At 48.3% G+C, this 115,343-nt stretch carries 88 protein-coding genes (2 of these 88 cut by a window edge); 45 read left to right on the plus strand and 43 right to left on the minus strand.

The window, feature by feature from the left end; genetic code table 11:
• A protein-coding gene (locus GWR21_RS00270) for a DinB family protein (RefSeq protein WP_162329784.1) crosses the window boundary here: on the plus strand, positions 1–368 show its 3' portion. It extends 121 nt beyond the left edge of the window; 368 of the gene's 489 nt are visible here — the last part of the coding sequence; the start codon falls outside the window, past its left edge; the stop codon is at positions 366–368.
• Positions 369–503: 135 nt separating this feature from the next.
• Here GWR21_RS00270 and GWR21_RS00275 read toward each other — a convergent pair whose 3' ends face one another.
• The 6 genes from GWR21_RS00275 to GWR21_RS00300 are packed head-to-tail and all read right to left on the minus strand — an operon-like array spanning position 504 to position 6,956.
• A complete protein-coding gene (locus GWR21_RS00275) occupies positions 504–1,496 on the minus strand; it encodes an L-histidine N(alpha)-methyltransferase (protein ID WP_162329785.1) in 993 nt (330 codons plus the stop codon).
• A 28-nt stretch (positions 1,497–1,524) separates the two neighbouring features.
• The gene (egtB, locus tag GWR21_RS00280) at positions 1,525–2,676 is read right to left on the minus strand and encodes an ergothioneine biosynthesis protein EgtB (protein ID WP_162329786.1); all 1,152 of its coding nucleotides are present in this window, start codon (positions 2,674–2,676) and stop codon (positions 1,525–1,527) included.
• Positions 2,677–2,688: 12 nt separating this feature from the next.
• Positions 2,689–4,257: an ABC transporter permease/substrate-binding protein gene (locus tag GWR21_RS00285; RefSeq protein ID WP_162329787.1), complete on the minus strand. Its 1,569-nt coding sequence runs from the start codon at positions 4,255–4,257 to the stop codon at positions 2,689–2,691.
• A complete protein-coding gene (locus tag GWR21_RS00290) occupies positions 4,232–5,218 on the minus strand; it encodes an ABC transporter ATP-binding protein (RefSeq protein WP_162329788.1) in 987 nt (328 codons plus the stop codon). Before GWR21_RS00290 ends, GWR21_RS00285 begins: the two co-directional genes overlap by 26 nt.
• Positions 5,219–5,263: 45 nt before the next feature.
• On the minus strand, positions 5,264–6,646 hold the full coding sequence (locus tag GWR21_RS00295; protein ID WP_162329789.1) for a mercuric reductase: 1,383 nt from the start codon (positions 6,644–6,646) through the stop codon (positions 5,264–5,266).
• 28 nt (positions 6,647–6,674) lie between these two features.
• Entirely contained in the window at positions 6,675–6,956 is a 282-nt protein-coding gene (locus GWR21_RS00300) for a DUF427 domain-containing protein (RefSeq protein ID WP_162329790.1), read from the minus strand.
• A 218-nt stretch (positions 6,957–7,174) separates the two neighbouring features.
• Here GWR21_RS00300 and GWR21_RS00305 point away from each other — a divergent pair, with 218 nt between their 5' ends.
• The 3 genes from GWR21_RS00305 (at position 7,175) to GWR21_RS00315 (ending at position 11,610) form a co-directional block, all read left to right on the plus strand.
• Positions 7,175–9,688 (plus strand): XrtN system VIT domain-containing protein, encoded by a 2,514-nt coding sequence (locus GWR21_RS00305; RefSeq protein ID WP_162329791.1) that lies wholly within the window; start codon positions 7,175–7,177, stop codon positions 9,686–9,688.
• An 8-nt stretch (positions 9,689–9,696) separates the two neighbouring features.
• Entirely contained in the window at positions 9,697–11,058 is a 1,362-nt protein-coding gene (xrtN, locus tag GWR21_RS00310; RefSeq protein ID WP_162329792.1) for an exosortase N, read from the plus strand.
• A 120-nt stretch (positions 11,059–11,178) separates the two neighbouring features.
• Positions 11,179–11,610, plus strand: coding sequence for an SRPBCC family protein (locus tag GWR21_RS00315; RefSeq protein WP_162329793.1), 432 nt, complete (start codon positions 11,179–11,181; stop codon positions 11,608–11,610).
• A 2-nt stretch (positions 11,611–11,612) separates the two neighbouring features.
• On the opposite strand, the gene GWR21_RS00320 is transcribed toward GWR21_RS00315, so the two are convergent.
• Positions 11,613–12,245 carry a MarR family winged helix-turn-helix transcriptional regulator gene (locus GWR21_RS00320; protein ID WP_162329794.1) on the minus strand — a complete coding sequence of 211 codons (633 nt, stop codon included), beginning with the start codon at positions 12,243–12,245 and terminating at the stop codon, positions 11,613–11,615.
• Positions 12,246–12,422: 177 nt separating this feature from the next.
• Here GWR21_RS00320 and GWR21_RS00325 point away from each other — a divergent pair, with 177 nt between their 5' ends.
• From GWR21_RS00325 to GWR21_RS00335, 3 genes are all read left to right on the plus strand, one after another.
• Positions 12,423–13,586, plus strand: coding sequence for a lycopene cyclase family protein (locus GWR21_RS00325; RefSeq protein ID WP_162329795.1), 1,164 nt, complete (start codon positions 12,423–12,425; stop codon positions 13,584–13,586).
• A gap of 3 nt (positions 13,587–13,589) precedes the next feature.
• The gene (locus tag GWR21_RS00330; protein ID WP_162329796.1) at positions 13,590–16,646 is read left to right on the plus strand and encodes a response regulator; all 3,057 of its coding nucleotides are present in this window, start codon (positions 13,590–13,592) and stop codon (positions 16,644–16,646) included.
• A 151-nt stretch (positions 16,647–16,797) separates the two neighbouring features.
• Positions 16,798–17,193, plus strand: coding sequence for a VOC family protein (locus GWR21_RS00335; RefSeq protein WP_162329797.1), 396 nt, complete (start codon positions 16,798–16,800; stop codon positions 17,191–17,193).
• Between the two features lie 150 nt (positions 17,194–17,343).
• On the opposite strand, the gene GWR21_RS00340 is transcribed toward GWR21_RS00335, so the two are convergent.
• Together GWR21_RS00340 and GWR21_RS00345 are read right to left on the minus strand one after the other, a co-directional pair.
• Entirely contained in the window at positions 17,344–18,198 is an 855-nt protein-coding gene (locus tag GWR21_RS00340; protein WP_162329798.1) for a hypothetical protein, read from the minus strand.
• An 11-nt stretch (positions 18,199–18,209) separates the two neighbouring features.
• Positions 18,210–23,870 carry a carboxypeptidase-like regulatory domain-containing protein gene (locus GWR21_RS00345; RefSeq protein ID WP_162329799.1) on the minus strand — a complete coding sequence of 1,887 codons (5,661 nt, stop codon included), beginning with the start codon at positions 23,868–23,870 and terminating at the stop codon, positions 18,210–18,212.
• A 127-nt stretch (positions 23,871–23,997) separates the two neighbouring features.
• Between GWR21_RS00345 and GWR21_RS00350 the strand changes: the two genes are divergently transcribed.
• The 5 genes from GWR21_RS00350 (at position 23,998) to GWR21_RS00370 (ending at position 28,894) form a co-directional block, all read left to right on the plus strand.
• Positions 23,998–24,540 (plus strand): helix-turn-helix domain-containing protein, encoded by a 543-nt coding sequence (locus GWR21_RS00350; protein WP_317165767.1) that lies wholly within the window; start codon positions 23,998–24,000, stop codon positions 24,538–24,540.
• 89 nt (positions 24,541–24,629) lie between these two features.
• Positions 24,630–26,867, plus strand: coding sequence for a heavy metal translocating P-type ATPase (locus tag GWR21_RS00355; RefSeq protein ID WP_162329801.1), 2,238 nt, complete (start codon positions 24,630–24,632; stop codon positions 26,865–26,867).
• A 10-nt stretch (positions 26,868–26,877) separates the two neighbouring features.
• A complete protein-coding gene (locus tag GWR21_RS00360; RefSeq protein WP_162329802.1) occupies positions 26,878–27,084 on the plus strand; it encodes a heavy-metal-associated domain-containing protein in 207 nt (68 codons plus the stop codon).
• Between the two features lie 826 nt (positions 27,085–27,910).
• Positions 27,911–28,279, plus strand: a complete 369-nt coding sequence (locus GWR21_RS00365) for a hypothetical protein (RefSeq protein WP_162329803.1) — start codon at positions 27,911–27,913, stop codon at positions 28,277–28,279.
• A gap of 72 nt (positions 28,280–28,351) precedes the next feature.
• Positions 28,352–28,894 (plus strand): hypothetical protein, encoded by a 543-nt coding sequence (locus GWR21_RS00370; protein ID WP_162329804.1) that lies wholly within the window; start codon positions 28,352–28,354, stop codon positions 28,892–28,894.
• A gap of 69 nt (positions 28,895–28,963) precedes the next feature.
• Here the strand turns inward: GWR21_RS00370 and GWR21_RS00375 are convergent, their stop codons facing one another.
• Positions 28,964–29,626: a hypothetical protein gene (locus GWR21_RS00375; protein WP_162329805.1), complete on the minus strand. Its 663-nt coding sequence runs from the start codon at positions 29,624–29,626 to the stop codon at positions 28,964–28,966.
• Between the two features lie 436 nt (positions 29,627–30,062).
• Between GWR21_RS00375 and GWR21_RS00380 the strand changes: the two genes are divergently transcribed.
• Entirely contained in the window at positions 30,063–32,045 is a 1,983-nt protein-coding gene (locus GWR21_RS00380; protein ID WP_162329806.1) for an alpha-L-arabinofuranosidase C-terminal domain-containing protein, read from the plus strand.
• A gap of 684 nt (positions 32,046–32,729) precedes the next feature.
• Here GWR21_RS00380 and GWR21_RS00385 read toward each other — a convergent pair.
• Positions 32,730–33,287, minus strand: a complete 558-nt coding sequence (locus GWR21_RS00385; RefSeq protein ID WP_162329807.1) for an HD domain-containing protein — start codon at positions 33,285–33,287, stop codon at positions 32,730–32,732.
• Positions 33,287–33,625: a four-helix bundle copper-binding protein gene (locus GWR21_RS00390; protein WP_162329808.1), complete on the minus strand. Its 339-nt coding sequence runs from the start codon at positions 33,623–33,625 to the stop codon at positions 33,287–33,289. The genes GWR21_RS00385 and GWR21_RS00390 overlap by 1 nt, the downstream gene beginning before the upstream one ends.
• Before the next feature lie 119 nt (positions 33,626–33,744).
• Between GWR21_RS00390 and GWR21_RS00395 the strand changes: the two genes are divergently transcribed.
• From GWR21_RS00395 to rhaM, 13 genes are all read left to right on the plus strand, one after another.
• Positions 33,745–34,638: an SAM hydrolase/SAM-dependent halogenase family protein gene (locus GWR21_RS00395; RefSeq protein WP_162329809.1), complete on the plus strand. Its 894-nt coding sequence runs from the start codon at positions 33,745–33,747 to the stop codon at positions 34,636–34,638.
• 54 nt (positions 34,639–34,692) lie between these two features.
• Entirely contained in the window at positions 34,693–36,930 is a 2,238-nt protein-coding gene (locus GWR21_RS31635) for a helix-turn-helix domain-containing protein (RefSeq protein ID WP_162329810.1), read from the plus strand.
• A 439-nt stretch (positions 36,931–37,369) separates the two neighbouring features.
• Complete coding sequence (locus GWR21_RS00405; protein WP_162329811.1) at positions 37,370–38,398, plus strand: LLM class flavin-dependent oxidoreductase; 1,029 nt, start codon at positions 37,370–37,372, stop codon at positions 38,396–38,398.
• A gap of 95 nt (positions 38,399–38,493) precedes the next feature.
• Positions 38,494–40,473 carry a sensor histidine kinase gene (locus tag GWR21_RS00410; RefSeq protein WP_162329812.1) on the plus strand — a complete coding sequence of 660 codons (1,980 nt, stop codon included), beginning with the start codon at positions 38,494–38,496 and terminating at the stop codon, positions 40,471–40,473.
• A 44-nt stretch (positions 40,474–40,517) separates the two neighbouring features.
• Positions 40,518–41,126, plus strand: coding sequence for a hypothetical protein (locus GWR21_RS00415; protein ID WP_162329813.1), 609 nt, complete (start codon positions 40,518–40,520; stop codon positions 41,124–41,126).
• 154 nt (positions 41,127–41,280) lie between these two features.
• Positions 41,281–42,333, plus strand: a complete 1,053-nt coding sequence (gene rhaT / locus GWR21_RS00420) for an L-rhamnose/proton symporter RhaT (protein ID WP_162329814.1) — start codon at positions 41,281–41,283, stop codon at positions 42,331–42,333.
• A gap of 42 nt (positions 42,334–42,375) precedes the next feature.
• On the plus strand, positions 42,376–44,499 hold the full coding sequence (locus tag GWR21_RS00425; RefSeq protein WP_162329815.1) for a bifunctional aldolase/short-chain dehydrogenase: 2,124 nt from the start codon (positions 42,376–42,378) through the stop codon (positions 44,497–44,499).
• A gap of 149 nt (positions 44,500–44,648) precedes the next feature.
• Entirely contained in the window at positions 44,649–45,923 is a 1,275-nt protein-coding gene (locus tag GWR21_RS00430; protein ID WP_162329816.1) for a TIM barrel protein, read from the plus strand.
• 154 nt (positions 45,924–46,077) lie between these two features.
• Positions 46,078–47,460 carry an FGGY-family carbohydrate kinase gene (locus GWR21_RS00435; protein WP_162329817.1) on the plus strand — a complete coding sequence of 461 codons (1,383 nt, stop codon included), beginning with the start codon at positions 46,078–46,080 and terminating at the stop codon, positions 47,458–47,460.
• A 5-nt stretch (positions 47,461–47,465) separates the two neighbouring features.
• Positions 47,466–48,206, plus strand: coding sequence for a (Fe-S)-binding protein (locus GWR21_RS00440; RefSeq protein WP_162329818.1), 741 nt, complete (start codon positions 47,466–47,468; stop codon positions 48,204–48,206).
• A 153-nt stretch (positions 48,207–48,359) separates the two neighbouring features.
• Positions 48,360–49,733 (plus strand): lactate utilization protein B, encoded by a 1,374-nt coding sequence (locus GWR21_RS00445; RefSeq protein ID WP_162329819.1) that lies wholly within the window; start codon positions 48,360–48,362, stop codon positions 49,731–49,733.
• A 48-nt stretch (positions 49,734–49,781) separates the two neighbouring features.
• Positions 49,782–50,363 carry a LutC/YkgG family protein gene (locus GWR21_RS00450; RefSeq protein WP_162329820.1) on the plus strand — a complete coding sequence of 194 codons (582 nt, stop codon included), beginning with the start codon at positions 49,782–49,784 and terminating at the stop codon, positions 50,361–50,363.
• A 16-nt stretch (positions 50,364–50,379) separates the two neighbouring features.
• Entirely contained in the window at positions 50,380–50,691 is a 312-nt protein-coding gene (gene rhaM, locus GWR21_RS00455) for an L-rhamnose mutarotase (RefSeq protein WP_162329821.1), read from the plus strand.
• Here the strand turns inward: rhaM and GWR21_RS00460 are convergent, their stop codons facing one another.
• The 5 genes from GWR21_RS00460 to GWR21_RS00480 all read right to left on the minus strand — a co-directional run bounded on the left by GWR21_RS00460 (position 50,692) and on the right by GWR21_RS00480 (position 63,301).
• The gene (locus GWR21_RS00460) at positions 50,692–53,334 is read right to left on the minus strand and encodes a hypothetical protein (protein WP_162329822.1); all 2,643 of its coding nucleotides are present in this window, start codon (positions 53,332–53,334) and stop codon (positions 50,692–50,694) included. It lies immediately after the preceding gene.
• 7 nt (positions 53,335–53,341) lie between these two features.
• The gene (locus GWR21_RS00465) at positions 53,342–53,845 is read right to left on the minus strand and encodes a DUF4402 domain-containing protein (protein WP_162329823.1); all 504 of its coding nucleotides are present in this window, start codon (positions 53,843–53,845) and stop codon (positions 53,342–53,344) included.
• 7 nt (positions 53,846–53,852) lie between these two features.
• A complete protein-coding gene (locus GWR21_RS00470; protein WP_162329824.1) occupies positions 53,853–61,811 on the minus strand; it encodes a hypothetical protein in 7,959 nt (2,652 codons plus the stop codon).
• Positions 61,812–61,871: 60 nt separating this feature from the next.
• A complete protein-coding gene (locus GWR21_RS00475) occupies positions 61,872–62,699 on the minus strand; it encodes a fimbrial biogenesis chaperone (RefSeq protein WP_162329825.1) in 828 nt (275 codons plus the stop codon).
• Positions 62,700–62,785: 86 nt separating this feature from the next.
• A complete protein-coding gene (locus tag GWR21_RS00480) occupies positions 62,786–63,301 on the minus strand; it encodes a DUF4402 domain-containing protein (protein WP_162329826.1) in 516 nt (171 codons plus the stop codon).
• A 423-nt stretch (positions 63,302–63,724) separates the two neighbouring features.
• Here GWR21_RS00480 and GWR21_RS00485 point away from each other — a divergent pair, with 423 nt between their 5' ends.
• Positions 63,725–64,222 carry a GyrI-like domain-containing protein gene (locus tag GWR21_RS00485; protein ID WP_162329827.1) on the plus strand — a complete coding sequence of 166 codons (498 nt, stop codon included), beginning with the start codon at positions 63,725–63,727 and terminating at the stop codon, positions 64,220–64,222.
• Between the two features lie 77 nt (positions 64,223–64,299).
• On the opposite strand, the gene GWR21_RS00490 is transcribed toward GWR21_RS00485, so the two are convergent.
• The 4 genes from GWR21_RS00490 to GWR21_RS00505 all read right to left on the minus strand — a co-directional run bounded on the left by GWR21_RS00490 (position 64,300) and on the right by GWR21_RS00505 (position 68,404).
• Positions 64,300–65,853: a CotH kinase family protein gene (locus GWR21_RS00490; RefSeq protein WP_162329828.1), complete on the minus strand. Its 1,554-nt coding sequence runs from the start codon at positions 65,851–65,853 to the stop codon at positions 64,300–64,302.
• Between the two features lie 312 nt (positions 65,854–66,165).
• Positions 66,166–66,624 (minus strand): dual specificity protein phosphatase family protein, encoded by a 459-nt coding sequence (locus GWR21_RS00495; protein WP_162329829.1) that lies wholly within the window; start codon positions 66,622–66,624, stop codon positions 66,166–66,168.
• A 369-nt stretch (positions 66,625–66,993) separates the two neighbouring features.
• A complete protein-coding gene (locus GWR21_RS00500) occupies positions 66,994–68,100 on the minus strand; it encodes a nucleotidyltransferase family protein (protein WP_162329830.1) in 1,107 nt (368 codons plus the stop codon).
• Between the two features lie 4 nt (positions 68,101–68,104).
• Positions 68,105–68,404 (minus strand): PqqD family peptide modification chaperone, encoded by a 300-nt coding sequence (locus GWR21_RS00505; protein WP_162329831.1) that lies wholly within the window; start codon positions 68,402–68,404, stop codon positions 68,105–68,107.
• A 75-nt stretch (positions 68,405–68,479) separates the two neighbouring features.
• Between GWR21_RS00505 and GWR21_RS00510 the strand changes: the two genes are divergently transcribed.
• The 3 genes from GWR21_RS00510 to GWR21_RS00520 are packed head-to-tail and all read left to right on the plus strand — an operon-like array spanning position 68,480 to position 71,629.
• The gene (locus tag GWR21_RS00510; RefSeq protein WP_162329832.1) at positions 68,480–69,379 is read left to right on the plus strand and encodes a phosphoenolpyruvate carboxykinase (ATP); all 900 of its coding nucleotides are present in this window, start codon (positions 68,480–68,482) and stop codon (positions 69,377–69,379) included.
• Positions 69,380–69,790, plus strand: a complete 411-nt coding sequence (locus GWR21_RS00515; protein WP_162329833.1) for a lasso peptide biosynthesis B2 protein — start codon at positions 69,380–69,382, stop codon at positions 69,788–69,790.
• Positions 69,791–69,793: 3 nt separating this feature from the next.
• Entirely contained in the window at positions 69,794–71,629 is a 1,836-nt protein-coding gene (locus tag GWR21_RS00520) for an asparagine synthase-related protein (protein WP_162329834.1), read from the plus strand.
• Between the two features lie 161 nt (positions 71,630–71,790).
• On the opposite strand, the gene GWR21_RS00525 is transcribed toward GWR21_RS00520, so the two are convergent.
• The 6 genes from GWR21_RS00525 to GWR21_RS00550 form a co-directional block, all read right to left on the minus strand.
• Positions 71,791–72,696, minus strand: coding sequence for a methionyl-tRNA formyltransferase (locus GWR21_RS00525; protein ID WP_162329835.1), 906 nt, complete (start codon positions 72,694–72,696; stop codon positions 71,791–71,793).
• A gap of 8 nt (positions 72,697–72,704) precedes the next feature.
• Positions 72,705–73,283 (minus strand): phage tail protein, encoded by a 579-nt coding sequence (locus GWR21_RS00530; RefSeq protein WP_162329836.1) that lies wholly within the window; start codon positions 73,281–73,283, stop codon positions 72,705–72,707.
• Positions 73,284–73,307: 24 nt separating this feature from the next.
• Positions 73,308–73,859 (minus strand): phage tail protein, encoded by a 552-nt coding sequence (locus tag GWR21_RS00535; RefSeq protein ID WP_162329837.1) that lies wholly within the window; start codon positions 73,857–73,859, stop codon positions 73,308–73,310.
• A 40-nt stretch (positions 73,860–73,899) separates the two neighbouring features.
• Positions 73,900–74,454, minus strand: a complete 555-nt coding sequence (locus GWR21_RS00540; RefSeq protein ID WP_162329838.1) for a phage tail protein — start codon at positions 74,452–74,454, stop codon at positions 73,900–73,902.
• A 260-nt stretch (positions 74,455–74,714) separates the two neighbouring features.
• Positions 74,715–75,296: a TetR/AcrR family transcriptional regulator gene (locus tag GWR21_RS00545; protein WP_162329839.1), complete on the minus strand. Its 582-nt coding sequence runs from the start codon at positions 75,294–75,296 to the stop codon at positions 74,715–74,717.
• A 47-nt stretch (positions 75,297–75,343) separates the two neighbouring features.
• The gene (locus GWR21_RS00550) at positions 75,344–76,093 is read right to left on the minus strand and encodes an SDR family oxidoreductase (protein WP_162329840.1); all 750 of its coding nucleotides are present in this window, start codon (positions 76,091–76,093) and stop codon (positions 75,344–75,346) included.
• A gap of 450 nt (positions 76,094–76,543) precedes the next feature.
• Between GWR21_RS00550 and GWR21_RS00555 the strand changes: the two genes are divergently transcribed.
• Positions 76,544–77,041, plus strand: coding sequence for a hypothetical protein (locus GWR21_RS00555; protein WP_162329841.1), 498 nt, complete (start codon positions 76,544–76,546; stop codon positions 77,039–77,041).
• Here the strand turns inward: GWR21_RS00555 and GWR21_RS00560 are convergent, their stop codons facing one another.
• Positions 77,042–77,488, minus strand: coding sequence for a hypothetical protein (locus GWR21_RS00560; protein ID WP_162329842.1), 447 nt, complete (start codon positions 77,486–77,488; stop codon positions 77,042–77,044).
• A 229-nt stretch (positions 77,489–77,717) separates the two neighbouring features.
• Here GWR21_RS00560 and GWR21_RS00565 point away from each other — a divergent pair, with 229 nt between their 5' ends.
• The 4 genes from GWR21_RS00565 (at position 77,718) to GWR21_RS00580 (ending at position 81,750) form a co-directional block, all read left to right on the plus strand.
• Positions 77,718–78,125, plus strand: coding sequence for a hypothetical protein (locus GWR21_RS00565; protein WP_162329843.1), 408 nt, complete (start codon positions 77,718–77,720; stop codon positions 78,123–78,125).
• Between the two features lie 30 nt (positions 78,126–78,155).
• Positions 78,156–79,916, plus strand: a complete 1,761-nt coding sequence (locus tag GWR21_RS00570) for a hypothetical protein (RefSeq protein ID WP_162329844.1) — start codon at positions 78,156–78,158, stop codon at positions 79,914–79,916.
• A 215-nt stretch (positions 79,917–80,131) separates the two neighbouring features.
• The gene (locus tag GWR21_RS00575; protein ID WP_162329845.1) at positions 80,132–80,551 is read left to right on the plus strand and encodes a response regulator; all 420 of its coding nucleotides are present in this window, start codon (positions 80,132–80,134) and stop codon (positions 80,549–80,551) included.
• A 257-nt stretch (positions 80,552–80,808) separates the two neighbouring features.
• Complete coding sequence (locus GWR21_RS00580; protein ID WP_238430105.1) at positions 80,809–81,750, plus strand: lysophospholipid acyltransferase family protein; 942 nt, start codon at positions 80,809–80,811, stop codon at positions 81,748–81,750.
• Here the strand turns inward: GWR21_RS00580 and GWR21_RS00585 are convergent.
• On the minus strand, positions 81,747–85,481 hold the full coding sequence (locus tag GWR21_RS00585; RefSeq protein WP_162329846.1) for an AAA family ATPase: 3,735 nt from the start codon (positions 85,479–85,481) through the stop codon (positions 81,747–81,749). The genes GWR21_RS00580 and GWR21_RS00585 overlap by 4 nt on opposite strands.
• A 6-nt stretch (positions 85,482–85,487) precedes the next feature.
• Positions 85,488–86,729, minus strand: a complete 1,242-nt coding sequence (locus tag GWR21_RS00590; RefSeq protein WP_162329847.1) for an exonuclease SbcCD subunit D — start codon at positions 86,727–86,729, stop codon at positions 85,488–85,490.
• A gap of 159 nt (positions 86,730–86,888) precedes the next feature.
• Between GWR21_RS00590 and GWR21_RS00595 the strand changes: the two genes are divergently transcribed.
• Entirely contained in the window at positions 86,889–87,146 is a 258-nt protein-coding gene (locus GWR21_RS00595) for an AAA family ATPase (RefSeq protein ID WP_162329848.1), read from the plus strand.
• Between the two features lie 135 nt (positions 87,147–87,281).
• Here the strand turns inward: GWR21_RS00595 and GWR21_RS00600 are convergent, their stop codons facing one another.
• The 7 genes from GWR21_RS00600 to GWR21_RS00630 form a co-directional block, all read right to left on the minus strand.
• Positions 87,282–87,821, minus strand: a complete 540-nt coding sequence (locus GWR21_RS00600; RefSeq protein WP_162329849.1) for a hypothetical protein — start codon at positions 87,819–87,821, stop codon at positions 87,282–87,284.
• Between the two features lie 215 nt (positions 87,822–88,036).
• Positions 88,037–90,439 (minus strand): TonB-dependent receptor domain-containing protein, encoded by a 2,403-nt coding sequence (locus GWR21_RS00605; protein ID WP_162329850.1) that lies wholly within the window; start codon positions 90,437–90,439, stop codon positions 88,037–88,039.
• Between the two features lie 182 nt (positions 90,440–90,621).
• Positions 90,622–91,665 carry a sensor histidine kinase gene (locus GWR21_RS00610; RefSeq protein WP_162329851.1) on the minus strand — a complete coding sequence of 348 codons (1,044 nt, stop codon included), beginning with the start codon at positions 91,663–91,665 and terminating at the stop codon, positions 90,622–90,624.
• Positions 91,662–92,336 carry a response regulator transcription factor gene (locus tag GWR21_RS00615; RefSeq protein WP_162329852.1) on the minus strand — a complete coding sequence of 225 codons (675 nt, stop codon included), beginning with the start codon at positions 92,334–92,336 and terminating at the stop codon, positions 91,662–91,664. The genes GWR21_RS00610 and GWR21_RS00615 overlap by 4 nt, the downstream gene beginning before the upstream one ends.
• Positions 92,337–92,457: 121 nt before the next feature.
• Positions 92,458–94,944, minus strand: coding sequence for a cation-translocating P-type ATPase (locus tag GWR21_RS00620; RefSeq protein WP_162329853.1), 2,487 nt, complete (start codon positions 94,942–94,944; stop codon positions 92,458–92,460).
• A gap of 11 nt (positions 94,945–94,955) precedes the next feature.
• Positions 94,956–95,720 (minus strand): LOG family protein, encoded by a 765-nt coding sequence (locus GWR21_RS00625; protein WP_162329854.1) that lies wholly within the window; start codon positions 95,718–95,720, stop codon positions 94,956–94,958.
• A 55-nt stretch (positions 95,721–95,775) separates the two neighbouring features.
• Positions 95,776–96,816, minus strand: coding sequence for a zinc-dependent alcohol dehydrogenase family protein (locus GWR21_RS00630; protein WP_162329855.1), 1,041 nt, complete (start codon positions 96,814–96,816; stop codon positions 95,776–95,778).
• A gap of 150 nt (positions 96,817–96,966) precedes the next feature.
• Here GWR21_RS00630 and GWR21_RS00635 point away from each other — a divergent pair, with 150 nt between their 5' ends.
• Positions 96,967–97,425, plus strand: coding sequence for a pyridoxamine 5'-phosphate oxidase family protein (locus GWR21_RS00635; protein WP_162329856.1), 459 nt, complete (start codon positions 96,967–96,969; stop codon positions 97,423–97,425).
• A 94-nt stretch (positions 97,426–97,519) separates the two neighbouring features.
• Here the strand turns inward: GWR21_RS00635 and GWR21_RS00640 are convergent, their stop codons facing one another.
• Positions 97,520–97,753, minus strand: a complete 234-nt coding sequence (locus GWR21_RS00640; RefSeq protein WP_162329857.1) for a YgaP family membrane protein — start codon at positions 97,751–97,753, stop codon at positions 97,520–97,522.
• 183 nt (positions 97,754–97,936) lie between these two features.
• On the opposite strand from GWR21_RS00640, the gene GWR21_RS00645 reads away from it, so the two are divergent.
• From GWR21_RS00645 to ppsA, 6 genes are read left to right on the plus strand one after another with little or no spacing between them, the layout of a single operon-like run.
• Complete coding sequence (locus GWR21_RS00645) at positions 97,937–98,440, plus strand: hypothetical protein (RefSeq protein WP_162329858.1); 504 nt, start codon at positions 97,937–97,939, stop codon at positions 98,438–98,440.
• Complete coding sequence (locus GWR21_RS00650; protein ID WP_162329859.1) at positions 98,437–100,215, plus strand: hypothetical protein; 1,779 nt, start codon at positions 98,437–98,439, stop codon at positions 100,213–100,215. Before GWR21_RS00645 ends, GWR21_RS00650 begins: the two co-directional genes overlap by 4 nt.
• Positions 100,190–101,023 (plus strand): universal stress protein, encoded by an 834-nt coding sequence (locus GWR21_RS00655; protein WP_162329860.1) that lies wholly within the window; start codon positions 100,190–100,192, stop codon positions 101,021–101,023. Before GWR21_RS00650 ends, GWR21_RS00655 begins: the two co-directional genes overlap by 26 nt.
• A 14-nt stretch (positions 101,024–101,037) precedes the next feature.
• The gene (locus GWR21_RS00660) at positions 101,038–101,874 is read left to right on the plus strand and encodes a universal stress protein (protein WP_162329861.1); all 837 of its coding nucleotides are present in this window, start codon (positions 101,038–101,040) and stop codon (positions 101,872–101,874) included.
• A 14-nt stretch (positions 101,875–101,888) separates the two neighbouring features.
• Positions 101,889–102,725 (plus strand): universal stress protein, encoded by an 837-nt coding sequence (locus tag GWR21_RS00665; RefSeq protein ID WP_162329862.1) that lies wholly within the window; start codon positions 101,889–101,891, stop codon positions 102,723–102,725.
• 14 nt (positions 102,726–102,739) lie between these two features.
• The gene (gene ppsA, locus GWR21_RS00670; protein ID WP_162329863.1) at positions 102,740–105,130 is read left to right on the plus strand and encodes a phosphoenolpyruvate synthase; all 2,391 of its coding nucleotides are present in this window, start codon (positions 102,740–102,742) and stop codon (positions 105,128–105,130) included.
• A 27-nt stretch (positions 105,131–105,157) separates the two neighbouring features.
• Here ppsA and GWR21_RS00675 read toward each other — a convergent pair whose 3' ends face one another.
• Positions 105,158–106,216: a response regulator gene (locus tag GWR21_RS00675; protein WP_162329864.1), complete on the minus strand. Its 1,059-nt coding sequence runs from the start codon at positions 106,214–106,216 to the stop codon at positions 105,158–105,160.
• A gap of 258 nt (positions 106,217–106,474) precedes the next feature.
• On the opposite strand from GWR21_RS00675, the gene GWR21_RS00680 reads away from it, so the two are divergent.
• Positions 106,475–106,918, plus strand: a complete 444-nt coding sequence (locus GWR21_RS00680; protein ID WP_162329865.1) for an Hsp20/alpha crystallin family protein — start codon at positions 106,475–106,477, stop codon at positions 106,916–106,918.
• A gap of 100 nt (positions 106,919–107,018) precedes the next feature.
• On the opposite strand, the gene GWR21_RS00685 is transcribed toward GWR21_RS00680, so the two are convergent.
• From GWR21_RS00685 to GWR21_RS00700, 4 genes are all read right to left on the minus strand, one after another.
• Positions 107,019–107,855, minus strand: coding sequence for a hypothetical protein (locus GWR21_RS00685; RefSeq protein WP_162329866.1), 837 nt, complete (start codon positions 107,853–107,855; stop codon positions 107,019–107,021).
• A gap of 113 nt (positions 107,856–107,968) precedes the next feature.
• On the minus strand, positions 107,969–112,129 hold the full coding sequence (gene glgP, locus GWR21_RS00690; RefSeq protein ID WP_162329867.1) for an alpha-glucan family phosphorylase: 4,161 nt from the start codon (positions 112,127–112,129) through the stop codon (positions 107,969–107,971).
• Positions 112,102–114,099 (minus strand): amylo-alpha-1,6-glucosidase, encoded by a 1,998-nt coding sequence (locus GWR21_RS00695; RefSeq protein ID WP_162329868.1) that lies wholly within the window; start codon positions 114,097–114,099, stop codon positions 112,102–112,104. The genes glgP and GWR21_RS00695 overlap by 28 nt, the downstream gene beginning before the upstream one ends.
• Positions 114,100–114,110: 11 nt before the next feature.
• The gene (locus GWR21_RS00700; RefSeq protein WP_162329869.1) at positions 114,111–114,764 is read right to left on the minus strand and encodes a BON domain-containing protein; all 654 of its coding nucleotides are present in this window, start codon (positions 114,762–114,764) and stop codon (positions 114,111–114,113) included.
• A 176-nt stretch (positions 114,765–114,940) separates the two neighbouring features.
• On the opposite strand from GWR21_RS00700, the gene GWR21_RS00705 reads away from it, so the two are divergent.
• Positions 114,941–115,343 carry the beginning of a site-2 protease family protein gene (locus GWR21_RS00705; RefSeq protein ID WP_162329870.1) on the plus strand. It continues 698 nt past the right edge of the window, so the window shows 403 of its 1,101 coding nt (coding positions 1–403); the start codon lies at positions 114,941–114,943; its stop codon lies beyond the right edge, outside the window.

Consider the following 115,343-nt stretch of genomic DNA (forward strand, 5'->3'; position numbering starts at 1 on the left):
GGGTAATACCGGAGGGGATCCCATATAGTATCTGGCAACTGGTAGAACATATCAGGATCACACAATGGGACATATTGGAGTTTTCAAGAGATGCGAAACATCAGTCCCCCAGGTGGCCGGAAGGATATTGGCCGAAGGAAACGGCTCCGGTGGACGATGCGGCCTGGAAACGTAGTCTTTCGCAGATCAAAAGCGAACTAAAGGAGTTTGTTGCATTACTGAAAGCGCCGGATGCGGAATTGTATAAGCCTTTTGCCCACGGTGACGGACAGCATTTGTTCCGGGAAGCATTATTGATTGCAGATCATACGAGTTATCATACAGGGGAGATTATTGTGATCAGACGGTTGCTGGGGGCGTGGAAGTAATCAGGAATTGAGGCGCATTCATTCATTCATCCCGGTTTTTAATAACAGGTTATAATCAAAGGGCCGTCAAGCGTTGAAGCAGACGGCCCTTTGATTGATTTTTCTATATTTATCAGCAACTAATTCCTAATTAAATTACACACACAGCCACATACTATCCGCAAACCATTTCTTCTGATCAAAGAAATTCCCTACCGTCTCGAAGCCAGACAGGGTGGCTAGTTGCTCTGCTGCTTCCAGGTCGTACTTCTGTGATATCTCCATGTAGATCGTTTCGTGCAGATCAAAATGGATCGTTTGTTCTCCTATGCGTACATCCTGCTCTTCCAGGCTAACCAGATAGCTTTTGCAGGCGCCTGTACCCGGATCATAGGTAGGGTAGTGGCCAAATTTCGTAATGTCGAAATTGCCGTCCAGTTCCCGGTTGATCCGCTTCAGCAGGTTCAGGTTAAAGTCACGTGTAATGCCTGCACTGTCATTATACGCGTCCAATATGATCTGCGGATGTTTTTTAAGATCAAAGCCGATCATCAGCAGGTCACCAGGCTGAAGGCAACTTCTCAGCTGCCGGCAGAACTTTCTGGCCTCTGCCGGCGTGAAATTACCGATGTTACCACCCATGCAGAGGATAACCTTATTCTTTGCAGATAGGACATTTGCTTCCTTCAGCATATCAAAGTATTCACCGTTCAGCCCATTGACTTTCAGTGATGGCAGTTGTGCGGGTAATGACTGCTCCAGCTGCGTGATCACGTTAGCGGATATATCTACCGGGTAGTACGTGAAGTCCTTTCCGGTGTTGAGTAGTTCTTTTAAAAGATGTATGGATTTGGTCGCATCACCCGCTCCCAGTTCTACGATGTCAAAACGGCTGGTATGTGCAAGAATGGTCTGGCTGATGGCTGCTGACTGTTCCTGCAATATTTCCATTTCGCAGTTGGTCGGATAGTATTCATGGCAACGCATGATCTCCTGGAATAGGCGGTCGCCCTCCGCATCATAAAAATATTTGGAGTCCAGATATTTACTCTTTGCACTGAGTCCGCGGATCACATCCTGAAAGAAAATCTCCCGCCTGTCCTGTTTCACAGGAACTAATACTGTATGCATTACAGAGGTGGTGGCCATAATGTTATGATTAGAGTAATGAGAAATATTATTTCGCCAGTCTGATGCCGGTAAACTGCCAGCGCAGCCCCGGATGGAAGAAATTGCGGTAGGTGGCACGGCTGTGGTTAGGCGGTGTTACTTCCGAACTACCGCGTAAGACCATCTGACTGACCATGAACTTACCATTGTATTCGCCTATTGCGCCGGGTGCTTTTACAAACCCCGGATAAGGCAGGTAGGCGCTTTCTGTCCATTCCCAGCGTTGTCCCCAGGAAAATTGTGCAGATGCTGCTTCCCATTCAAATTCTGTTGGTAAACGGAGTCCTTTCCATGAGGCAAATGCTGTCGCTTCATAATAGCTGATATGACACACCGGGTCGTTGCCATTCACCGGTTGCAATCCCTGCCAGGTGTACTGTTGCCATTGCCCGTCGACATGATGCCAGTAGAGTGGTGCCCTGACTTCGTTTGTCTTTACCCAATCCCAGCCTTCTGCATGCCAGTGACGGAAATCTGTATAACCGCCCGCTTCCATGAACTCCAGGTATTCCGCGTTGGTGACCAGTTGCGTGGCTATACTGTATTGCTGAAGATATACGGTATGTCTGCCCAGTTCGTTGTCAAAACAGAAGCCGTCTCCTTTGTACCCGATATCATACAGGCCTGCTTCCATTTGTACGAAAGGCTCGTCGGATGCAGGTGTCTGATAAGTATCGACTGCCGTGTCAGCATAAGCCGGCATCAGCGGATTATGACCAAGTATGTACTTGATATCTGTATACAGCAGTTCCTGGTGCTGTTCTTCGTGATTGAGTCCTAATACAACCAGTGTACGCAGTTCATCACTCAATGGTGTATCAAGGAAGGACAGCATGGCTTTATCTACGTGCTCACGGTAACGCATCACATCTTCTACCGCAGGACGACTGAGATTACCTCTGTCCGTACGTATGACGCGTGCGCCTACTGTTTCATAATAGCTATTGAATACGAAGTTATAATTTGGATCAAATTCCTTATAACCAGGGAAGTGCGGTTTTAAAAGAAACGTTTCAAAGAACCAGGTAGTGTGTCCGAGATGCCATTTCGGTGGACTCACATCAACAACCGGCTGTACCACATAGTCCTCTGTTTTCAGCGGCGCGCAGATATGCATGGACCTTTTCCGCACGGTGTTAAAATCATTTTTTAATTGCATATACCTTCGTGGTTAGTGATGCTGTAAATATTCCTTTAGATCTGATATAGATTTGATATGCAGGTCAGCGGCCTGTTGTCTGCGCATCATTAATGCATATGTGTTATTAAAGCCAATAGGAGGTAGCCACCTGATCTGGTATTGCTGCATAAAGGCGGCAGAAACGTAGTCATATACTTTTTGTTTGTCGGCAATGATCGTATCAATCACCGGTTGTTCTACCTGCAGGATAACAAGCAGTCCCGTGCCGGTATACTCCGGATAGAGATCGATCTGCCCATTGGTCAATGCATCAAAGCATATTTTAGTGCCTCCCAGACCGGTTTTTGTCACGGCTTCCAGTTCAGTGTAGCCGTCTACCAGCAATTTATACATATTGGCCAGAATGTAGCCATCCCCGAATATTTTCGCGCCGATGACAACCCTTCCTTTTACGCCATGTCTTGCGGGTTGCAATAATCCTTTAGCTTTTAGAAATTCACTGGCTACCTGGGTGGGATCCTGTTTTAACTCATCAACCCTGTAGTTCAGCTCAGTCATTATACTATCATTAATTATACCAGATAGTTTATTTAATGCCGGTGCAAGTTCCGGATATTTATCAAGTGTCGCCTGCCGTACGATCGGAGCTGCATAATAGGGTGGGAAGATGTGTTTATCATCGTCTAATACCTGCAGGTCAAACGCCTTTACCCTGCCGTCAGTACTACTGCCACTTATCACATCGAGTGTTTTCTCGTAAGCGGCCTTGTACATGATCATATCGCTGATCACGACCGTTCTCATATTGAGGCCATATACCTGTTTGAGCCCTAGATTACCGTCTTTCCGGCCCATAAATTCAGGTGTGAATCCAGCTACCAGACTAGTACCATAGGCGGCAGGCAAAAGATAAAAAGAAGATAATATGATCAGTAGAAAAGGTAAAACGTACAATGCCGTTTTGACGCTGCGCATCCGTAATTTTTGCAGACGTGCGACGCCGGCGTCAAACACAATAGCCAGTAAGGCTGCCGGAATGGCGCCTGCCAGGATCATGTTCGTATTATTCAGTGCAATGCCTCCGAAGATGAATTCCCCTAGTCCGCCTGCGGCAATATATGCGGCCAGTGTGGCGACGCCTACATTGATGACGGTCGCTGTCCGGATACCGGCTAATATCACTGGCATGGCGAGCGGGAGTTGTACTTTGAAAAGCAGTTGCTGCGGACTCATACCCATGCCTGTTGCGGCGTCTACAACGGATGCATCTACCTGCAGAATCCCCGTATAGGTGTTTCTGATGATAGGGAGCAACGCATACAGGAACAGCGCGACAATAGCTGGTTTGGCACCTATGCCCAGCAATGGGATCATGAAACCCAGCAAGGCAATACTGGGCACTGTCTGTAATACGCCGGCAATACCCAGTACTGTGCCGGCCAGTTTCTTCCTGCGGGTGATCAGTATACCCAGCGGTACGCCAATGATGACCGCTATCAGCAGCGAAATAAATGTAAGCCCGATATGTTGCAACGTTTGCTCCAGCAGTTTGCCGGCCTGTTGCTGTACAAATTCAGGAAAGCCGGGTTGATCTTCCATTATTGTCAATAGTTTGCTTGTATTGTGTAAATGCCTGCATTAATCCGCCGGTGTCCAGACGAATGAGTCTGCCATTGGCCATATAATGGACAGGTACAGCGGCAGTTGTCAGTTGCTGCATAGCTTCCCAGCAGGAGGCGTCCTCCGGTAGCGTGCTGGTGCCTGGGTGCGCAGCCGGATGATCAGGCAGCCAGGACAGGATGGTGGCCAGTTTCACTGCGTTCAGTTCCAGCAGCAACCGCTGATCCTGGAAAAACTGGCGCACAAAGTCATTGGCAGGGAAGAACAACAGCTCCGCCGGCGTACCGGTCTGTTGTACAGCACCTTTGTCCATCAGGCAGATCCTGTCACCCAGTTCGAATGCTTCCTGTACGTCATGTGTCACCATGATCACGGTTTTATTGCTGATCTCGTCCAGGGTGCGGAACTGTTTTCTGACACTGGCACGCGTAACAGGATCCAGTGCGCCAAAGGGCTCGTCCATCAGTAAGACAGGCGGGTCGGCGGCCAGTGCACGGGCCAGTCCCACGCGCTGCTGTTGTCCGCCACTCAGTTGCTGCGGATAAGCGTCGTAATATTCTGCAGGTGACAGGTGCAGTTTTTCCATCAGTACGCGTATCCTATCTTCTATACGTTTTTTATCCCATTTGAGTAAAGCAGGGACAATACCGATATTTTCCGCAACTGTATAGTGCGGAAAAAGCCCGTTATCCTGTAAAACATAACCGATATTACGACGGAAGGAAGTGATCTCTTGTATGTTCACTGCTTCGCCATTCACATATATATTTCCGCTATCAGGAGCTATCAGCCGGTTGATCATCCGGAGCGTCGTTGTTTTCCCGCTTCCGCTGGTACCCAGCAATACGAGTGTTTCTCCTGTGTTGACCTCGAAAGACACATCACTGACAGCTGGCTTGCCGTTTTGGAACGATTTGTTGACACGTTCAAGCTTAATCATGGTCGGGATTCATTGAGGATTTTAATCCGCATTTTGTGCAACTGGTTATTTATCAAGTGTCATGAATAAATTGTTGATGGATTCCGAATACAGCGGATGTGCAAATACCATTTCTCTCAGCTGTGTTGCTGTCATCCCTCCGAGCATTGCCATCTGCAAAACAGACATGATTTCACCACCTTCAGGCCCCAAGATAGCAACTCCCAGTAACTTATCATCGTTTGCATCCACAACCGCTTTCATAAATCCCTGGGTATTGCCGGTTTCGATGGCCCGGGCCACGCGCGTCATATCGAGACAGGCCACTTTGATAGTATGCCCTGCTTCTTTCGCTTCTTTTTCTGTCATTCCCACGCGTCCCAGCTGAGGGTCTGTAAACATGCAGTAAGGTACGGGTCTATCCTGGATAGATGTATCCTGTTTACCTACCAGATTCTTGTACAAAATCAGGTAATCGTTGTACGAAATGTGGGTAAATGCAGGGCCGCCCTTCACATCGCCCAGGGCATATATACCTGGTACGTTCGTCTCAAGCTTGTCATTCACTCTGATAAAGTCTTTGTCATCAAGCGCGAGGCCGGTTTTTTCGGGCTGTAAAGACTTCGATTGTGGTGTACGGCCAACTGCCACCAGGAGGTGAGAGCCGGTGATGACCTGATGCTGGCCGTTGGCAGTGAACTGCAGTCTGATGGTCTCTCCGGTCTGCTCCACTTTCTGGATGCTCGCGTCCGTATGCATCATTACACCAGCAGTCTCCATTACTTTTTTAACAGCAGCGGCGACGTCTTCGTCTTCATGTTTCAATAACTGTTTGCCCTTGTCAATGATAGTCACCTGGCTTCCCAGTCTGCGGAACAGCTGACCAAATTCCAGTCCGATATATCCGCTTCCCATGATCACAAGATGGGAGGGAAGTTGGGTGAGTTCCAGGATGGAAGTATTCGTCAGGTAAGGCACTGCATCCAGCCCGGGAATAGGAGGTATTTTAGGCAGGGTGCCGGTATTGAGGAAGATATGTTCAGCGGTGATCTCTTCTTCTCCGCCATCCTTTAGTGCTACTTTGAGGGTTTTGTGGCCGGAAAATACAGCTTCTCCGTAAAGGATGGATACCCCATCTGTTTTTTCCAGCCCTTTGGTGGCGCCGCCGCGGAAGGACTCCACTACTTTATTCTTACGGGCAACGATCTTTTCCAGATCTACCTTAAAATCACTGACGGTAATACCCCATTCCTGGCTGTTAGCAATTACATGTGCTGCAGCACCACAGGCGATCATTGATTTGGTAGGCGTACAGCCGTCATTGATACACGTTCCACCTATCCATCTTTTCTCCACGATGACTGTCTGCCATCCTGCCTTAGCCAACTTTTTAGCCAAAGGAACACCACCTTGGCCGGAGCCAATAACAATTGCATCAAATTTTCTCATAATTCTTCTTTTGTTTTTACTTTATACCTTAATCGACGACTTCTACTCCTTTCCAGAATGCGATATACCCTTTGATGTTTTCGGCTGCCGATTTAGGTGCAGGGTAGTACCAGGCAGCATCATGGTTAACCTTTCCCTTGACATTGACATCATAATAGGAGGCTTCTCCTTTCCATGCGCAATGTGTGTGGGTATGGGAAGGGTTCAGGAAGCCCAGCTTTACAGATGCTGGCGGGAAATAATGATTGTTTTCGACTACCACTGTTGTGTCGCTTTCCGCAATGATCTCATTCTGCCAGATTGCCTTCATCGTGTTGTCGTTTAATAAGTTATAATTACAGGACCAAATATTATACCACGGGGTTCGTTGTGGAAGCTCAGAAGTTAGGACTTTTTTTTCAAATGGAATTTGCAGGGATCAATTTCTTTTGGTTACTTTGTATCTCAAAGTGAATGTGTTTTGATGTAATGCCCTACAGGGCTTTTTTTAGCGGAATATTCTTTGTAATTCAAAGTGCTTTATTTATTATGAACGAACGTCTTATACCTCTGAGACTCCTGAAAATCCAGCTGATGGACGGGATGTACCGTCTGGGATTAGTGATGCTGATATTTACGTTGATATTTTTCTGTATAGGAGAGGTGTATCCCCCGAAAGACGGCGATTACATGAGCTGGTTTATCGTGAATCATTTTGTGACCGGCATTTATTTCCTGGCATTAATGCTGAGTGGCAGATTAAGAAAAGGCAGGCAGGGACTACCTTTGATGCTACTGTTCCTGCTCATATCATTGGTGAGCGCCTATTCACTGAACAGGGTGATTCCTGTGTTTGCTGCACACCCTCTTTGGTTTAAACTTACACTTATCTGCTGTGGGGTTAATTATCTGCTATTTGCCTATCAACGTATCCTTCCTATCCCCGTGCGTTGGTTACAGTTTTTTATCCTGGGGATGGCATTTTGCTGTTTCCTGTATTTAGCCATTTATGTACTTCCTTTTACCGGCTATGGGTTGATTGCTTTCTTTTTCTTTGGTATTTCTCTACACGCAATGGTCCCGCTTTTGTTTTGTATCTATACGATCGTTCTATGGAGAAAGAGCCGCCGGGGCAGGCATTTCTATGATACCGGATTTTTTAGTGGGATAGGCACCGTGGTACTAATCGTAGCGATTTATTCATTGATCTGGCGGGTGAATGTAGTGGAAATCGGCAAGTTGTACGCGAATGCAGATAATAAAAACGGACTGCCAGGTTGGGTAAATCTTCTGAAGAATATTCCTACAGGTCCCATTGCGAATCAAGTGCTGGTAGGACGTGCTGCCTATGCAATGCCCGATAGATGGGATGATGGTCCCTCATTAAATCGTTGGAGCGTACGAAACCTGCTACACGATCCCCTGGTAATGACGGCCGCATTTCTGGCAGGGACAGTCGATGTTCCCTGGGATGAACGTGCACATGTACTCGAAGCATTATCTGCCTACAAATATGACGACGAACTGCACCTCTGGGATGATGAAGATCTGAAGACCACACATGTACAGACGGTGGCGCACATATGGCCTGCACTCAGACTAGCCTATACCGAAAAGACGCTCAACATCAGGAACAGGAATAGTGACTGGGAAAACAGACAGGAGGCGATCTATAAATTTCAACTTCCCGAAGGGGCCTTTGTCTCCTCGCTCTCTCTATGGATCAATGGAAAAGAAGAGAAGAGTATCCTCACTACAAAGGCAAAGGCTGATAGTGCCTATACTGACATCGTTGATGTGCAACAAAGAGACCCGTCCGTCGTGCATTGGCGGGAAGGTAACAGCGTGGCCGTCCGCGTGTTCCCTGTATTCGGGGGCGAAGAACGTCAGTTTAAGATTGGCATCACGGCCCCATTGTCCATGGAGCATGGAAAACAGACTTACAGGAACATTGGGTTTGAGGGACCACAGGCCGATGATGCACGTGAAAAGATAGATATCAGTTTTGAGACAGCTCCTGCTGATCTGAACTATTCCAAGGTACTGCATAAAGACAAAGACAACCGGTTGACAGCTACCGGTGAGTACCGAGAGGATTGGGAGTTATCTTTTCATGATGAAGGTCTGAATCATCAGGTATTCAGTAATAATGGTACACTTTATACTGCGGTACCGTACCGTAAAGAAATGGGAAATACAGCTGTCAGAACTATCTATCCGGATGTCAATAGCGCCTGGAGCACCACTGAATGGAATGCTTTGCTGGCGATGTCCCGTCAATTTCAGGTGAAGGTCTGCGTAGACGGTAAGTTTGTGGACGTGACGACTAACAATCAGGAACAGTTATTTGATCAGTTGTCAGCCGATAGATTTAGTATTTTCCCTTTTCATCTGATTCAGGATGCCGCCACATCAATGGTTGTTACTAAAGGCGCAGGTAAATCTCCGCGTATAGCGGATCTGGAACATAGTTCATTTCTGGTTTACCTGAAACAGTGGCTGGGTGAAGGGCACCAGATAATGTTATATAACCTGGGGGGTGAATTATCTCCATATCTGCGTACATTAAAAGAATGCCGCACCTTCCGCTATGGAAAGGGAGATGCAGCTGGATTACGTACATTACTGGATGCACACCAGTTCCCACTGAATATAGAGAATGACGAGCGTATCATCATAGAATCCGCAAAAATGGCCATACTGGCCAACAGCGGTACAGGATCTTCCACAGCGCCTGATCATCTGCAGCGTTTATTTGCTTACAATCATATTATGCATGCCATGGGACCACATCTGCTAACAGGTGGCGAGACCACAGATACATTAGTCGCAGAAGCCAAAGCAGCACATATTGTTACACCGTTGTCCAGTCTGATCGTATTGGAAACGCAGCAGGATTATGAGCGTTTTGATATCAAGGAAAGTAATAACAGTCTGAATAATGCCGGCATGAAAAATAATGGTGCAGTGCCTGAACCGCATGAATGGTTGCTGATAATAGGCGGCATATTACTGATCATCTGGCTGAAATACAGACCGGCGTTCATTAAACGATTTGCATAAATAAAGATATGAGTAAAGGAATATTGCTCTTCCTGCTGAAATTGCTACAGGCCGGAAGATGCTGGCCACTGCTGGTGATGGCCTGTTATGTAGTGGTAATGTTCTATGGTCTCGGACAATATATTCCGTGGAATAGCCCGGCGACGATCTTAGGTGTGCTGGCCCTTTGTATGGTCACCACTTTTAACCGCAGTGAAAAGGGGAGCCTGCGGTTCTTCCTGCCCGCAGTACTGGCGTTGCTGTTATATATGCTGCTGCCAGGTAAGACATTACTTTGTACGGCGGTTGTCTGTGGTATATTGTTCATGGCGGAAGCTTTTTTCGGCAGGGTGAATCTGTTGCCAGGTGTCGTCCTCGTCATCATGTCACCGCTGTTTGAATATGTCTCTAATGTGTTTAGCTTTCCGATCCGGTTACAGCTCACCACCTTAGCAGGTCGCATGATCGGATTAATGGGGCAGGACGTGTACGTGCAGGGTAATATGATCAGCTGTAACGGAAATGAGTTTTCCGTTGATCCGGCTTGCATGGGACTGCAGATGATGGTCACCTCATTATTATGTGGCATCATACTGATCGGCTATTACCAGCGCCAGCAAGGGAAGGAACTACGCTTACCGGTATTATTACCTTTACTCAGTGTATTCCTCCTGCTCAATATCCTATCCAACCTGTTACGAATCATTTTCCTGGTATGGATGCATATACTGCCGGAGACAGCCATGCACGATGTGTCCGGGCTGATGTGTCTGGGGCTGTATGTTATTACGCCGGCCGTATTCCTGTCCCGCTGGACAGTAAGCCGGTATGGCCATGCGGTGCAATCACACAGGAAACAATATGTATTACGTTCTGCTGTGAAGATGTTCCTGCTGAATACGATATTGCCTGTGGCGATGTTGATCAGCTGTATACTGCACTCGCCGCAGGGGGCAAACGGGCAGCTGCCATCACATGTGCCTGCGCTGGCAGGATTTGCTGTGCAACCTTTGCCAGGTAATATTATCCGGTTGCAGAGCGATAGTCTGCTCATTTATATCAAACATATTCCTGCCAGCTATTATACAGAACACCACCCGATGATCTGCTGGAGAGGGAGTGGGTACAACTTTTATAAAGTGCAGGAGACGCCTGTGTCAGGTCATACGATCTATACAGCCCTGTTACAACAGGAGCAGGACGTGTTGTATACCGCCTGGTGGTATGATAATGGGTCGGTAATTACCAATAGCCAGTTACAATGGCGCTGGGATGTGCTTTTCGGAGCGCATCCCTATTCCCTGGTAAATGTGACCGCAGGTACTGAGCAGGAACTGACGGTGGCCGTGCAGGAGATGCTAAATAAGAAAAAGCTGTCCGTCTATTTGTAACCCAGCCGTTTGTCCCCCCTGCTGAAAAATAATTTCCGTAACAAAATGGGTTCTGCTATATTTGTAACCGATCGGTTATATAATGTAATGTCTTCCTTAATAGCTTAAAACCATTTGTTTATGCAAACTGCACCATTTGTCATTGAGCGAACTTACAATGCGCCTGTAGAAAAGGTATGGGCCGCCATTACCGACAAGGACCAGATGAAACAGTGGTACTTCGATATTGCTGATTTCAGGGCGGAGCTGGGGGCCGAATTCTTCTTTTACGGTCTTGGTCCGGAAGGACAACAGTTTAAACATCTTTGTCAGGTAACTGAACTGGAACCCGGCATTAAACTGACCTATAGCTGGCGATATGAAGGTTTCGAAGGCAACTCCTTTGTGACCTTCGAACTATTCCCGGAAGGGGATAAAACCAGGGTTAAACTCACCCATGCAGGGCTGGAGACATTCCCGCAAGAGAATGCCAGCTTCAGAAAGGAGAACTTCATGGCTGGCTGGGAACAACTCATAGGTACTTCTCTGAAGGAATTCGTCGAAAAAGTATAGTGTTAATCGAGCAGTTCATCCAGTTTGGAAAGATTGTCCATAAAGATGGGATGGTGGTAATCATCCAGCTTCTGTAATATCACTACCAGCTGATACTGTTCCAGGGGGCTCAGGTCCCCCAGTATCAGCCGGGAAATTTTATCCATATTCACATACATCCCTGCCAGTAGTTCCCGTCCCTGCTCGCTCACGCGAAGCGCCTTGCTGCGCTTATCTTCACTATGCACGGTCTCTTCCATGTATCCCAGTCTGACCAGCCTTTTAATGATCTCCATCCCCGTCGGTTTTTCATGCCTGTTCTGCTGGATCAGCTCCGTCTTGTTCATGGGCTCATACTGCAGCAGCGAGACCATATATCCGAATTCGTCCATAGACTGTAATGATGTACCTTCCAGGGCTTTCTTAATATATAATTTGGCATAACGGTACATATATACGATCAGTTTACTGACCAGTCCCGGTGTATGCGAATCACCATATCCCTCTTTGGTAAGCGGAGCATCATGAAAGGGAACGGGCGGCAGTTCTTTGGTCTGCAGCCAGGCAATGAAGTCATGGGTGCGCGGTGCTTTCCCCGTGGAATGTTCGTACTCTTCTGCTAATACAATGAGGTCTTTCAGGAATGTATAATCCAACGAAAACTATTTTCAACAATAATAACAAGTTTATCCAGTAAAAGTGGTATAAAAACATTTCATACTTCACTGATAATGATATATAATTGTACTAATTTAGTGTGAAAACATACTGATACCCTAATTGCTTTGCGTTTTATCAACTGAACCCCCCATCGGAATTGAAAAACTTCAAGAATGGAACATTTCGACTACATTATTGCCGGTGCAGGATGCGCTGGAAGAAGCCTGGCTGTACACCTTGCCCATACCCGAAAGCTTGCTGGTAAAGAAATACTCCTGATAGAGGATAGTACTGAAACAACACCCCATCAACCCTGGTGTTTCTGGGAAAAAGATCCCGGCCTGTTCGATGAGATTGTAACTCATTACTGGTCTAAACTCGCTTTTACCGGTAGTGAAGGACAACAGGTCCTCAACATCGCCCCCTATCATTATAAGATGATCCCTGCTGATCAGTTCTATACATTCACCGATAAGATCATTACGGCTGCTCCCAATGTCAGTGTCAGAAAAGGGCTGATCGGGAGCACCTTTCTTACCAGGGGTAAGCCGTCTATTATACTTGACGGGAAACGCCTGACGGCCGACTATGTCTTTAAAGGCGGTATGCCGCCTGTAGCGCCCTGGTCAGCGCATACACTCGTACGGTCTTTCAGAAGCTGGCATGTGGAAGCCGCTATCCCCTGTTTTAATCCCGATGTCGCTACGCTAATGGACTTTAAAGGTGCACCACACCATGACAGCGGTTTCTTCTATACATTACCTTACTCTTCTACGAAGGCAGTGGTGACTTATACGCTTATTGCGGCAAAGGCGGCAGCATCACAACTGTATGACGATGTATTACAACGATACATGCAGCAACAGCTGAAATGCCGGGCATATCGTATCACGAACTCTGAAGCCGGCAATATCCCTATGTACGAGTATCTACGCACGCAGCCCGGTGACAGGATTATCTACCTGGGTGCAGACGTGCACGATATCAGGGCTACCGGTGGATATACGTTCCGCTTCATACAAAGGCACTCGCAGCACATCGCGCGACAGCTGCTTAAAGGCGCCCCCCCCATGGAAGCAGGGAAGGTATTTGACCGGTTCCGCTTCTATGATAGTGTCTTTCTTCGTTTACTCGCACTACCCGGTATATCCGGAAAAGGGCTTTTTTCACGCCTATTCCAGAAGAACCCGCCCACCAGGATACTTAAATTCCTTGATCATGAAACTTCCTGTTGGGAAGAATTGCGTATCTTCACTACACTACACAAACGGGCTTTTGCAACAGAAACATTCAGGAAATTGAAAGGATATATTTCATCCACGGTCAAAAGTTTTTAGTTTTTGAATGCACTACTACACCAGGAATTAAATAGATTGACTGAATTAGCCGCTCTGGCTTGTAATGTACAGGTAGCAACGATCTCTATCAGTGATGATCAACAGCCATCCGCTGTCATTACGAACGCTATTCCTGTTGTTATAACGGAAGCAGACTTCCAGTGCACATACGAGTTACAGACTGATAGCGGCCGTATGCTCGGTACGCTGACCCTTTCCGATAGCCGGTCGTTTCAGTTTGATACCTCGCAGGAACAGATACTCGCGCTTATTATCAAAGAGATCGTCTCTCATATTACAGATCATTATCATTATGAAGAATTGCTGGATAGTGAGCGTAATTTCCGGGCTTTCTTTGAACATTCCCATGGATTGATGTGTACACATGATCTGGATGGCAGGCTGCTCACGGTTAATAATGCCTGTGCGTCCATCCTCGGCTACACATGTGAGGAAATGAAAGGGATGGCCATCGCTGATATCGTACCTGTTCAGTTTCATGAAGATCTCAAAGGTTATCTGCATAAGATCCGTTCGGAAGGGAAAGCCCACGGCATGATGGCGACTATCCATAAGGACCGGTCAATCGGTTCCGTATTATATAACAATGTACTCTTCCGCAGCCTGAAAGGGGAGACTTACGTCATCGGCAACGCTATAGATGTAACGGAAAGGCAGGTACTCGAACGTGACCTTAAACTGACCCGTGAGATCCTGGAACGTACCAGTGAGCTATCCCGTATCGGTGGATGGGAGGCTAATCTTACCACCAACGAATTATTCTGGTCTGACGTTACCAAAGCTATTCATGAAGTACCGGCTTCCTTCCAGCCCACAATGGCGGCTGCCATCGCTTTTTACAAGGAAGGACTTAGCCGGGATATGATCACAGCGGCCCTGCAGAATATTGTGGAATCAGGCATCCCCTGGGACCTGGAATTACAGATTATTACGGCCAAAGGGAAAGAGATCTGGGTCCGGGCTATCAGTAATGCCGAATTTGAAAATGGGGTCTGTAAAAGGCTGTATGGTACCTTTCAGGATATCTCTGCGTCCAAGGAGGCAGAAAGACAGCTGATCTCCCAGAAATCCAGCCTCGCCGCTGCCAAGCAACAGGCCGAACAAGCCAACCTCGCCAAGTCAGAATTCCTGGCGAATATGAGCCATGAGATCCGGACGCCGCTGAACGGGGTGATCGGATTCACAGAACTGCTACTAAAGACAGAACTCAACGAGACACAGCACCAATATCTGTCTATAGTTAATCAGTCAGCCAACGCCCTGCTAAGTATCATCAACGATATTCTCGATTTCTCCAAGATAGAATCCGGTAAACTCGAGCTGGATATTGACAAATATGACCTGTACGAATTCAGTAGCCAGGTCAGTGATATCGTTAGCTATCAGGCGCAGCATAAAGGACTGGAGATGTTACTCAACGTCTCTACCCGCCTGCCCAGGTTTGCCTGGTTTGATGAAGTCCGGTTGAAACAGATCCTGATCAACCTTCTTGGCAATGCCGTAAAATTCACGGGTAATGGAGAAATTGAACTCAAGGTGAGTCCGCTGGAGTTCCTGCCAGATAACAAGACCGGTATCCGCTTTGAAGTCCGCGATACGGGTATCGGTATCAAACCTGAAAAGCAACTGAAGATCTTTGAAGCCTTCCGCCAGGAAGATGCTTCTACCACCAAGAAATATGGTGGTACCGGACTGGGACTGACCATTTCCAACAAACTCCTTGCCCTGATGGGCAGTGAATTGCATATCACCAGTAATGTAGGTACCGGCAGCACCTTTTATTTTGATATCGTTTTGCCTACGGCGGATGCACCCCCTGACGACTGGGAAAGCCTTAGAAGAATTAACAATGTGCTCATTGTAGATGACAATGACAATAACCGCCATATCCTGAAAGAGATGCTGCTGATGAAGGGCATCAACTGCACAGAAGCCCGCAGTGGCTTTGAAACCCTCGAACTGCTCGCAAAGGATGACAGTTATGATGTCATCCTGATGGACTATCACATGCCTTACATGGACGGACTCGCAACTGTCCGGAAGATGCGGCACCACTTTGGCGTCAGGGTCCGCGAACAGGGAATTATCCTGCTGCATAGTTCTTCTGATGATGACCGTCTCGTAAACGCCTGTGAGCAACTGGACATCGCACAGCGGATGGTGAAACCGATCAAGATCCATGAACTATATAATAGTCTCTCTTTACTGATCAAAAAGGAAAAACGGCACAGGCGTCAGCAGGAACAGGTACCCGAACAGTGGATAGGGGGGCGCCTCAATATCCTGATCGTGGAAGACAATCCGGTGAATATGCTGCTTGCCACAACGGTGGTAAAACGTATCGCACATGACGCCCGTATATATGAAGCACAGGATGGTATAGAGGCGATCAGGATCTGTCGTGGTCAGTTACCTGACCTGATCCTGATGGATATACAGATGCCTGTTATGAATGGCTATGAAGCTACCGCCAGGATCCGTGAGATCAGCGGTGGACAGCGTATCCCGATCATTGCCCTGACTGCCGGTAACCTGAAGGGTGAAAGGGAGAAATGTATGGAAGCCGGTATGAATGACTTTATTTCCAAACCCCTGATCCAGGAGAAGCTGTTGGAGCTGTTCCGCAAATGGCTGACTGTGATCCCCGAAGAAGATGATGATCCTATGACCACAGAACAGGAGATCAAGGAAGAACATTTCAATATCGCCACACTGGAGGCTTATCTGTCGGGAGAGGACAAGGCAGTTTTAAAACAATTACTGAAACTGACGATCGACGAACTCAGGGTATCAGTCGCGGACTTACAGATGGCTGCGGCAGCTGTGGACATCCGGAAGCTGAACCGTATCGGACATAAGATACGCGGTACTTCCCAGATAATAGGGCTGGGTAAATTAGCCCGTATTGCCGACCAGCTGGACGGACTGGCCGTGAAACGGGAGCCGGAATTCAGCCAGCTGATGGAAGCCATGCAGACGGAAGCTGCATTGACTATACAGCTGATGGAAGAGCAGATGCAGAAATATGAGGGGAATTAGTCATTAGGAATTGAAAGGCAGCGGAGATAAGATGTTTGATATCGATAGTTTGACTGGAAACAGGGGGCCATAAAGAATGTCGTATTTTTCCAAACAGCGCATCTCCTGGAAGTGTAGCTTTGTATCCGGATAACATTTAAAAAATAGCAAGATGGTAAAATTCGGATATCTTATTCTGACTGTAGAAGATGTAGCAAAGGCAGTGGCTTTTTATGAGGCTTCATTCGGTTTCTTGAAGAAGTTTATCTCTCCTGACAATGATTATGCTGAATTACAAACTGGCGAAACTGCGATTGCCTTTATTTCTAAGGAGCTTGGACGTTCCAATTTAAAGAACGGCTTTATAGAAAGTAGCCTGCAGAATAAACCATTCGGCATTGAATTAGCACTTGTTACTGAAACGGTCGATGAAACTATTCAGCGATCTGTAGAAAACGGTGCTGTGCTGGTAGAAGCGCCGGTGCAAAAGCCATGGGGGCAAACAGTTGCCTACATCCGCGATATCAATGGTTTCCTGATTGAACTCTGTACACCCATGTCCGCATAAGCAAACACTTATCATAATAAAACAGCCGGCTCATTTTTTGAGCCGGCTGTTTTATTATAATGCCGCCACAACTGTAACAGCAGCAGGATTCACATTGTAAGACAGATATCTGCCCAATTCTTAATCCGCAATTACCAATTCCTGCTATCCTCAGTCTGCTGCGTTCACAAACTCATTAAACTTCTTTACATAACTCTTCTTCAACTGCTCCTCCGTATCTGCAAAGAAGTACCCATTATACCCACGGTCCAGCTGAACGAATTTTGTACTTTCCAGTTGCAGTTTCCTGGAATCCATCACGCCGATCAGTTTATCTTTATGAAAGGCCAGGACAGTACGGAATCCAGGAGACGGATCATCTGCAGCGCTTTCGTAGTTATAGTAATTAATGAAGGGAGCTATATTGTCCATAGATTCCAGCTGAAACTGTTTGATAAACGGTTTCATAGTTGCCAGTGTATGCTCCGGATGTTCTTTCAGGTACGCCGCCAGTGCGTTTTCAATAATAGAACCAGGTTTGAGTTTACTTTGTGCAACAGCCGCACGGATGATACCGGTGTTCACACCCTTATCATTTTTGTAGGTTGTCTCGATCTCAACATCCTGCAGCAGTTTTCCGACAGTTTTACCATTAGCTACAATGGGCGTTCCTTTCTTCAGCACAGTGCCTTCCTGTTGAGTGCTTTTGAGTTCAGTAGTCAACAGCGTGGCAGACCATCCCTTGTTCGGAATACCGGCTTCCAGTTCTACGTTGTCATCCACCTGCGCGATAGGTTTGCCGTTGATGCCATCCAGCAGTGTAACGGTACCGGCTGCCCTTTCTCTGAGGATCTTTTCAGGAAGGGTGTTGCCAGCTTCCGGAACAGGTGTTGCCGGTTGAGGCTTATCTTCCTTTACAGGCTTTTCTTCCTGCTGGACAGTGCTGTCTGCGTGTTGTTCGTGCTGCTGGTTCTCAACACAACCAGCCAGCAATAATGCTAACAAAAAGTAGGTATGATTTCTCATGATCGCTAAAATTAATAAATATAAACCTGTTTCAAAGTTTCCCTGCCCATAAATACCGGAAAGTACTGCATTTCTGCTTTCGCCGGATTCAGGTAGTAGTGTCCGGAGTAGCGTGGCAGTAAGGAAATGGTGAAGGTATGTTTACCCGCGGTCAGCTGCGTGCAGAAAATACTCACCTTGTCTTTGAAATGTTCACGATGTACTTCATTATTCAGATTATTCCAGTAGTTAACCTGTGATTTATCCTGATAGGAACAGCCAGCGGGGATAGGGATCTCCACCAGTACATAGTCAGCTGTCTGTTTTGCATCGACCGTTACTTCCAGTTGAATAGGCTGACCCGCCTGTAATGCTTCCTTGCGAAGGAGGCCGTCGGTAAGTACCGCTGTTACATCAAAAAGCCCGGTCTCTTTTTCCGGTTGCCTGTTCCGGAAACGCTGATAGGCGGTGAAATAAACTGGCAGTTTTCCCTGTTTGCTGATCTCGATCTTGCCGGCAGGAAGTGTATCCGTATACGGGAATCGGGTGATGTGTTTACCATTAATAGTGAGGGTTGCAGTGCCCTGAGCGGCATCTTCCATCACATCCGGCAGGATGGTTTCGAGTATCAGTGCCGACTGATAGGTGTTGTTCCAGTGACCATCCTTTCGTTTTTCCAGGAAGTAGTTGCGCATCTTTTGCAATAATGCATCGTGCCCTCCTGCCTGGCGTAGGATCTTATAGACCAGTAAGGTTCTTTCGATACTGTTGCTGAACATTTGCAGGGTGTCTTTGCCCCAGAAGGCATTGCCAAAAACAGTCTGCTGCTGTGTTTTAAGTAATGGGGTTATATTGACCGGTAATGCGGCTTTCTGCTGTAATGCAGTTACCCTGATGGTATCATATCCGTCTTTGTCTGCATGGGCTATAAGCGTGTCTATGTAAGTCTTATAGTCGATCTTTGCTTTCATTGTCGCCAGTACTTCGAGTATGCTGAGCGTATCCACACGGTCACTGGTATTGAGTGCTGTAGTGAAGTAACTGATAGCAGATGATTCCATGGCAGTCTGCACATATCCCTGCTCTTTAGCCATGAGCATTGCTTCCATCACGTGTCTGGTGACCCACGGCGACGGAGCCGCTTTTTTCCACCATCCCCACGCAGCACCTTCTCTGCTTTGTTGCAGCATACCGATGATGGTACGGATGTCCTTGTCTTTTTTAAACGGCTGTCGCTGGAACCCGGCTATTGTCTTCTCCAGCAGGAACGCTTTGAGTTTAGAGGCCAGTTGCTCATTACAGAGGTACCTGTAGTGCTGTACGTGTGCGATTTCATCCATCAATACCGGCAATACTGCTGTTTCCGCGTAAATGGTGACAGGCGTATTTTGTGGCGTGCGATAGGAGAGGGTGGTATCTCCGTTCAGGGCAGCGAATAGTCCGGCAGTTTCTGTTGTTCCCCGGGGGATTATTGGTATTTTCCTGTCTTCGCCATCCAGGTAATTGTCCCTGTTAACCGTGTACTGGATCCGGAGGCTGTCGCCGGACTTTACAGGTAGGAGCAAGGTGTCAATAAGCGCATTGCGGAAGCCGTCGGTGGCTGTCATATACAGACTGTCATTTACGGAGAATTTCCGTTGTACTGTAATGCTGTCAGTCGTATAGTTGATCGTTTTGCCGAATAGCTGTATTGTATCTCCATCTACTGCAAACGCTGGCATAGCAAGTGTGCCACTTAGTGTTTTAAAGGACCGGATCCAAGTCTGATCAATACCTGCCTGACGTTTGCCGCTCATGGCGATGGTCACTGCATTCCATCTGGTAACATCATCCGGGAAGGTGACCGTGAAGGATGTCTTACCATGGGCATCTGTTTTCAGCGCAGGCTGCCAGTAGCCTTCGTCTTTGAAGTTACTGCGAACAGCACTTTCCGGAATGCCGGTTGGAAGCTCCGCTGCGGACGGTAGCATAAAAGTATCCGGAAGTACAGGCTTTGGTAGTCTCATATGGTGAGCACCGTCCAATGATCCGGGATCGGCAATGATCTTCACACCTGCGGCTTTACCATACAATGCGGTTGCAAAATTTGTACTTATGCTCTCTGATGAGATAGTACTGATTGCATATCCGAGCGGCTTTTGTTCTCTTCTTATGCCCAGGGCGGTGACAACCACTTCATTCATCCTCAATTCGTTAGCAAGCATTCTTATCAGGAGGAGATCTTCTCCGTTCAATTGTTGCTCGACAGTTTTAAATCCTACGTAGGAGAATCTCAACGTGCTTCCGGCAGGTGCGGCGATTGAGAAGTCGCCGTTTTCATCCGTGAAGGTTGCCAAACTTGTTCCTTTTACAATCACCGGAACACCAATCAATGGTTCATTGTTGTCGTCGACTATTGTCCCCGTTACAACGTTCTTTCTATTGTCCGCGCCGGCTTTTAACCGGTCATAACGTAACAACAGCAGCTTGTGCATATCCTTATCGCTGGAAGGATCATATCTTACTGCTTGGCGCAGCTCCGCATCAAGATGTTTACTTTCCTTGTTAGGAGGATGGATCCGTAACGAGTCAAACCGGTAGTAATGTAAATAACCTTGTTTTACAGCTAAATGATCGAGTTGTACATAACTGTTGTCTTTCAGGAGGATGAGTAATCTGTAATAGCCTGTATTGATGCCCACAAATTTCCGTTGCACTGGACTCAGCATATACTTCTGCATGATGTCATGCTCGTTAAACAGGAAAAATTTTTGTATCCTGTTTTTCAATGTGTCTTCGTATTTCGCCAGGTCTATCTCAAGGTTATTCTCTCCGTTACTGCCGTTACGACGTTCAAACTGGTCAAGCCGGGCCAGTTCTTTATTTTCCTGTTCTCTTGTCAGGCTGTCAATAAGCGTTTCAGTCAGCACTTCATCAGAAAAATCTGTGTCATGGGTATTGTGGGACATGCGATACAGTCTATTTAAAGCCCGGGTCTGTTCCTTTTCTTTGATCACGCCGTCGTGGATATTGAATACGTAACCACGTTCCCTTTCGAACAACTGTGTGAAATGACCTTTTGCTTTGAGCATTGCCGGCGCCGCTATCATCGGACCAATCAGCAGTTCCTTACCATCGGTACCTGGGGTACTGCTGATATAATTGACATTGTATAATTTATTGCCTTGTTCGATATACACATGATCCTTATCGAACGTATTCTGTAACTGCAGCATATACCGGTTCACCATATCAAGTTCCTCTTTAGTGAGTGTATCAGGCATTGGGGTAATAGTGTATGCTTTCTCCTGTACCGCACTATCCACGCTGATAAATGATTTTACGCCCTTGGGTATATCCAGCTCAAAGCTGATCAGCTGGTGTTTTGTACGCATTTTTATAGCATGATGTCCTGCCTTGACCCGGAAGCTGTAAGGCGGCGCTGGTCTGGACATGCTGTAATATACAGGTACCTCATCAACATACAGGATGTGTACAGATTGCATACTACCACGCGCAAACACAAATGGCGCCATCTGCGTAATGCTATCTTTTGCCGGCTGTGTAGTGGTAAACAGCGGCGAAGGATGGGTAAAACGGAAGAACAGCATGCTGTCCAGTCCCATTCTGCGTCCATACTTCTCCCACTCCAGCGCCAGTTGCTTATTACCATAGGTATTACGACTCGCTGTAAGTGATAATTCACCATAAAACTTTAATCGCTTCAATGGTAATGAGAAGGTGGGTATATTGGGTGTATTGTTATCAAATTTACTGGTGTAGGCATAAGCCGTAATATCAGCGTTGGCTACCGGCTTGAGGTATTTATCCTTTACATCGATATTAATCGTGGTGGTTTGCCCGGGGAAGACGCTTGCCGGTATGTCTGTTGATACATGCAGCATGCCGCCTGGATCTGTCAGGAAGGCCGTTCTTTTAATGACTTTTCCTCCCCATACATATTGTACGTACACATGATATTGCTGGTGATGCTTTGTAGACGCCTGCCAGTCAAAAGACCTGTCATATCCGCGGAGCAATGTCTTACGACCTTTCACTACCGTGTACCAGAATGGTAGTTGTAACGGGTTCTCAATATGTAAGCTGGCGGTATCGTTAGACCAGTTTGTGTGTAGTCTTACTCCATCGTCTGCATCGCTGAGGTCATATCTGTTTCTGGCGTCCTGACCCGGGATGAGATAGAAGGATGAACGTGGATTGATCTTTATTGCCGCAGGTAGCGTAGTATGATGTCGCTCAATTGTATCAAACGGACTAATGATACCGTATATCCACACCCGTACTGATTGCTGCCCTTCATCTTTAGCGGTGATGTACAGGGTATCTTTTTTTGCGGCAAAACTATACCTGTTGTTGTTGTAGCTGTATTCGGCCTGCAGTGTTTGTGTCTTCCGCTCATTATTGCTATTGGTGAAAGTGCAGGATATCTCGTAGGTGAGGTCAGCCGCGGGGAAAATGGAATCCGGCAGCGTGATCTTTGTTTCTCCGATCTTGTCCATAGGACCGCTGTATTCCCAGAGCGTTTTTGGAATGAACACATCCTGTCCGTAAAATTTCGTGATCCCTGTTTTTTCCACTTTCAGTTGTAGCTGTCCATCCATTACGGGCAGTTTATTCTCATCCGTGGCCTTGCAATACACAGAGAGTGGTTCACCGCTATAATGGACTTTTTTATCCGTTCTTGCTTCAAATGTCAGTTGCTGTAGTTCATAATCTTCCAGTTTAAAACTACTTTGAAGATATACGCTACGTTTGCTGGCATATTCATCATCGCTCAGGGTGCCCTCATATGTAGAAAGGTCGTATTTACGACTGCCTAATGTCTCAAGGGATATGCTGTAGTCCCTGTCGATCCTGAGATTCATTTCGGGAGACAGTACAAACTGATAGTTATAACTGCCGGGATTTGCGGGAGAAAGTGTCGTGAGGATAGTGTCGACGTCATATGAATAGTCCATCAGCCTTACCAGTACCTGTTTATTTACAGGAGCGCCTTTCCTGTTGCTCAGAAAAGCTTTGAGCCGTACAGTATCTCCTGGCTTATATATCGGTTTGCTGTATACCACATAGCTGCCGTACCTGTTCCTTAGCGTATAATTATCCCGTTCTCTCCTGTGAAATAATGTAACGTAGCGGACCTTGTTAAAAAGCCTTGCCGGGAGGTGTTCACGGTAGCGGCTAACACGTTCGAGGTTGGCGCAGGTCAATATTCCCTGATACCTGACCTGCAATATACCGGGTTGGCTGTATTTTTCCAGCATCCATGATTGTGCCGCCGGATTGTAATGCAGCCTGCGTTTACCGACGCGCACATCTGCATCCCTGATGAGATCTCCCTTGAGATCGTGTAGCAGGATGATCAGATCTCTGCCGTTGTTCATGCTTTTTATCAGCACATTCCCGGCGTGCCTGAAGCTTGTTTGCAGCATGTCATTCTCTGCATATACCTGCAGGTAGTTTCCGGGGGGAAGGTTATTGTGGGGTTGGCCGTCATGCAGTACAGAATCTTTCAGTGTATGCAGATAAGAACCATTGACAGTATTAACACCATATTTATAAATACGGCATGTTTCTTTGTCGTTCAGCTCATATAAGTACTCATAAATGCTGGAACGACGGGCTTCCGATAGCGGACGTTGGGCTGTTGCAGACAAACAGGCTAGCAACAGTAACAACAGTGTTACTGGTTTCAAAGGCAAGGAATTAAATATAAGGTTAGGTATAGTCCCGGCGGCTAAGATAGGAGAAATATAGATATCTTAATTTTATCAGCTAACTTTGACAGATCAAATTGGATCAATGCACCTGTTTATAAAAAATATGGTTTGTAATCGCTGTATCCTCGTGGTACAGCAGGAACTGGAGAAACTGGATATACCTTACGCGAACATTCAGCTGGGAGATGTGGAGCTACAACAGGTGCCTGCACCTCAGCAGCTCGATGCACTGGGTAAGCAACTGGAGGCATTGGGGTTTGAGTTACTGGATGATAAGAAAAGCGCGCTCATAGAAAAGATAAAGACGACTATCATCCGCCTGATACACGGGAGTGATAATGAAGCGCTGAATACGAAGTTGTCCGTTATATTGCAGGAAGCATTAGCAGTTGATTATCATTATCTTTCAACGTTGTTCTCTTCTACAGAAGGCCTGACGATAGAGAAATACGTCATTCTGCAGCGTATTGAAAGAGTGAAGGAGCTCTTACAGTATGACGAAATGAACCTGAGTGAAATTGCCGACGATATGGGCTATAGCAGTGTGCAGCACTTGTCCCAGCAGTTTAAGAAGATCACGGGCATGACGCCTACGGGTTACCGCCAGCTGAAACAGAATGACCGGAAGCCACTTGATCAGGTATGAACACATCCCGTCATAATTATATACATATTCCCCATTATTGTATAACAATCCCCATCTGATGCCGTTGTAACTTTGTCAAAAGTTTGGACATGGCTACAGCAAACGGACATATAACAAAAGAGATCTTTCCTGTACTGGAGATGAGCTGTGCGGCATGTGCAGCCAGCGTGGCTACTATGTTGCAATCAACACCAGGCGTACAGGAGGCATCCGTCAACTACGCTGATCAGACGGCCCGCGTCGTCTATAACAGTGATAGCGTGACGCCTGAAGGCCTGCGGAACGTTATACGCAGCATTGGTTACGACCTGGTGATAGACACGCATAATCGCGAACAGGTGCAGGAGCAGGCGCAAAAAGACCATTACAGGGCATTGCAGCAGCGTACAATCGCCTCACTCATATTATCAGCACCGGTGGTATTGATTGGCATGTTCTTCATGGATATGCCTTATGCAAACTGGATCATGCTGCTTTTATCTACGCCCGTTATCTTTTACCTGGGGCGTTCTTTCTTCGTTAATGCATGGAAGCAGGCCCGTCACAGGAAAGCCAACATGGATACATTGGTGGCACTGAGTACAGGGATTGCCTGGCTATTCAGTGTATTTAATACCGTTTACCCTGCTTACTGGCATGCCAGAGGTTTGCATGCGCATGTATACTTTGAAGCAGCAGCTGTGGTAGTGGCATTTATATCACTGGGCAGACTACTGGAAGAGAAGGCGAAATCAAATACTTCCGCTGCACTGAAAAAGCTGATGGGGCTACAACCTGCGACAGCCTTTGTGGTAAGGGCAGGAAGTGCTACCGAGATACCGCTGAGTGATGTACAGAAAGGAGATGTGCTGCTGGTAAAACCAGGAGCGCGTATACCGGTGGATGGGCAGGTAGTCAGCGGCAGTTCATGGGTGGATGAAAGTATGATCACCGGAGAACCGGTACCTGCACTGAAAGAAACAGGAGGAGCGGTATTTGCCGGTACCATTAATCAGCAGGGCAGCTTCCACTTTACAGCAGAAAAGGTAGGTGGAGATACGGTGTTAGCGCAGATCATCCGCATGGTCAGAGAAGCGCAGGGCAGCAGGGCGCCTGTGCAGCAGTTGGTAGATAAGATCGCAGGTATCTTTGTGCCTGTTGTTATTGGTATTGCTATACTCACGTTTGTCATCTGGATGGTGGCAGGAGGAGAGAATGCATTTACGCATGGCTTACTCTCGGCTGTGACGGTGCTGGTCATTGCATGTCCTTGTGCATTAGGGCTGGCAACGCCTACGGCTATTATGGTCGGTGTGGGGAAAGGAGCAGAGCACAACATGCTGATCCGTGATGCGGAGAGTCTTGAACTGGCACATAAGGTAAATGCGCTGGTGCTGGATAAGACCGGAACTATTACCGAAGGAAGGCCCACCGTGACAGACAGTTACTTTGTAACTGTGGATGAGGCGGAAGCAGCTCAGCGTATCCTGTTGAGTATAGAACAGCAGTCGGAACATCCGCTGGCGGCGGCAATTGTACAGGCATTACAGGAGAAGGGCGTGACGCCGTTGCCTGCGGCTGCATTATCCGCAGTAGAAAGTATTACAGGCAAAGGTATCCAGGCAGTGTATCAGGGTGTGAAATACCTCGCGGGTAATCTGGTATTGCTACAGGAGAATAATATTATACCGGAACCGGCCCTGGCAAAAAAGATCAGCGAGTGGCAGTCAGCTGCCCGAACGGTGATCGCGTTTGCGGGAGAGAAAAAGATACTGGCAATCGTAGCCATAGAAGATAAAATGAAGGCTACTTCTCCGGCAGCGGTGGCCGCTTTACAGCAGCAAGGTATTACGGTATACATGCTGACGGGAGATAATGAGCATACAGCCGCAGCAGTAGCACGTCAGGCCGGTATAAAGCATTATAAGGCTGGAGTATTACCTGCGGAAAAAGCGGCATTTGTGAAGGCTTTGCAGGAAGAGGGTAAGGTAGTCGCGATGGCTGGAGACGGTATTAATGACAGTCATGCACTGGCGCAGGCAGATGTCAGTATTGCGATGGGAAAGGGAACTGACATAGCAATGGATGTGGCAAAAATGACACTGATCACTTCCGATCTGAATGTGATCCCGAAGGCACTGCAACTATCCTGCAAGACAGTCCGCACGATCCGTCAGAACCTTTTCTGGGCGTTTATCTACAATGTTATCGGTATTCCGCTGGCAGCGGGCGTACTGTTCCCAGTCAACGGATTTCTGCTGAACCCGATGATTGCAGGCGCAGCGATGGCATTGAGCTCCGTGTCAGTGGTGAGTAACAGTTTACGGTTAAAATGGTCAAAACTTTAATACGATAAAAATGGAACAGCAATTTAAAACGAATATCAAGTGTGGTGGTTGTATTGCAACTATAACACCTTTTCTGAATCAGGCAGCAGGAGAAAATGCCTGGAAAGTAGATACAGCAATACCAGAGAAGGTACTGACCGTATCTGCCGCAGGTGTGCCTGCAGATGCGATTATCGAGGCAGTACAAAAAGCCGGATTTAAGGCCGAAAAATTATAATCAGCGATAGTTTGTGTGTTTTACCGGACTGATAGTTATCAGTCCGGTTTTTTTATGTTACTGGGAAGAGGTTGGTACGAGTGTTTTGGATTAGGTGTAGTATTCATAAGGTAAGCTTTCTCCTCCGTTTCTCCTCCGTTTTAAAACGGAGGAGAAACGGAGGAGAAAGCTTACCTTATGAATACTATAGCGGTACTTCACACATACTGCCGGAACTGAGTGTTTTGCCTCGTTTGACGGAAATAACAGTAAAAGTACCGGTTGGCTCTTGCGATAGGCGGTGAGGTGTGAAGCTAGTACAGTAGGGCGTTTTACAGGATTATTGTCTGGTTGAAAATGCGTATTTTCCGCATCATTTTTTGGTGTAAATTCGAATTGTAAATATAAAGGCAGGAGCCAGTCGTTCGCTGCAACCATATCTGTAGACGTTAATTCCCTTCGCCGGTAAGCAAGCTTACCTGTTTCATTTAACCAGATGGATATTGTTTGAGTATTCGCGTCGTAAAGACGGGCGAATAAGACACGCTTTGTGTAGTCTTTTTATTAAACTTCCTAAAAATTGAAACATGGAAAAGATTTTATACATGATTTTCTTATTGCTGATGATAGCCGGGGGAGGAACAGGGCTGCTGTCCCGAAAGGCCCCGTTGCAGGTCCGCGCGCTGGGTGTTTCCTGCAATGGGAATTGTCTGTCGAACGCCGTGAACAATTTGATACCGACACTGGTTTTTGTGAAAATACGCCATATGGCATGCTTACAGCGACATCATCGGTATAATAATTGCACTGGGGTAACGTTATTTAACCGGACAGTAAACCCAGGACTATGTTACACTCCACCTGGAATAAATCTAAAAAACCTGCCAGCAGGATAAGCAGTTACTGCATGCTGGCAGGTATTGTTGCGATGGTAGCCTGCAGGACAAACCGTGGCTATGATCCGGCTCCGAGAATGGGAGCAGAATATCGTTTTGAAGAGGGACTACGTAAGGAAAAGAAACCTCAATATCTCTTCGATAGAAAGTCGCGTAAGGAAATGGCACAGATGGGATATCCTACTGGAGAGCCAAATCATGCACCTGCAGATGCAGGAGCCGCCAGGTCTGCGACAAATGCACCGGCAGCAGGTACGCCGGGGGCGATGCCGAAGGACAGTCTGCGTATGGATACCGTATTTAAGGTGAAACCCCAATAACAAGCCCGAATACATCTCTCCGGTTTAATCTGAATTAATTACGTTTTTAGGAATTTTAAAAAAATGTCCTCTATGTTAAAGACCTTGTACGCCACTGGCCTTTTCATGGCAGCTACTGCTATGTTTGCAGGTAAGGCAAATGCGCAATTGAAACGTTTCAGCATTGGTCCTTATGCTGAAATTGGTTCTCCAGTGGGAGATTTTAAGGACACACATAACACGGGTTTTGGTGGAGGTTTGAATGCCGACATCAAGCTGATCGCAGGACTTGGGGTAACAGGTTCGGCGGGATTCATGTATTTCTCCGGCAAGACGTATACGATCGATGATGGGCAGGGAGGACGACTATCTGTCAAGTCTGAAGCGATCAAGGCGTTGCCGGTAAGAGTAGGTCTGAAATATAAGTTCAGCATTCCGTTGTTGTATGCGAAAGTGGAAGGAGGTACGGCTACATTTGTCGGCGGAGATGCGGAAGCCTATAAGGGTACGGCGGGTATTTTCGCGCCCGGTATTGGTATTCGTGTATTGGGACTGGATGTACAGGCGAAGTACGAGATGTGGTTTAAAGATGGAACCAACAGTTTCTGGGGGCTGAAAGCCGGCTACAATTTTTAAATCGAAAAGGTAGTTGTACATAAAACGAAAGGCCCCGCTTCTGGCGGGGCCTTTACATTAGACCTGTAATTATTTTTTGTTCACTTTTACGGCTTTGGATTTCTTCGCGGAGGAAGTATCAGCCGGTAGGGCGGTAGCAGTATCCTTCTTAATAACTGCTGTGTCGCGTTTGGCAGCGGCAGTATCACTTACTGCGGTTGCTGAATCCAGTCTAGCTGCGAAACTGGTGGTGTCCCTGGTAGTAGCAGTGTCTGCTTTGATCGCTACTGTGTCTGCAGTCCTGAATGTTGCGGTGTCTGCTTTAAAAGCAAAGCTGGCCGTGTCTTTCAGTAATGCAGTGTCTTTTGAAAAGCTGACAGTGTCCTTGCCGAAGGCGGCCGTGTCACTTACAAAGCTGGCAGTGTCTAATCTGAAATTAGCTGTGTCCATTTTGAAGTTGGCCGTGTCTGGTGAGAAGTTAGCCGTATCTGCTTTGAAGTCAGCAGTATCCAGTTTGAAGTTAGCCGTGTCCATTTTGAAGTTGGCAGTGTCAAGGCTGAAATTTGCTGTGTCCATTGCAAAGTGCGCGGTGTCCGGTGTAAAGTTTGCCGTGTCTCTTACAAAGTTCGCGGTATCCAGTGCGAAGTTAGCAGTGTCTGCTTTTGTTTCCATTGCATTTACTGCGTTTGTCTGAGCCAGTGCGATTACTCCAAGGCCTGCCGCGAGGCCGAATCTCAATAATTGCTTTTTCATGGTTTTTCAATTTAAAATGGTTAAAAAATGAAAGATCTCAATAAAAGATGGTTGACTAGAATTCATCCAAAATCTTGCGAGAATACTCTAATGAAATGTTAAAGTGATTTAACTGTTTTGTATAGTATTGGTTATTAATTAATTATGTGATTTTCTTGTTTGAGTAGTTTTTATAAGCGCATTAAACTTTACTGGAAAAAGTAAGTCGCTATTAAATTGTTGATGTGGAGCAGTAGTAACAATACCGGGTACACGTTTTCACAATTTATAGATGTCCGTTATCTCGTTCGTAAAACGTTAACATTTCTCCGAAGCAAATGTTATTGTGTATTGCTTTTCTGCAGGCATGAAAATAAATGTCATTTAAACACAAAAAGTGCTTATAATTGTTGTAGATATTGATTATACAATGTATATTGTTCTAACAAATCCCGTTATGAAACGAATAAGCAAACTTGTGACCACAGCATTTCTTCTGATGACAGGGCATGTCTCCATTTCTCAGACGATGACACTTAAGGTAAACGGTCCGCAGTCGGAGGTACAGCCTACGATGTGGGGGATCTTTTTCGAAGACATTAACTTTTCGGCGGATGGTGGTATCTACGCGGAACTGGTAAAGAACCGCTCTTTTGAATTTACGGAGCCTATGATGGGCTGGAAAGAAGTGAAGAAAGAGGGGACAGGTAATGTGCTGATCGTGAACAGGGAATCGGGGCATGATGCGAATCCCCGGTACGCACATATCACGGTAGATGCCGCAAAGGGCAGCTACGGGCTGTTCAACGAAGGGTTCCGTGGGATGGGATTTAAAAAAGAAACGTTATATAATTTTTCCATACTTGCCCGCAGTACCGGCGGACAGTTAGTGGGTAAGCTGCTCCTGCTGGATGATAAGGGAGTGGTGATCGGTCAGACGACCCTTCCGGCAGTAGGCAAAGAATGGAAACAATATACAGCTACTGTGAAGACAGACCGCACTGTCGCCAAGGGGGGCATACAGCTGTTATTTGCCGGTAACGGTGCCCTGGATATAGATATGGTGTCTTTATTCCCGCAGGATACCTGGAAACAGCGTCCGGGAGGATTACGGAATGACCTGGTACAGTTGCTGGCAGACCTGCATCCGGGATTCGTTCGTTTTCCGGGTGGTTGTATAGTGGAAGGCCGTGATCTGGCGAACAGGTATCAATGGAAAAAGACAGTTGGTAAGGTAGAAGATCGTACGCTGATCGTTAACCGCTGGAATACCGAGTTCGCGCACCGTGCACCAGGCGACTACTTCCAGAGCTACGGATTGGGGTTCTATGAATATTTCCAGTTGTCAGAAGATATCGGTGCAGCACCACTGCCTATTATTAACTGCGGTATGGCATGTCAGTTCAACACAGGAGAGGTCGCTGCGGATGAAGACGTGGCTGTTTATATACAGGACGCCCTTGATCTGATAGAATTTGCAAATGGCAGTACTGCTACCAAATGGGGTGGACTGAGGGCAGAAATGGGGCATCCGGCACCATTTAATCTGAGACACCTGGGAGTAGGTAATGAACAGTGGGATAGTCAATATGTGGCCCGTTACCAGCGCTTTGAAGAAGTGCTGAAGGCGAAACATCCTGAGATAAAACTGGTATCCAGTGTAGGGCCATTTTCCAGTGGTGAACGGTTTGACTACCTATGGTCTAAACTGAAGCCTTCCAAAGCCGATCTGGTAGATGAACATTATTATATGCCGCCGGAGTGGTTCCTTAAGAATGCGGATCGTTATGATAATTACGAGCGTAAAGGGCCGAAGATCTTTTCAGGTGAATATGCGGCACATGTGAAAACGCCGAAAGGGCAAAAAGAGACAGATACCGCAGAAGGCCGTAATACATGGGAGAGCGCACTGGCGGAAGCCGCATTTATGACAGGCCTGGAAAGGAATGCAGATATCGTACAGATGGCATCCTATGCGCCGTTACTGGCACACGTCGATGCATGGCAATGGCGTCCTGACCTGATCTGGTTCGATAATCTCCGTTCTGTAGGAACACCTAACTATTACGTGCAGCGCTTGTTTTCTAATAACAAAGGTACACATACGATCCCGGTCACGTCGGATGGTCAGCCACTTACCGGACAGGAAGGCATCTATGCCAGTGCTACCATTGATAAAGCGGAACATAGGATTTTGCTGAAAGTAGTGAATGCGACAGATAGGGCGGTGACGTATAAAGTGGCACTGGAAGGTGCGGTTACCGCAAAAGGGGCGGCTAAGCAAACAGTATTGACAGCAAAGAACAAAACAGATTTCAATACATTGGAGGCGCCTTCTGTGGTCGTACCGGAAGAGCAGATCATCACGCCCGGAAAGAACAATGTATCCGTGTCCGTGAAAGCAAATTCATTGAATATAATTCAGGTACCGTATAAATAATTACGTTAGCTGGTCATAACCGGAAGGCGCGCTTTCTATGCAGAAAGCGGGTCTTCCGGTTTGTTATTCTCGTGCAGAGAAATTTTTTAAAAAATTTGCAGAAAGTATTTTTGTTTTCGAAAAAGACGTAATATTGCTGGAATAGAAACGTTGTTTGTTAGCAGTTTCTTTAACGCTTGAAAGTTGATGTGACCAGTTCTACGGTGTTAGTTTCAGGTATAATTTATCTCCCCTTATTTTACTGTTTGTTTTGCGCGAAAACGCGGTTGATAACAATGATCATATACTGATCAGTATGACTTTGTTATTTCATAATTGCTATGCCTTCAGCGAGTTGTAGTAAAAAAGCCGGTATTGTTATAAGTAATGCCTGCATTATTGTTAACTCATTATTTGATTTGCAGTGAAGCGTTATAAGTATGATTTAGTAGAAGTGATGAGAATGAATAAGGTTAGTTATTATTCATTTCATCTTAATATGCCTGACCACGAAGCATACTGGATTTACGATGGATCTTAAACCATCTTCCATCCGGATATAACCACTATGGCACGTTTATCAGCGACCGGCCTACCGGAAACGCAAGTATAACAGGTGTCTTCTTCGGATACGATCCCGCAGAGAAAGCATTGCGACCGGGCCCGGTCGAGGCGTTGCGGTATGAGTAGCATATCTCTGACGGATCAGGGCCTACCCGTCGCCGCTGCAAGCTGCTGTTCCACCAGTTCATTGGCCCGCTGCCTCAATACCGGATCTCCATTGGTCATTACCTTTAATAGCTGGCGGCACTCGTGCAGAAAGGTAGGTACGAAGTCATCCTCCGCCTTTGCAATATCGTTGGCATTATCGATGATGTCAGCGTATTTGATAATCTGGCCTTCCGGGCTGATATTACCCAGACGTGTCGCTTCTTTTTGTTTGCGTGCACGCCTGTTCAATGTTGGAAAGTTCTTTTTTACATAAACATCTGTCAACTCAATGGTGAGTGTCAGCGTCCTGGCAGCGTCTTCAGGAGATAATATGCTATGCAGGAAGACCGACAGCTCTTCCGCTGTTATGGCAGTATCTTCCAGTACGTCATGCAGCAGTGCCGCATAAAGTACCGGAAGGGCTGACGTATATTCCCTGCATAGTTCCATGACCCTGACAGGATGATTGATGTAAGGTTCGTCGGCAAATTTACGCCGCTGGTCGCCATGCGCTTCGCTGGCAAAGTGTTTAATCTGAATAAGTTGGTCCATTAGGATATAAGCATTTTTCTGCAGGCGGCAGCGCATTGTTTGCAGGCCTCCGCACATTCCTGGCAATGCGGATTGCTGTGTTGACTGCATTCGGCCGCGCACGCTTCGCAAATATCGGCACAAATTGAACACATTTGTACAGCGCTGGTACTTCCGAGGCTCATTAACTGGGCAGCAGCGTAACAGGCCGTCGCACATTCCATATCCAGCCGGATACATTTGGCCATCATTGTTACATCCTTTTCCGCTGTACAGGATGATGCGCAGTGATTACAGATGGCGGCACAACGAAGGCACATATCAATACAGTCTTTGTAAAAATGATAACCTGTTTGCATAGTAGATATTTATTGTGGTTAAGAATCTAAAAGCTTCTGTGCTAACTACTTCAAATACCGTACAAATCTTAGCAGGCATGCTCAGCCTATATTGTGAGAGAATTTGCTAATTTGCGCCGATGAAACATATATTTCTTTTCCATTGTTTGATCATAATGGGGCTTTCAGGCCTTGCGCAGCAACGCGCATTGGTGTTTCAGACTGATTTTGGTCTGAAAGACGGGGCGGTTGCTGAAATGAAAGGTGTTGTCTACTCCCTGTCGCCCGATGTTCCTATGTTCGACCTCACACACGAAATACCCCCGTATAATATCTGGGAGGCGGCTTATCGCCTCCAGCAAACCGCTCCTTACTGGCCACCCGGGACTGTATTTGTATCCGTGGTAGATCCGGGAGTGGGGTCAGCACGAAAGTCCGTCGTGTTAAAGACCAGGACAGGACACTACTTCGTGACACCGGATAACGGTACACTCACCCTGGTAGCAAAACAAATGGGGATCGCGGAAGTCCGGGAGATCAATGAGGCCGTGAACCGAAGGAAGAACTCCGGCGCCTCTTACACCTTTCATGGCCGCGACGTCTATGCATATACAGCCGGGAAACTGGCTGCCGGTAAGATCACTTTCGGGCAGGTAGGCCCCAGACTGCCGGATACAGTAGTGACTATTCCATTCCAGCGGCCGGAATATGCCCGTGATACGCTGAGGGGAAATATTCCAGTATTGGATGTTCAATATGGAAATGTATGGACGAATATCGATCAGCAGACCTTTGCCAGGTTACAGGCTGAACCCGGGGATGTGCTGAAAGTGGTGATCAGCAGCGGAGGCGAACAGGTGTACAGTGGCACCATGCCCTTTGTAAATACCTTTGCTGCAGTGCCGGAAGGAAAAGAATTATTGTACCTGAACAGCCTGCTCAATGTGTCATTCGCAGTGAATATGGGAGACTTCTCCTCCCGCCATCATGTGAAAAGCGGACCAGCATGGACAGTAGTGATCTGTCGGCAGTAGCCGGATTTTTGCTTATTTTTACCGCTTATTTTTTCTTAATCTTACAAAATTCAGATGCCACAACCGGATACTACAAATACGATGTTTCATCTGGCGGCAGACTTTATCAATCATACCAACCGCCACATTTTCCTTACCGGTAAAGCCGGAACAGGTAAAACCACCTTTCTCAAATATATAAAGGAACATACTACAAAAAGTACTGTGGTGGTGGCCCCGACAGGAGTCGCTGCAATCAATGCCGGAGGTGTGACGATGCACTCCTTTTTTCAACTGCCCTTCGGACCTTATGTACCTTCCGGTGCACATCTGTTCGGTGTGGATAACGGGGTGACTGATACCCATGCACTGTTCCGCAATATTCGCTTCAATCACGATAAAAAAGCACTCCTTCGTGAAATGGAGCTGCTCATTATAGATGAAGTCAGTATGGTACGGGCGGATACGCTCGATGCTATCGACGCCATTCTCAGGCATTTCCGTGGACAGCCCCTGCTGCCTTTTGGTGGTGTGCAGGTACTCTATATCGGAGACCTATACCAGTTGCCGCCTGTCATGCCGGATGATCAGTGGCAGTTCCTGAAGGACCATTATGAAAGCGTATTCTTCTTTCATGCAAGGGTCATGCGGCAAACGGCCCCGCTGTTCATAGAACTGAATAAGATCTATCGTCAGAATGAAGCTACCTTCATCAATCTGCTGAATGGTGTGCGTAACAGCACCCTGGACTGGGATGACCTGGAAGTACTGAACCAGCGCTACCTGCCGCACTTTACGGGCGATGATGAACAATATATCGTGCTGACCACTCACAACCGCCGCGCGGATGAGATCAATAATGCCCGTCTGGCAGCAATGCCAGGACAAATGTATACGTTCACCGGCGAGATAAAAGGAGACTTTAGCGATAAGGCGCTACCTACGGATATGGACCTTCGTATCAAACTCGGCGCGCAGGTCATGTTTATCAAAAATGATGTGGCAGAGGTCCGCCGTTACTTTAACGGTAAACTTGGTACAGTGACCGATATCCTGCCGGACGACAAAATCGTTGTAAAGCTGGCAGGTGGAGAAGATACACTCGTATTAGAGAAGGAAACCTGGAGAAATATCCGCTATTCCTGGAATAAAATGGAGGAATCAGTGGATGAAGAAGAACTGGGTAGTTTTAAACAATATCCGATCAGACTGGCCTGGGCCATCACTATTCATAAAAGCCAGGGCTTGACATTTGAAAAGGCGATCATTGATGCGGGTAATGCGTTTGCCCCCGGACAGGTATATGTGGCGCTGAGTCGCTGTACCTCTCTTGACGGACTGGTACTACATTCCCGCATACATCCCGGCGCCATCCGGACAGACCAGCAGGTGCAACAGTTTTCAGAGAACTTTCATAAGGAAGAGGAGCTGGAACTGCTGCTGGAAGGTGACAAGCTGGTTTTCTGGGCTGAGCAGTTGCTAAAGTTGTTCAGTGCGGAAAAGATGCTGGGAGAGTTGCAGCTGCATGCTGTCTGGCTGAAGGATAAGAAAATGACCGGGATGGAGAGTGCAGGGAACCTCAGTCGTAACATGCAGCAGAAAGCAGCGCAACTCCATGACGTCGGACTAAAGTTCCGTCAGCAACTGGAGCCTTTGCTGAAAGAGGTCCTGAGCACTGGTAATACTGCTGCGCTGAAGGAACGCATGGGAAAGGCTGTCGCCTATTTTACCAATGAGATCTATGAAGGATTAATTCAACCACTCAGAAGAGAAAGAGAACTGGTAAAAGGTATCGCCAAAGTAAAGAAATACGTGCTGCAGCTGTCTGGTATAGAACATTTCCTGTGGAACAGGTTACAGTTATTCGCTGACGCCAGCTATGGTAATGTGAAGTTTAACGAAGGGCTGCCCGACTATGGAAAGCTGCGCTGGCCTGTAGCGGAAGAGAAAGCCAAAGAAAAGGAGAAGGAAAAAGACAAAGAGAAGGAGAAGCCGGCAAAGAAACCCCGGGAAGCAGGAGATAGCAGAAGAGGAACGCTGGAGTTATACCTTTCAGGAAAAACGCTGGCTGAAATTGCAGAAGAAAGGGGACTGGCAGTCAGCACAGTGGAAAGCCACCTGGCAGATTGTGTGGCACACGATGAGCTAAAGATAGACCGCTTCATAGACGAAAAGAAGATCTCAAAGATATTGGTCCTGGTGAAGGAACTGGGAGTAACCGCTTCAGCGCCTATAAAGGCAAGGTTGGGAGATGAGGTGAGCTGGGGCGAGATCCGGGCCGTGCAGGCTCATTATCGCAAGGTAATGGAATAAGACGGGCTTTTCATTGCGAGCTTTGTCAGGTGACCGAACATCCTTATTTACACACGAGGGTGTATCAAAAATAAGCGAACGTTCTCGGCATCGCCTGAATGACCAACCGGTTCCATCGGTTCCCCGAATAAAAAGAGGGTGTATTATACCTTTGGGTACACCCTCTTCTTATCTGCATGAACTACTTCCTATGCCTGTCAAAGCGCGCCGTCTGATCGCTTTAACAGAGACCGTAGATTACTTAACGAAAGTCCACCACAGGCCTTTTCATCCTGTCTTCCTGCTCGTCACCTGTCAATAATCATCTCCCGACTGCATAAAAATCATTTTTCGATGGTGGTGTCCCTGTACATTTCCTTCCTGTCAAAAATGCCCTGCTAACCCGCTATATCACAATTGTTTTGTAATTTTGGAACAATCATTCTAAAAAGAAGAGCATATGGCCGACAGGAAATTAAGTCTCAGCGTATTAGACCAATCGCCCATCAGAAAGGGCAGCAACGCAGTGGAATCCCTGCAGGAAAGTGTAAAGCTGGCACAGCTGGCGGATCGCCTGGGTTTCACCCGGTACTGGCTTTCCGAACATCATAATACCCGTTCTCTGGCAGGCGCATCGCCGGAGATCCTGATAGCAAGACTGGCAGCAGCTACTAAACACATCCGCCTGGGATCAGGTGGCGTGATGCTGCCTAACCATAGCACATTGAAAGTGGCGGAGAACTTCCGTTTGCTGGAGGCCCTGTATCCGGGACGTATTGACCTGGGAATAGGCAGGGCGCCGGGCGGAGACCGGCTGACGGCGCATGTGCTTAATCCGTCCAATACCTTTGAGCCCAGGGATTTTGTGCAGCAGGTGAATGACCTTGAAGGATATTTATCCGACTCCAGTGAGCCCGGTACCGTGCATGAGAAGGTGAAAGCAATCCCGCATATTGATACGGTTCCGCAGCTATGGATGCTGACATCCAGCGGAGAGAGTGGTTTACTCGCTGCACGGCAGGGCTGGGCGTTGTCTTTTGCACATTTTATTTATCCTGTAGGGGGCCCGCAGGCGGTGAGAACATACCGGGAGAAATTCAAACCATCTCAGTTCCTAAGTGAACCAGCTGCCAGTGTGGGCATTTTTGTATTCTGTGCAGATACACAGGAAAAGGCAGATGAGCTACAGGCAATGATGGATTACCGGCTACTGAGTTTTGAAAAAGGCAGATTCGATCAGTTTCCTTCTTACGAAGAGGTGCGCGACTACGAATATTCAGATATGGAATGGCAGCGCGTGATGCAGAACAGGGGGCGTATGATCGCAGGAACACCTGAACAGGTAAAGCAGCGTATGCTAAAGCTTGCTGACGATTATGGTGTGAATGAGATCGTGGCAGCCACCATGGCCGAGAAGGTGGAAGATTGGTTCCGATCATATGAGCTGCTGGCAGACATATTCAACCTCGAACCGCGGGATGTTTCATAAAAAGGTGCTGACATTTACGTAGTATTTGCGGATATTGCGAATTGTTGTTCTTTTACTTACACGAACAGCAATTTAAATTCGTCTGTTTTTACCGCATGGAACAAAAAGATAAGGGAGTAGATCCGGTGACCTACCGGGAAGAATATCAGGAGTGGATGCGCTTTGCGTTGCAGGCTGCCGGTTTGGGTACCTGGGACATGGATCCGATCAACAAGCGTGTTATATGGGATGACCGTTGCCGTGAGTTGTATGGCTTTCCGGAAGGAAACGTCACCACCTATGAAAGTGTACTCACGTACGTACATCCCGACGATAAGGAGCTGGTGAACACCGCTGTAGAGAAAGCGATGGCAGGAGATGCCGGCGGTAAATATGATATAGAATTCCGTACCATTGGTGCGGCTGACAATAAATTACGCTGGCTGAGATGTATCGGACAGGCTTACTTCAATGAACAGCAAGTCGCTTACCGCTTTGCAGGAACAGCCCAGGATATCACCAAACAGCGCAAAAGCCGGGAAAGACAGGCGATGTTATTTTCCCTGGTAGAAAGTGGTTCAGATTGTATGGCGGCGTCAGATATCGATGGCCGTCTGTTCTATATAAACCCGTCTGGCCGGAAACTCCTGGGCATTCCATTGGATCTGGATGTATCGCTCCTGGAAGACAAAGACTTCTATGTAACAGATAGCTATCAGACCTTCAGCACAGATATCCTTCCCCTGCTTAAAGAAGGCCGGAAATGGGCTGGCAGGATCTACCTGAAACATTATCTCACAAAAGAAACGATTCCTTTTCACGCAGATTATACCGCTATCCGGGATCCCAGGACCCATCACATTATTGGCCGCGGAGCATCCCTGCGCGATCTCCGCCCGGAGCTGGAAGCCAAGAGAGAGCAGCAGAAACTGCTGGCGTTACTCGAGAACAGCCGCGACTTCGTAAGCCTTTCAAGTGATGATGGTTATGTGTCTTATGTGAATGCTGCGGGTCTCAAACTGCTCGGCCTGCAGACACTTGAAGAGGCAAAAAGGCACAACAGCGAATACCTGATGCCGGAGGAACGGGAGCGTCTGAAGGAGGTGGTGAACAAAGACCTCTTCAGCCGGGGACAATGGTCGGGCGAAATATTATACCGTCATTTCCGTACAGGAGAAGCCATCCCCGTTCATGGCACGACGATGCTGGTATACGATCCGGTAACGGGTATGTCGCAGGGGCGGGCCACTATTTCCCGCGATCTGAGAGAAGAGAAAGCATTGCGTCAGCGCATGATAGACAACGAGCAGGAACTGGAAAAGCTCGTAGAACAGCGCACCGGCGAACTGAAAAAAGCTAACATCGACCTGAATATCGTCAATCAGAACCTGGAGCAGTTTGCCTATGTAGCCAGCCATGACCTGCAGGAGCCGCTGCGGAAGATCAACATGTTCTCCGCACTGTTACAGGATAAGTATGCGAATGAACTGAATGAAGCGGGCGTACGCAATCTCGGTATCATCCGGAATGCGGCGACCAGGATGACCACCCTGATCCAGGACCTGCTGGCCTTTTCAAGAGTGTCCCGCCAGGATCACTTATTTGAAAAGGTAGACCTTCGGCAAACATTGGAGCAGGTCGTTGCAGACCTTGACCTGCTGATCCAGCAGAAAAGCGCGACGATCAACTACGATAGCCTTTGCACAGTGAACGCTATCCCGCTGCATATGACACAGCTGTTCCAGAACTTACTGAGTAACGCGCTGAAGTTCAGTAAGGCAGATGTGCCGCCGGTGATCAGTCTCACTTCCCGGATGATGGCGCCACAGGAAGTGGCCGAACATCCGCAGCTGCAGAATGGTACGCCTTATTGCGAAATAAAGGTACAGGACAACGGTATCGGATTTGCCGCAACATATGCGCGTAAGATCTTCGTGATCTTCCAGCGCCTGCATGGAAGGGGAGAATATGAAGGAAGTGGCATCGGACTGGCACTCTGTCAGAAAATAGTGATCGCCCACCATGGTATTATCTACGGAGAATCAGTCGAAAAGGAGGGCGCCACCTTTACAGTTATATTACCGGCGTACACTTGATTATATTTTTTTATATTTTTGCCTGAAATAACCGATCCTATCCTATGAGAAGATACTTCCTGCTGATGGCAGTCATAGCACTGAGCTTCGCTGCCTGTACAAAAGAATCAGGCGTTGGCGGTGGAACCACAAATCCGGGTGATACAACTACTACGCCCGGTTCCGGAAACGGAACAGGCGGAAACAAGGCTGATAGCGTAGTGACCTTTACCGATCTGAAATTCTCCCTGACTCCGGCCAGCGAAAGTTATGGTCGTGCATTCTCCTCCTTCAAGGGAAATGTATACCTGGACAACCGCATCCCGGATTCTATCGGTAAGTATATCGATATCTTTTTCAACAATTTCGGGTCAAACTCTATGTTCTTTGCCAGCCCGAATGATGAAACTGTTGACCTGAAGATACCTGGTACACTGACTACCCTGATACGTAACAAAGTGCCGTTAGACACCTTCGACGTAAGCGCTTTCGACACGATAATGCATGCTTCAACGATCAAGAAGCTGACCGTAAAGAATGACAATGAAAGCTTCGGTACCGGCGACCTGCCATGGATCGTATTCTTCCAGAATGGTTTTGCGAAAAAAGGCATCATCAAGGTAAAATCGATGAGTGCTGACTATATCGTGGCTGACGTGAAAGTAATGTACTGATAGTAAGATATTTATGCAGAGAGAATAAAGGCTGTTCACACACGGTGAACGGCCTTTTCTTATTTTAACCCAGTAGGAGTGTGTAGGATAGTTGCCCCATGGTGTTTGTTTAAATTTGAAAGGTTCCACGATTAAAACAAACAATTCCACATTTATGCAAGCTATTTTAGGAGTCTTCTTTCATTTCGTCGGAGGGTTCGCCTCCGGCAGCTTTTATATCCCTTTCAAGAAAGTAAAGAACTGGGCATGGGAAAGCTACTGGATCGTCGGTGGTTTCTTTTCCTGGCTGATCGTACCTTTCCTCGCCGCCTGGCTGACTGTTCCCAACTTCCTGAGCATTATCACAGCAACGGATAGCACCACGCTATTCTGGACTTACTTTATGGGCATATTATGGGGTATCGGCGGATTGACCTTCGGACTCGCTATGCGCTACCTGGGTATGTCACTGGGAATGTCAGTAGCACTGGGCTATACATCTGCCTTTGGATCACTGATCCCGCCAATTTACAGAGACCTGTTCACCAACGATACCTCCACCACATTTACTGCCATGATCCAGAGCCAGGGCGGTCTGCTTGTACTGGCGGGCGTTGTGGTTTGTCTGCTGGGTATTGCTATCTGTGGTGCTGCTGGTGTGATGAAAGAAAGAGAATTGTCAGATGATCAGAAGAAGGAAAGTATACAGGAGTTCAATCTGCGCAAGGGCCTGATCGTGGCCACTGTCTCCGGCATCCTGAGTGCGTGCTTCAACTTCGGTATCGAGGCGGGTAAACCTATGGCCGCCATCGCAGTAGAACAGGGCAGCAATCCCTTATTTCAGAACAATGTCATCTTCGTGGTACTGTTGTGGGGCGGCCTCACAACTAACCTCTTATGGTGCCTGCTCCTCAACGCAAAGAATAAAACGTTCGGAGACTATACAAATAAAAACACGCCGTTACTGGGCAACTATATTTTCGCTGCCCTGGCAGGCACTACCTGGTTCTTCCAGTTCTTCTTCTACGGTATGGGTGAAAGTAAGCTGGGAAATGGTGCCAGCTCATGGATACTCCACATGGCATTTATCATCATGATATCCAGCCTGTGGGGTATTACGCTGAGAGAATGGAAAGGGGTAAGCCGGAAGACTTTCGCTACAATAGTTGCCGGTGTAGCAACCATCATGCTATCCGTGATGTTGGTAGGATATGGCAACTCGATTTAACAATATAAGCGCATCGTTGTAATTCAATTTAAATAAGATAATATGTCGGTTTCTTCCTTAACAAACTTTAAACATGTAAGCTATCTCTGGGATGAGCAGAAAGCCGCTGAACTGGCGGGTGATGAAGTAGCATTGCTGATCTACCGTTCAAATTTGCTGGGAGCTGACCTACGGCTCACCAATTATGGTGGTGGCAATACTTCCTGCAAAGTGATGGCCAAAGATCCGCTTACTGGTAAACAAACGGAAGTCATGTGGGTAAAAGGTTCCGGGGGAGATCTCGGAACATTGAAACGTAGCGGACTGGCTGCGTTGTATGTAGACAGACTGCATAGCCTGGAGAATATCTACAGAGGTATTGCGCATGAAGATGAGATGGTGGAATTGTTCAATCACTGCATCTTCGATCTGAGCTCAAAAGCCCCTTCAATTGATACACCATTACACGGTTTCCTGCCGTTCAAACACATTGATCACCTGCATCCGGATGCAGCTATTGCAATTGCTGCCGCAAAGGATGGTAAACGTATCACGCAGGAACTGTTTGGAGGTACCATCGGTTGGGTACCCTGGCAGCGCCCTGGGTTTGATCTGGGTTTACAACTCAGACAATGTCTGCAGGATAATCCGGGTATCAGAGGTATTATGTTAGGCTCACATGGTTTGTTCACCTGGGGAGATACCGCATATGAAAGCTATATCAATACACTCGAGGTAATTGAGCGTTGTGCCGCTTACCTGGAAGATCATTATGGTAAAAAAGGGCCAATATTCGGTGGCGCCCGTATCACTTCTCCCGCGCCGGAAGTCCGTAAGAAACAGGCCGCTGCACTGGCGCCTGTGCTGCGCGGTCTGTGTGCTGCTCATACCCGCATGGTTGGTCATTTTACTGATGATCCGCGTGTGCTGGAATTTATTAATTCCAAAGATCTGGAAAGGCTGGCGCCATTAGGCACCAGTTGCCCTGACCACTTCCTGCGTACAAAGATCAGTCCATTGGTATTGCCGTTAGAGCCGCAGGCTTCACTGGACGATGCTGCAGCCGTTAAACAGCAACTGGAGCCATTATTTGCGGCTTACCGGGAGATGTATACCGACTATTACAACACCTGCCGGCATCCGAATAGTCCGGCGTTACGCGATCCTAATCCGGTAGTGATCCTCTATCCGGGTATTGGTATGTTCACCTTCTCAAAAGATAAACAAACGGCCAGGGTAGCGGCAGAGTTTTATACCAATGCGATCAATGTCATGAAAGGTGCGGAAGCGATCTCTGAATATACGGCATTGCCCAGACAGGAAGCGTTTGATATTGAGTACTGGTTGCTCGAAGAGGCGAAACTGCAACGTATGCCAAAGCCGAAAGCATTATCCGGCCGCATCGCCCTGATCACCGGTAGTGCGGGTGGTATTGGTAAAGCCATCGCTAAGAAATTTGCGGATGAAGGTGCAGTAGTCGTGATCAATGATAATGATGCCGGCCGTCTGCAATCTGCAAAAGAAGAATTTGCAAAACAATATGGTAATGATGTATTCACTACTGCCATTCTCGATGTGACAAAAAGCGCCGATATACAGGCTGCCTACGATACAGCCAGCCTGGCTTTCGGTGGCGTGGACATGGTGGTGAACTGTGCCGGTCTTTCGATATCGAAACCGTTGGAAGCGCATACGGAGAAAGACTGGGACCTGCTGTACGATGTGCTGGTAAAGGGCCAGTTCCTCGTGACACAGGCAGGCGTGGAAGTGATGCGTAAACAGGACCTGGGGGGAGATGTCATTAACATCGTCAGCAAAAATGCCCTGATGAGTGGTCCGAACAATGCGGGCTATGGTTCTGCGAAAGCAGCACAGTTACACCTGAGCCGCCTGAATGCAGCGGAACTGGGTAAAGACGGTATCCGGGTGAACGTTGTTAATCCGGATGCGGTAATTGCAGATAGCAAAATATGGGAAGGCGACTGGGCTGCCGGCCGTGCGAAAGCTTACGGTGTCTCTGTAGAAGAATTACCTGGCTACTATGCCAAACGTACCCTGCTGAACCAGGTGATATTACCGGAAGATATCGCCAATGCCTGTTTCGCGGTAACCGGAGGATTACTTGGTAAGTCTACCGGCAACGTGATCAATGTAGACGGTGGGGTTGCTGCCGCCTTCGTAAGATAATGACATAAGTTGTTCAGTACATACCCCTAATCATTGAGACAACACATGCCGCTGGCTCCTGCCGGTAAGGCATGTGTTGACAATGATGGGCAAGATGCTGCCACTTAGCAAAACTTTTCCTAATTTACTTAAGACCCAAACCACCCGTTATGAATATAGAAAAATTCCAGATCGCTGCTTTCAACGATTCCCACATACAGGCGCATGCGCGCAACTTTGAGCATATTGCGGAAAATGTTTCTGACATCCAGGATATTATCCAGAAGCTGCAGGATTTTCAGGTAGCGATCCCGAGCTGGGCGCTGGGTACGGGCGGCACGCGTTTCGGCCGTTTTTCCGGTGGTGGAGAGCCCCGTAATATCGAAGAAAAGATCACAGACGTTGGTTTGCTGCACGCCCTCAACAGGAGCAGCGGCGCTATTTCTCTGCATATTCCCTGGGATATCCCCGAGAATGCTGCCAGCATCAGGGCATTGGCTGCACAGCATGACATTCGTTTTGATGCGGTGAACTCCAATACTTTCCAGGACCAGCCAGACCAGCAGTTCAGCTATAAATACGGATCCCTGCATCACACTGATAAAGGTGTGCGCAGACAGGCCGTGGAACACAATATAGAGGTGATCAGATACGGTGTGGAACTGGGCTCCAGTGCCCTTAGCCTGTGGCTGGCAGACGGCTCCTGTTTTCCCGGTCAGCTGAATTTCAGAGGCGCATTCAAACGGACACTGGACAGTCTGCAGGAGATTTATGCCGCCCTGCCTGATGCCTGGAAACTCTTTATCGAATACAAAGCGTTTGAACCTAATTTCTACTCTACCACGATTGGCGACTGGGGGCAGTCCCTGTTGTTCGCCAATAAACTCGGCCCCAAAGCATTTACTCTTGTTGACCTGGGGCACCACCTGCCAAATGCCAATATCGAGCAGATCGTCTCCTTATTGCTTATGGAAGGTAAACTGGCCGGATTCCATTTCAATGATTCAAAATACGGGGATGATGACTTAACGGTAGGCAGCATCAATCCTTATCAGCTTTTCCTGATCTTCAATGAACTGGTAGAAGGCATGGATGCCCGCGGCATGAACCATGCAACGGACCTCGGCTGGATGATAGACGCCTCGCATAATGTGAAAGACCCGCTGGAAGACCTGCTGCAATCTGTAGAAGCGATCATGATCGCTTATGCACAGGCACTACTGGTAGATACCAAAGCATTACAGGCCGCACAGTTGAATAATGATGCCGTAGCTGCACAGGAGATCCTGCAGGCAGCCTACCGTACGGATGTTCGTCCGTTGGTGGCACAGGCACGCTTACTATCAGGAGGTGTTTTACAACCAGTGGCGTTCTACCGTGAGCATAAGGTAAGAGAAGGACTGATAAAAGAGAGAGGGCTTAAAACCGTAGCCACAGGACTTTAAACAATCTGGAATTAAAGCCGCCATTTATAGGTATCCAGCTTTGTAAATGCTGGTTTTATTCTAATGAGCATACACAATTCATAATTGCTGCTTCTTAGCCAGTGGTCCGTCTTTTCATACAGCCCAATTCTTAATTTCTAATTCCTGATTATTCATGCGTTGCATTGCCGTACTTGATATTGGTAAGACGAATAAGAAGATCTTCCTCATTGATGAACACTACCGCATCGTCAGGGAGAGTGGCACCACTTTCCCGGAAACAACCGATGAAGACGGCGATCCGTGTGAGAATATTACGCTGCTGACCGCCTGGGTAAAGGAAAGCCTCTGCGAGCTGGTGCGGCTCCCGGAATACACGGTCGTCGCCATTAATTTCAGTACTTACGGCGCCAGTATGGTCTATCTGGATGAAGAAGGACAGGTACTGGCGCCCCTTTATAACTACCTGAAGCCATATCCCGCAGGCATGCAGGAGCAGCTGTGCGAAGGTAGCGGCGGACTGGAACAGGTGTGTAGTGATACCGCCTCTCCGGCATTAGGCAGTCTGAACGCCGGATTACAGTTATATCGGATCAAACAGACCCGACCTGCCCTTTTTGAAAAGATACGCTATGCCCTGCATCTGCCGCAGTATGTCAGCTTCCTCGTAACAGGCCAGCCGCTGGCCGATATCACCAGTATCGGATGCCATACCATGTTGTGGGACTTTGCCAGGCAGCGGTACCATGAGTGGGTCGTGAGAGAAGGACTGGCAGATAAGTTTGCCGCAGTATTTCCTGGTAACCGCGTACTGCCGGCGTCCATTGCCGGAAAAAATTATATGGCAGGTGTCGGATTGCACGACAGTTCAGCAGCACTGATACCTTACCTGTCGAGCTTTTCAGCGCCCTTTGCGCTGATCTCCACCGGTACCTGGTGTATCACCCTTAACCCCTTCAATGATAGTCCTTTAACACCGGCCGAACTGGCGTCAGACTGCCTCTGTTACCTTACATATGAAAATCGACCGGTGAAGGCGGCAAGACTCTTCGCCGGCAATGAACATGAGCAGCAGGTCAAAAGGCTGGCAGAATATTATCAAACACCGGTAAATTACTACCAGCAAGTCGTATTTGACCCCGCTATATTTGCTCAATTGCTCGTGGTATCTCCGCAACAGGAAACGCCCGTACCTGGTATGGGACTGTTGCAGGCTTCCCGCTTTGCAGAAAGGTCAATGACGGACTTTGCCAGCTATGAGATCGCTTACCACCGTTTGATGATGGATATTATGGAACAGCAACAGTTTTCTGCATCGCTGGTGATAACAGGCACACCGGTAAAGCGGATCTTTGTAGACGGTGGCTTCAGCAGGAATACGGTATATATGCATCTGCTGGCGGCAGCTTTCCCTCACATGGAAGTGTACGCCGCCTCTGTAGCCCAGGCTACCGCAGTAGGCGCCGCTCTCGCTATACACCGGCACTGGAATACGCAACCGTTACCAGCCGATCTCGTAGAGATGAGACATTACAGCCACGGCTCGATTTATATTTGAACAAGATGAAAGTAGGACTATTCATACCATGTTACATTGATCAGTTTTATCCGCAGGTAGGTATCGCCACGCTATCACTACTGGAGAAACTGGGATGTGAGGTGGTATACCCGCAGGGTCAGACCTGCTGTGGTCAACCCATGGCCAATTCAGGATTTGAACACCTGACCTCCGGATGTAACACGCTCTTCGTAGATCATTTTCAGGATTTTGATTACATCGTAGGACCCTCCGGCAGTTGTGTATTGCATATCAAAGATCATCTGCATGTACATGGCCGCGAGGACAAGGCTACGCATATCCGTCAGCGTATTTATGAGCTGTCAGAGTTCCTGACCGATGTGCTCAAAGTGGAACACCTGCAGGCCAGATTTCCGCATAGGGTGGGTATTCACCAGAGCTGCCACGGTCAGCGCGGATTAGGTATTTCCCAGATGAGTGAACTGGTGGCCGCTCCGTTCTCCAAGCCGCAGCAGCTGCTGAAGATGGTAGAAGGACTGGAACTGGTAGAGCTGAAACGAACGGATGAATGTTGCGGTTTTGGCGGTACCTTCTGTGTCTTTGAAGAAGCAGTATCCGTGAAAATGGGTAAAGACCGTATTGCAGATCACGTTAATAATGGCGCAGAATATATCACCGGAAACGATGTCAGTTGCCTGATGCACCTGGAAGGGATCTTGAAACGGCAGCAGAGCAATGTGAAAGTATTGCACATCGCAGAAATATTAAACGCCAGCATAAACTAATTAAGTAGGAATTAGCATTAGGAATTGGTAAGTCGTCAGATGGAAGCAGACTTTAGACAATCTACATGGTCGCATGCTATTCATCAATTTGATGACGCTCTCTACGCTATTCCTGATTCCTGATTCCCGATTCCCAATTCCTAATTTTTTCGAATGGAACATAAACATCAGGAACACGCCGCTCTTGCAGATACCTTTAACGCCAACGAACCCCGCGTGAACTGGCATGACGAAACCCTCTGGTGGGTACGTCAGAAACGCGACCGTATGGCCTGGAGTCTTCCGGAGTGGGAGGAACTGAGAGAAGCGGCTTCCCGTATCAAGCATAATGTGCTGGGTAACCTGCATGACTATCTGCTGGAGTTTGAAAAGAACGCTGTGGCCAATGGTGCAGTGGTGCACTGGGCGGCAGATGCAGCCGAACATAACAAGATCGTACTGCAGCTGTTACAGGAGCAGGGCGTGAAACGGATGGTGAAGAGCAAATCCATGCTAACCGAAGAATGTCATCTGAATCCTTACCTGGCAGAACATGGTATTGAAGTGGTGGACACCGACCTGGGCGAGCGTATCGTACAGCTGGCCAAGGAACCTCCCAGTCATATCGTGCTGCCCTGTATCCATAAAAAGAAAGAGGAGATAGGAGAGCTGTTCCATGAACATCTTGGCACGCCTGCGGGTAACGCCGATCCCAAATTCCTTACCGCGGCTGCCCGCCAGCACCTGAGAAAAGAGTTTATCCAGTCAAGGGTGGCGATCACCGGTGTGAATTTCGCGGTAGCAGAGACAGGTGAGATGGTAGTTTGTACCAACGAAGGGAATGCCGATATGGGTGCACATCTGGCAGATGTACACATTGCCTGTATGGGACTCGAAAAGATCATCCCGCAGCGTAAACACCTCGGGGTATTCCTGCGTCTCCTGGCGAGAAGTGCTACGGGGCAACCCATTACCACTTACAGCAGCCATTTCCGCAAACCTAAAGCCGGACAACAGTTACATATTGTACTCGTAGATAACGGTCGTAGCCGTCAGCTGGGCAGGGAAGATTTCCGCAACTCACTGAAATGTATCCGTTGCGGGGCCTGTATGAATACCTGTCCTGTATACCGCCGGAGCGGAGGCCATAGCTATCATAATGCTATCGCAGGACCTATCGGCTCTATCCTGGCGCCTAACCTGGACATGAAGGAATATGCCGATCTCCCTTTTGCTTCAACCTTATGTGGCTCCTGCTCAAATGTATGTCCGGTAAAGATCGACATCCATCAGCAGCTCTATAAATGGCGGCAGGTGATCACCAAGGAAGGATATACCGGGAAAACCAAGGCTGCCGGTATGCATGCCATGAATATAGTCTTGTCTAAACCAGGATTGTATAAAACTGCTGGTGGTGTAGGCCGCTGGGTCATGCGTACTTTCCCTGCTGTGGTGAATAATGGCATGAATCCCTGGTACAAACAGCGCGAAATGCCTGCGCCTCCGAAAGACTCATTTGCCGACTGGTACAAGAAGAACAGGAAGTAACCGTTCATCAGGGCGTCATTCCAAATTGATCATTTTTTAATTACACTTATGTCACGCGAAGCGATACTCGCCGCTATAAAGAATAATCAGCCTGCATACCAGGAATTACCTGACCTGTCTGGCTTCAGCCATGCAGGCGCAGGAGATCCTGCCGCTTTTAAAAAAGTGGTGGAGTCCCTCGGCGGACAGGTATTCGAGATTGCTTCATTCACAGAAATACAACCGCTGGTAGCGGAACATTATACCGACCTGAGTAAGGTAGTGGCCATTGAGGATGCGTATCTTCCGGGTGCAGCTACCGGCTGGCAGACAGGCGACGGCCGTCAGCTGGAACAGGTGGACCTGGCTATCATTCCCGGGCAGCTGGGCGTCGCTGAGAACGGGGCTATCTGGGTGACGGAAAAGGAGATGGAAGTAAGAGTACTGCCATTCATTACCCAGCACCTGGCCCTGGTGATCAGCAAAGATGCGATCCTGCCTACAATGCACGATGCCTATGCGCGTATCGGAGGACCGGAGAACGGTTTCGGTGCATTCATTGCTGGTCCGTCAAAAACAGCCGACATTGAGCAGTCGCTGGTCCTCGGTGCGCATGGCGCAAAGAGCCTGACTGTCTTTATCATCGGATAACCCATTATTCCATGTTATGAAGATCGCTTTTAAAATGCAGCTCAAACCAGGCTGCAAAGAAGAGTACCGTAAGCGCCACGATACCATATGGCCCGAACTGAGCGTATTGCTGAAAGACAATGGCGTCAGCGACTATACCATCTTCCTCGACGAAGAAACAAACACCCTGTTTGGCGTGCAGCAACAGGCAGGGGGACGGTCATCGCAGGATCTGGGTGCCTTGCCTGTTGTGCAACGCTGGTGGGCCTATATGGCCGACCTGATGGAGACCAATGAAGACAATTCACCGGTGACGAAACCGTTGGTACAGGTATTTCATATGGACTGATCATCTCCTTTCCAGTATAAACTGGATATCGTCTATCACATCACCTTCCCGCTTGGCGCTGATATGGATATCATAAGCTGCCTGCTGTGGTTTCATCTTCAGTTTCTTCATCTGTGCCGGGTCAGGCTGAATAACATAATCGCCCGGCGGTAGTCCCATATAGTTGAAATACCCGTCCGATTCCGTCAGGATACATTTTACCAGCGTACTGTCTGATTTATAAATGCAGATCTTAATACCCGACTGCTCCTTCAGCAGGGTATCTTCCCGCAAACGTACCGTACCTGCCACTTCTCCCATTACAGATACGGGTACATCTACACGGCGCAGCTGATTCGGCTCTATGGTGACGCGTATGGTGGGTTTGCTGATCTGCCAGGATACACTCTCAAAGCCTTTGGATTCCAGTTCGAACAGGTACGCGGCGTAAGGCTCCATATCCATGATGCAGATGCTGGTATCCTTGAGATTACGCATCATTCTGCCGCCGTTATATTTTAACTGCAGGCCTTCCACTCTGGGCTCTCCTTTATCAAACCGTTCATTGTTGTTGAGGTCGAGGAATGGCACAAATACAATACCTCCTGAGCCAACGCTGGAGCGGTGATATGCACCGGAATAACCCGAATTCCCATCATGGATGATACTGCCTCTGGCTGATTCCACCAGTGTGGTCAGGTTGTTATTGCGCCACAGCGAAAAGCCGATCTGTGCAAAGGAAAAATCATAGCGCAGCCCTATGCCATAGTTAGTGATATTGTTACGGTAGTTCTTCTCATAGGAGACGTTCAGATAGCCGTTCTTAAAGAGATATTTTCCTGCCTCTGCACGTACCGCCATGAAGCGCTGACTGTTGTAATCATATTGTACCTGTGGCGTGAACAGGATATTGCCGGGCACCCGGAATGTCAGGGCCAGATTGCTGTATACAAACGGGTCCTCGTCTTTCATAAAGATCGCGTAGGTGGACAGACTGGTTCCGATCCTGTACACTGCACCTGATACCAGCCATTCTGTAGTCGTATAATGGGATCCGGGCAGGATGATCTGGTCGACGGTGAACCGGTTGAAGACAGAGAAATTCTTCGAAGTGAACGGTTTGGATATAACCGCTTTCCGTTCCTCCAGCCAGTTATAGATGATGGCCGTCTGTCCTTTTTTAAACTTCGAATAACTTAGTTCTGCCTGCCAGTTGTTCTGGCTGCGGTAACTCAGGATGCCTCTTCCCCTGACACCATAGGTGTATTCCCCCGAGAACAGCAGGTTGGCTACAAGGCGGATGGAGGTCGTCACGAAGGGCAGCGTATTGGCCTTTCTGATGGACGAGAGGTACTCAACGCCTGCGCCGACGGTAATGGTATTGGTGATGCCGTAGCTGGCCTGAATACGGCCTAATTTGCTGTTTACAGAGTCTTCTGCCACACCTGCACTGGCGGTGTACTCAAATTCACGGGCGGGCAGGAAATTGAAAGGAATATTGATGTTCTCTTCGAGGAATCGCTCCTCCCCCCACGGACCGTAGAATCGCAGCCTGATCTGTGAATTTCCGTATACCAGCGGTACCTGGAAGGTATAAAAACCAGCGGCATCAGCTACGGTATAATCAACCAGGGCATTATTGATATAGAGCTCCACTGTCCACCCGGGATCTGTAAAGTTACTGAGGGTGTAGGTGCCATAGGAACGACGGTATGTAGTTGGGGCATTGGTGACCTGTACACCAACCACCGGCGCATACAGCGAGGAGATGGTAGGGGTGAAGATCTTACCGGCAACCACCTGTCGCAGCCACTTTCTGTCATTGTTAACGAACCGTAACCGGTAGTACTGCTGCCGCTGATCGAAAGGACGGATGATACTACTGTCAGGATGTATTGCTTTTAACTGCTGCCGCGCATAGTTGTTGTAGTTCAGTGATACGGTAGCTTCCCCTCCGGCAAACGTACCTCCCATGGTCAGGTTCAGCCAGGTGTCATTGACACTCTGTAAACGCTGGGTAGATACGACCGACCAGTCTGCCATACCGAATTTGAACAACTTTTTGCTTCGTCCGATGGTCGTGTCAGCAACAATATTCCCCTTCAGTTTATTCAGGTTGCGATAAATGAGCTGTTGCCGCATCTCCCGGATGGCAGGTAACTCTACCTTGGAACTTACCTTAACAGATAAGCTCCGGAAACTGAACTGACAGTCCAGGTTAAACACGCTGGTGAAATAGTCTGTACGCAGGTAAAGCCCTGTTTCCATTTTCACCAGGTCGTCAGGCTTTACGTTGAAGACTTTATCCCGGAAGCGGATCACGTTATTCTTTTTATCGATCAGGAACCCGGCATCCTGGGTGATGAAGAAACCGGATAACGAGTCCAGTGTTTCCGACGTCATATTACGGATCTTCAGAAAGTTGAATACATCCGTAATCGAGAGATAGGCAATTTCATCTTTCACCACAGCAGGTATCTCAGCACCGCCTAAGCCCTGCAATATCACCATGATGGAAGTTTCGTCATATTTGGGGTCTTCGTCATTATCACCTTCTTTGTCTTTTGCATACATGGGGAGTGCACACGCTGCCAGCAGCAGTATACAGACTGCTTTGCCGCAATGCCGCAACAATGGAATAATATGGATAGTAATGCCTGTCATTAGCGTTTTATTCCTGTATAAATGTGACCGAAAACACGCCGCTGTAATTGCCCGCCGGATTCGCCGGTGGCGGCCCTACGGTAAGTGTACCTCCGATGCGCACAATCGTGCGTGCAGGGGTGGTTGCTGTTGCTATAAAAGGGGAGCCTGTACTGGACGTTCCAATATGTAAGGCTAAAGTGCCACCGTTGCTGCCGGTGAGCGTAACATCCGGTCCGTTCAGGATGGAGACCAGTGTACCGGGATTTGCATCTACTTCAAATATGGCCGGTGAGAACGGAAAACCGAGATTCGCCTGTACGATACTACCCGTCACGGAGCGGGATCCGTCAGGAAAGATGGTGACCGTTCCCCCGGTAACACCCTGGAAGAATGCGCCGAAGATCAATCCCTGTGCGGGATTAACATACACTGATATCGGCCTGGGGGGCTGTTCCTGACCGTATAACACGGCCGGGGTCAGTAGCAGTCCGATACAGAATAGACGATATATACGCTTGATTACTTTCATCAGATAATTATTGGTTCGCAATGAAGACTTTCTTCGACACCTGTTGTCTGTTCGCCGAGAACGTCACGATATAAATGCCGCCAGTATAATGTGATCCCAGCAAGTAGCGGCCGTTGCCGGTAAAGTCTTTCCGTAGTAATACCTGTCCGGATACGTTGCTGACGGTGATCGTACATTTTTCTCCCGGCACCTTGTCAAACTGTCCATACAAACTGTTACCCACAGCAAACGCATGGTAGTTCATATTTCCGTCAGCCGGGGTGTTATCCTCACCTTCTCTTAGTACCAGGAAGAAACGGTCATCAAAACTGCCTTTACGCAGGAACAGTCGGTAGGGAGTCGACTGCTGCAGATCATGTGTCACATTTGCTTCCCTGTCATACAGGTAAAAATGCCTGTTTAATGGCATACGTTCGATCACCGGAAGTGTAAAGCTTACATAGCCTTCTCTTTCCGTCGTGATGCCCAGTGGTATCATCTCAGTACTGTCTATATCGTTCGGCCATGCAGCAATGGACTGGCGCTGCGTACCCGCCATGACATAGAGGTTGGGTATAAATTCATCTGTGTTGAAAAGTTTCAGCGCATCAATATCTACTTCAAATGCTCTCGCATAACTGTTGTCAAAGTAGATCACCGCCGGGTCAGCAGGGTACCCTTCATCTGTATAACCAGCACTTATGCGCAGCAGTGGTTCTGTCAGGGGGCGTTCCCTGTGAAAATTAGGTGCCAGGTTGTTCACCCTGGCAGCATTGGTCACGCGGAGTAAACCAGATACCGGGTAGGCGCCATCGCTGACATGTACGAAGAATCCCTGCATCGCGGGGATGATATTATTTGCTATACCATCACTGGAAACCCCGTTGATATAAGAGGCGTAGGTACCTGTATATTGATTAGTGCTACCCGCGTTGAAGAAGTAGATGGCATTGTCAATATTGGTCCGCGTCCAGGCACTCGTAGCATCCCAGTCGACAGGAGAGGGGTATGGATTGCCTACCAGGTTGAACCCTTTGGTATACGGCTGGTTATTGTTGGTCAGCGTAGGAGCGGTGATCGTACCATTATTCACGGTGCCGGTCATGTCTATGACAACAGGGGAGGTGCTCGTACCCAGATTCCCTGCATATCCCAGCATAGGTGTCAGAATATTAGATGTGGCCGTGTAGGACACCCAGCCCGAAGAAGTACGGTTTTCTACATACCGGTAGAATCTCGGGAAGGTTGCACTCAGGTTAATATCATTGGAAAACTCATCCACTGTGGCTGCATTGAACGGAGAACTCAGATAAGTATATCCGAAACCGGTCGGACGATAACGCTGAATCTTTACGCTGCCCGTTACAGCGCCATTACCACTGCCGTCAATAAGTGCCGTACGTGTGGCAGTTGATAATAGTGTGAGGAACGTAGAGGTGGAGAATGCTCCTGTGCTGGCTTTCAGTACGCCAGAGATGTTCAGTGTACCGAGCAGTGATACGCCGAACGTATTGTTCGTTGTCAGATTGAGTATCGTATTACCTGCAAATACATTCGCAGGAATGGCCTGCGCAGCGGTTGTACTGGTCATTTCAATGGTGCCATTGCTGGCGGTGAATGTGCCGCTGTTGGTGATGGCTCCGTATATCTGCATGGTACCACCGTTCACCGTGACAGCAGCACCACTTTGTATGATCAGGTTGTTCGTCACAGCGGTACCTGTAGTGATCAGCGGATAATTGGTCAGACCAGTTGGAATGGTCGCATTTGTAGTACTGATAGGTACAATGTTGTTTGACCAGTTCCCATCCAGGAACCAGTTCACATTTACCGCCCCTGTCCAGGTATTGTCGATGATAGATTCTCCTACCGCCAGTGCTACATTAAGATTTGTAATACCGGTAGCAATGATGGAAGTTGGGAGCGGCGTATTAGATGCCGGCGCGCTCCAGGTAGTCCCGTTATATGCGCCTGCTTTGAAATTGGCCGTATTGGAACCGGCATCTACATCTGCGGCATTCCAGTTCAGTGTAACGGATGCACTGGTAAAGGCCAGTCCTGTATTGGCAAACGTCCAATACCTGTTGACACTTTTATTCGGATTCAGATTGGAAGTAGCAATATTGGGATGGTCAGGCGTAGCAACCGTCGTCAGTATACTACCGGATGTGGTGACATTGGGAATCGTGATCACAGCGGGCGTGTAGTAAGATACACCTCCTACTTCAAACGTGCGTGTGGCACTGCCGGTAGGAAATGCTTTTTGGAGTCGGCCAACCACCCAGCCGGTAGACTGTGAAGCCCCGGTAACAGTACCTGTCGCCGGCTGTATCAGGGCGAATGTGTTGCCGGTTGTTATCTTGCCCCGCAAGAAGTTCAGTACACTGTTGATCGTCACATTCGAACCGAGTGTAATACCATTCGTCAGTTTATTTACCGTCAGGTTATTGAAAGCACCAGTAGAAGTGATCGTCTGCGTGCCGGCACCATTGAAGTAAACAGTCGCTCCTGTATTATTGTAGGTGCCACTTGTCATTGTCCAGTTGCCACCAATTGTGTCAGTAAAGCTGCCCTGTACAAAGGTGCCGTTAGACAGGGTAAAGTCATTTAATATTTTCAGTATCGCGGATGCAGTTTTGCTGCCGGAAGTGGAGATCACCAGGTTACCGTAAGGAGTAACTGCTGATACAGCCTGCGTACTACCGCCGTATTCAACTGTACTGAATGTGTCCACCGTGTATGACGTAAAGGTCGGTAAGGTTTGTGTACCCCTGAGGATCAGTCGTGCATTGTCTTCTATGGCCAGTGAGCTGGCCGCGGTCGCAGTAATGGCGAAGCCGGCGGCATCAAATATGCCCGTATTGACCGTGATATCGTCCACTGCAGTAATGGCTTTTGCAAGGAAGACTGTTACACCTGCGTCCTTTTGGATAGTCACCTGAGACAGGTTAAATGAAGCCGCAGCACCCGAGATATTACCAGCCACGCTACCCACCATGGTCAGGGTACCCACTGTGCCATCATAGGTGCCGTTATTGGTAAAATTACGGGCCACGTTATAGTCAGAGATTGCCGTTGTGGATCCGGTGATGGTAAGGTCGTAGAATGTGGTGCCGGGACTACCTGTTAATTGCGCATCTGCGGCGGTCATGACAAAGGTGGAGGTGCCGCCGTTCAGCGTACCGTTGCTTTCCACGTCACCGGCTACCGTATAGGTGTAGCTGCCCGCATTGAAGATGGCATTATTGGCAATCATGAAGTCGCCGTTAACAGGCCAGTTAGCGGAAGGGGTGACGCCGCTGGTGTTCGTGATCAGTACGTTGCCCAGTGCGGTTGGTGCACCCACGACACTGATGGCGCCGGTCCCACCGAATAATAAAGTACCCGTGCTGGTAAATGCTGTACCGCTTAGTCTGATCGTTTGTGCTGCGGAAGGAAGAAAGTTCATGGTTCCGCTACTGGTAACAGTGCCATTGTTGGTAAAAGATCCAAAGATGTTATGTGTGGAAGGACCTCCGTTGAACGTGGCGCCGTTAGCTATGTTAAAGGCAATGCCCACATTCCATCCTACGCTGGCGGTAACGCCCCCCGTATTATTGATGTTCAGTGTGGCATACGTAGGTGTACTGGTCGAGTTGAGCACCGGTGGAATGGTGCCGTTGAAATTGATAACGCCACTGGAATTAGATACCAGTGCATTGACAAACCGGATCGTTTGCTGTGCCGTTCCGGTGAAAGTCGTAACACCATTGCTGGTGAGTGAACCATTATTGGTCAGATCTCCATTTATAGTAGCGGTGCCGCTGCCCCCGTTAAAGGAACCGCCAGTCGCGATCGTCAGCAAAGTGTTGTACGTAATATTACTGCCACTCACCACGTAGCTACCATATGCAGTGAGACGGTTGAAAGTAGTATTACCGTTGATGGTTTTGTTCGCCCCGTTCAACGTAACGGTGCTGGTCGCAGGTGCAAAGGTGCCGCTGTTATTCCAGTTGCCAAACAGGTTGATGGTGTAGGTTGCGCCATTGAGCGTCGCACCGCTGTTGATCGTGATGTCTCCATTCACAATGGAGGTCGCAGCCAGTGTTTTGGTTCCGCCGTTACTGAATATCAGGTTACCATAAGAGATACCCGCTACCGACTGCGCAACACTGCCATTATAGTTGGTCGTACTGGTACTGCCCAGGGTATTGGTGGAATAACCACCAGGGAAGTTGCTGGTGCCACCTGCAAGCAACGTAGCACCATTCGCCAGCGTAAATGTACCCCCTGCTGACGCTCTGGAAGCGGTAAAAGTAGAAAGGTTCAATGTCCCACTGTTAACAGATAGATTTCCATTGATAGGGCAATTGCCTGTCAGCGTAACCGATCCACCAGTGTTACTTACAATAAGATTATTAAAAGTGGTAGCAGCTACCGTTTGTGTACCTGTACCATTTAATGTTACCGTACCACCGGAAGAGGAGAATGTACCACTGTTATTCCAGTTGCCGCCAACTGTTAATCCGACTACGCCACTGTTCAGAATAGCGCCCGGCGATATGTTTACGTCACCTGTTACGTTCGTCGCTCCGTTCATCGTCATAGAGCCTCCGGTGACGCTCAGGGTACCTGCGGCACTGGCAGCACTGCTAAGTAAAGCGTCGCCCGCACTTTTGCCGATCAGGAGATTGTAATAGGAGAGCCCTGCAATATTCTGTGCGCCACTACCATTGTAGTTGACCGTACCCGTACCGGGTGTGAATGTGCCATTTGTATAGTTGTAGTTACTACCGATGTTCAGTCTGCCTGCACCGGAGAATACGACATTGGCCCCGCCTGATTGTGTAAGGGAACCGCCTACAGTAACCGTGCCTGCGCCTATATTCAGGTTAATAGCATGTGCGGCTGTACCATCACTTAAAGGCAGGTCGCCATTGACGGTAAGCGTCTGAGCGCCTACGTTGATGTTATGCGTCACATTCGCGGACCATTTACCCGCTATATTACCCTGTGTGGTCAGTGAACCACCGGAAGCAACTGTCAGATTAACTGCCTGCACACTACCGAGGGAGATCGCTTTTACAGATGCAGTGGTGCTGATAGTTGGTTGATTGGTGAAGGCGATCGTACCTATTTCAGCGACATCATTTACACCTGGCGGGCGGGAAGGAGACCCCTGCAGGACGGTCCAGTTATTGGCATTGGACCAGTCGCTGCTGACTGAACCATTCCAGCGTACCACATTGGAATTATCTGATAATGTCCAGCGGCCGTTGATCGCTAATTGCCCGCTGATTTCAACATAATTGTCCGTCGTGTTATTCCCTGATTTACCAACAGCCCCCCAGCCGGCCCCACTGTTATACCAGAGTCCCATCGTGGATTCATTGTTACCATTCAGTTCTCCGTCTTCATAGTGAAGTCTCACGGTAGTAAGCCCAAGCGTAAGGCCGGTATTGATCGTATATACGCGGTTGATAGCACTTCCCTGCGGGAAATCACCGATAGGGCCGATGGCCACAGATACAGTGATTGATCCCGTCAAAGGAAGCCCCAGAATAGATAACGAGTTATTGGGACTTTCAAACGCATAGGTCCCGCCCAGTCCGAACGATTGGGTACGCCGGATATTTCCCAGGATAACACCTGGACCGGTCCTGTCTACTGTCATGTTCACGACGTTGGTACCTGTGTTCATGGTACCAACGGTCATGTTGATGGTTGCGGCATTCACATCATTGTTCAGGTTCACCTGTGTGGACTGCGCGCCTTTATTGAGTGTGAGTATGTTAAAGGTGGTGACACCTGTGATCGTAGAGATATTACTGCCAATGAATGCGAACGTACTGGTAGCAGCATTAAAAGTACCATTGTTGGTAAAGTCCAGCAGTACCTGGTGCGTAAAACTGCCTGCATTAAAAGTTGTGCCGGATGCCAGCGTAAAATAGCTGGAAGTGATGGCGCCGGCAGCCGTTTTCGCGGACCCGCCGGAGAGTAATAGTCTGTTGTAGGTGAGGGCGTTAATAGTCTGTGCAGCAGTACCGTTGAAGTTAACCGTATTGGGTGTAGTGGAGGTGACATTTAAAGTACCCGCAGTAACAGTGAAAGTATTGGCAATGCCCAGCACGGCATTGGTAGACAATTGCAGGGATGTACCATTCAAAGCTACATTAAAAAGATTAGCGGTACCATTGAGGGTGCTGGTACCCGCGAATGTAGCGGTACCGGCAGTCGCAGAAAAGGACCCGCTGACATCCAGTGTCGTGCTGACGGAGAAGGGGACCGCTGTTGTGACAGTACCCGGTATGATCAGTGAGCCGAATGCGATCGTACCCGCTCCTGAAATGGTCTTGCTGGCGCCCTGCATAGAGATGGTGCCACCTGTACCGGTAAGCGTGCCACTAACAACGAGGTTACCTGTCAGTATCACGCTGCTCGTTGTACTCATACTTCCTGAAACCGTGAGGTTATCAAGTGTAATACTAGCCCCTGTAATAGTTTTCGTGGCCCCTGTCATGGTCACTGTTCCCCCCGGTGCATGTGTGAATGCGCCCGGACCTGTCGTGGCAAAGTTACCCACAATCGTAATAGAAGCGGTAGCGGCAGCTGAGATATTAGTGGCTGTGACGTTCAGGTTATTGAATCCGTGTGTACCGGTACCACTGATGCTGGTGCCGGGACCGTTCATATTGACAGTACCGGTGCCTCCGGCAAAGGTGCCGGTATTCACCCAGTTACCGCTGATATCTATAGTGAAGCTTCCACCGTTGAAGGTAGTGCCGGTATTAATAGTCGTATTACCCGAGATAACGATATTAGCCGCCGCGGTGAACGTAACTGATGTGCCGGCACCCGGTGTACTGGTGAGGTTACCGGCTACGGTAAATGCGGTAGCAGGCATGGTCTTCACGACGGCGCCGCTGCTACTGGAAAGGGTCAGGTTACCGTAGGTCTCTGCTGATACATTCTGCGCCAGACCGTTGTATTCAACAGTGCTTGAAAGCGCAAATGAACGGGTGACAAAGTTGGCCGGCATGGTACCTGTCCCTCCGATCCGCAGGGTGGCGCCATTCGCAATAGAGATGGTGCCACCGGCAACAGTTGTACCCCTGTTGGCTGTGAAGGAGGAAAGATCCAGTATACCGGCATTTACCACGATCATTCCGGCTGCGCTGGTACTCGAGTTCATGGCATTGAGATTACCGGCAAGTGTCTTCACGAGCGCCCCGCTGATGCGCAATGTCGAATAGGTCAGGTCATTACGCACCGTTTGATTACTGAGGCTGGCGCTGTATTCCACCGTGCTGCCTGCACTCAGTGTAGTAGTGCCTGTGAGTGCATAGTTGGTGGCAAAAGTAGCGCCCTTCACATGTAGCACGCCTGTAGCTGTTACGCTGAGCGTGCCTGCACCGGAGATCAGGGTGGTGGTGCTTTCGGAGGGGAGAAGGGTACCGCTGACTGACAACGCAATCGTGACCGCAAAACTGGCTGCTGGTGTTACAGTGGCGCCGGCACTGATCGTCAGGCGTCTGAAAGAGATACCGCTACCATTAATACTCTGCGTAATACCTGCCCCTGCCATAGTGATACGCGATGAATTGCTGGTGGCTGTGTAGGTGCCGTTATTGATAAAGTCGCCTTTTACAGTGACAGTGACCCCTCTGTGGGAAATCGTACAGCCGCTTCCAATCGTGAGCGTGCCGGATACAGTCAGTCCCTTGGAGACGGTCAGTACGGGGTTCTTCGCGCTGGTGACAAGTGTAAGCGTCCGGCATGCGGCAGTAACAGAACTGATAGTGGGCTGAAAGGAACCTGTGAACGAAGCATCTCCGATGACAGCATCAACAGATGCTGTCGGAATACCCGCCGTCCAGTTGTTGGCATCATTCCATGTAGTGCTAACAGTGCCTTTCCAGCTTGTCTGGCACCATACCGTAACCGGCAGACTAAGTAACAGGATGAGGAGTGTAAAACAAACAGGGGTAAATTTGCTGTCAGTATTCATGCGTTTTGGTTAATGTTCTGCGATTACGCGTTACGCAGGCCGGAATAATACTATCAGTGATCAGTGTAGCTGTAATTCTGTTTGTGCTATCGGTTCGGGTGCAGCATCTTTTGATTGTGGGGTATAGGAGATCCGTAGTTTTCCATTATGGTAGTCGATACCCGGTTTTTTATCCAGTTCCATGTGAAATTGTCTGAATGATGTAGGGGTGTAAACCGCCAGTCCTCTCACATTCGCCACATTCGTGATCTTACCTTTTTCAGATACATACTCAACATTGATGTCCCCATACACAGAGTGATTCCCCGAACGGCGTACCACCATCTTCAGCGAGGCGGGTGCATTTTCAGGGGCATCCAGGGCGACGTCAGTCAGGTTCACCTTTATATCAGGAGTACCGGTCCTGATGATCACAGGTATACTGATACCAAATACGGGTGTAAGGGTGACAGATATGCTGGTCGAGTCTTTCAGTTTTGGGGCCTCACCCTGTATCCTTGTATCTGGTACTGCTCTGAAATAAATGTGCGAACGGTATTCGCCAGGTTGCAGTTGCCCGGTTTTCACCAGCTGCACTTTCACCAGTTGTGCCTCACCAGGGGCGAGTGTTACACTTCTTGGAAAGAGACGGAGAAAGCCACTGGCGAACAATTGTCCCGAATCAGGTTCCGTGATCTTTTCAAAAGTGCCATTGTTGTTCATGCGGATTTCGATAACAGAGATCAGATACCTGGCAGTGTCCTGTCCGGTATTGGCAAGATTAAGTTCCTGTATTTTCTTTTGCCCGTCAAAGATGACCCTCATAGGTGTGATCAGCAGATTGCCCTGTGCGAATGTGTTAAACGGGAGTAAGAGTGGAATGAATTTCAGTAAATGGATGATGCGCATAAACAATGTTGAAAAAATGAATGCCCAATAAGGCCCTTCCGGCCGTTCTCATACCGGGAGGGCCTTTGGGTGAAGTCAGCCTGATCTTAGTTGTAGTTCACAGTAACGTCGAAAGGCGTACCTGAAACATACACACCGGCAGGCTGGCCGGCACTTACATTAAGGGTAGCTCCTACATTCAATACCTGAGAACCACCTGTCAGTGTGCCAGTACCTGAAGGATCACTGGTAAACGCAGTAACGGTCATGGTATTGGCACCACTGGTGATCGTCAGCGGAGTAGTAGGCAGTGTGATCGTGTACGTATAACCGGTTGTACCAGCTACCGTAAATGAAGCGGCCGTTACTGTTCCTGCAGTTGTCGGTAATGTTACGCCGCCTGTACGCGTACGTGTGCCGGCAGGGGTCAGTACCACTGTACCTGCCGTTGTAGACTGTACGGCCACATTGCCGAAGTTCATATCAACGTCTTTCGTGATACTGATAGGCGTGACAATCGTCGCCGTCACCGTTGCCGATGCCGTCTCCTGTGCCCGCACTGTTGTTGTTGCTGCGCATGCTAATGCAAACGAAGCAACGAAAAGCAGTCGTGTTCTTTTCATTTGTACTTTTTTAGATTATAAATAGTAAATATGTTAGTGCATGATATGTCATTACGCCGATTGAGTGAGACGAGGTTAAAGGAAATGGACCTGTGCTTCCCGGCACAGGATACTTATTGCATTTAGATTGACAGGTCTACCGTTATAGCGGTGGATTAATTGAAATCTTAACGAATATAGAAAAAAAGGCAGTCATTAATTCTTTCATGCATGACTTTTTTTGACTGCGGTAAGGGCAGCGTTAATAACGTTCTGTCCCGTCTGGTAAACAATTCTGCTACAGTTCCTGTTAGATGGAATGGTATCCCCCCCGGTTGTCAGAAGTGCCCCGCTAGGTTGTCCTGTTTACACCTTCAGATCATGAGATCGTATCAATAATTTAGCAGGATCAATCCGCTTTTTATCATGTAAAACTGGTATGATATGACCAACGAGCCTACCATTGAACATCGGGATGAACAACCTTACGTAGCTATCCGGACAAGAGTAAAAATGTCCGATATTCCGGCTGTACTACCTCCACTGGTGCCACAGATCATTCACTGGCTTGACCAGCATCACGTAGTACAGGCAGGTCCTGTGTTTTTCCGCTATCTCTTATTTGATCATGAAGATCATCTCCTGGTAGATGTAGGGGTGCCTACGCAGCTACCCCTACAGGTGCATGGCAGGGTTGTAGCCGGCTCGTTTCCGGCAGCCAGTTATGTGACAGTGACCTATAAGGGCGATTACCGTCACCTGAAAGATGTACACATGGGACTGGAATCCTGGATGAAGGAGAAGGGACTCCGGGAGGGTACTCAGCATGTAGAAGGTGCTGAGTACGCCGCGCGGACAGAATTCTATATTACAGATCCGGACGAGGTGAAAGATCCGCAGGAGTGGCGGACGGATGTGACGATCTTACTAGCGGAGAAGTGATAAATTGCTCCGCCAGTATAGGGCCAGCAGGCACCGCCTTCACCTGCGAACAGCTATCTGCATAGATCATCCGGTGCTTAAAGCGCATTGATCGCGGTGTCCATCCACTTCACCCGTTTGGATAACCACTCTTTCATATATTGTACCTCTGACGCATAGGAACCAGCTGGAACTGCGTATGGCCAGGTATAATTATACAATACATCCCATTTATTAAAATTCTCCTGCTGCGAATATTTTAATTGCGCTGCGGTTTCATTTATGAATGTATATAAGGTGTTTACCTGTGTCGATTTCAGCATATTCCATCTGTCCTTCACCTGTTGCACAAAAGCGGGATCATCAAAGAGCCTGTTTATCCATACCGCATTTTTCACCCACCATCCCTGCGGCAGGTTATTCCCATTGTAACTGATATTCCCGAGCGCCAGGTCAAAGTCCCATATTGGTCCCATAGACAGTTTCGCATTACGGTCCTTATACAGAAATACACTACTGAAAAAGATCGCATCATTGTTCTTGAGCAGTTCATTTACCAGGAACCAGTTGATGAATGTTGCTGTATTGATATATTTAGTATATCCCTCAACAGGATCATTAAACGAAGGGCTATATAATACATTCTCTATCTGCTGCATATAGTTACTGATGTACGCCAGTTGCGCGGCAGTAATGTTTTCAGGTGATTTAACTGTGAAGGGCACTTGTAGCAGGCTCCTGAACCAGACTGTCTCATCCAGCCGTTCATCAACTTCCAGCAAATAGCCTCCGCTGATGTCACTCGCAGGGGATGTTGGTTTTAACTCCGGAATATTAACACGGGTAGGACCGATCTCTACCTGATCAGTTAGCAGGTAGTTGCCCAGATATTCACCATTCAGAATGACTTCGACGAACCGTGCCCGTGGTGTAAATGCCGCTTCAAAGCGTTTGCCTATTTCCAGTGCCACATAATTTCTTAGCAGCGTTTTATCGGCGAAGTTGGCCAGGAGCACCCACTTTTTGGCAGCTGGCATGCCGAGTAGCTCTGTTTTGTTGCTGAACTTTATCCGGTAAGGTTTTTTAGGCATCATCCAGGTGCTGCTGCCCCGGCCTCTCATTTCGAGGGCCAGATCAGTCACCGTTTGCGGATATTGTGTATTAGCGTCGATGGTCAGCTTTCCTTTTACGTAGTCCTCTTTTGATATAACGGGTGCTTCCGTTTCAATATAAAAAATAGGCAGACCTGTGAAGGTATGCAGCTGTACCGTATAGCTTTTCGTGGTATTGTCAGCAGCTTTCACAACGAAGGTCACGGGTTTACTGAAGTCGTTGATGGTCGTGTCGCTGACCTGTGGTACGCCATCGACGGTCACGCTGATGCCGCTGGTCTTAAAAGTGGCGATCAGTGATTTATTGGTACTCAGATAGGGGATGCAACCCGTGACGTGATCATCATAGACGTGGCATTCCACATCCTTTATCAACTGTTCAGCATTGTTGCTCGCCTTAAATGTAAATGACAATATTTCTTTCGAAGCAGAAGGGATCACATCAGCTATATGCTGGTCTATCAGGGGCGATGCTTCTTTTTTACAGGCGTATAAAGCTACGCATAGCAGTAACAGTAGGAGGTAGTTGGTCCTGGTCATAAATACGAGGTGTTATCCGGCGCCGCCGGGTTAAAGTGGATTGTACAGATAAAAGATGGTTATTATTTGTGTCTTTCTTCGTGTCAGTATTACTCCCAGACTGGCAGTCCTGATTCCTCTTGTTGCGTAATTATGGTTCTGTCTGATGGCAATAATGGACATCCTTTATTGGCAGCACATGACGGTCATCATGGACATGGAATAGTTAGCCGATGATTTTGGCAAAATTTCAGATGATAACGCTGGTTAATATGGGGGCCTAAATGGTTATAAGCGAAGCGAATGTACTTATTTTTTCATAACCTACGCCGATTAAATCTGCAGCAGGTTCGTCCAGTATTTCTCCATATAGCCCTCGATGCCTTTGCCCGGGCTGTACGCAGTATAAATAGTACTGAACTGATGTCTGGCTATCTCATAAGTATCACTGCTTATTGCTTTTTTGCGTGCCATGTATAACAGGGCGATAGAAGGGGAGCGGGAGATACCCCAGTTACAGTGTACCAGTACCTTCTTGTCCGTTAGATGACGGTCCATGAACAGCATGCACCTTTCAATGATAGGGTGGGTATATTGCGGCATCAGCTCCTGGTCCATGTCCACCATATTGAGGTATAAATGACGATCGCCATGCAGATGCATCAGGTAGGAAGGGTGACTGGATTTCAGGTTGCCTTTGTATCCAACCGCCTGACGATGACAGGGTTCCTTACACGCATGAATGATGGCAAAGCCGGCGGATTCCTGTTGGCAGTCTCTATTCGTTCCCACGTATAGCTTATTATATACCTCTATCATGTGTAATTTATCTTCGCTTATTGCGGCCTAAAAATACAGAAACTGTACATACAATTGTACATTTTCCGCTGGATATTTAGCGGAAAACAATGTACGGATCGCATTTGGATGCTGCATGTATTGCACAAATAGGATGTCTCGCGCAGCATTATAGACGCCTCGTACCGAATACCTGGATATAAATATTTCTGTTGCTGTATGCATTATAAATAAAAAGGATGGGACAATTCCAGGTAAGCAGTCCATGTTAGTGTTGGTTGTAGCCTGCCTTTCGACCTTGCCACTTATCGTATGTTGTGTAGCTGAGGGAGGCTGGGCGCGGTGAAATGGCCGTTTTTAGCCTTATTCCTGCCGTTTCAGCATATTCGCCGCTAGTCTCACCGGTTTAGTGAAATAATACAGGAAATAGGGCAGTTTAAGCCCTTTTACGTCGTTCCCATTCGGACGGACCAGGTGCGCCAGGTGCTGTCTTACAATATGCACCTTACCCGATAAGGGCCGCGCTGAAATAAGATGGAGATACGCCTGTTCCAGGAACGTGTATTTCCCCTGCATGGCAGGATGCTGTAAACGTTTGAGTAGCAGTTTACCGGCGCGAGTGGTCATAGCGGCCTGCCCCCCTGTATCAATGCCCAGTGATGTAGCTGCCAGCTGTTTCCAGAGGATGTCAAATGGCTGCAATGCCCCGGGAACGGTTGCGGGTCCTTTCCGGTATAACAAAACCATGTCCAGCAGTGACCGCAGATGCGGATAGAAATCGCTGGCCCCGTTGTTCAGCAGCATGAGGGAATAGTAGTCCTGGCTGGTATAGCTCCGCGACAGGTAATCCTCTCCCAGCAGTTCCGTAAAGCTATATGGAAAGCCTGTTAAAGCACGGGTCGGCCGGTAATGAAATTCAAAGCTGAACCGCTTTCCCCGCGAACAACGTTTCCCGAAGGAAAGATCTTTCAGATGCTTGCTGAAATGTGCCGGATACCGGCTGAAATAATCCGCCTGGTCCATTTCGTACCCTTCTCCCTCCATGGTCGCTTTCACCCGTAGCAGCGCATCCTCCGGTATGATAATATCCATGTCGGTAAACTCCCGCATACTGATATCATTGTACAACAGCAGTGAGAAGTCCGTTCCTTTATACAAACGCGCTTTGATACCCTGCTGCTGAAGTAACTCTATAATGCGGGCAGCTTCTATCTGCCGGTCGGCAGCAAACACAAACAGATTGCGGCAGTATTGCTTAAACTGTTGCCAGGTGTCTTTGGGTACTGCTTCCGGTATTCGACTCAATACATGGAATACGACGGGCCTGACCCTATGCCGGGCACAGAGTTCATATACCGCCTGCCACCGGATCGTATGCCCGTGTATGAAGGTCTTAAGATCGGAAATGGTGCTTGTTTGCAGGTATACCCTGCAGCATAGGAATACTACAGTGACTTCGTTGTGTAACATATGATCAGTCAACGATCAGCATCCTGTGCTGCATCATCTTTTGAAGAAAAAGAAGGGTTTCCTGCTCGCAGAGCTGCATGCTGATCGCATACTCCTGCATCAAAGCATGTACTACATCATGGACCGCTACAGGCTGTTCCAGTTTTTCCCAGATAACGCTGCCCACAGCATTGAGACCTATATATTCCCCATTGTGGATGTCCATCAGGACGACTTCTTCTCCTACCCGGCTTACAAGAAAATTACGCTCATTCCGTCGTATGACCGTTTCTTTACAAAGGGGCAATTGTACACTTTCTGACATATGTTTAAACATTAATGATAAGTTGCGTGTATATAGTAATTGTAACATAATGTGACCCGAAATAGTTCATCGTTCATGCATAAATATTGGGGCTTCGGCCTGTTGATCTCATCCACTGTTGAATTTCCGGAGCTGATGCCCGCCACGTCCCCGCACACGGACGTGACCATTGCCATCGGTATGGTGCCGGTCATACACGCGTCCGCTACCTTTTGTACCGGACGTATCACCTACGATATTGTCAATGACGCAGCGTTACTGTTCACCGTCGACGGTATAGCGACCTATTATGTTGCCGACGGCAACAGGATCATCATCTCGCCACTGGCTGATGATGTGGAACCCAGGGTGCTCAGGATGTTTGTACTCGCTGGCGCCATGGCGGGTATTCTTCAGCAGCGCAAAAAGATCCCATTACATGCCGCCGGCATCGTAACAGATGGTGGGCTTACGCTTATCACCGGTCACTCCGGAGCCGGCAAGTCGACGACACTGGCAGGATTGCAGGAAAAAAAATACCCGATATTCACAGATGATATTACCGTGCTGCACCACTGTGCTGATGATGACCGGGTGAGGGGCACTGCAGCTTATCCGATGCTGAAGTTATGGGAGCAGTCCATGCAGACCCTCCAGCTGCACGACCGCTCTTTCCCGGTAATGCCGGGTATGGAGAAATACGGCGTTTTCTTTCACCAGGACTTCGATACACAGCATTATCCCATCCGGAGGATTATCCTCCTGGCTACAGCAGATATTGATGAAATAAGACATGTGCAGCTGAATGGAAGTATGGCCTTCACACAGGTCATACAGCATATTTACAAACCGGTACTTTTCAGGCAACCAGCCGTTCGGGCCGTTTGTTTTCATATGATCAGCGCGATGACACGACAGGCAGTCACCCATTGTGTCACAAGGCCACTGCAGAGTGATCCGGCTGAATTATTAACCGTTGTAAAGTCCCTGCTGTAAATGAAAAAGGTCTTTACTGCCACGTTATTATTCACAGAAGCCTGGTGCTGGCTGGGCGTTGCCCGTCTGCTACTGGTTTTTATGCCATTCAGGAAAATTGTACCCCTGCTGGGAGACAGTATACCGGCCGACCCGACCGCACCAGTGACGAAGACGATCCGCCCCCAAAGGATCCGGGCCGCTATCAGGAGGGCCGCTGCCTGTGCCCCCTGGCGAACGAAATGTTTTGAACAGGCGTTGGCTGGTAAACTGATGCTGCGCTACCGGAAACTGCCTGGCGTTGTTTTTTTCGGTGTCAATAAGAACGGGAATAAGATGAATGCACATGCATGGCTGGAATGCAATGGCATCATTGTCACCGGTCACACCGGCATAGATGAGTATACTGTTATCGCCCGTTTTAAAAGCTGATGCATGAGCTCCATTTTTGGTATTATATATAAGAACGGTCGGCCTGTTTCCCCGGAAGAAGCCGCTGCTATCACCCAGGCGGTGCAGCACGCCGGTGTCGGTAAGTGTACGCCCTGGATAGATGATAATGTGCTCATCGGACAATGTCCCCATGCACCGGCAGCCAGCATACCTGCTGATCTGCTTATAGCTGACGAGCTGCTGGTGGCTGCTGATGTCCGGATAGACAACCGCGGGTATATGCTGGATAATCTGCCGGCTGACAGGAGTTACACCGATCAGCAGCTGCTGTTGTCCGCCTACCGTAAATGGGGCATGCTGGCACTCCACCACCTGGAAGGGGAATATGCATTCTGCGCATGGGATATTGAACAGCGCCGCCTTTTCCTGGCGACTGACCATATGGGGTTCCGGCCGCTTTATTATTATAACTCCGACGACGTATTTATTTTCAGTTCAAGTCTGAAAGCAGTACTCGCCGTGAAGCCGAAACCACATGTGTTCAATGCGGAATGCCTCATCAACTATCATTTCCGGCAGGGGGATGCCGCGGATACATATACGAAAGATGTCTATGCTTTTTGTGGTGGTAATTACCTGACCCTGCATGGTCGGAAAATACACATGGCGAAATACTGGAACCCACTTCCGGGAAGATATAAATTAGACTCGCTGGATGATTGTACGGAAGCATTAAAAGAACTGCTGCTCACAGCCATCAGGAACAGGATCATGCCTGACCGCCCGATAGGAATTACACTCAGCGGCGGACTGGACTCCTCGTCCATCGCCTGTTTGCTGGCGCGTGAACTGTTCCGGCAAAACAAACCGCTGTATTCATTTTCTTCTGTTTTGTCTGAAAATGCTGCAGGAAACGATGAGCGTGCCTATATTGATATCATTGGCAGGCGCTATCCGAATATAATACAGACGTATGTAGACGCCCCGGATGCGGGTCCGTTTGAAGGCACACTCGATGCCTTCAGTTGTGATGAAACCATTCCAAACAGCTTCTTCTATATGGATCATGCTATCCTGCGTGCCGCCAGGGAAGAGGGCGTAGGTATATTGTTCACCGGTTACGGAGGCGATCACTGGGTATCCTGGCAGGGCAATCCTGTCATTTATAATATGCTATGTAAAGGCTATTGGATGGACGCTTATGACCTCATCATGGAGTTTGCGGAAACGGAAAACATCCATCCCTTCCAGGTAGCTAAAAGAGAACTGGCGCCGCACACACTATTATACCAGACACTACGCGGTGCGCAAAAGAAGAAGATGCGGGACACTGCATTGCATCCTTCCTTTCTGCGTAAATACGGATCAGCACTCGACTTCAGACCTGTAAGGGATATCACGGCCTTTATGACCGACAATATCATCAGTGGCCGTACGGGGCAGTTCCTGGGGATGCTGAACGGCCGGAACAACGCTTATGGAATGGAGTCAGCAGTGCCACTGCTGGACCGCCATATCGTCGAACTGATGATGGACATGCCGGAAGAGGCATTTATCTTCAATGGACATAAGCGTAGTCTGCTGCGCCATACCATGGAAGGTGTACTGCCGGAAGATATATTATGGCGAAAGGATAAAGGCCGGTACTCGCCCGATTTCCCGCAGCGTATCACTGCCGGCCTGCCCAAGGCTGCCGAAGTGATGCGCAACCAGGAATATGCGATGGTGTTTGACCGTTACCTGAGCAAAGAAGCTATCCGGCGTTTAGCCGGTGGGGATGAGCTGTCTATGATCAGAATGACACAGGGTATCATATGTAGCATGGTACTCACGTCATTACAAAAAAATGGCTATGTATTTGATGATAACTTTTCTTAACTTCAATGAATCCAATATCACAGTATGAAAAACGAAGCAACACGACCAGTCCCAGTATGGGAAACACCTGACATGATTGTTCTGCCTATTAACGAAGTTACGCTTGGCAATGGAGAAGCGGGCTTTGACTTCGCGTCCGAAATTAGCGCCTGACATCATCGTCATCCCAATTTTACACCATGTCGTACTCCGAACTGGTCTGCATAGTATGCAGGCACATAGCCCTCGTAGACGTACAGCATGTTTGTTCTGATTGTGCGGCCGCCTGCACAGACTATTTCCATAACCTTATCCTGTATAATAACTGTACCTGGATGGGTGTTTGTGTGAGTAGCTGTGAGGGCGCCGTCCATTAACTTCAGTTCCTGCCCGTTGAAGATAGTCATCGCCCCTTTATTCCAGGGATTGCAAGCCCGTATCAGGTTACATATTTCTGTGGCAGTCATCTGCTCCCAGTTGATCAGTATATCGTGCAGCTGTGGCCGTTTATGATAGCCGGCCTGTTTGTTACCGGCACTGATCGCAGGTAACGGCATACGTTGCCTAAGCATCGCTATTATGCCCATGACGCCTTCTATGCAGTACTGGCTGCATAACTGGTTAACTGCCGCATACGTGTAGTGTGGCTGATCAGGTATTGTCTTTGTCCATACGACCTGGCCCGCATCAAACTTTTCTGACAATACATGTATGGTAAACCCAAGTGTGGGCTGCCCTGTTTTCAGTTGCCAGAACACCGGCGATGGCCCCCGGAAGCAAGGTAACGGCCCCGGATGAATGTTAAATGCAGGAATACCTGCAAAACGTTTTATATCCAGCAGATAACGGTAGCCATATACGAATACAGTCTCCGGACGAACAGCATCCAGCCATTCATATACATCCGTGGTGACGTTTTTTTCCATCTGCATGGGTAGCCGCGCTGCCTGTATAAATGCCTGTACTTTCTGCTGTGCAGCAAGATCCTCCGTGGGAGAAAAGAAAATACACACCTGCAAGCCCTGGCTTGCAAGTGTGTAGGCGAGCGGGATGAAATGATCCCCGCCGGAAATGATACCTATTTTCATACTGATTTTTAGTGACTCGGATATATGCCAAAGAGGGCAATGATGTAGTTGACAGTGACGTATGGCATCATGTTGTTATGCGCCTGTGTGCCACCTGCAGGACCGATAGACATGGGGTCCATCAGTGCATTGGGCACAGTGGTGCCGCCTCCGGGTAAGGGCAGTGTCGTATACAGGTTAACATCCGGGTAAGCCGTTGGACCTGTGTTATTATTGCCGTTAGTGACAGCGAGCATATTGTTGGAAGGAGAGCCGGTTGTCGCAGCAGTATTCACCGCTACCAGTCCATGTGTATGGTTAGGGATGTTGGTGGTCAGCAGTGTGACATTCTGTGTGCCTGCCGCTTGCCCCAGCATATAGCTGCCGGAGCCGCCTGACGGACTGATTTGTCCCATACTGACGGCGATCCTTACCCGCATATCAGGTAGCGCGAACGTCGTGATGCCGTCTCCGCCATATTGTGTGCCGATCAGTGTAAACAGCGCCTCATATTCAGCGATAGACAGTAATGCGCCATTGCAAACTGACCAGCCGACAGGAGCAAAGTTGCCACCAAATAGTCTGATCTCTCCCAGATAATTATCCATAAAATCTTTTTAGAGGTTTAACATTTAGTTACGTGAGGGGAATATGCCCTGTGTGGCGATACAGTATATCAGTGTCAGGTAGGGCATCCTGTTCTCATGTGGAAGGTTGCCTCCCGTAGCAGTAACACAAGGGGCCATGCTGACCGTAGCACCGCCTGCAGGCGCGAAGAGGTTGACGGTACCTGTATTCTGTCCCGGTTGCGTGGGAGAGCTGGGTGTATTCGGATTACCAAAGTAGTTGGTGTTCGGACTACCCTGATCGTACGAGTTATTGGCATTTACAGGGTGCGAATGTGCGGGCAGTGTGCTGACCGTCAGTGTCACTGTTTCTGTACCTGCTGCCTGACCAATGTTGTAGTTCGTACCGGAGGTACTGCTGCCAGTACCAACGATAGTGCGACCGTTCAGGTTAGGCAGCATAAAATTGGTGGTGCCATTACCACCATAGTAAATACCCAGCAGGGCAAACAACGCCTGGTTCTGTGCGATAGGAAGTGTTTGTCCGCTGCAGGACACCCAGCCTGTGGGGATCTGCGTATAAGGGAACAGACGGATCTCTCCGAGATAGTTTTCCATGTTTTTGATAAGATAAGGTGAGTAAATGAAGAAGGGGCGATCAGGGGTGCTGAGGGAAAACGCCACTGGCGCAAATACAGTAAGTCATTGCCAGATAGGGGTCCATATTCGCATGTGGTGTGGTACCGCCGGTTGGACTAAGGCTTTGCGGATTTAACGTCGTACCGCCCTGGTTATTGGAATACACAACTATCCCCCTGTTTGCACCGGTACTAAAACCATTGGTGAGATAGGCATTCGTACCAGGCTGGGAGATCGCTGCGGCGGTCTGTGCCTGACTGGTACGTACAACAGCCTGCATCATGTGGTTGTGCGCAGGTATGGTTGCCGTAGTCAGTGTGACAGTTTCACTGCCGCCCTTTATACCAGGTGCATTGAACGAGGAATTCTGCAAACTGATGCCCAGAGCGGCTACACCGCGCAGATCAGGTACTGCAAAGGTAGTCGTACCATTGCCGCCATAACTGGTACCAAGGATCGCGAATAGGGGGGCATTACTTTGAATGGGGTAGGTACTTCCGTTACAGGGAAGCCAGCCCGAGGGGACAAAATTGAATGCAAAGGCTCTTATTTCGCCTACATATGCATCTGCCATAAACAAGTGTTTTTTGGGTGAATAATAAGGATTATAAAATGGGTGAATACGTCAGAAGTGTGGAGTCAGCACAAACTGTTTTTCATGGAACTTGGTCATACTTCAGGGAAACATTCTTAACTCTGTAGCAGGTATATTTTCTGTTTTAAGTCTATTGTAAGTTACTAATCCTGAGCGGGAAATAAAAATTTAAAGGGAAATAAAAGACTTTTTATTTCCCTTTAAAATCTGTAATTATATTAAATAGGCATTGCCGGTAATTATGCCAGTACAGACAATGCCACTTTCACGATATCATCCAGCGATCTCTTATCAGGCTTGGCCTGTCCGCTGATACGTAAACCGCTATATGTATTGAAAAGATGTCTCGCTATCGCCTGTGGTGTAAAGGTCTTACTCATCTCTCCCTGTTGCTGCGCCTCTTTCACCCATTGCTGGAACAGGTGCTCCATTCCCTCCATGTTCTGCAACGCCAGTACACCCACTTCCTCGTCGACATTGGACAGTTCTGCAGTGCTGTTCACCATCAGACAACCATCCCTTTTTTCATCGCGCAGTATCACCTCCACCATGTATTTGAAAGCGATCTTTATTTTCTTGAGCGGAGAGCTGGTTACGGCAACTGCCTGCATTAATGACTGCTGCTGGCTGGACAGGTAATAATGCAGGCAGCGCATGAACAGGCGATGTTTATCTCCGAATGAATTGTACAAACTGGAACGACTTAAACCTGTTGCCTTCGTAAGATCATCCATTGAGGTGCCGTTATATCCTTTATGCCAGAATAACGCCGTCGCTCTTTGTAAAACTGTCTCTTCATTGAATAATACTTCTTTAGGCATTGCTGTTCATTTTAAATGGAATATTCGTTCCAAATGTAAGCAAAAAATCATAATGTGCTCATACCACCATCGGCGATCAGTTCTGACCCCAGCAGGAAAGTTGAATCATCTGACGCCAGGAAGAGCGCTACCTTCGCAATTTCTTCCGGTGTACCGAAACGACCAATAGGTATGCTGGACTGTATATGGCTGGCGGTTGCGGAAAGCTGATCTGCTGCCAGGCCAAGTTTACCATACAGCGGTGTGCTAACCGGACCAGGACTGACTGCATTCACACGGATCTTACGGCCGATCAGTTCTGCGGATAAGTTTCTGATCAGTGTCAGCTGCGCTGCTTTAGTGGCGGCATAAACAGATGCATTCGCCATACCGATGTGCGCGTTGATAGAAGTATTCAATACGATAGCACCGCCATCATGCAGGATAGGCAGTAACTGCTGAATAGTAAAGAAGGAACCTTTTACGTTGATATTAAACTGCTCGTCAAAGAATGCCTCAGTCGTCGCCTCAATAGGAGAGAACTTCGCTACACCTGCATTCAGGAACAGAATGTCAATGACCGGATGTATCGCAGCCACCTGTGCCTGTAACTGCATAATGTCTTTCATACTACCTGTGTCAGATGCAATGCCGCTGGCCGATGTGCCCAGTTCCGCTACTGCCTTGTCTATAGATTCCTGATTACGGCCGGTAATGATCACTTTTGCGCCTTCAGCAATAAATAACTGCGCTGTCGCAAATCCGATACCGCTGTTACCACCGGTAATGAGGGCTACTTTATTTTCTAACCTGTTCATAAAATTGATTTTAATCGTGATGTACTGTTTTATTATTAAGATTGATCTGTGTTGTTTGGAACGATCGTTCCGGATGTAAAATTAGTAATGTGGAATGAATGTTCCAAATAAACTTTTAAGCACCGGTAAGATCAGCAGGGAAGTGATGATGTATAAGTGTTTTTTATATAGTGTTAAGAAAGGACCGGACTACATAGCATCTTTTGTCCTTTTTATCAGTATACAGATCCATGGCTGTTCCTCAATGATCGGTATATTTTTCTGTTTACCATAGCGTGGGCAGGATAATGTTCGATTGCGACTATTAAATGCATAAAAATGCCATCGCATACCCGGTATCCGGGCCTGCCGGGATGGCTTACATAAGGTTGGACAGGAGGGAATAAAAAGCAGCAGCGCCTATCAGAAATGGCCTGTTTTTTCGTTAGATTTGTAGTAACCTGATTTCCGATGTCCCAATCCGCCACTCGCCGACCCGCAACTGTTGAGGAGCAATCGCCTATTCCTGTACTTGAAACAGACGTAGTATTTGCTGACCTCCTGATATGTATCTCTTTTGCGACGCTGTCGCTCGCCACAGCAATACTGCTGCTGTTTAATATGTCCGCCGCTGCATGGGGCGGTCAGCTGACATTAGCGTTCTTCTTCATAGCCATCGCTATGTGGGCCGCCTGGTCTTCAGAGACCTACCATCTGTACACGGACAAACTGCTCATCAAAAAGCCGCTGACATACCTGTCGTCCACAACAACGGTCATTCCGTTATCCTCCATGAAAGAAGTGACAATTAAAACTGTAAAATACCGGCACAGAAGAACGTATCTGACCATAAAGACCCGTAGCCGTACCTATCAGTATACGGTCAGCAGGGATATGGAATTTATAGACACCTTTATTGCCGAATTACAGCAACGGGGCGTTAACGCACATAAAGGCAGTTATACCTGATCAGGCATCCTCTCCGGGGTGATCCTGGAACTCTGTAAAATCTTCTATTGCCCCCTTCGTTAGCTCATCCAGCTCCGGATGTTGTAATAAGGCATGCATCTTTTCTGTCAGCATTTTATGCTCCAGGTAATCCTGGTCCGCGTTCGTCAGCCGGTTCAGCATCCAAACCGTCAGTGGCGTAGGGCGCCTGTCCAGCGATGCGATCAATGCATCATGATAATACTCATGGAATGACTCCAGCGTGTGCACCAGTGGACCAGGTGATCCATAATCAATATGCGGATATTTCTCTATCAGCCGGAATATAGGTTCTATTGCTTTCTCCTTGTCGGCATTCTGTTTCAGTGCCTCCATCAGGTCATAGAAGTAGGAGACGTTATCATCATCGGAGCGTTCTGCTGGTTGAAAGGCCTGCAAGGCCTGTATGATCTCATCAGTAGTCATCATGGAATTGTTAAGGGTTTGAAACGTTAATTATCTCAGCAGTGGCGTATAACAGGGTTAATAACTTAAAAATAGGGAAATTTACTGAATAAGCATTGCAACCGACAGGTGCCCGGTACACCGTACCTAACTTGTATTTACATATTATTAATCTGTGTTGTATCATTGGATATTCGCACTGAAATAGCTATTTTCATACTTTTTCCCCTACTGCACACTTAACTGACAGCAAATGCAAAATTATGTAGTGCTTCCTACAGCGGAAGCCGAAGCACAAAAAGTTTTTCAGGATCTGCTGGACCAACCTGACCAGGTCTTACTATTAATATTGGGGGACGACGATGTAGCTGCTGAAGCAAATGATACTGCTAACTTTATCAGGTCAAAGACCGGCAAAACAGGCATGGGTATGTATGATATGGTCATCTTCGTCCGGGTGACCATCCCGGCGGTCCTCCTGCCCATGTTAAAGAAAATGGAATGGCACCCCCGCGTGAAGCCTTCCGATTATGATAGCTTCGTATTGCTCTCCATCTCCCCATTCAGGAATGTTGTATCAGAAGGTGTGACCAGACCCCGTTTTATGAAGGGAAGAGGAAGTATGCACACTGCCGTCATGACGGCTTACGCTAACGGTTGAGTTCCTGTTTTACCTTAATGAAAATCCCATATGCGACTTTTTACATTGCCATGTGCTATCCTGTTTCCTTTGTTATTTGGCAGCAGCGTCTACGCGCAGTCTGTCATCTCTGTTGTGGAAACTGATCAGAATAATCGTACCTACAGTAATAAAAATAACGCCGACATCAACAGCCGGCTGACCATTCAGTTTAACCGTTCCACTTTTATCCGGAAGGTCAACACCGCTGGTATCGGTAGCCCGCTGCCATCCGATGCGGTGAACATGATCAATGTCCTGTATGAAGCCTCCCGTAAAGTTGACGGATGGGCCAGGGGAATGGAAGAAGCCGTGCGTCAGCATGTGCGCGGCGATAAGAACAGTCTGCCGGCATTCGTCGAACGTACCTCCGCCATCGCACAGGAGATCATAACGGTATTCGACAAAGATCCTGCTACACGCGATTACTTCGAATCCTATGAAGACGTCACCGATATCTGGGGAGGTATTACCTACGCGCTCAGCAAACGGCTGGCTGACCTGGAGCAACAGCTCACAGATGGCGCCACCTATAATGACGTCCGGATCCAGATCGGCGCTTGGCTGATGCACAATAATCAGCCGTCTCCTTTGCATTTTAACGGGCTGGATGATAATCCGCAGGGTGAATACTACGAAGTGGAACGCTGGAAGTTTACGCTCACCGATGCACAGTTGTCCCAGCTGGAAGATATCCAGCAATCTGTACGGAGTAGCCAGCAGCGTGAAATGAACGTAAACGAGATACTGAGAGGAGAATATGTCCGCCAGTTCACCGATATCCTCCAGCAAAGACTGAAAGCTGATTATGAAGACTTCCGTAAGGAAGCGGCAAAGGTATTGACCACCCTGAAGGACCAGCAGGTCATGTACGATATCAGACAGGTACTCGCACAGGGGGACCTGCTCAAAACACGCCTGAATGAGCGGGTAAAATACTATCAGACGCTGGGCAGCGCCAACACAACAGCCAGTGCCGGATTTCTGTCCACGTTGCAATCCGACATCATCCTGCTGAATAGTGAGTTCAATAAAATGAAGGTGTTACTGACCGCTCTCAAAACCGACATCCCGGCTGCATCAGCAGAAGTGCAGACACAGGCAGCTAACCTGTTGGCCATCGCTTCCGGTAAGATCACATCGCTGGCAGATATGATCATTCCTGATGACCTGCTGCAATTCGGTAAGGAAGAAAGAAGGCTGGCAGAGCTGGCGCTTCGTTTTTCTGATAAAGTTTTTTCATTGGCACTGGGTAGTATCCCGTCTGAAGCAACCACCGATCTGCTCTATGCCGGTTACCGCGAATCAGGTGACCGTGTGGTCATTAAGATGCAGGTGACCAATATCAGTTCAAAGCGGAACCTGATGGAGGAAACCCATAGTCTCACTTTATACCGTATTCTTGCGCATATAGAGGCCACTGTAGGGGTTATTTTTGCCCACCCGCTCATCACTACCAACATTCAGAAGGACGTCCAGATGGCGCCTTATTACAATGTGCTGTTCAAAGGTATATTTGGGACGAGCCAGCACTGGAAACGGAATTCCTCCCTGCCTAATAACCTGCTGGACCTGAACTTTGGTTTACATGTCTCATCTCCCGACTTTGACAAGGATGATGTACCCGAACTGGGACTGGGTATTGTAGCGTCTACCCTACATGATTACCTGCAGGTAGGATGGGCTTATAACCTGTTTTACGGTGCTAACTATGTTTTTGTCGGGTTTAGATTGCCGATACCGACGATGAGCCTGGGGAAGAAAGAAAATTAGGGATGGGGGAATCAGGAATGAGAAATTGCCTGTTTTTACAACCTTTCGCATAAAACATTGTTGACTATTTATGTGAAAGGGCAATTGATAGCCCGGTTGTCTACATCAATTCAAACCAACCAGTTCCTGTGTCTTAATTCCTGATTATTTTCTGGCATGACTAATGCGGACTATTTAACGACACAAGCTTACTTCCATTCAAAATTTCTTCAAAAATGGCAAAACATGGTCCGCTGCTTATACTGGAAGATGATGAAGACGACCGGGAAATATATCAGTCCGTATTAGCATCGCTGGGACTGCGCAACATGGTACTTTTTTTTGATGCTGGTGATGCCTTGCTGAAGTACTTGCAGGAAACGACGGAAAAGCCACTTATTATCATAGCAGATATCAATGTGCCAAGAATGAATGGTCTGGAACTCAGACGCCGGATCGACATGGATGAATCACTGCGTAAGAAAAGTATACCATTTGTATTTCTCACTACCATCGAATCAAAAGAAATTGTAGACGAAGTATATGACCTTACTGTACAGGGCTATTTTATCAAAAGACCTTTGTACGAGGATATAGAAAAGCAGATCCGTATTATATTGGAATACTGGACCAATGCCAGGCATCCGAATGAATAGGTGCGTCCGTATTGTCAACAAGATAACTTTCACACTTCCCGCTGCCAGTTCCACAGAATGATCTACTCATTTTTAGGATAGTATTGTCATGTATTTTCGTATGGATCTCTGGGACTCAATGTTATAGCTAAACGGAGCCATATTGACTGCTACAAAGAAAAGTTAAGATTTCAGCAGGCAATATAAATCGGTTCTAAATTTGCGTTAACGGACTAACATGTTTGAATCATAAACCCTCAGGGCTAAAGAAAACGCCTATGTACGACGCTGCTAATTCTATCAGAAAACCAGCTTACGCCAGCCACGAGATGAAGCTACCCGAAAAGATCAGATACCGGAGACTGGTGTATGAGCCTTTGTTTGCTATGCTCTACTTCATCAGCTTATTACCCACGTGGATGCTGCGTAGTATACAGCATTTAATTTACTGGACTCTCTGCAACATGATGCGCTATCGTTATGATGTCGTTGTGCAGAATCTTTCCCGCTCTTTCCCTAAAAGAAGCTACCGGCACATCCAGGCCATGACACGTGCCTTCTATTGTCACTTCAGTGAATTGCTGGTAGAGACCCTGCAGCTATTGTCCATCACAGAAGAGCAACACCGGAAAAAGGTACATCTGCATAATCCGGAAGTACTGGAACATTGTCACCAGCAGGGGCGGAACATCATCATTGTAATGGGGCATTACGGCAACTGGGAATGCCTGAACATCCTGCCCCGCTATGTTTCTTTTGATGTCTATGCGGTATATAAACCCACACCTTACACGTTCCTGAACAGGGTGTTATACCGTATCCGTTCACGGTTCGGCATCAGGCTGCTGGCTACGAATGAAACTGCCCGTTTTATGCTGTCTAACCGTCATCGTCCGGGTGCATATGTATTTATCGCCGATCAGTCGCCGGTAATAAGGGCGCGTTGTAAAACCGACTTCCTGCATCAGCCTACCGCACTGCCAACGGGCGCCGAGCAGCTGGCACGTTCCACCGATGCAGTCGTGCTATACGCTTCTGTCAGGAAACGCAGCAAAGGTGACGGCTGGAATGTATACTTCTCGCTGATAACAGAGGAAACCGCTGATGTGGAATCATATGACATCACCAGGACCTTTGCCTGGTACCTGGAGCATGATATCTTACATGCACCTGAATACTGGTTATGGACCCACAGACAATGGGAGCGGGAGGAGTGTTAACCTCCCACTACCTCTACCGTGCTTTTTCCATTGGCCATCCGGATCACTTTTATCTGTGCAGGGATACGTTCTGTCATTTCCTGTACGTGAGAGATCACCCCAACTTTACGTCCCTGGTTATGTAAACGTTCCAGGGCATCTACTGCTACATTCAGGGTATCCGGATCGAGTGCGCCGAAACCTTCATCAATGAACAGGGATTCTACCTTCATCTTGCTGGAAGATAAAGAGGCCAGCCCCAGCGCCAGTGCCAGTGATACCAGGAAGGATTCTCCACCGGAAAGTGAGAAGACCGTTCTGAGTTCATCACCCATATCTTTATCCAGTATCTGCAATCCGAGGGTACCAGGTATACGCTGCAGTTTATAGCGGGTGGTCAGCATCGCCAGGTGCATGTTGGCATAGCCCAGCAAAATGTCCAGTGTATATTCCTGGGCTATCTGCCGGAACTTTTTACCATCAGCAGAGCCGATCAGTTCATTCAGTCTGCCCCAGTTTTCGTGTATAGCTGTTTTGGCTTCAATGTTCTTTTGTAAGCCGCCGATGGTATCTTTGTTCTTTTTATCTTCCCAGAGTTTGTAATCAACTTTACTCTTTTCCGCAGAGAGCTGTTCCAGTGTTTGTCTGGCTTCACCGGCAAGCGCGGTCACCTCTTCCAATCCACGTTCACTCGTGCGTTTCTGCAGATGATTGGTGACCTGCAGCTCACGTTCTTCCAACGTGGCTTTCGTCGTAGTGACGGCAGTCCGCAAAGCATTGATCGTTTTTCTTTCGGTGTCTATCCAGGCGGCAGAATAAGCCAGTAAACTGGTCAGGTCTGGTTCTGATAGTTGTACACCATCTGTCGATGCATAGGCATCCAGCCATTCCTTAATGGCTGCACTTATCTGTGCGATATTGTGATGGATATTGTTGATATCGGCGGATGTCTGTTCTCTGGAAACCGTATAACCACGGAGCTCTTCCCGCAGATTATTCAATTCTTTCGCTGCTGCTTGTTGCGTAGCAACCGCATTGTCCATCGCCTGTTTCAGTCGTTGTTCAAACACACTGACAGCAGCGCCGTTCAGTAATCGCTGGCGCTCCTGCGTAAGGGTGTCGAACTGTGTTTGCTGTGTATTGAGATCATGGATCCTTTCATTCAGCTCTGCCGCGATCAGCGGACCTTGTTTACTCATCTCCTGCAACGCTGACTGATGCTCACGCAGTAACTGCGTATTATCCGTGATTGCCTGCACATGCTCTTTCCACTGTACGGCGAAGGCGCGGATACTGTTGTCAAATCCCTGCGGATCCTTTTTCCAGTTGTCTATCCAGGCGGGATTGTTAAAGTGTGGCGCCAGCAGTTCCGTCATGGTGTGCAGACTCTCTGTGATATTAGCCAGTTGCTTTTCAATATGCCGTTGCGCTTCCTCTTTACTGGATTTTTCCCGCTGCCTGTCTTTCAGGCTATCCCCCGTAGCGGTCAGTTTATGCTGTAAGGCATCCAGTTGTATTTTCAGCTGATCGGCTTCTTTCCTTTTTTCTTCATATGCCTGTAGTTGCTGCGTCGTCTGCTGATGTTCATCATGCAGCTCCTGTACGCGGGCAGCCAGCCATGCTTTCCTGCTTTCGGCAGGCAGGGTTTGACTGGCCGTTGCCAGACTAAACGTCATCCATGTTTTTTCCAGGGAAGTGATCTGCTCACTTCTGCGTGCCAGCATACCTTCATACATACTGCCGTCTGTATCCAGTTTCCTGGTGAGCTGTTCCAGAGTGCTGATATCACCCTGTAAGCTATTGTATGTTTGCAGGGCTTTTTTATATTCCTCTTCCAGTCCCAGTAATATGGTGTGTTCTACCGGATTACCTCCTGCAAAGGGATGTGCTGTACTACCGCACACGGGGCAGGGTTCATCCTGTATCAGCTGCGCACGCAACGCTTCAACGTTCTCTGCTATCTGCAGGCGTGCCTGTTGTAATAGTTTGTCAGTGAGGTCTTTTTGTGTCTGCGCAACGATCAGTTGCGCTTTCTTATCTTTAAGCACCGTTGTTTTTTCGAGCAGTTCCTGCTGGCAATTTTCCAGTAGGCGCACCGTATGTTCCTTTTCCTGCAAATTGCTCAGCAGCAGATCCCAGTGCCCTTTTGCCGCCTCGCCTTCCCTGATATGCTGTATCAGCGATGACTGTTGATCCTTTAACGCATCGACGGGCATCTGTCCGATGGCCACGTGCAGGGTATCGAATGCCTTTTGGAGGTCAGACAGCTGTTGTTGTTCATCCAACACTTTTTCCTGCAGGGCCGTGATCTGTTCCTGTGCTTTTTTTATGAAGCTGCTGTTATCCTGTTGTTCCCTTAATGCCTCCTGTTGTCTGGGTAACAGACTGGCAGCATGACTCAGCTGTGTCCTGATCTCAATATCATTCTCTGCGATATCTTTTTTACCGAGGTGATCCCGCTGCCATTGCTGTAATTTTTCAATCGTCGCGGTCACCACCGTGATCTCCTGTTCCTTATTTTCGAACACTTTCAGGTGGTCCTGTTGTTTCTTTTCAGCCACATCAGCTGCCGCCTTTGCAAGGCTCACCCGTTGCGCTTTCTCACCGATCAGCGTGTCGAGGTGACGCGCCCTCTCTATATCTGGTTGAGAGGCAGCAGCAGCCTGTTGTTGTTCCTGTACGGCGGTATCTGCCTCCGATAAAGCCTGCATCGCCTGCTGCTGACGCTCAGTGGTCTGTACGATCCGGTTTGTGATCTCCGCGAGCGCGGCCTCTTTTACTGATAGTTCCCTTTCATAGGATCGTCTGGCTTCTACCGGGCCTCTGGCTGGCTGCACCTGTTCCACCTGGGTGAAGGTGCGGATGCTGTCGGCCGCATTCTCTATCGCTGTGAGGGCTTCTGTATACTTTCCTGCCGCTACATTCCGGTTATCCTGTAGTGTACCCAGCAGCTGATGCCAGTTGATTTCGGCGTTAAGGGTATTGATCGTTTGTTGCTGTGTTGCAATGGAAGCAGTGAGCGTGCTTTGCTGTTCGGTGAAGCTGGTCCTTTCTTCTTCCGACAAACTGACGATCCCTGCGATCTGTTGTTTCAGTTGTTTCAGCTCAGTATCAGCCTCTTTGAACTTTTCAAATACACCTACTGAGATCTCCGAATAGATATTGGTACCTGTCAGCTTTTCCAGCAGGGAAGCTTTCGCGTCTTTGTCCGCTTTCAGGAAGGCGGTGAAGTCGCCCTGTGCCAGTAAGACGGAGCGGGTGAACTGTTCGAAGTTCAGGCCGACCACCCTTTCTATTTCGCGCAGTGTCTCGGTTTTCTTTCCAGGCACAGGGGTATTGGTACTCAGGTTAAAGAGTTCCACGGTATCTGTCTGCAGGTTTCCATCTATCTTATTACGGGCACGTTTGACTGACCAGGTAGCCCGGTAGTTATGACCATCTATGCCGGCGAAGGAGACCTCTGCAAATCCATCCGCAGTGCCATCCCGCAGGATGCCCCTGATATCGCCCTGATTGAGCTTGTTTCCGGTTCTGTCCTGTATCTCTACGCCAGTCTCTTTCGCCTGCTGATAGCGCGGTGTTTTGGCATATAATGCCAGACACAGGGCATCGAGCAGCGTGGATTTACCTGCCCCTGTCGGGCCGGTAATGGCAAAGATCCCCGCCTTGCTGAGTGGTTCTTTTGTAAAATCTATTTCGTTGGTATCTTCGAGTGATGCCAGGTTCTTTAAACGAATGGCTAATATCTTCATGCGTTTTTACTGCTCTTTTGTAGTGATCTCCTGCAATACCTGGTTGAAAAGGCTGACCAGTTCTTCCGGTGCTTCATTGTTATAGCTGGCTTTAAAGGCCTTCTGAAATATATCCAGTGGCTTTAATTCCTGCAGCTGATCTGTGCGCATCACAGTGTCTGTTTCATTTTCTCCGGATGACAGGCGGCTTGTTTCAATCTTTGCCAGCTTTACGTGTTTGCCGGTAAGGGCGGTTTCTATCTTGTGTCTTAATGCCGGTTCGGGCCCTTCCAGCAGCACACGTACTTCCAGGTAAGGCGCGGTGTGCAGATGGTCAGTAGCCGCTGGTAACTGCAGGAGCTCTTCTAATACAGTGGCCAGTGGCTGCGGCTTAGCCGGTACGCGTAGCAGCTCGGTGGTGACCGGTATCTCCAGCAGGGCAACATTACTGAGTACGCCGCCGGTAATATCGAAAGTCACTACCTGGTGTTTGTAGTTCCTTTCTGAAAATGACATGGGCAGCGGACTACCACTGTACCGGATGTTTTCTTTCCCGCCTATTTTCTGGGCTTTGTGTATGTGTCCTAATGCGGTATAGATGATGTCGTCATGGAAGGCGCTGACAGGAACATATTCCACCCCACCCATGATCAGTCTTTCTTTATCATCGTGCTCATTCTTTTCGGCATTGAGTGTATGCAGATGTGCCATGGCGATGATGCCCTGGTCCGGTTGCTTTATGGTCAGCGCGTGCTCATAGGATTCCCTGTAGAGGGCAACCACCCCATCCACATAGGGCGTCTCGCTTTCCGCTACCGCGGGATAGTCTCCCATGCGCAGGAAAGGGATAGCCATACACCAGAGCACCGTTGCCCCTGTTCTATCCTTCACAGGGATCAGCATTTTTTCATAGTCGATCGTACCATCTTCTTTCCGCTCGATCGTACCGATAATATGAATGTCAGACGATTCCAGCAGCGGTTTAGGCGCTTCCAGCCTTGCTGCTGAGTCATGGTTACCTGCCGTGACAATGATCTGTAAACCGGGTTGTGCCTTCATGGCACTATTGAGAAAGGAATAGAATAATTTAACCGAAGTAGCGGAGGGGTTAGCTACATCAAACACGTCCCCACTGATGATCAATAACTCAATATCTTCTTTCTTAATGGTATCTGTCAGCCAGTACAGGAACTGCTGGTGTTCATATGTTCTGTCATACTGATAGAAGGTTTGTCCTATATGCCAGTCTGCAGTATGCAATATTTTCATCTGATAATTTTTGCCTTGAAAATCTACCGGTGGCTGATCGGGTCAACGGGCCGGTGACTGCAAAAATAAGTATTGTAGGGGAAAGGTGAGAGGTGTGGTGTAATGACACCTGTATTATCCCGGATCGGATGTCATGGATTTTATTTTATCTTAGTCTATATGAGGAAATATCCAATAGGCATACAGGATTTTGGCGAAATACGAAATGGACGATATTTATATATAGACAAAACGCGACTGATCTACACGCTGATAGAATCAGGCAAGTACTATTTTTTAAGTCGCCCGAGGCGATTTGGTAAATCCCTGTTACTGCCTACCATTAAGGAAATCTTTAATGGTAATAAAGAATTATTTAAAGGCCTTTGGATAGAGGAGCAGTGGAACTGGGAGCAGACACATCCCGTAATACATTAGCTGGTTCCTTTTCCGGAAACGCGCATAGCATTCCTCCCGCAATAGCAACTATGCAGTGAAACTGAGTCAAACAGACCAACATTTAGTCAGGTATTTACGACCGGTAACAAACGATCAACATAAGTCAACGCTGCTTTAATCAAGTAGCACTTCTTTCACCGTCTGCCTGCCCGGTAAGTCCTGCGCTATCACAATGATTTTGCCGCCAGCAGGCAGTGACGCCGCCTTATAACGCCATTCTATCCCATTCCAGCCCAATTCCGCTCTTCCACTCTCTTTGACCACTCCGTCCGCATCGAGTACTTTCACTTCTACTTTCGCTACGCGGAATTCATCCTTAGCCGTTACCACCACATCATTCTCTTCCAGCCTGATATTCTGTACTTCCGGAGAACGGTAGGCATCTTTTACCGCCATATTATAGGCATTCTGCCCCGGACCTGCCATTGATGCATAATATTCCTTTACCGCAGGATCTGCAATCATTACCTGGGCTAACGCTGATGCCACAAGCATTTTATGCCTCGCTTCCAGCTGTTTTTTTGTAGGTTTTTTCGTAGACGGGCCGCGTTTCTTCGCCATAATGATCTGCCCGTTCCGTTCGTAGATGGTGAGTTGTCCGCCGATAGTACCCCGGACAAGCTGCATGAGGATGTTATCCTTGATAATTGCCATAATAGTTGCTTTTGAGGTTGTACTGAACAAAGGTAAAAGGTTCGGCTAACCTACCATTGCACCGTGATATAAAAATGAAGTTTTCAGGTCACTTCAGTATCAGTAGGATATTCAAGTGACCTTTTACTGCCCTGTTAATCACCTGATGCATTGGAATGTCACAGGTCTTTCTATCGGACATCCGACGGTGCATAAAGCCGGGAAAGAGTGGCGTATCAGAACTTGTAGTTATAGCCTGCACGTACTACCTGTGTTTCATTATAGTCGGTACTGGTATAATGGAACCCCTTGCCCCGCACGGCTCTTTTATTCCGCAGGGTATTCGCTACATCGGTGGCATTGACAAAGAGTTCTCCCTTGCCCTGCTGGATCGTCTTTTTTACCCCGATGTCCACCCCGAAGCGGGAATAGGTCTTACCCTGTGGTACCAGGTCAGGGCCCTGGTAAATCGCCGTTAATTGAGCGTCTATCTGCCGGGCGAAATGGAACTGGCCATTCAGTTTGATATTTCCGGAGAAAGTACTTTCCCGCGCAGCGCTGAACACGTTCTCTACCGGATACCGGTTCACAACCGTAAAGGAGTCGATGATATTGTTATATCCATTCAGGTTCAGGTTGAAGGTGGCCCGGTTGGATACCTTCCGGGATAACAGCAGTTCGATACCGGTCCTATAACTCTTGCCGGCATTCTGGAAGATGTTATAAATGATGGTACTGCCCGGTACGGTACTGCCAATGCGGGTAATAGTGGCATCCATACGCTTATGATAGATGGAAGAGAAGAGGTAGCCTTTGTTCCAGCTGCGCTTATTGCCCAGTTCGAAGGTATTGGTATACTGCGGACGAAGGGCCGGGTTGCCGACCTTGATGATTTCGGCATCGTCGTATTTGGGGAAGATGCGGATATCGACTTCATTCGGCCGGTCTACACGGCGGCTATAGAAGAAGGACAGTTTGTTGTTTTCGCTCAGCTTGTAGGCCAGTCGCAGGTCGGGGAATGGCTGGGTATAGTGGTAACCGTCGCTCTTGTATACCGGGTGGTCCGGATTGACATCGTAGTTCAGGTCTACATATTCCAGGCGCAACCCGGCTTCCAGTTCAAAACGGGTGTTTTCGTAGAGGTAGTTGCCATATACGGCCGGGATGTTTTCCCGGTATTTGGTCAGACCGCCGGCATGGGCATCCAGTACGGAATGAACACCGGGTTTGAAGTCCATGTTCACAGGAATATACCGGTACCGGTATTTCACCCCGGCTTCAAAACGCCCGTGGCGGATCGGCTGTACATAGTCGACGCTCAGGTCTGTCACATGTTCATCTGACAATACCTTAAAAGAGTCTGCACCAGTGTATTCAGGCATTATGTTAGTAAAGAAGTATTTCTCATCCTCCCGGTGAAAAGTGCTGCTCAGGGAGACGTTCAGCATTCTGCCGGGGGCAGCGAAGTTGTGTTGCCAGATGGCGGCACCGACAATGGTCGTCTTCAGTTCATCCTCCAGGAACTGCCAGAGGCGCTGCCTTGCTGTAAGATCGCTGTTAAAGAAAGGCTCATCGCCATGATCAAGTATTTTCTCGGTACCATACATACCCGATACGGTGAGGGTGTTCCTGTCATTGATCGCCCAGTCCATACCGGCTTTTACGTTGGAGAAGTTGGTGTTCCTGTTACGTTTTGTTTGTTGCCTGACGGTATCTCCGTTGTCATAGTAACGATCTGTAAATTCATTTTTGTTCAGTGTTCTTGTGTACAGATCGTCTGCCTGAAGGAATAAATTGACCTTATTCTTTTTGTAGTTCAGCGACAGGGAGGGGTTGATCTTTGGCGTACGCTGGTATTGTGGCCTGATACCCGGCAGATTTGCCTTTTTGATCCATAGGGCGCCGGCACCTCCACTTAGCCCTATTTTGCCGTTAGAGCCTTCCTTTTTTTCTTTTTTGTAGATGATATTGATGATGCCCGCATTGCCATTCGCATCGTACCTGGCAGACGGATTATTGATGATCTCAATCTTGTCAATAGCAGATGCCGGGATGTTGTCGAGACTTGTTTGTCCGCCGAAACCGGTGATCGCTGTCTGCTTCCCGTCTATCAGTACCATCACTTTATCACTACCTCGCAGTATGATCCTGCCGTCCTGGGTCGTTACACCCGGCAGGTTCTTCATAGCTTCCAGCACGGAACCGCCTGCCTGACTGATATTGTCCGCCACATGGAAGGTTTTCTTATCCAGGCGTATGGCTTCCTGCTGCCCTGTAATAGTGACGGTATTCAGCGAAGCGGGATCAGGATACAATTCGATGCTGCCGAGTTCCAGTATAGGGGTTAACTGTCCGGCAGTGACGGATTGTGTAACCGGCTGATAACCCAGGTAGGAGAATGTCAGCAGATAATTTCCGGGATTGACATCGGTGATCCTGAAACGGCCGTCATCCCCCGTGATCGTACCTGTGATAAAGGTGCTGTCTTTTACCTTCGTAAGGGTAACACTGACGAATGGCAGGACGGTTTTATTGCTTGCCGATTTGACCTGGCCGGCGAGGGCCACTTTAGGGGATTGCGCATGAACAATGGATACAACGGAAAGTAAGAGAATAGAAATGAACGGGACACACTTCATGCAGTAAGATTTTCTGCATAGTTAAGACCGGAATCTAACGACTTTCTAAAGTACGTGGGGGTGTATATGCCTGGTGAATGACTATTTTACAACAGCCACCCAGACGAAGAAATACCGAACAAAAAAACATCGCGCAACAGAAAATAAACCTCTTTGGAAGACTACAAACAAGCGTGGCATTTTCAGAACCTCACCGAAAACACATGCCGTTCATTCGCAAATTCATATGCCGATCTCCACTGATACCTGTTACAGATCTGCTGCACCAGCGATAGTCCCAGTCCGGTGCCCGGCGTATCGGAAGAGGTACTGCCGAAGCGTTTAAATACCTGTTCCTGCTGTAAACTGGTTGTACCGGGATTAGCAATATGCAGGCATTGATCTGTTAGTACGATCTCAATGGTATTATCGGCTGGTGTGTAGCGGATGGCGTTTGTGATCAGGTTGTTTAACAGTATTTCGATCAGTATCTTATTACCCTCTATGGTGACCCCGGGGGCAATGTCAGTTTGCAGCAGCAGTTGTTTGTTTTCCGAGAAAACGGAAAATATTTGCAGGGTGCTTTTCAGCAGACCGGAAAGATCGATCGTCTCACGATCCATAAACTGGCTGTTCTCGATCTTGGTGAGCAGTAACAGGTTCTTATTGATGCGCGTGACCCGGGCGAGCGCCTTGTTGGCTTCCTCTATCAGATCGTATTGTTCGTTCGTCAGTACTTTTGTTTGCAGCAGCAGGTCTAATTTGGACTGTATTATAGCCAGTGGCGTTTGCAGTTCATGGGAGGCGTTATCAGCAAATTCTTTCTGCTGATTGTAGACGGTAATATTACCGGCGATCAGTTTTTCCAGGCTTTTGTTCAGCTCTGAAAATTCTTCTATATCGGTATGTTCAAAGACGACAGGCTGCTGCTGATCGAGATTAAAGTTCCTGATGTGTGCCAGACTTTTATGGAATGGTTGCCAGAGGCGCCTGGAAATACGGCGGTTCAGCAGGATAAAGCCGATCATCAGCAGGAGGAAGAACAGCATGGTCAGTCCGGTGACGATACCAATGATCAGATACCGGTCTTCACGTCCGGCAGCGGCAGTCAGTTCGATATGATGTTCATTAAGTTCATGACGCCACAGCAGATTGATCATGTAGTAATACACCGGGATACTGAGCACCAGCACGATGCCGGCATATACCATAAAGCGCTTCATGGTACGGTTTAGCAGTTTACTCATATTTCCCATTTATAGCCGGTGCCGTATAGTGTTTTCAGGTAGTTGTCGCAACCTGCTTCTGTCAGTTTCTTCTTCAGGTTCTTGATATGTACATAAATGAAATCATAGCTGTCAAACATATCAGCCACATCACCGGACAGATGTTCCGCCAGTGCACTTTTAGAGATCACTTTGTTTTTGTTGCTGATGAAGTAGAGAAGGAGATCAAATTCCTTTTTCGTGAGTACGACAGGTTGATCATTCACGGTGACGGACTTGGCCAGCAGATTGATCTTTAGTTCATTCAGTTCAATAATATTCACATTGCCGAACTGCTTACGCCGGATAACGGAATAGATACGCGCGGCCAGTTCCGGCAGATGGAAGGGTTTGGTGAGGTAGTCGTCAGCACCTATCTGCAGTCCTTTTATTTTATCGTCGAGGGAGTTTTTGGCGGAAATGATGATCACCCCGTCCTGTTTATGTTGCTGCTTGATCTCTTCAAGTATCTTTAGTCCGTCGCCTCCGGGCAGCATCAGGTCGAGCAGAATACAGTCATAGTCATACACACTGACTTTATCTATTGCCTGTCCGAAGTTAGCCGCAAATTCGCAGAGATAATTTTCGTCCGCCAGGTAGGCGCCGATGCTTTTGGCCAGCGCCGGTTCGTCTTCTATTATTAAAATTTTCATCCGTGAAAGTATGAACGTATTCTGAAGATATTCTGAATGTGGTATACCGGAGTATCGCTAAGGGTATACCACATTCGCAATTTAAGGTATTGCGTGAATATCTGTTCACAGAGATCGCAGACTAATGTCGGGCCCGGAGTTTTTTATATACTTCAAACCAGGCTACCGCGCATCCGGCAGTCAGGAGGCATATGAGCATATCTTTCACGGACAGTACGCTCAATGCGAAGATGTTCCTGATGCCGGGAATGGCTTCAATAGCGATCAGGAAAGCTACGGAGATGATCAGTATATAGGGTGTGAGTGAATTGCGGTACCGGAATGTTTCGCGGAGTGTGGCTGTGAACGATCTGTTGGTGAATGTCAGGAATATATTACTTACTATCAGGGTAATGAATACCATGGTACGGGTATATGCGATGTCGTGGTCCCGCATATATATGGCATACAACAGCAAAATACTGCTACTGATGACGAGACCCTGAATGATGCTGATGATCATCTCCTGCGTGGTAAACAGGCGTGTGGTCACTTTTCTTGGAGGCAGGGACATAATATTGCTTTCAACCGGCTCCTGCTGATAGAACAGGGAGCAGGTGGGACCCATGATCAGTTCCAGAAATATTACATGGATAGGAGAGAAGATGTTCACGTATTTCCATTGCAGAAGCAGCGGACTGACGGCGATCAGTATAATGGGAATATGTATGGATATGATGTAGCGGATCGCTTTTTTTAAATTGCTGTAGATCTTTCTGCCCTGCTCTATGGCTGTTGGTATCATCGCCAGGTTATCATCCGTGATGATCAGGTCGGCGGCCTGGCGGGCGATTTCCGTGCCTTTTTTTCCCATGGCAATGCCGATATTGGCGGCCTTAATGGCGGGGCCGTCATTGACCCCGTCTCCGGTCATGGCAACGATCCCGCCACCGGCCTTTAATGCTTCAATGACCTTGCGCTTAGCTTCCGGAAACATCCTTACGAACAATGATTCCTGGCGGACGGTGAGACGCAGGTCAGCGGGCGTCATTTTCATAACATCCTCCCCAGATACGGGATGCCCGAAAAGGATGCCTGTCTGTGAAGCGATATAAGCCGCGGTCGCGGCATGGTCGCCGGTAAGCAGCATCGGACGTATACCGGCGTCCCTGATCTTTGCAATGACCTCTCTCGCTGATAGCCGGGGTGGGTCATAGAAGGCAACGAGACCTTCCAGTTCCCAGTTCCAGGCATCCTGTGAGGAAGGCATATCATGATCGTTACCCGTCGCACTGGCTACACCGAGTACACGATGCCCCTGTTTCCCCATCTCTTCTGCCAGGCGACTGATCCGGTCTGCCGTAAGCGGATCGGTATGGCATACCCGCATGATCCGCTCTATAGCGCCTTTTCCGGCAGCCAGTGTTGTGTCTTCCCAGTGATATACATGTGTCATCATGGGCGGTGTGCCTTCCAGCGCGTACTCATGGACCAGGGTGGGTAGTTCCCTGCTGGCTGCATTGTTGTTGTCAAAGGCCTCCATGATCGCTTTTTCCATATGATCGAAAGGCTGCCGCTCAGAAGCAAGGGCGGCGATGAACAATAGCCGGCTGTCAAGGCCAGGTGGCAGGCCGGACATGTCATACACCTTATCGGCCCTGGCGTCATAGAGTGTGACCACCTTCATCCTGTTCTCCGTCAGTGTACCTGTTTTATCGAAACAGATAATATTGGCAGCGCCAAGGTTTTCGACGATCTGGGGTTGCCTGGGTATAATGCCCATTCTGCTCATATGATAGGCGCCTAATGCCATGAAGGAGGAAAAAGACACGGGGATCTCTTCAGGTATAGCCGCCATCGCGAGTGTCAGCCCGAGTATCAGGCTGCTGGCCCAGTCCCTGGTCTGGATGAAGTTAACCGTAAAAATAGCGATGCACCCTAAGATGCCGAACGTGGCCAGCTGACGTACAAAGACCTTTGTTTGCTTTTGTAGTAATGTTTGCTCCGTCACCGGATCAGTAATATGTTTGCCGAGTTTTCCCAAGGTGGTCTCATCGCCGGTAGCGGTGATCTTTGCCATGCAGGCCCCGGAATGGATAGTAGCCCCCTGGAAGAGCAGTGGCGCGTCCGTATTGTTCTTGGTGACGGGATAGGCCTCCCCCGTAATGATCGACTCATTGGCGGTCAGGTCATTCGCACTCACCACAGTAGCGTCAGCAGGTACCATGTCGCCTTCGTGCAGCAGGATGATATCGCCGGGCACAAGTTCAGCTGACGGGATGGTGGCTTCCCTGCCATCCCTGATCACGGTGGTTAAGGGCGTTGAATACTGCCGGAGTGCTTTCAGGGCGTTCTCACTTCTGGCTTCCTCGTAGAGGGAAATGCCTGCTATCATAGTGATCGCTGCCAGCATCATCGTGGCTTCAGCGGTCGCGCCGAGCAGGAAATAGATACCCGTGGCAAACAGCAGCAGGATGAACATGGGCTCCGCCAGTATATGACGCAGCATGATGAGCAGACCGTATCGTTTCTTTTTTGTAAAAACATTACTGCCATACCTGGCACGCAGGGCAGGGATGTCTTTATTGCCAAGTCCCCGGGGGAGCGTTGTTTTAACGTCAGTGATCATACAGAGAGATTTTACTCAGCCAGTAGTCTGAATTTTTTATAGAGCATCTTTCTTTTGGAATTGTATTTCTCTCTTGCGTATTTGTCTATATGTTTCAGTGCTTCTTCTTCGGAGTCAGTAAAGAGTATGTATTTGAGATCTTTTTTGTCGATCGTGCCGGCTGTGAGCATATTGTCCAGAAGAGGCATGAGGGGCTGCCAGTAGGCTGTACCCATCAATACCACCGGGAAGTCGAGTACCTTCCGTGTCTGTATCAGCGTCAGCGCTTCGAAAAATTCGTCCATGGTACCGATGCCCCCGGGCATGATGACAAAGGCATAAGAGTACTTGAACATTAATACCTTTCTTACAAAGAAATATTCGCAGGTGAAATATTTGTCCATGAACAGGTTGGGGCGCTGTTCGCCGGGAAGTTTGATATTACAGCCTACAGAGTATCCGCCGGCCGACTGCGCGCCTTTATTGGCTGCCTCCATGATACCCGGGCCACCACCTGTCATGACGGTAAAACCAAGTCCGGCGATGCCGGCGCCCATACTGCAGGCTGTGTTATAGAACGTACTACCTGGTTTTATCCTGGCAGATCCGAAGACGGATACACAGGGACCCACGAAATGAAGTATCCTGAATCCCCTTATAAATTCAATGAATATCCTGATAACAAAGACCAGTTCCCTTAACCTGGAGCGGGGACCTTCCAGGAAATACTTTTCTTCATGCTCAGGTGTACCGGTAATGGTATTATGCTGTTTCTCCCTGATCGTTGCAGTGTCCATATTCAGCTATTTGTATAACATGGCAGGTGTTGGCCACCTGAACAGTCCTGTTGATCTAGTCATTGTTCAGAATGACCTTTAATGATTTTTCTTTTTCCGCATGTGAGAAGGTTTCATATGCCTGCAAAATATCAGTCAGCCTGAACCGGTGGGTGATCAGCAATGCCGGATCGAGCTTTTCAGACATGACGGTTTTTAACAACAGGGGCGTGGTGACGGTATCCACAAGCCGGGTGGTGATGGTGATATTTTTTGCCCACAGTTCCTGCAGATGTAATGTGGCAGGTTTACCATGTACACCGACATTGGCAATACAGCCGCCAGGTGAAATGATCGCCTCACACAGTTCGAAGGTGGATGGGATACCTACGGCTTCGATGGCGGTGTCAACACCGCGGTTGCCGGTCATTTCCAGCAACGTGCCGAGAGCAGGTTCCTTCGAGCTGTTGATAGTATGCGTCGCGCCAAACTTCAAAGCGACCTGGAGCCTGTTCTCGTCCAGATCTATCATAATGATCTTTGCAGGGGAATAGAACCGGGCTGTCAGCAGGGCGGCGAGACCTATAGGACCTGCACCCACAATAGCGATGGTACTGCCGGGGCTCACTTTACCATTTAACACGCCGCATTCATAGCCTGTGGGGAGAATGTCGCTCAGCATTACCAGCGCTTCTTCATCTGCACCGGCGGGGATACGATAGAGACTGGTATCGGCGTGGGGTATCCTGACATACTCTGCCTGTGTACCATCTATCAGGTGCCCCAGTACCCAGCCCCCGTCTTCACAATGTGAATACATGCCTTTGCGGCAATATTCACATTTACCACAGGACGTGATACAGGATATCAGTACATGATCACCTTTTTTGAAATTTGCGACGCTGGCGCCTGTTTCTTCTATAATGCCGACTCCCTCATGTCCTAATATCCGGCCATCTGTGACTTCGGGAACGTCTCCCTTCAGTATATGAAGATCAGTGCCGCAAATGGTGGTTTTGGTTATTCTGACGATAGCGTCAGTGGGCTGCTGAATAACGGGTTGAGGCTTGTCCTCAAAACTCTTCCGGCCGGGGCCATGGTATACCAATGCTTTCATAGCGTTTTTTTTTACATTGAATTTACCTCAGTCATGATCCCCGGAGAATGATCAAATACCATCGGCGGCGTGATTATGGTCATTGCAGGGTTGCGGCAGGAGTTGTCTATTTGTACCTGATTCTATTTCCCACTTCTAAATCATTTATGTATGTTAGGTTCACTTAGTCAGCAGGAAATGGAGCAGCTATTGCTCCGGAATGTAACCGGCAGGATCGGCTGCCGCGATGGCGACCGGATATACATTGTACCTGTCAGTTATGTTTATCACGATAAATCCATTATTGCTCATTCCACTGAAGGTTTGAAAATAAAGATGATGAGAAAAACGCCGGACGTCTGTTTTGAAGTGGACGAAATTCAGGACATGGCCAACTGGCAAAGTGTGATCGGTACCGGACGGTTCGAAGAGATCCATGGTGAGAAAGAAAAGTATTATGCCATGAAATTTCTCGTCAGCAGGTTGCTGCATATGCGCGTAAGCGAAACGGCACATCTGCCTCATATGGTTACGGACGGAGGAGAAGAAGTATCTCTTACAACTTCGGTACGCCCTGTTGTATACCGCATCCGTTTTGAATTTATGACGGGCAGGTATGAGAAGACATGATATTATTTGTGAATGTAGCCTGATGCAAGAACAAAGGTCTGCTAGATAGCAGACCTTGTTCATTTTGGAGCCAACAACGCACTGTTTGATCATATCAGCTCGGATGCTGCGAGTTATTTTGTCCTGACCTGTGCTGAAGGGTAGATATACCCAGCAGTGAGTACAATGGGCATATGCCGATCAGACTTGTAAGCGCCAGTATTCCAGCAATGAGCAATAAAATGATGCCTCCGGTACCTGTTATGATTTTATTATAGTATAGAAAGAACGCTGTTAATGCTGCAGTTACCCGGATGATACGGTCGAAGATGCCTTCATTCTGTTTCATAGCGTGAGATTTTATTTGATGACCCGAAAGTAAGACAAGTTCCTTTCCATTTTGGTGACTGACATCATCGTTGCCCATGATTTCAATTGCCACTTCTTATAACAGTCATTATTGCACAGCAGTATCGGGATAGATAGCTTTGAAAGAGATTATTCCCATTCCCCACTATTAAAGTATCCAGTTATGAGAGGCAATGTTTTTTCAACAGCTTATATGCTGTCCAACCTTGTAGCAGTACTCATCGTCTACCTGTGCATACTGAAACCTGTTATTGGCAGAATGACCATGTCATTGCTTTTTATCGCGGCTGCTGTCGTAAACACGGTCATATCAATATCTCATCCGCAGATCTATATGACCTATGCAGATGTCGCTGCCATCCCGGCATATGTGCAGTTTATCAATGAATACTTCAGTCGTCACATCACCTTATATGTGCTGACGATAGCAGCGGGGCAGTTCCTTATCGGCACCTTTCTGGTCTGGAAAGGCCCCGTGGAAAAACTGGCACTCACGGGTGCGATCATCTTCCTGTTAGCGATTGCACCGCTGGGTGCCGGCGCATCGTTCCCCTGTACGTTACTGCTTGCACTGGGATGCGCACTGTTGCTGAAGGAAAAAAATATTCAGCCATGGCCGCTGACCCTGTTACATTTTACCACTGAACGTAAAAGAACTATATCATGACTACGGTGATTCCAAATACCCAACTTCCACGCACACGCGTGGCATTCTGCGAGATCTATCATAAGATGGCAGCCTGCTATCGCTATATGGGACGGTCAGCTATGGCCAGGTCATATGAAGAGATGGCGGTGAAGGCCGCCCGTATCACGAATGATGGTAACGGTATGATCTCATTGTCAGGGATACGACAACTGCCCGATCCGGGGGACAAGCCGGATATGCTGACAAGAGACCTGATCGAGTTTGAGACTTCCGGTACGCTGAAGCGATATGTACGCCTGTTACAACGGGTGCCTGCCGCATTACTGGGGTTGCTTGACGTGAAGAGTATCAGCGCTTCGCTGGTGCGGAAACTGCACGAGGAACTCGATATTTCCACTGTTGATCAGCTGAAAGCCGTTATTCTCTCTGGTGAGTTAAAGCGGGTCAGGGGCTTTAGCCAGGCAAAGATCGGATTACTGAAGAGAAGTCTGAAACTGTATAAGACATCCGGCTCCCGTCTGCTGTTATGGGATGCCATCTTACAGGGAAATGAACTGCTACGGGTGGTGAGACTGATCCCTGAAGTGGAAGAAGCGTCTTTAACAGGTAGTCTGCGCAGGGGAGGAGAGACGGTCGGAGACATTGATATGGTTGTCAGTGTAGCGCTGACCGACCGGCCCGCGTTCCTGAAGCATGTGCTGGAAATCCCCCAGATCAGGGAAGTGGTGGTGGCCTGCTGGAATATGGTTTCTGTCGTGTTGTATAATAACACCCAGGTAGATATACGGGTGGCTGATGAATATTCTTATGGCGCAGCTCTCATGTATTATACCGGTTCGCTTCGTCATCTGGCCATGCTGAACGAGCGTGCAGAAAAGAAAGGTATGCATCTTTCTGCTATGGGGCTGTTCAATGACTCCGGCGCATGGGTGGCCGGCGATACGGAAGATAGTATTTTCAAAAAACTGGCGCTGTCATATATACCACCGGAACTGCGGGAGGGGGGCAGAGAAGTATTCCGGGCGGGCAGAGAGCTGTTACCTGACCTGGTGACCTTCAGTCATATCAACGGAGATATGCGTGTGCAGACAAATTTCGGTCATGGTGAAGAGTCGCTGGAGACGATCGCTCATTATGTCATCAACGCTTTCCCGCATTACGAATATGTGGTAGTGTCAGATGAATTATCTGCAGATGCCTATCCCGGACAGTTTGAATACATCGACCGTGTCAACGAAACGATTGGATTCTCCTATATCAAAAAAGGGATCGTGGTTCAAATGAACAATCATGGCGCTTTAGATATCTCAGATGACCTGCTGCGGCAGGCCGACTGGGTAACGGCTATTATCACTGACCGTCATCCTGCCCACTATCGAAAACAGTTTATCATGGCTTGTGATCATCCGTTGATCAATTGCATCGCCAACCCCGCTGGAAGAGTCATCGGCGTGTATGAAGATAGTGTACAGAACTGGGACCAGTTGTTCAGGAATGCTGTTCGTACCGGTACTGCGCTGGAGTTGAACGCCCAGCCGCAGCATCTCGATCTGTCAGACAGGCTGCTGAAAGGAGCAACAGAGAAAGGTGTAAAGATCGTTATCAACAGTTGTGCGCAGATATGCAGTCACTATGACTATATGCAGATGGGCGTGATCATGGCCCGGCGTGGATGGTGCAGTAAAGCGCATATCCTGAATACAGGGCACTGGGATGATGTACAACGCTTTAAAAAACAGCATTCGATGATGCACAAATCTTATAGTCATGAGAAAGATATTACTGATTTTTAATGGAAAGTCTGCTGCTAACCTGCTGAGCTTTGGATGTTATATAGCTGGTGTTGTTAAAGGCCGGTTGCTGGGCCTCTTTCCGGAAGAGATAGAGTATGATGAAAGTCCCAGACGGATAGTTACAAGTACTGCGTCACAAAGTGGGATAACGGATATTGGACCGGCTGTTGAAACGAATCACACGAATGATATACAGGCTGACATCCGTCGTTTTCAGCAGATGTGTGAGAGAAAAGGGATACACGCATCCGTACATAACGGTTCGCGTTTTACGATAGCTGACCTGGCGGATGAGAGTCGTTTCGCGGACCTGATCATCGTCGATGCCACTCCGCGGAAGGGATTTCTGACAGAATCTGTACACGAGAGGATTGTGAAAGAACTGGTTTCCGCTGCTGAGTGTCCTGTCATTATTGCACCGGCATCTTTTGAACCGGTGGAGGAAGTGGTATTCTGGTACAACCGGAGTGCTTCCGCCGCATTTGCCATGAAGGAGTTTGCTTACATATTTTCCTTTTCTGACGATATAAAGGCTACGGTGGCGCTCACGCTGAACGATGGTGACGATGACACCGGCGATACACATGCTGTGAGGGAGTGGCTGAGCCGTTATTACGAATATGGAGACGTGGTTATCCTGAAGGAACACCAGGAAAAAACACTGTTTGACTACCTGCTACGTAAAAAGAAGGTGCTGGTCGTCACCGGTGCCCATGGCAGAGCCGCCCTACGCCGGTTCTTTCAGCATAGTCAGACGGACCTGCAGTTAAAAACATTGCCTTTCCCCCTATTGATCACTCATCACTGAATAAAACATGTGCTATGAAAAAGATACTTTATGTCACAGATGTACTCAGGCTCGATGTGGCTACACTGGATTTCGCCTGTTATCTGTGTAATCTTTCCCGTTCGAAGCTGGTCGGTATTTTCCTGGAAAACATCGAGGGGGAGGCCCGGTCATCTAAAGCGATAAAAGAGGTCGCTATGGAAAGCGGTATCAGTTTGCAGACTGATAATCCACAGGAGGTCAAGGAGCGTTGTACGGCCGAGCATATACAGTTGTTTAAGGATGCCTGTATGCAGCGGGGAGTAACAGGGCTGGTGCACCGGGATAAGGGCGCTCCGCTCGAAGATATCATTGTTGAAAGCCGGTATGCGGATGTATTACTGATAGATGCTTCCACCTCTTTTTCCGCTGAGAAGGAAAGTGTGCCTACCCGTTTTGTTACAGAGGTGCTGGCAGATGCAGAATGTCCGGTAGTAGTATTACCGGAGCGCTTTGAAGGCCTGAACAAAATTGTGTTCACGTATGACGGCCGTAGTTCGTCCGTCTTTGCCATCAAGCAGTTCACCTATTTGTTTCCTGAACTGAAAGACCATTCCGTAGTTGTCATTACCATTATGGAAGGCAAAAAACCCGCTCCGGAAGAACGCTACAAGCTGAAAGAATGGCTGCATGATCACTATACGGATATTGATTTTATTGTCATGGATGGCAATGTGAAGACAGGATTGCTGGACAGCCTGCTGCTCCGCACGAAGGATTTTATCGTCATGGGCGCATATGGCAGAAATGCATTCTCTACGCTGTTCGCGCCGAGCCATGCCGCACCCGTACTGAAGCTGGTAGCACAGCCTGTATTTATTGCACACCACTGATCAATGCTGATAACATGAAAAAGATAGTAGCGGCCTTTGATGGCCTTAAATTTTCAGAGAGCACACTGGCGTATGCTGTTGCGATAGCAAGAGACCATAATGCACATCTGGTAGGTGTATTTCTGAACGACATGACTTATTTCAGCCGCAGCCCATACCGCGTGATGGCTGATGCGGAGAATTCCTACCGTAACCTGGAGACGCTGGAGGAAGAAGATGCCGGCACACGGAGACAGGCAGTTGATAAGTTCAGCGCAGCCTGTAGTGCAGCCGCCCTGAACTTTTCTGTGCATAAGGATAAATACATTGCACTACAGGAGCTATTGCATGAAAGTGTATATGCGGATCTGGTAGTGATCGATGCTGCGGAGACACTGAACCGTTATGCGGATGCGCCACCTGCACATTTTATGCGTGATTTTCTTGCAGATGCCCATTGTCCGGTACTGGTGGTACCACGTACGTACGTGCCAGTCAGGTCATCGGTGCTGCTCTATGATGGTGAACCATCCTCCGTATATGCCGTAAAGATGTTTAGTTACCTGTTGCCTGTACAGAGCGCATTGCCAGCAGAAGTGATCACGATCAGGGAGTCTGACGAGAATCTTCATCTCCCTGATAATGCCCTGATGAAGGAGTTCATGAAGCGCCATCATAACAAAGCTGTTTATACCGTAGCGAGAGGTGATGCGGATGAGGAAATTCCGGCCCGTCTGCGTATGAATGATGCCAGTACACTCGTAGTGCTGGGCGCATACAGAAGAAGCGCTGTTTCCAGATTTTTCAGGGAAAGTATGGCCGATAGACTGATCAGGGAATTGAAATGGCCATTGTTCATTGCTCATCAATAATTAACGATTGTGTTATGGAAAACTTTGTAAGGCATTTTTCAGCCATCACGATGAAAGACGTAGCGACCGTAGGCGGAAAGAGCGCCTCCCTGGGTGAGATGACGCATCACCTGGCGCCGATGGGGATCAATATACCGGATGGATTCGCAACCACCGCATTTGCATACTGGACATTCCTGGATTATAATAATCTGTGGGAGCCTCTTACCCAGCTGATGAGAGAGCTGGACCGGCGGAACTTCAGTAATCTCAGGGAAACGGGTGCTGCTGCCAGGAAGATGATCCTGCGGGGAGAGATACCGGCAATACTGGTAAAGGCCGTAAAAGATGCCTATGTGGGCATGTGTGTGAACGAGCCGGCCGCTGTGGCAGTAAGAAGCAGCGCAACTGCCGAAGACATGCCTTACGCCAGTTTCGCGGGGCAACATGAGTCTTTCCTGAATGTCAGGGGAGAAGACGCGGTCATTGATGCGCTGCTGCATTGTTATGCATCCCTGTACACTGACCGGGCCATCAAGTACCGGGAAGATAACGGTATCATTCATGAAAAGGTAGCCCTGTGTACCTGTATCCAGCAAATGGTCAGAGCCGATCTTGCCTGCTCAGGTGTGGGGTTTACGCTGGATCCGGAATCGGGGTTCAGGAATGTGGTGCATCTTTCCGGCAGCTGGGGACTGGGAGAGAACGTGGTGCAGGGCACGGTAGATCCTGATGAATTCTATGTTTTTAAGCCGGCACTCAGCTGGGGTAAACAGGCGATTGTAAGCAAAAAGACAGGCCGCAAACAATTTACCATGATCTACGCGGAAGGTGCTGACAGGACCGTGAATATTGATACACCCGAACAACAGCAGGTGCGGCAGGTACTGACGGATAAGGAGATCGCGCAGCTGGCCGCCTGGGGTGTGCTGATCGAAACCCATTATAAATGCCCGATGGATTTTGAATGGGCGAAAGATGGCATTGATGGTAAATTGTTTATCGTGCAGGCCCGTCCGGAGACCGTGCATTCCCGGAAGACTGCTGAGAAATCATATGAATATCATCTCAAAAAAAAGGGGAAGGTACTGGCAGAAGGCCAGGCAGTGGGGGCGATGATCGCCACGGGTATAGCAAGGGTTTTACAATCACCGGCCGAAGGGCATCAGCTGGCGGAAGGTGAAATTATTATTGCGCGCACGACCACACCCGACTGGGACCCGCTTTTGCGAAAGGCCGCCGCTATCGTGACAGATGCGGGTGGTCGTACCAGTCATGCTGCTATTGTAGCCAGGGAGCAACATGTTCCGGCTATTGTAGGCTGTGTCAACGCGACTGCCGAAATAAGAACAGGGATGCAGATCACTGTCTGCTGTGCTGAAGGGAAGACGGGTATTGTTTACGAAGGTGCGTTACCCTATGAAACAACTACAGTCGATTTTACTGATATGGAGACACCTGCGCATGTCAGCCCGATGCTGATCATGAGTGATCCCGGACAGGCATTCAAACTGTCGGCCTATCCTGTGGCAGGGGTAGGTTTATTGAGAATGGAGTTTATGATCACGCATACGATCGGTATTCACCCCATGGCCCTGATCAGGTATCCCGACCTGCCCGATGAGTCAGTTAGAACACAGATTGACAAACTGACAGCGGGTTATCCGGATAAAGCACAATTCTTTGTGGACAGACTTGCGCAGGGAATTGGCACGATAGCCGCCGCCTTTCATCCAAGAGAAGTGATCCTCAGAATGAGTGATTTTAAGACAAATGAGTATGCGCAACTACTGGGAGGCCAGCAATTTGAAGTGGCTGAAGAAAATCCTATGCTGGGCTTCCGGGGAGCTTCCCGTTACTATCATCCAGCCTACCGGCCTGCGTTTGCATTGGAGTGTGCCGCCGTACGCCGTGTGCGGGAAGACATGGGGCTGACGAATGTGAAGGTAATGATCCCATTCTGTCGCACCGTGGAAGAGGGAAAAAAGGTACTGGCAGTAATGCAGGAATGTGGGTTAAAGAGAGGCGACAACGGACTGGAAGTATACGTGATGGCGGAGATACCTTCCAACGTGCTGCTGGCAGAAAAGTTCGCCGGTATTTTCGATGGGTTTTCCATCGGTTCAAATGATCTTACACAGCTGACACTCGGAATAGACCGGGATGCGGCGATGGTCGCAGGGCTTTTCAACGAGGAAGATCCGGCGGTGGAAGTGATGCTGAAGCACGTCATTAAAAAGGCAAATAAGATGAAACGGCATATCGGACTGTGTGGTCAGGCTGCAAGCGACCTGCCTGCTTTTGCCGGTCTGTTGGTGAGAAGCGGTATCAATAGTATTTCTTTCAATCCGGACGCGGCGCTGAAAGGTATTCATAACATCGTTGAAGCGGAGCAGCGTCTCAGCAAAGACCTGCTGTTGCTCTGACAAATAGCTGATCCCGGGGCGAGTTGTTTAATTGGAGAGATCTGCAAGTTTCCGGGCGTTCGTGACATAAATGAAACCTTCTTTGATATCGAGGAGTTTCTCATTTCTGAAGTCGCCTACTGTTCTTATCAGGGACTCCTTGGCAACGCCGGCAACGGCTGCCAGGTTTTCCCTGCTGATGTCAATACCGAATCCATCTATGCCGGAAGGGTTATATTTTCTGCAGACGCTGAGGATCGCGTCTGCTACTTTCTTACGCAATGAATTATAGGCAATGCCCAGGAGCAGTGTTTCCTTCTCTGCAATATTATTGGCAAGTAATTTAATAAAGCGCTGCACTACCTGTGGGTTTGAGCCTGTCAGCTCGTCGAAGTCCTTCCGGGGTATAATGGCGAGTTCCGTATCGTCCATTGTTTCGGCATTTTCTTTATAGGTCGTATCTTCCAGCAGCGGCGCATAACCAAAGAAGTCGCCGGTGCTGTAGAGGCCTGTTATGAGTTCTTTTCCTTCATCATTTCTTTTATAGGCTTTCACTTTTCCCTTAATGATATAAAACAGGCAGGACGGATGATTGCCTTCCTGGTACACGCACTGTTTCTTTTTGTGCTTCATGATATTGCGACCTTCTTTCAGGGCGCTAATGGACTGCTCTGCAGATACCATATTGAGCAGGGAGTCTACGCCGTTAATGCCCTGCAGAGAGGTTTCTTTCAGGGTGGCTGCTTTTTTCAGTCTGCTTTCTATGGAATTGAGTAATTCTACCGGGTCAAAGGGCTTGGTGATGTAATCGTCTGCTCCCATGTCCATTCCTTTCCGGATATCGGACCGTTCTGTCCGCGCGGTAAGAAAGATGAAAGGGACCGTTCTGAGGTCCGGCTTTTTGCCAATCAGGTGCAGGACCCCGAATCCATCCAGTCCCGGCATGGTCAGATCGCAGATAATTAGTTCGGGTTTGTGCGCTTCCGCCAGTTGCACTCCGGATTTCCCATCCGCAGCGGTCAGTACTTTATAGTTGGCAAGCTCCAGTATCTCAGCGGTGTTCTCCCTTACGTCAGCATTATCCTCGATGAGTAAAATCGTAGTCATGTGCTTTTTTTTAACGGATGTTATATGGAGTATTAATATAATGTAGCGTTGTTGCAGTGCGGCTTATATGACGTGTTATTCAAATATACGTAAAAAAGTGAAAATTTTGAATAATTGTGCCAGATCATCATTTACTGCCAGGACAGTGATGACGATCACTATAATGCTTGAGGAACATCATTTGTTGTTTTTTATCCGGGGAGTAATTTAGTACTGTTAAATATTCATTTTACCAGCAATAAAAACAAGGAGGTAATTATGTCTACGAATTTAGCAAAAACAAGCCCACTGTTCCCCGCATTTTTTGACGATATGTTTAAACCCTGGAAAGATCTTTTTGATACCAATGGTGGCCGCTCATGGACAGCGACCGTACCCGCCGTCAATGTAACGGAAGAGAAGGATGCCTTTAAGCTGTCACTGGCCGCTCCGGGTATGCGCAAAGAAGACTTCAATGTGGATGTGGAGGGAGATATGCTCACTATCAGTGCTGAAAAGGAAGAAAAGAAGGAATCCAGCGACGAGAAGGTGAGCAGGGAGGAATATAATTACTCCAGCTTTAGCCGTAGTTTCCGTCTTCCTGAGACGGTAAAGCGGGATAGTATTGGCGCCCTCTATCAGGATGGCGTGTTGAAAGTCACGCTGCCTAAAAAAGAAGAGGCCCGTAAAAACGGAGAGACAAAGAAAATTGATGTGCATTGACTGTTTATCCGCCGGAATTCTTTCCGGAGGTGTTTTCATCATAGAAAAAAGATAGCGATTACGGTCGCTATCTTTTTTATTTATACCTAAAAACCCGGAATTATGGATGAGTGATGAACAGCGGACCTTTCATTTTCTTCAGGATATTATCGGCACTGCTATCATCAAAGAAGCGGGACAGTTTGCTTCTTCCATATGCGCCAAAAGTGCTGATATAGTCTGACTTGTTTTCGAGGTAGGCCGCCAGTATATCGTCCGCAGGACCGGAAAAGATCTTGAACTCTACCTTATTACTGTAGCCTGCAAGATATTCTCTCAGCAGGTCCTCGTGCGGCATGGTACTATGTCCTTTTTCACATACATACACAACGCTGCAGTCCTTTGCTACCAGTGCAGGGAAGATGGCCGTAAATGCCCTGATGGCATACATGGATGAATAGGTGCCGTTATAGGAGAACACAACCCCTTTGGGGACGGTGAGGCTATCGGGGATGACCAGTACCGGACACTGGGCTGCCGCCAGCATGTCTTTAACAAAGCTCGTAGGATTGGTGTCAAAGAGAAATGGGAAGGAGGTGTCTTTACTTACCAGCAGCAGGTCGGCGAAACGGCTTTCAAGGATGGTCTCTTCTGCCGCTGATCCGGAATCGTTCCGTATGGTACAGGTGATATTCCGTTCCCTGCAGATGTTGGTCAGTGTGGCGGTATTTTCCCTGATGATCTTTTTCTTTTCTTCAGCAGCCTTTATCACAATTTCATAGGTATGGGCAGGCACACCTTCTGCGAAGTCCGGCGCCATCAGCTGGTTGAGGCTATTGATATCTTCCAGCATGATGATCGTTAGTTTGCTTCTGAACATGCCGGATACATATTCAATGGCATCCAGCTGTTCTTCTTTAAAGTTTACAGCATCAATAACAGCTAATATCTTTTTCATAACATATAGATTTTGTATACTTATATATCACAAAGCTATTGTCCTGCCGGCTCAATCCCAATGATAGCGGCAGGAAGAAAGGTAGTTGTTGTTATCTGTTCGTATGACGTTGATCATGCCCATTTTATAAAGGGCATGTCAGTATGGTAGAGAAGAAAGTGATTCTTTGCATAGAGCCGGAAGGTATAATTATACTCTCCGCTGAGCCGGAGCGGAATGTCGGCAGCGAGCGTCAGTTCCTGTCCATGCTGGCAGCAGGCCAGTAATTCCTGTTTGAAGAAACGCGCCTGGCTGCCATGTTTAGGCGTAAAGAGTACTTCTGCTCCGATGTCATCTACAGTAAGCGATCCTATGTCAGCCACGACGGAAACGGGCATTTTGCCGCCTGCTGTTGCGGTGAATGGTACGCTTTTATCCTGGCCTACATTGACGATGTGGACGTTGTCCCAGCAGTCGCGGACCTTTTCCTTCCATACGGCGAGCGACCTGGCACACGCGTAGTTATTGTTCCTCATGATCAGTCCGCGTTCTGCCAGTTTTTTGTAATACTGGCCGTACTGCTCCATCATACGGTTCATGCACAGCGCCTGACCCGAAAGCGCGATACCATTTTTTATTTTCTGTACCCACTCAGATGGGATACCTTTTTCATTGCGCCTGAAAAATAGCGGAATGATCTCATGATACAGCATACTATATACCTGTGCAGCATCTATCTCGTTCTGCTTTTCTTCTTCTTTGTAGAGGTATTCATATGTCAATGCCCAGCCGGATGCTGCATCATAATGTTCTGCCCACCATCCATCAGGTGTACTGAACTGGAGTACGCCGTTCATCAGTGCTTTCATGCCACTGGTGCCACATGCTTCCCTGTTCCTCACGGGCAGATTTAACCAGAGATCTGTGCCCTGCACAAGTAGCCGCGAGATGTCGAGGTCATAGTCTTCCAGGAAAAGGATATGCGGATTTTCTGTATGGTTGATCACCTGTTGCAGCATGTTCAGACCGGCTGCATCATCCGGGTGTGCTTTACCAGAAAAAAGGAACACAACCGGCCGTTGGTCATCGAGTATTTTTTTAAGTTGTTCCCAGTGGTGAAATAGTAATGTAGACCTTTTATACGGTGTAAACCTGCGCGCAAATCCGATAAACATCGTATCAGGCTGAAGCAGTGCCATAACACCCGCTACTTTTTCAGGGGAGGAATGGTGTTGTGCCAGTTGTTTCATTAGCAGCTGTCTGATGGCTGCAATATTCCTCTTCTTTATCTGTTGCCTGACAGACCAGACCTTTTCTTCTGGGATGTGCTGGATATGTTCCCAGTCACCTTTGCCCGTCGTCATATCAATACCGCATCCGGCAAGAATAGTTTTCCATTCCGGTGCTAACCAGGAGGGAAGATGTATACCGTTAGTGACATAACTGACAGGCAGTTCTGCCGTTTGGTAGTCAGGCCATACTGACTGGAGTAATTTACCGGAAACGTCGCGGTGTTTACGGCTGACGGCATTGATCTCCTGTGCTGTTCTGGCCGCGAGATAAAACATGGAAAAGTCTTCCTGTGGCTGTCGTGTATCTTTGCTGCCAAGCGCCATGAACTCCTGCCAGCTGATATAACAGGAAGCTGTCAGACTGGAAAAGTAGGGGCGTAGCATCGTTTCGGGAAAGGAATCCATTGCTGCCGGAACAGATGTATGTGTGGTGAACAGCTGTGATGCTTTCACCACTTCATAGGCACTTTCCAGTGAGAGCTGGTGCTGTAGTATGAGTTGTGCTATACGTTCTATGGCCATGAATCCGGCATGGCCTTCGTTACAATGGTAGACATCAGTGGTCACACCTAAAGCGGTCAGCAGCCTGATACCACCCATTCCAAGAATGATCTCCTGTTGTAACCGGAGTTCTTTATCTGACGGATAGAGCCTTGAGGTGATCTGCCTGTCGGCGGCTGTATTTTTTGATACATCTGTATCGATCAGGTACAGGGGTACTTTTCCAATCTGCATTTTCCATACCTGCGCGTAGACTGTTCGCCCGGGAAAACTGAAGTGCAGGAACAGCTGATCGCCTTTCGCATCTCTCACCTGTTCAAACGGGAGATGGGAGGGATCGAGGTGTTCCGGGGAGGCGATCTGTTTTCCGTCATCGGAAAATTGCTGCCGGAAGTACCCATGGCGATAGAACAGCCCGATACCGATACATCGTACGCCCATGTCACTGGCGGTCTTGAGGAAATCTCCCGCCAGTACGCCCAGCCCGCCCGAATAGATCCTGCAGGCTGCATGGATGGCGTACTCCATGCAGAAATAGGCGACATTGGGGCCGTCCTGTTGTGGCGTATGCATATACAGATCGAAGGCCTTTTCCTGTTGCCGCATATCGTTCAGGAAATCATGGTTCCGGGTCAGTGCATCCAGTTGCTCATAGCTCAGGTTGTGTAGCATCCGGAGGGGATCTTCCCGGCATTGTTCCCACAGCATTGGATCAATTTGCTGAAACAGTGCACCGGCGTCGGAATGCCAGCTCCACCAGAGGTTTTTACTGAGTCTTAACAACGGTGCAAGCGCTGATGGAAAGGACGCTGAGATATTGATTTCATGCCATGTGGCGCTGGCGTTGTTATTCGTCTGTATTTGCAGAGGGGTGGCCTGTGGCTTGTCATGGTACAGTCCTTCCCGCTTCCTGCTTTTATGCAGGGCAAAGTTGTAGGCTTCCAGGTATTTTTCCAGCAATGTTTCCCAGCGGAAATGAGCGGCGATCATGCCGGCATTTTCACGCAGGTCGTTGACCATAGCCGGTGATCGTTGCAGGAATGACATGATATGCGCTGAAATATTCAATGCTGTATCGTGCACATTACTGCGGTCCAGGATAGTGATCGCCATCCTGGTTTCGGCAGGCAGTTCGCTGGCGGCCTGTCCGAATCCGGAAAGGGAAGTGGTCAGTGCAGGAACGTGAAAGGCGAGTGATTCGAGGGGGGGGTAGCCCCATGGCTCATAGCAGGAAGGGAATATGGCAAGGTCAAAACCGGGCAGCAATTCGTAGTAGCTGAGATTGAAAATACCGTCGTTACCGTTCAGGTAAACGGGCGCATAGATCACTTTTACCCGGTCATCTGGTGTATTGTTCAGTTGTTTTTCCTGCAGGCTCCTGAAGATAGCATCTTTATCAGGTGCATAGAGGTAATGGGTCAGGAGGTGATCTCCGAAACCTGGTACAGCATGTTCGTTGATATGCCCGGTATTGGCAGCAGGGATGAAGATAAAGGCGATCACCGTCCGCGGCAGTGTCTGCGTTTTTAACGCTGCCAGTGCCTCAATGAAGACATCTATTCCCTTATTATGGAATTCATATCGTCCGCTTTTTAAGACCAGCAGACAGTCATCCGGCAATGTTTGCTGCATGACACGACCAGCGGCCGTTAGGAGCGTGCGCCGCGCTGTGTGCCGTTGTTGTTCCAGGTTGGTAGCCAGTGCCAGGTCAAATCCATTGGGTGTTATAAAGTCCGGATATCTTCCCAGAAAGGATTTGCACTCTCTGGCGGTGGTTTCGCTGACGCAGGTAAAACAGTCAGCGATGGATGCGGCTGACTGTTCCAGGGAATGTTTGGAGGTCACATTATAGCTGGCAGCTACGGAAGCGGGGCTACCGTGGCCAGATAGCGGCTGTCCGGCACCTGACAGTGTTCTTCCCAGTACCGTGGCGTGTGTCGTAAATATGGTCGCTATCTGCGGTGCATGCTCTTCCAGGTAGAGGATGCCTGTGCCGGTCATCCATTCATGGAACTGGGCGACGATATGCTCACTGGCATTTATATGTGGCTGGTACAGGCTTTCGATGATCTGCCCTGCGGCATAGCCGAAAAGGGCCGGGTCAATGTAGTCCCACTGGCCAGACAGGGAATCCAGGCGATAGGTATTCCAGAGGTGTGCCAGTATATCGTCTTTACTGGGATATAAACTGGTAAAATCAACGAGGATGACCAGCGGTGTTCCGGGAATATTCCAGCGGCCTGTTTTGATCCTCCAGCCTTCGGCGGCCATCTTGTCCCGCCATACCGGAAAGAGGGATCTGTCTTCTGTAAAAGAAGCCGCCTGTCCATTCCCGTTCAGTAGGTCCGGACCGATAAGTATATAACGATCCTTCAGGTTTTCCTGGAGGATGCCGGCTTTTGTGCTCACAACGGTATGGATGCCTCCGACCTTGTTACATACTTCCCAGCTTATTTCGAACAGGTGATCCGGGGTCAGGTATTCGTTTCCGGCTGTGTCCATGTCAGTGATGTTTCATGTTGGTGATGAATAGTAATATTGACGGATGGTTTGTATTTAAACCCGGAAATTAATTCGCCCATTCTCAGCAGTTCCGCGACACTCCATGCCTGGGCAACTGCTCCACGGGCGGTATGAGGAAAGTCGCCGTCAAATATTTCCGCGATGGTGTTCAGGCAATACTCATCGAGCGCATAGGTAAATCCGTCATAGATCTTCTCAAGGAATGGCAAGGCCACTGGTCCGTCTGTCTTGAGCAGGGCTTCTGTAAAGTGCCCCAGTAACCATGGCCAGACGGTACCCTGATGGTAAGCCCTGTCCCTGGATACCTGATCTCCTGTATAGGAAGCGATATAGGATGGGTCGGACGGCGCCAGTGTTCTCAATCCTCTGGTAGTGAGAAGGTCCATCCTGATCCTGTTTATAACATCGCGTCGTTGTGATGGTGACAGCGGGGAGAAAGGCAGTGATACTGCGAACAACTGGTTGGGTCTTACGGACCAGTCCTTGTTGTCAGCAAATACACAGTCGGCGAGATATCTTTTTTCGTTGCTCCAGAATGCATTGGCGAAGGATTGGGCAATTTCCTCCGGATATGATTCCCAGGTATCTGTGAAGGAAGCGTCCTTTGCATAGAAGGCCACTTTCAGGCAGAAACACACCGCATTGTACCATAATGCGTTAATTTCGACTGCCTTGCCGTTACGTGGTGTGACGGGCGATCCGTGCACGATGGCGTCCATCCAGGTAAGTGCAGTATTCGTTGTGCCGGCTATGATCAGCCTATCAGCATCCATGTGTATGTTATAAAGGGTGCCGTCTCTGTAGGCCGACAGCATGTCCGTCAGGATCTGCCCGTATTCATGCCAGATCTCTTTCCAGGAATGTGTCCTTTCTGCATATTGCTGCAGGGCCCATATTAACCACAGCGATGCGTCTGCCGTATTGTACAGGGCATTGTCACAATAGCCATTGTTGGGTAGGAGCCCTTTTCTGATCTGCGTAGTATAGCTGTTCATTATTTCTTTGAACAGGTGCGTCTTTCCGGTGGCCAGGGTTAGTCCGGGCAGTGAGATGCAGGCGTCTCGTCCCCAGCTGTTAAACCAGTAGTATCCAGCTTTGACCTTACCGTTGGCGATGAATTGTTCCGCAGCCTGCAGCAGATGTTCTTTTAATGTATATGGCCTGGCCACTGTGTTGTGTAACTGGCTGAAACGCTTACGGATGACGGACATAGACTGGACCTGAAAGCCGGCAGAGAAGACCACTGTCTTTCCGGGGGAGAGCGTCATATCAAAAAAGCCGGGTGAGTAAAGGTCTTCGCGGAATTCATATCCACGGTCCTGTTCGCGGGGATATTCAATATTAAAATACCAGTATCCCTCCGGCTGAAACTTTCCGTCCGTGGTTTGCATAAAGAGTTTACTATAGCCCTCATATAGCTTCATGCCGATGCCTTTGGAGACGCGGTTAACCTGTATGTCGGCTACTGTATTGGCGTGCGTAAGACAGTGCATATTCCTGAAAGCCAGCATGGGTCTTAACTGCAATCTTAGTGGTGTTGTTCCGGCAAGGTGTGTATAGCGGATCATCAATGCGCCGTTTTTGTCCATCAGCAGTTCCTTCAGGATAGTATTATCCTGAATCTGGTACCACCATTGAGGAAGAGGGTTTGCGGCAAATGCGACCAGGTTAGGTTGCGCCTGCGGGGTTGCACCTGCATAGTAATGAAAGTATAATGGGTGTGTGTTGTTTTCGTATATGATGGTTTCATCCAGTGAAGATAGCAGTACATAGTTATCTCCGTCCGCGAAAGCCTGCGGCGCTACCATCAGTCCATGATATTTCCTGGTGTTGCATCCGGAAATGGTACTCGCAGCCCATGCGCCTGAAGGAGCAGCAACCAGGTATTCCCTGGTTGCTGAGAAGTTCAGGTCCTGCATGAGTGGCGCATGAAAGCAATCGTAAATCATACAAACAGGAATTAAGGTGCAATGACAAGTTCGTCTTTTACGTCAGTCACACCGGGTGTAGACCATACCGCATTCTCTACTTCGCGTCGTTCTCCCCAGGAGCGTACCTTTCCTCTCAGCGTTACACGATGACCTTCCGTAATGATGTTAATAGAGGAGGCTTCCACTTCCGCACTCCGTTCCAGCGCCTTTTTAATGGTTTCTTTCACAACATTTTGAGCCGGTGCTGGTTTGAGGCGTATCAGGTTGGTAATACCTTTGACTCCCAGCAGGTCTTTTGTGAGATTTTCAGCGGCCTGTTTCTGATACTGCCATTCCAGTTCACCTTCCAGTGTAATCCATGCATCTTCTACCTTGATGGTCACCCTGTCTTTGGGGACAACAGTGCTCCAGGATAACGCATTGAGGGCTGCATGTGCAATGTCAAGATCAGTTTTTCCTTCGCCATTAAAAAAATGGATATCTATTTCCATTGCTACTGCTTTCACGTCTTTGACACGTTTGGCGGCTTTTTCAGCGGCGAGTTTTTTGGTATAGCTATTGACAGTACCGCTGAGCGTTACGACACCGTCATTGACAGACACGCCGATCTCCGATGATTCCAGGGTTGGATCCCAGAACAGTTCGTCCTGTACATCCTGCTGTAGTTGCAGATCTGTTTTCATAAAATGAACATTTATGAGGTGAACAATCATTTATGCTTTACAAATTACTTTGCTGTCATCAGCAGATCAATGACCGTAGTTCCTTTCTGTGGTGATTTACATCCATGGCCGGCTATAACGCTGATCATTGATTTACTACGTCATTTCGGAGACCTTCATATACTAAAATAACTGTTATGAAACCGACCTTCACACTTAGGGCAGGTAGTATCAGTATCGGCATACACTGGACGTTGCTCACGCTGATCGGGTGGATATTGATCATTGACGGGTTATCAGGCAAGACCCCGATGCATACCTTATGGACGTTGCTGGCACTGGCCGGTATTTTTGTATCCGTTATACTACATGAACTTGGACATATGCTGATGGCCAGGTATTTTGGAATTCCGGTCACAGATATTGTACTGCTACCAATCGGTGGGGCCATAAAACTTAAAAGGCAACCTGTTAATCCCCGTCAGGAGATCCTGATCAGTCTGAGCGGACCGGTGGTAAGTCTGCTGATTGGACTGATCATGATACCGTTCCTTCCTGACGCACGTCCTATCTGGAAGGCAATACCGCTGTTTATGCGGT

Source organism: Chitinophaga agri, assembly GCF_010093065.1.
GTDB classification, from domain to species: Bacteria; Bacteroidota; Bacteroidia; order Chitinophagales; family Chitinophagaceae; genus Chitinophaga; species Chitinophaga agri.

Bases quoted from the DNA above. Each gene is read 5' to 3' on its own strand.
- GWR21_RS00275 (WP_162329785.1), bottom strand. From the start codon at position 1,496: ATGGCCACCACCTCTGTAATGCATACAGTATTAGTTCCTGTGAAACAG.
- egtB (WP_162329786.1), bottom strand. From the start codon at position 2,676: ATGCAATTAAAAAATGATTTTAACACCGTGCGGAAAAGGTCCATGCAT.
- GWR21_RS00285 (WP_162329787.1), bottom strand. From the start codon at position 4,257: ATGGAAGATCAACCCGGCTTTCCTGAATTTGTACAGCAACAGGCCGGC.
- GWR21_RS00290 (WP_162329788.1), bottom strand. From the start codon at position 5,218: ATGATTAAGCTTGAACGTGTCAACAAATCGTTCCAAAACGGCAAGCCA.
- GWR21_RS00295 (WP_162329789.1), bottom strand. From the start codon at position 6,646: ATGAGAAAATTTGATGCAATTGTTATTGGCTCCGGCCAAGGTGGTGTT.
- GWR21_RS00300 (WP_162329790.1), bottom strand. From the start codon at position 6,956: ATGAAGGCAATCTGGCAGAATGAGATCATTGCGGAAAGCGACACAACA.
- GWR21_RS00305 (WP_162329791.1), top strand. From the start codon at position 7,175: ATGAACGAACGTCTTATACCTCTGAGACTCCTGAAAATCCAGCTGATG.
- xrtN (WP_162329792.1), top strand. From the start codon at position 9,697: ATGAGTAAAGGAATATTGCTCTTCCTGCTGAAATTGCTACAGGCCGGA.
- GWR21_RS00315 (WP_162329793.1), top strand. From the start codon at position 11,179: ATGCAAACTGCACCATTTGTCATTGAGCGAACTTACAATGCGCCTGTA.
- GWR21_RS00325 (WP_162329795.1), top strand. From the start codon at position 12,423: ATGGAACATTTCGACTACATTATTGCCGGTGCAGGATGCGCTGGAAGA.
- GWR21_RS00335 (WP_162329797.1), top strand. From the start codon at position 16,798: ATGGTAAAATTCGGATATCTTATTCTGACTGTAGAAGATGTAGCAAAG.
- GWR21_RS00340 (WP_162329798.1), bottom strand. From the start codon at position 18,198: ATGAGAAATCATACCTACTTTTTGTTAGCATTATTGCTGGCTGGTTGT.
- GWR21_RS00350 (WP_317165767.1), top strand. From the start codon at position 23,998: ATGGTTTGTAATCGCTGTATCCTCGTGGTACAGCAGGAACTGGAGAAA.
- GWR21_RS00355 (WP_162329801.1), top strand. From the start codon at position 24,630: ATGGCTACAGCAAACGGACATATAACAAAAGAGATCTTTCCTGTACTG.
- GWR21_RS00360 (WP_162329802.1), top strand. From the start codon at position 26,878: ATGGAACAGCAATTTAAAACGAATATCAAGTGTGGTGGTTGTATTGCA.
- GWR21_RS00365 (WP_162329803.1), top strand. From the start codon at position 27,911: ATGTTACACTCCACCTGGAATAAATCTAAAAAACCTGCCAGCAGGATA.
- GWR21_RS00370 (WP_162329804.1), top strand. From the start codon at position 28,352: ATGTTAAAGACCTTGTACGCCACTGGCCTTTTCATGGCAGCTACTGCT.
- GWR21_RS00375 (WP_162329805.1), bottom strand. From the start codon at position 29,626: ATGAAAAAGCAATTATTGAGATTCGGCCTCGCGGCAGGCCTTGGAGTA.
- GWR21_RS00380 (WP_162329806.1), top strand. From the start codon at position 30,063: ATGAAACGAATAAGCAAACTTGTGACCACAGCATTTCTTCTGATGACA.
- GWR21_RS00385 (WP_162329807.1), bottom strand. From the start codon at position 33,287: ATGGACCAACTTATTCAGATTAAACACTTTGCCAGCGAAGCGCATGGC.
- GWR21_RS00390 (WP_162329808.1), bottom strand. From the start codon at position 33,625: ATGCAAACAGGTTATCATTTTTACAAAGACTGTATTGATATGTGCCTT.
- GWR21_RS00395 (WP_162329809.1), top strand. From the start codon at position 33,745: ATGAAACATATATTTCTTTTCCATTGTTTGATCATAATGGGGCTTTCA.
- GWR21_RS31635 (WP_162329810.1), top strand. From the start codon at position 34,693: ATGCCACAACCGGATACTACAAATACGATGTTTCATCTGGCGGCAGAC.
- GWR21_RS00405 (WP_162329811.1), top strand. From the start codon at position 37,370: ATGGCCGACAGGAAATTAAGTCTCAGCGTATTAGACCAATCGCCCATC.
- GWR21_RS00410 (WP_162329812.1), top strand. From the start codon at position 38,494: ATGGAACAAAAAGATAAGGGAGTAGATCCGGTGACCTACCGGGAAGAA.
- GWR21_RS00415 (WP_162329813.1), top strand. From the start codon at position 40,518: ATGAGAAGATACTTCCTGCTGATGGCAGTCATAGCACTGAGCTTCGCT.
- rhaT (WP_162329814.1), top strand. From the start codon at position 41,281: ATGCAAGCTATTTTAGGAGTCTTCTTTCATTTCGTCGGAGGGTTCGCC.
- GWR21_RS00425 (WP_162329815.1), top strand. From the start codon at position 42,376: ATGTCGGTTTCTTCCTTAACAAACTTTAAACATGTAAGCTATCTCTGG.
- GWR21_RS00430 (WP_162329816.1), top strand. From the start codon at position 44,649: ATGAATATAGAAAAATTCCAGATCGCTGCTTTCAACGATTCCCACATA.
- GWR21_RS00435 (WP_162329817.1), top strand. From the start codon at position 46,078: ATGCGTTGCATTGCCGTACTTGATATTGGTAAGACGAATAAGAAGATC.
- GWR21_RS00440 (WP_162329818.1), top strand. From the start codon at position 47,466: ATGAAAGTAGGACTATTCATACCATGTTACATTGATCAGTTTTATCCG.
- GWR21_RS00445 (WP_162329819.1), top strand. From the start codon at position 48,360: ATGGAACATAAACATCAGGAACACGCCGCTCTTGCAGATACCTTTAAC.
- GWR21_RS00450 (WP_162329820.1), top strand. From the start codon at position 49,782: ATGTCACGCGAAGCGATACTCGCCGCTATAAAGAATAATCAGCCTGCA.
- rhaM (WP_162329821.1), top strand. From the start codon at position 50,380: ATGAAGATCGCTTTTAAAATGCAGCTCAAACCAGGCTGCAAAGAAGAG.
- GWR21_RS00460 (WP_162329822.1), bottom strand. From the start codon at position 53,334: ATGACAGGCATTACTATCCATATTATTCCATTGTTGCGGCATTGCGGC.
- GWR21_RS00465 (WP_162329823.1), bottom strand. From the start codon at position 53,845: ATGAAAGTAATCAAGCGTATATATCGTCTATTCTGTATCGGACTGCTA.
- GWR21_RS00470 (WP_162329824.1), bottom strand. From the start codon at position 61,811: ATGAATACTGACAGCAAATTTACCCCTGTTTGTTTTACACTCCTCATC.
- GWR21_RS00475 (WP_162329825.1), bottom strand. From the start codon at position 62,699: ATGCGCATCATCCATTTACTGAAATTCATTCCACTCTTACTCCCGTTT.
- GWR21_RS00480 (WP_162329826.1), bottom strand. From the start codon at position 63,301: ATGAAAAGAACACGACTGCTTTTCGTTGCTTCGTTTGCATTAGCATGC.
- GWR21_RS00485 (WP_162329827.1), top strand. From the start codon at position 63,725: ATGACCAACGAGCCTACCATTGAACATCGGGATGAACAACCTTACGTA.
- GWR21_RS00490 (WP_162329828.1), bottom strand. From the start codon at position 65,853: ATGACCAGGACCAACTACCTCCTACTGTTACTGCTATGCGTAGCTTTA.
- GWR21_RS00500 (WP_162329830.1), bottom strand. From the start codon at position 68,100: ATGTTACACAACGAAGTCACTGTAGTATTCCTATGCTGCAGGGTATAC.
- GWR21_RS00505 (WP_162329831.1), bottom strand. From the start codon at position 68,404: ATGTCAGAAAGTGTACAATTGCCCCTTTGTAAAGAAACGGTCATACGA.
- GWR21_RS00510 (WP_162329832.1), top strand. From the start codon at position 68,480: ATGCATAAATATTGGGGCTTCGGCCTGTTGATCTCATCCACTGTTGAA.
- GWR21_RS00515 (WP_162329833.1), top strand. From the start codon at position 69,380: ATGAAAAAGGTCTTTACTGCCACGTTATTATTCACAGAAGCCTGGTGC.
- GWR21_RS00520 (WP_162329834.1), top strand. From the start codon at position 69,794: ATGAGCTCCATTTTTGGTATTATATATAAGAACGGTCGGCCTGTTTCC.
- GWR21_RS00525 (WP_162329835.1), bottom strand. From the start codon at position 72,696: ATGAAAATAGGTATCATTTCCGGCGGGGATCATTTCATCCCGCTCGCC.
- GWR21_RS00530 (WP_162329836.1), bottom strand. From the start codon at position 73,283: ATGGATAATTATCTGGGAGAGATCAGACTATTTGGTGGCAACTTTGCT.
- GWR21_RS00535 (WP_162329837.1), bottom strand. From the start codon at position 73,859: ATGGAAAACTATCTCGGAGAGATCCGTCTGTTCCCTTATACGCAGATC.
- GWR21_RS00540 (WP_162329838.1), bottom strand. From the start codon at position 74,454: ATGGCAGATGCATATGTAGGCGAAATAAGAGCCTTTGCATTCAATTTT.
- GWR21_RS00545 (WP_162329839.1), bottom strand. From the start codon at position 75,296: ATGCCTAAAGAAGTATTATTCAATGAAGAGACAGTTTTACAAAGAGCG.
- GWR21_RS00550 (WP_162329840.1), bottom strand. From the start codon at position 76,093: ATGAACAGGTTAGAAAATAAAGTAGCCCTCATTACCGGTGGTAACAGC.
- GWR21_RS00555 (WP_162329841.1), top strand. From the start codon at position 76,544: ATGTCCCAATCCGCCACTCGCCGACCCGCAACTGTTGAGGAGCAATCG.
- GWR21_RS00560 (WP_162329842.1), bottom strand. From the start codon at position 77,488: ATGATGACTACTGATGAGATCATACAGGCCTTGCAGGCCTTTCAACCA.
- GWR21_RS00565 (WP_162329843.1), top strand. From the start codon at position 77,718: ATGCAAAATTATGTAGTGCTTCCTACAGCGGAAGCCGAAGCACAAAAA.
- GWR21_RS00570 (WP_162329844.1), top strand. From the start codon at position 78,156: ATGCGACTTTTTACATTGCCATGTGCTATCCTGTTTCCTTTGTTATTT.
- GWR21_RS00575 (WP_162329845.1), top strand. From the start codon at position 80,132: ATGGCAAAACATGGTCCGCTGCTTATACTGGAAGATGATGAAGACGAC.
- GWR21_RS00580 (WP_238430105.1), top strand. From the start codon at position 80,809: ATGTACGACGCTGCTAATTCTATCAGAAAACCAGCTTACGCCAGCCAC.
- GWR21_RS00585 (WP_162329846.1), bottom strand. From the start codon at position 85,481: ATGAAGATATTAGCCATTCGTTTAAAGAACCTGGCATCACTCGAAGAT.
- GWR21_RS00590 (WP_162329847.1), bottom strand. From the start codon at position 86,729: ATGAAAATATTGCATACTGCAGACTGGCATATAGGACAAACCTTCTAT.
- GWR21_RS00595 (WP_162329848.1), top strand. From the start codon at position 86,889: ATGAGGAAATATCCAATAGGCATACAGGATTTTGGCGAAATACGAAAT.
- GWR21_RS00600 (WP_162329849.1), bottom strand. From the start codon at position 87,821: ATGGCAATTATCAAGGATAACATCCTCATGCAGCTTGTCCGGGGTACT.
- GWR21_RS00605 (WP_162329850.1), bottom strand. From the start codon at position 90,439: ATGAAGTGTGTCCCGTTCATTTCTATTCTCTTACTTTCCGTTGTATCC.
- GWR21_RS00610 (WP_162329851.1), bottom strand. From the start codon at position 91,665: ATGAGTAAACTGCTAAACCGTACCATGAAGCGCTTTATGGTATATGCC.
- GWR21_RS00615 (WP_162329852.1), bottom strand. From the start codon at position 92,336: ATGAAAATTTTAATAATAGAAGACGAACCGGCGCTGGCCAAAAGCATC.
- GWR21_RS00620 (WP_162329853.1), bottom strand. From the start codon at position 94,944: ATGATCACTGACGTTAAAACAACGCTCCCCCGGGGACTTGGCAATAAA.
- GWR21_RS00625 (WP_162329854.1), bottom strand. From the start codon at position 95,720: ATGGACACTGCAACGATCAGGGAGAAACAGCATAATACCATTACCGGT.
- GWR21_RS00630 (WP_162329855.1), bottom strand. From the start codon at position 96,816: ATGAAAGCATTGGTATACCATGGCCCCGGCCGGAAGAGTTTTGAGGAC.
- GWR21_RS00635 (WP_162329856.1), top strand. From the start codon at position 96,967: ATGTTAGGTTCACTTAGTCAGCAGGAAATGGAGCAGCTATTGCTCCGG.
- GWR21_RS00640 (WP_162329857.1), bottom strand. From the start codon at position 97,753: ATGAAACAGAATGAAGGCATCTTCGACCGTATCATCCGGGTAACTGCA.
- GWR21_RS00645 (WP_162329858.1), top strand. From the start codon at position 97,937: ATGAGAGGCAATGTTTTTTCAACAGCTTATATGCTGTCCAACCTTGTA.
- GWR21_RS00650 (WP_162329859.1), top strand. From the start codon at position 98,437: ATGACTACGGTGATTCCAAATACCCAACTTCCACGCACACGCGTGGCA.
- GWR21_RS00655 (WP_162329860.1), top strand. From the start codon at position 100,190: ATGAGAAAGATATTACTGATTTTTAATGGAAAGTCTGCTGCTAACCTG.
- GWR21_RS00660 (WP_162329861.1), top strand. From the start codon at position 101,038: ATGAAAAAGATACTTTATGTCACAGATGTACTCAGGCTCGATGTGGCT.
- GWR21_RS00665 (WP_162329862.1), top strand. From the start codon at position 101,889: ATGAAAAAGATAGTAGCGGCCTTTGATGGCCTTAAATTTTCAGAGAGC.
- ppsA (WP_162329863.1), top strand. From the start codon at position 102,740: ATGGAAAACTTTGTAAGGCATTTTTCAGCCATCACGATGAAAGACGTA.
- GWR21_RS00675 (WP_162329864.1), bottom strand. From the start codon at position 106,216: ATGACTACGATTTTACTCATCGAGGATAATGCTGACGTAAGGGAGAAC.
- GWR21_RS00680 (WP_162329865.1), top strand. From the start codon at position 106,475: ATGTCTACGAATTTAGCAAAAACAAGCCCACTGTTCCCCGCATTTTTT.
- GWR21_RS00685 (WP_162329866.1), bottom strand. From the start codon at position 107,855: ATGAAAAAGATATTAGCTGTTATTGATGCTGTAAACTTTAAAGAAGAA.
- glgP (WP_162329867.1), bottom strand. From the start codon at position 112,129: ATGGACACAGCCGGAAACGAATACCTGACCCCGGATCACCTGTTCGAA.
- GWR21_RS00695 (WP_162329868.1), bottom strand. From the start codon at position 114,099: ATGATTTACGATTGCTTTCATGCGCCACTCATGCAGGACCTGAACTTC.
- GWR21_RS00700 (WP_162329869.1), bottom strand. From the start codon at position 114,764: ATGAAAACAGATCTGCAACTACAGCAGGATGTACAGGACGAACTGTTC.